Annotated in this window: 103 protein-coding genes, 1 other RNA gene and 1 pseudogene (2 of these 105 running past the window's edge); 59 read left to right on the top strand and 46 right to left on the bottom strand. The window is 63.3% G+C overall.

Going from position 1 to position 115,079, the window contains the following annotated elements; all coding sequences use genetic code 11:
- Positions 1–500, top strand: the 3' portion of a protein-coding gene (locus P3T21_RS08470) for an ureidoglycolate lyase (RefSeq protein WP_429255469.1). Its footprint begins 19 nt before the window's first position; only the last 500 of its 519 coding nucleotides appear in the window; the start codon falls outside the window, past its left edge; the stop codon is at positions 498–500.
- Positions 501–600: 100 nt separating this feature from the next.
- Here the strand turns inward: P3T21_RS08470 and fur are convergent, their stop codons facing one another.
- Positions 601–1,029: a ferric iron uptake transcriptional regulator gene (gene fur / locus P3T21_RS08465; protein WP_429255468.1), complete on the bottom strand. Its 429-nt coding sequence runs from the start codon at positions 1,027–1,029 to the stop codon at positions 601–603.
- 153 nt (positions 1,030–1,182) lie between these two features.
- On the opposite strand from fur, the gene P3T21_RS08460 reads away from it, so the two are divergent.
- The 9 genes from P3T21_RS08460 (at position 1,183) to P3T21_RS08420 (ending at position 10,635) form a co-directional block, all read left to right on the top strand.
- Complete coding sequence (locus P3T21_RS08460; protein WP_429255573.1) at positions 1,183–2,001, top strand: outer membrane protein assembly factor BamE; 819 nt, start codon at positions 1,183–1,185, stop codon at positions 1,999–2,001.
- A gap of 193 nt (positions 2,002–2,194) precedes the next feature.
- The gene (dapB, locus tag P3T21_RS08455) at positions 2,195–2,992 is read left to right on the top strand and encodes a 4-hydroxy-tetrahydrodipicolinate reductase (RefSeq protein ID WP_429255467.1); all 798 of its coding nucleotides are present in this window, start codon (positions 2,195–2,197) and stop codon (positions 2,990–2,992) included.
- Positions 2,993–3,043: 51 nt separating this feature from the next.
- Positions 3,044–3,727, top strand: a complete 684-nt coding sequence (locus P3T21_RS08450; protein WP_429255466.1) for a MotA/TolQ/ExbB proton channel family protein — start codon at positions 3,044–3,046, stop codon at positions 3,725–3,727.
- 24 nt (positions 3,728–3,751) lie between these two features.
- The gene (locus P3T21_RS08445; RefSeq protein ID WP_429255465.1) at positions 3,752–4,186 is read left to right on the top strand and encodes an ExbD/TolR family protein; all 435 of its coding nucleotides are present in this window, start codon (positions 3,752–3,754) and stop codon (positions 4,184–4,186) included.
- 165 nt (positions 4,187–4,351) lie between these two features.
- On the top strand, positions 4,352–6,946 hold the full coding sequence (gene leuS, locus P3T21_RS08440; protein WP_429255464.1) for a leucine--tRNA ligase: 2,595 nt from the start codon (positions 4,352–4,354) through the stop codon (positions 6,944–6,946).
- A gap of 81 nt (positions 6,947–7,027) precedes the next feature.
- Positions 7,028–7,579: an LPS assembly lipoprotein LptE gene (lptE, locus tag P3T21_RS08435; RefSeq protein WP_429255463.1), complete on the top strand. Its 552-nt coding sequence runs from the start codon at positions 7,028–7,030 to the stop codon at positions 7,577–7,579.
- A 52-nt stretch (positions 7,580–7,631) separates the two neighbouring features.
- Positions 7,632–8,756: a DNA polymerase III subunit delta gene (holA, locus tag P3T21_RS08430; protein ID WP_429255462.1), complete on the top strand. Its 1,125-nt coding sequence runs from the start codon at positions 7,632–7,634 to the stop codon at positions 8,754–8,756.
- Positions 8,757–8,896: 140 nt separating this feature from the next.
- Positions 8,897–10,168 (top strand): glutamate-5-semialdehyde dehydrogenase, encoded by a 1,272-nt coding sequence (locus tag P3T21_RS08425; protein ID WP_429255461.1) that lies wholly within the window; start codon positions 8,897–8,899, stop codon positions 10,166–10,168.
- 50 nt (positions 10,169–10,218) lie between these two features.
- Positions 10,219–10,635, top strand: coding sequence for a CopD family protein (locus P3T21_RS08420; protein ID WP_429255460.1), 417 nt, complete (start codon positions 10,219–10,221; stop codon positions 10,633–10,635).
- Here the strand turns inward: P3T21_RS08420 and P3T21_RS08415 are convergent, their stop codons facing one another.
- Positions 10,636–11,571, bottom strand: coding sequence for a MurR/RpiR family transcriptional regulator (locus tag P3T21_RS08415; RefSeq protein WP_429255572.1), 936 nt, complete (start codon positions 11,569–11,571; stop codon positions 10,636–10,638). It abuts the gene before it with no gap.
- Positions 11,572–11,873: 302 nt separating this feature from the next.
- On the opposite strand from P3T21_RS08415, the gene edd reads away from it, so the two are divergent.
- The 4 genes from edd to P3T21_RS08395 all read left to right on the top strand — a co-directional run bounded on the left by edd (position 11,874) and on the right by P3T21_RS08395 (position 16,597).
- Positions 11,874–13,745, top strand: coding sequence for a phosphogluconate dehydratase (edd, locus tag P3T21_RS08410; RefSeq protein ID WP_429255459.1), 1,872 nt, complete (start codon positions 11,874–11,876; stop codon positions 13,743–13,745).
- 2 nt (positions 13,746–13,747) lie between these two features.
- Positions 13,748–14,389 (top strand): bifunctional 4-hydroxy-2-oxoglutarate aldolase/2-dehydro-3-deoxy-phosphogluconate aldolase, encoded by a 642-nt coding sequence (gene eda, locus P3T21_RS08405; protein WP_429255458.1) that lies wholly within the window; start codon positions 13,748–13,750, stop codon positions 14,387–14,389.
- A gap of 337 nt (positions 14,390–14,726) precedes the next feature.
- On the top strand, positions 14,727–16,088 hold the full coding sequence (locus P3T21_RS08400) for a GntP family permease (protein ID WP_429255457.1): 1,362 nt from the start codon (positions 14,727–14,729) through the stop codon (positions 16,086–16,088).
- A 14-nt stretch (positions 16,089–16,102) separates the two neighbouring features.
- Complete coding sequence (locus P3T21_RS08395) at positions 16,103–16,597, top strand: gluconokinase (RefSeq protein WP_429255456.1); 495 nt, start codon at positions 16,103–16,105, stop codon at positions 16,595–16,597.
- Between the two features lie 78 nt (positions 16,598–16,675).
- Here P3T21_RS08395 and purB read toward each other — a convergent pair whose 3' ends face one another.
- The gene (purB, locus tag P3T21_RS08390; protein ID WP_429255455.1) at positions 16,676–18,064 is read right to left on the bottom strand and encodes an adenylosuccinate lyase; all 1,389 of its coding nucleotides are present in this window, start codon (positions 18,062–18,064) and stop codon (positions 16,676–16,678) included.
- 182 nt (positions 18,065–18,246) lie between these two features.
- Here purB and P3T21_RS08385 point away from each other — a divergent pair, with 182 nt between their 5' ends.
- The 6 genes from P3T21_RS08385 (at position 18,247) to P3T21_RS08360 (ending at position 23,969) form a co-directional block, all read left to right on the top strand.
- Entirely contained in the window at positions 18,247–19,203 is a 957-nt protein-coding gene (locus tag P3T21_RS08385; protein ID WP_429255454.1) for a LysR family transcriptional regulator, read from the top strand.
- A gap of 146 nt (positions 19,204–19,349) precedes the next feature.
- On the top strand, positions 19,350–20,654 hold the full coding sequence (locus P3T21_RS08380) for a Glu/Leu/Phe/Val family dehydrogenase (RefSeq protein ID WP_429255453.1): 1,305 nt from the start codon (positions 19,350–19,352) through the stop codon (positions 20,652–20,654).
- Between the two features lie 204 nt (positions 20,655–20,858).
- Positions 20,859–21,752, top strand: a complete 894-nt coding sequence (locus P3T21_RS08375) for a glutamate/aspartate ABC transporter substrate-binding protein (protein WP_429255452.1) — start codon at positions 20,859–20,861, stop codon at positions 21,750–21,752.
- A 77-nt stretch (positions 21,753–21,829) separates the two neighbouring features.
- Positions 21,830–22,570, top strand: a complete 741-nt coding sequence (locus P3T21_RS08370) for an amino acid ABC transporter permease (RefSeq protein ID WP_429255451.1) — start codon at positions 21,830–21,832, stop codon at positions 22,568–22,570.
- Entirely contained in the window at positions 22,570–23,247 is a 678-nt protein-coding gene (gene gltK, locus P3T21_RS08365) for a glutamate/aspartate ABC transporter permease GltK (RefSeq protein WP_429255450.1), read from the top strand. Before P3T21_RS08370 ends, gltK begins: the two co-directional genes overlap by 1 nt.
- Positions 23,244–23,969: an amino acid ABC transporter ATP-binding protein gene (locus P3T21_RS08360; RefSeq protein ID WP_429255449.1), complete on the top strand. Its 726-nt coding sequence runs from the start codon at positions 23,244–23,246 to the stop codon at positions 23,967–23,969. The genes gltK and P3T21_RS08360 overlap by 4 nt, the downstream gene beginning before the upstream one ends.
- 110 nt (positions 23,970–24,079) lie before the next feature.
- Here P3T21_RS08360 and P3T21_RS08355 read toward each other — a convergent pair whose 3' ends face one another.
- On the bottom strand, positions 24,080–24,997 hold the full coding sequence (locus P3T21_RS08355; RefSeq protein WP_429255448.1) for a class II glutamine amidotransferase: 918 nt from the start codon (positions 24,995–24,997) through the stop codon (positions 24,080–24,082).
- Between the two features lie 169 nt (positions 24,998–25,166).
- Here P3T21_RS08355 and pyrC point away from each other — a divergent pair, with 169 nt between their 5' ends.
- The 3 genes from pyrC (at position 25,167) to rnpB (ending at position 27,706) form a co-directional block, all read left to right on the top strand.
- The gene (pyrC, locus tag P3T21_RS08350) at positions 25,167–26,228 is read left to right on the top strand and encodes a dihydroorotase (protein ID WP_429255447.1); all 1,062 of its coding nucleotides are present in this window, start codon (positions 25,167–25,169) and stop codon (positions 26,226–26,228) included.
- Positions 26,229–26,354: 126 nt separating this feature from the next.
- On the top strand, positions 26,355–27,197 hold the full coding sequence (locus P3T21_RS08345; RefSeq protein ID WP_429255446.1) for a DUF3025 domain-containing protein: 843 nt from the start codon (positions 26,355–26,357) through the stop codon (positions 27,195–27,197).
- Between the two features lie 95 nt (positions 27,198–27,292).
- An RNA gene (rnpB, locus tag P3T21_RS08340) (RNase P RNA component class A) lies at positions 27,293–27,706 on the top strand.
- A 109-nt stretch (positions 27,707–27,815) separates the two neighbouring features.
- Here rnpB and P3T21_RS08335 read toward each other — a convergent pair.
- Positions 27,816–28,238, bottom strand: coding sequence for an OsmC family protein (locus P3T21_RS08335; RefSeq protein WP_429255445.1), 423 nt, complete (start codon positions 28,236–28,238; stop codon positions 27,816–27,818).
- A 605-nt stretch (positions 28,239–28,843) separates the two neighbouring features.
- On the opposite strand from P3T21_RS08335, the gene rplM reads away from it, so the two are divergent.
- The 3 genes from rplM (at position 28,844) to erpA (ending at position 30,276) form a co-directional block, all read left to right on the top strand.
- Entirely contained in the window at positions 28,844–29,272 is a 429-nt protein-coding gene (rplM, locus tag P3T21_RS08330; RefSeq protein WP_429255444.1) for a 50S ribosomal protein L13, read from the top strand.
- A gap of 11 nt (positions 29,273–29,283) precedes the next feature.
- A complete protein-coding gene (gene rpsI / locus P3T21_RS08325; RefSeq protein WP_429255443.1) occupies positions 29,284–29,676 on the top strand; it encodes a 30S ribosomal protein S9 in 393 nt (130 codons plus the stop codon).
- Between the two features lie 234 nt (positions 29,677–29,910).
- Entirely contained in the window at positions 29,911–30,276 is a 366-nt protein-coding gene (gene erpA / locus P3T21_RS08320) for an iron-sulfur cluster insertion protein ErpA (RefSeq protein WP_429255442.1), read from the top strand.
- Positions 30,277–30,394: 118 nt separating this feature from the next.
- Here erpA and P3T21_RS08315 read toward each other — a convergent pair whose 3' ends face one another.
- Positions 30,395–31,525 carry an anhydro-N-acetylmuramic acid kinase gene (locus tag P3T21_RS08315; RefSeq protein ID WP_429255441.1) on the bottom strand — a complete coding sequence of 377 codons (1,131 nt, stop codon included), beginning with the start codon at positions 31,523–31,525 and terminating at the stop codon, positions 30,395–30,397.
- A gap of 188 nt (positions 31,526–31,713) precedes the next feature.
- Here P3T21_RS08315 and tyrS point away from each other — a divergent pair, with 188 nt between their 5' ends.
- From tyrS to P3T21_RS08300, 3 genes are all read left to right on the top strand, one after another.
- Positions 31,714–32,961 (top strand): tyrosine--tRNA ligase, encoded by a 1,248-nt coding sequence (tyrS, locus tag P3T21_RS08310; protein ID WP_429255440.1) that lies wholly within the window; start codon positions 31,714–31,716, stop codon positions 32,959–32,961.
- Between the two features lie 73 nt (positions 32,962–33,034).
- Complete coding sequence (gene dtd, locus P3T21_RS08305) at positions 33,035–33,493, top strand: D-aminoacyl-tRNA deacylase (protein ID WP_429255439.1); 459 nt, start codon at positions 33,035–33,037, stop codon at positions 33,491–33,493.
- An 84-nt stretch (positions 33,494–33,577) separates the two neighbouring features.
- A complete protein-coding gene (locus P3T21_RS08300; protein WP_429255438.1) occupies positions 33,578–34,237 on the top strand; it encodes a histidine phosphatase family protein in 660 nt (219 codons plus the stop codon).
- A gap of 143 nt (positions 34,238–34,380) precedes the next feature.
- On the opposite strand, the gene P3T21_RS08295 is transcribed toward P3T21_RS08300, so the two are convergent.
- From P3T21_RS08295 to ruvC, 4 genes are all read right to left on the bottom strand, one after another.
- Complete coding sequence (locus tag P3T21_RS08295; RefSeq protein WP_429255437.1) at positions 34,381–35,313, bottom strand: oxygenase MpaB family protein; 933 nt, start codon at positions 35,311–35,313, stop codon at positions 34,381–34,383.
- Positions 35,314–35,360: 47 nt separating this feature from the next.
- On the bottom strand, positions 35,361–36,425 hold the full coding sequence (ruvB, locus tag P3T21_RS08290; protein ID WP_429255436.1) for a Holliday junction branch migration DNA helicase RuvB: 1,065 nt from the start codon (positions 36,423–36,425) through the stop codon (positions 35,361–35,363).
- A gap of 133 nt (positions 36,426–36,558) precedes the next feature.
- Positions 36,559–37,140, bottom strand: a complete 582-nt coding sequence (gene ruvA, locus P3T21_RS08285; protein ID WP_429255435.1) for a Holliday junction branch migration protein RuvA — start codon at positions 37,138–37,140, stop codon at positions 36,559–36,561.
- Positions 37,141–37,272: 132 nt separating this feature from the next.
- Positions 37,273–37,815, bottom strand: a complete 543-nt coding sequence (gene ruvC / locus P3T21_RS08280; protein ID WP_429255434.1) for a crossover junction endodeoxyribonuclease RuvC — start codon at positions 37,813–37,815, stop codon at positions 37,273–37,275.
- A 121-nt stretch (positions 37,816–37,936) separates the two neighbouring features.
- On the opposite strand from ruvC, the gene P3T21_RS08275 reads away from it, so the two are divergent.
- On the top strand, positions 37,937–38,179 hold the full coding sequence (locus tag P3T21_RS08275) for a hypothetical protein (RefSeq protein ID WP_429255433.1): 243 nt from the start codon (positions 37,937–37,939) through the stop codon (positions 38,177–38,179).
- 103 nt (positions 38,180–38,282) lie between these two features.
- Here the strand turns inward: P3T21_RS08275 and purH are convergent, their stop codons facing one another.
- The 5 genes from purH to pepP form a co-directional block, all read right to left on the bottom strand.
- Positions 38,283–39,848, bottom strand: a complete 1,566-nt coding sequence (gene purH / locus P3T21_RS08270) for a bifunctional phosphoribosylaminoimidazolecarboxamide formyltransferase/IMP cyclohydrolase (RefSeq protein ID WP_429255432.1) — start codon at positions 39,846–39,848, stop codon at positions 38,283–38,285.
- A 53-nt stretch (positions 39,849–39,901) separates the two neighbouring features.
- On the bottom strand, positions 39,902–40,135 hold the full coding sequence (locus P3T21_RS08265; protein ID WP_133660946.1) for a Fis family transcriptional regulator: 234 nt from the start codon (positions 40,133–40,135) through the stop codon (positions 39,902–39,904).
- The gene (gene dusB / locus P3T21_RS08260; RefSeq protein ID WP_429255431.1) at positions 40,132–41,187 is read right to left on the bottom strand and encodes a tRNA dihydrouridine synthase DusB; all 1,056 of its coding nucleotides are present in this window, start codon (positions 41,185–41,187) and stop codon (positions 40,132–40,134) included. The genes P3T21_RS08265 and dusB overlap by 4 nt, the downstream gene beginning before the upstream one ends.
- A gap of 197 nt (positions 41,188–41,384) precedes the next feature.
- Positions 41,385–42,578, bottom strand: a complete 1,194-nt coding sequence (locus P3T21_RS08255) for a UbiH/UbiF/VisC/COQ6 family ubiquinone biosynthesis hydroxylase (protein ID WP_429255430.1) — start codon at positions 42,576–42,578, stop codon at positions 41,385–41,387.
- Positions 42,579–42,599: 21 nt separating this feature from the next.
- Positions 42,600–44,027 carry a Xaa-Pro aminopeptidase gene (gene pepP / locus P3T21_RS08250; protein ID WP_429255429.1) on the bottom strand — a complete coding sequence of 476 codons (1,428 nt, stop codon included), beginning with the start codon at positions 44,025–44,027 and terminating at the stop codon, positions 42,600–42,602.
- Between the two features lie 207 nt (positions 44,028–44,234).
- Here pepP and P3T21_RS08245 point away from each other — a divergent pair, with 207 nt between their 5' ends.
- Positions 44,235–44,846: a glutathione S-transferase N-terminal domain-containing protein gene (locus P3T21_RS08245; RefSeq protein ID WP_429255428.1), complete on the top strand. Its 612-nt coding sequence runs from the start codon at positions 44,235–44,237 to the stop codon at positions 44,844–44,846.
- A 9-nt stretch (positions 44,847–44,855) separates the two neighbouring features.
- On the opposite strand, the gene P3T21_RS08240 is transcribed toward P3T21_RS08245, so the two are convergent.
- Positions 44,856–46,250: a sensor histidine kinase gene (locus P3T21_RS08240; RefSeq protein ID WP_429255427.1), complete on the bottom strand. Its 1,395-nt coding sequence runs from the start codon at positions 46,248–46,250 to the stop codon at positions 44,856–44,858.
- On the bottom strand, positions 46,240–46,917 hold the full coding sequence (locus tag P3T21_RS08235) for a response regulator (RefSeq protein ID WP_429255426.1): 678 nt from the start codon (positions 46,915–46,917) through the stop codon (positions 46,240–46,242). The genes P3T21_RS08240 and P3T21_RS08235 overlap by 11 nt, the downstream gene beginning before the upstream one ends.
- Positions 46,918–47,174: 257 nt before the next feature.
- On the opposite strand from P3T21_RS08235, the gene P3T21_RS08230 reads away from it, so the two are divergent.
- The 3 genes from P3T21_RS08230 (at position 47,175) to P3T21_RS08220 (ending at position 49,946) form a co-directional block, all read left to right on the top strand.
- Positions 47,175–48,197, top strand: coding sequence for an ABC transporter substrate-binding protein (locus P3T21_RS08230; RefSeq protein ID WP_429255425.1), 1,023 nt, complete (start codon positions 47,175–47,177; stop codon positions 48,195–48,197).
- Positions 48,198–48,271: 74 nt separating this feature from the next.
- Positions 48,272–49,066, top strand: a complete 795-nt coding sequence (locus tag P3T21_RS08225; protein ID WP_228874218.1) for an ABC transporter ATP-binding protein — start codon at positions 48,272–48,274, stop codon at positions 49,064–49,066.
- A gap of 16 nt (positions 49,067–49,082) precedes the next feature.
- Positions 49,083–49,946 (top strand): ABC transporter permease, encoded by an 864-nt coding sequence (locus P3T21_RS08220; protein WP_429255424.1) that lies wholly within the window; start codon positions 49,083–49,085, stop codon positions 49,944–49,946.
- 78 nt (positions 49,947–50,024) lie between these two features.
- Here the strand turns inward: P3T21_RS08220 and P3T21_RS08215 are convergent, their stop codons facing one another.
- The 3 genes from P3T21_RS08215 to P3T21_RS08205 form a co-directional block, all read right to left on the bottom strand.
- Positions 50,025–51,659 carry an FMN-binding glutamate synthase family protein gene (locus P3T21_RS08215; RefSeq protein ID WP_429255423.1) on the bottom strand — a complete coding sequence of 545 codons (1,635 nt, stop codon included), beginning with the start codon at positions 51,657–51,659 and terminating at the stop codon, positions 50,025–50,027.
- A 245-nt stretch (positions 51,660–51,904) separates the two neighbouring features.
- Entirely contained in the window at positions 51,905–53,050 is a 1,146-nt protein-coding gene (mnmA, locus tag P3T21_RS08210; protein WP_429255422.1) for a tRNA 2-thiouridine(34) synthase MnmA, read from the bottom strand.
- A 16-nt stretch (positions 53,051–53,066) separates the two neighbouring features.
- A complete protein-coding gene (locus tag P3T21_RS08205; protein WP_429255421.1) occupies positions 53,067–53,558 on the bottom strand; it encodes an NUDIX hydrolase in 492 nt (163 codons plus the stop codon).
- Positions 53,559–53,797: 239 nt separating this feature from the next.
- Here P3T21_RS08205 and P3T21_RS08200 point away from each other — a divergent pair, with 239 nt between their 5' ends.
- From P3T21_RS08200 to P3T21_RS08190, 3 genes are all read left to right on the top strand, one after another.
- Complete coding sequence (locus P3T21_RS08200; RefSeq protein ID WP_429255420.1) at positions 53,798–54,940, top strand: Re/Si-specific NAD(P)(+) transhydrogenase subunit alpha; 1,143 nt, start codon at positions 53,798–53,800, stop codon at positions 54,938–54,940.
- 171 nt (positions 54,941–55,111) lie between these two features.
- Complete coding sequence (locus tag P3T21_RS08195; RefSeq protein WP_429255419.1) at positions 55,112–55,447, top strand: NAD(P) transhydrogenase subunit alpha; 336 nt, start codon at positions 55,112–55,114, stop codon at positions 55,445–55,447.
- On the top strand, positions 55,447–56,898 hold the full coding sequence (locus tag P3T21_RS08190) for an NAD(P)(+) transhydrogenase (Re/Si-specific) subunit beta (RefSeq protein WP_429255418.1): 1,452 nt from the start codon (positions 55,447–55,449) through the stop codon (positions 56,896–56,898). Before P3T21_RS08195 ends, P3T21_RS08190 begins: the two co-directional genes overlap by 1 nt.
- 138 nt (positions 56,899–57,036) lie before the next feature.
- Here P3T21_RS08190 and P3T21_RS08185 read toward each other — a convergent pair whose 3' ends face one another.
- The 7 genes from P3T21_RS08185 to P3T21_RS08155 form a co-directional block, all read right to left on the bottom strand.
- Positions 57,037–57,783 (bottom strand): helix-turn-helix transcriptional regulator, encoded by a 747-nt coding sequence (locus P3T21_RS08185; protein ID WP_429255417.1) that lies wholly within the window; start codon positions 57,781–57,783, stop codon positions 57,037–57,039.
- A 43-nt stretch (positions 57,784–57,826) separates the two neighbouring features.
- Positions 57,827–58,210, bottom strand: a complete 384-nt coding sequence (locus P3T21_RS08180) for a VOC family protein (RefSeq protein WP_429255416.1) — start codon at positions 58,208–58,210, stop codon at positions 57,827–57,829.
- 204 nt (positions 58,211–58,414) lie between these two features.
- Complete coding sequence (locus tag P3T21_RS08175; protein ID WP_429255415.1) at positions 58,415–59,740, bottom strand: THUMP domain-containing class I SAM-dependent RNA methyltransferase; 1,326 nt, start codon at positions 59,738–59,740, stop codon at positions 58,415–58,417.
- Between the two features lie 252 nt (positions 59,741–59,992).
- Positions 59,993–60,781, bottom strand: a complete 789-nt coding sequence (locus P3T21_RS08170) for a PqiC family protein (RefSeq protein ID WP_429255571.1) — start codon at positions 60,779–60,781, stop codon at positions 59,993–59,995.
- Complete coding sequence (locus P3T21_RS08165; protein WP_429255414.1) at positions 60,781–62,400, bottom strand: intermembrane transport protein PqiB; 1,620 nt, start codon at positions 62,398–62,400, stop codon at positions 60,781–60,783. Before P3T21_RS08165 ends, P3T21_RS08170 begins: the two co-directional genes overlap by 1 nt.
- A complete protein-coding gene (locus tag P3T21_RS08160; protein ID WP_429255413.1) occupies positions 62,397–63,047 on the bottom strand; it encodes a paraquat-inducible protein A in 651 nt (216 codons plus the stop codon). The genes P3T21_RS08165 and P3T21_RS08160 overlap by 4 nt, the downstream gene beginning before the upstream one ends.
- A 7-nt stretch (positions 63,048–63,054) precedes the next feature.
- A complete protein-coding gene (locus tag P3T21_RS08155) occupies positions 63,055–63,735 on the bottom strand; it encodes a paraquat-inducible protein A (protein WP_429255412.1) in 681 nt (226 codons plus the stop codon).
- Positions 63,736–64,163: 428 nt separating this feature from the next.
- Here P3T21_RS08155 and P3T21_RS08150 point away from each other — a divergent pair, with 428 nt between their 5' ends.
- The 4 genes from P3T21_RS08150 (at position 64,164) to P3T21_RS08135 (ending at position 67,492) form a co-directional block, all read left to right on the top strand.
- Complete coding sequence (locus P3T21_RS08150; RefSeq protein WP_429255411.1) at positions 64,164–64,733, top strand: cytochrome b; 570 nt, start codon at positions 64,164–64,166, stop codon at positions 64,731–64,733.
- Between the two features lie 7 nt (positions 64,734–64,740).
- Positions 64,741–65,304, top strand: a complete 564-nt coding sequence (locus tag P3T21_RS08145) for a YceI family protein (protein WP_429255410.1) — start codon at positions 64,741–64,743, stop codon at positions 65,302–65,304.
- 94 nt (positions 65,305–65,398) lie between these two features.
- Complete coding sequence (locus P3T21_RS08140; RefSeq protein WP_429255570.1) at positions 65,399–65,959, top strand: YceI family protein; 561 nt, start codon at positions 65,399–65,401, stop codon at positions 65,957–65,959.
- Between the two features lie 255 nt (positions 65,960–66,214).
- A complete protein-coding gene (locus P3T21_RS08135; RefSeq protein WP_429255409.1) occupies positions 66,215–67,492 on the top strand; it encodes an MFS transporter in 1,278 nt (425 codons plus the stop codon).
- A gap of 105 nt (positions 67,493–67,597) precedes the next feature.
- Here the strand turns inward: P3T21_RS08135 and secF are convergent, their stop codons facing one another.
- The 5 genes from secF to queA form a co-directional block, all read right to left on the bottom strand.
- Positions 67,598–68,548, bottom strand: coding sequence for a protein translocase subunit SecF (gene secF, locus P3T21_RS08130; protein ID WP_429255408.1), 951 nt, complete (start codon positions 68,546–68,548; stop codon positions 67,598–67,600).
- Positions 68,549–68,566: 18 nt separating this feature from the next.
- Entirely contained in the window at positions 68,567–70,615 is a 2,049-nt protein-coding gene (secD, locus tag P3T21_RS08125) for a protein translocase subunit SecD (protein WP_429255407.1), read from the bottom strand.
- A gap of 145 nt (positions 70,616–70,760) precedes the next feature.
- A complete protein-coding gene (gene yajC / locus P3T21_RS08120) occupies positions 70,761–71,084 on the bottom strand; it encodes a preprotein translocase subunit YajC (RefSeq protein ID WP_228874238.1) in 324 nt (107 codons plus the stop codon).
- A gap of 256 nt (positions 71,085–71,340) precedes the next feature.
- Positions 71,341–72,528: a tRNA guanosine(34) transglycosylase Tgt gene (gene tgt, locus P3T21_RS08115; RefSeq protein ID WP_429255406.1), complete on the bottom strand. Its 1,188-nt coding sequence runs from the start codon at positions 72,526–72,528 to the stop codon at positions 71,341–71,343.
- A 102-nt stretch (positions 72,529–72,630) separates the two neighbouring features.
- A complete protein-coding gene (gene queA / locus P3T21_RS08110) occupies positions 72,631–73,680 on the bottom strand; it encodes a tRNA preQ1(34) S-adenosylmethionine ribosyltransferase-isomerase QueA (RefSeq protein ID WP_429255405.1) in 1,050 nt (349 codons plus the stop codon).
- A gap of 178 nt (positions 73,681–73,858) precedes the next feature.
- On the opposite strand from queA, the gene recG reads away from it, so the two are divergent.
- From recG to ubiA, 7 genes are all read left to right on the top strand, one after another.
- A complete protein-coding gene (gene recG / locus P3T21_RS08105) occupies positions 73,859–76,069 on the top strand; it encodes an ATP-dependent DNA helicase RecG (protein ID WP_429255404.1) in 2,211 nt (736 codons plus the stop codon).
- A gap of 162 nt (positions 76,070–76,231) precedes the next feature.
- On the top strand, positions 76,232–77,191 hold the full coding sequence (locus P3T21_RS08100) for a LysR substrate-binding domain-containing protein (RefSeq protein WP_429255403.1): 960 nt from the start codon (positions 76,232–76,234) through the stop codon (positions 77,189–77,191).
- A 170-nt stretch (positions 77,192–77,361) separates the two neighbouring features.
- A complete protein-coding gene (locus P3T21_RS08095; RefSeq protein ID WP_429255402.1) occupies positions 77,362–77,502 on the top strand; it encodes a hypothetical protein in 141 nt (46 codons plus the stop codon).
- Between the two features lie 56 nt (positions 77,503–77,558).
- Positions 77,559–79,016, top strand: a complete 1,458-nt coding sequence (locus tag P3T21_RS08090; RefSeq protein WP_429255401.1) for a catalase — start codon at positions 77,559–77,561, stop codon at positions 79,014–79,016.
- Positions 79,017–79,088: 72 nt separating this feature from the next.
- On the top strand, positions 79,089–79,280 hold the full coding sequence (locus P3T21_RS08085) for a hypothetical protein (RefSeq protein ID WP_429255400.1): 192 nt from the start codon (positions 79,089–79,091) through the stop codon (positions 79,278–79,280).
- 147 nt (positions 79,281–79,427) lie between these two features.
- Entirely contained in the window at positions 79,428–79,916 is a 489-nt protein-coding gene (locus P3T21_RS08080; protein WP_429255399.1) for a Dps family protein, read from the top strand.
- Positions 79,917–80,164: 248 nt separating this feature from the next.
- Positions 80,165–81,028 carry a 4-hydroxybenzoate octaprenyltransferase gene (gene ubiA / locus P3T21_RS08075; RefSeq protein WP_429255398.1) on the top strand — a complete coding sequence of 288 codons (864 nt, stop codon included), beginning with the start codon at positions 80,165–80,167 and terminating at the stop codon, positions 81,026–81,028.
- 14 nt (positions 81,029–81,042) lie between these two features.
- On the opposite strand, the gene proC is transcribed toward ubiA, so the two are convergent.
- From proC to P3T21_RS08045, 6 genes are all read right to left on the bottom strand, one after another.
- Positions 81,043–81,858 carry a pyrroline-5-carboxylate reductase gene (proC, locus tag P3T21_RS08070; RefSeq protein WP_429255397.1) on the bottom strand — a complete coding sequence of 272 codons (816 nt, stop codon included), beginning with the start codon at positions 81,856–81,858 and terminating at the stop codon, positions 81,043–81,045.
- A 22-nt stretch (positions 81,859–81,880) separates the two neighbouring features.
- Complete coding sequence (locus P3T21_RS08065) at positions 81,881–82,579, bottom strand: YggS family pyridoxal phosphate-dependent enzyme (RefSeq protein ID WP_429255396.1); 699 nt, start codon at positions 82,577–82,579, stop codon at positions 81,881–81,883.
- Positions 82,580–82,670: 91 nt separating this feature from the next.
- On the bottom strand, positions 82,671–83,897 hold the full coding sequence (gene glcF, locus P3T21_RS08060; RefSeq protein ID WP_429255395.1) for a glycolate oxidase subunit GlcF: 1,227 nt from the start codon (positions 83,895–83,897) through the stop codon (positions 82,671–82,673).
- A 7-nt stretch (positions 83,898–83,904) separates the two neighbouring features.
- Complete coding sequence (glcE, locus tag P3T21_RS08055; protein WP_429255394.1) at positions 83,905–84,993, bottom strand: glycolate oxidase subunit GlcE; 1,089 nt, start codon at positions 84,991–84,993, stop codon at positions 83,905–83,907.
- 306 nt (positions 84,994–85,299) lie between these two features.
- Positions 85,300–86,793 carry an FAD-linked oxidase C-terminal domain-containing protein gene (locus tag P3T21_RS08050; protein WP_429255393.1) on the bottom strand — a complete coding sequence of 498 codons (1,494 nt, stop codon included), beginning with the start codon at positions 86,791–86,793 and terminating at the stop codon, positions 85,300–85,302.
- A 52-nt stretch (positions 86,794–86,845) separates the two neighbouring features.
- The gene (locus tag P3T21_RS08045; protein ID WP_429255392.1) at positions 86,846–88,261 is read right to left on the bottom strand and encodes an FAD-binding oxidoreductase; all 1,416 of its coding nucleotides are present in this window, start codon (positions 88,259–88,261) and stop codon (positions 86,846–86,848) included.
- A gap of 184 nt (positions 88,262–88,445) precedes the next feature.
- Between P3T21_RS08045 and P3T21_RS08040 the strand changes: the two genes are divergently transcribed.
- Positions 88,446–89,000 carry a cob(I)yrinic acid a,c-diamide adenosyltransferase gene (locus P3T21_RS08040; protein ID WP_429255391.1) on the top strand — a complete coding sequence of 185 codons (555 nt, stop codon included), beginning with the start codon at positions 88,446–88,448 and terminating at the stop codon, positions 88,998–89,000.
- A 95-nt stretch (positions 89,001–89,095) separates the two neighbouring features.
- Here the strand turns inward: P3T21_RS08040 and P3T21_RS08035 are convergent, their stop codons facing one another.
- From P3T21_RS08035 to aroG, 3 genes are all read right to left on the bottom strand, one after another.
- Positions 89,096–90,331 carry a DUF3734 domain-containing protein gene (locus P3T21_RS08035; RefSeq protein ID WP_429255390.1) on the bottom strand — a complete coding sequence of 412 codons (1,236 nt, stop codon included), beginning with the start codon at positions 90,329–90,331 and terminating at the stop codon, positions 89,096–89,098.
- 61 nt (positions 90,332–90,392) lie between these two features.
- The gene (locus P3T21_RS08030) at positions 90,393–91,148 is read right to left on the bottom strand and encodes an acetoacetate decarboxylase (protein WP_429255389.1); all 756 of its coding nucleotides are present in this window, start codon (positions 91,146–91,148) and stop codon (positions 90,393–90,395) included.
- A gap of 379 nt (positions 91,149–91,527) precedes the next feature.
- Positions 91,528–92,601: a 3-deoxy-7-phosphoheptulonate synthase AroG gene (gene aroG / locus P3T21_RS08025; protein ID WP_429255388.1), complete on the bottom strand. Its 1,074-nt coding sequence runs from the start codon at positions 92,599–92,601 to the stop codon at positions 91,528–91,530.
- Positions 92,602–92,603: 2 nt separating this feature from the next.
- Between aroG and P3T21_RS08020 the strand changes: the two genes are divergently transcribed.
- Entirely contained in the window at positions 92,604–92,903 is a 300-nt protein-coding gene (locus tag P3T21_RS08020; protein WP_429255387.1) for a hypothetical protein, read from the top strand.
- A 78-nt stretch (positions 92,904–92,981) separates the two neighbouring features.
- On the opposite strand, the gene tldD is transcribed toward P3T21_RS08020, so the two are convergent.
- From tldD to P3T21_RS08005, 3 genes are all read right to left on the bottom strand, one after another.
- A complete protein-coding gene (tldD, locus tag P3T21_RS08015) occupies positions 92,982–94,448 on the bottom strand; it encodes a metalloprotease TldD (RefSeq protein WP_429255386.1) in 1,467 nt (488 codons plus the stop codon).
- A gap of 93 nt (positions 94,449–94,541) precedes the next feature.
- Positions 94,542–95,402 carry a carbon-nitrogen hydrolase family protein gene (locus P3T21_RS08010; protein WP_429255385.1) on the bottom strand — a complete coding sequence of 287 codons (861 nt, stop codon included), beginning with the start codon at positions 95,400–95,402 and terminating at the stop codon, positions 94,542–94,544.
- A 150-nt stretch (positions 95,403–95,552) separates the two neighbouring features.
- On the bottom strand, positions 95,553–99,812 hold the full coding sequence (locus tag P3T21_RS08005) for a YhdP family protein (RefSeq protein WP_429255384.1): 4,260 nt from the start codon (positions 99,810–99,812) through the stop codon (positions 95,553–95,555).
- Positions 99,813–100,059: 247 nt separating this feature from the next.
- Here P3T21_RS08005 and glnE point away from each other — a divergent pair, with 247 nt between their 5' ends.
- On the top strand, positions 100,060–102,852 hold the full coding sequence (gene glnE / locus P3T21_RS08000; RefSeq protein WP_429255383.1) for a bifunctional [glutamate--ammonia ligase]-adenylyl-L-tyrosine phosphorylase/[glutamate--ammonia-ligase] adenylyltransferase: 2,793 nt from the start codon (positions 100,060–100,062) through the stop codon (positions 102,850–102,852).
- Between the two features lie 18 nt (positions 102,853–102,870).
- Here glnE and recN read toward each other — a convergent pair whose 3' ends face one another.
- Together recN and P3T21_RS07990 are read right to left on the bottom strand one after the other, a co-directional pair.
- Entirely contained in the window at positions 102,871–104,538 is a 1,668-nt protein-coding gene (gene recN / locus P3T21_RS07995; protein WP_429255382.1) for a DNA repair protein RecN, read from the bottom strand.
- 130 nt (positions 104,539–104,668) lie between these two features.
- Complete coding sequence (locus P3T21_RS07990; RefSeq protein ID WP_429255381.1) at positions 104,669–105,616, bottom strand: NAD kinase; 948 nt, start codon at positions 105,614–105,616, stop codon at positions 104,669–104,671.
- A gap of 255 nt (positions 105,617–105,871) precedes the next feature.
- Here P3T21_RS07990 and hrcA point away from each other — a divergent pair, with 255 nt between their 5' ends.
- From hrcA to pabB, 8 genes and pseudogenes are all read left to right on the top strand, one after another.
- Positions 105,872–106,891 carry a heat-inducible transcriptional repressor HrcA gene (hrcA, locus tag P3T21_RS07985; RefSeq protein WP_429255380.1) on the top strand — a complete coding sequence of 340 codons (1,020 nt, stop codon included), beginning with the start codon at positions 105,872–105,874 and terminating at the stop codon, positions 106,889–106,891.
- 164 nt (positions 106,892–107,055) lie between these two features.
- Positions 107,056–108,135: a ferrochelatase gene (gene hemH, locus P3T21_RS07980; RefSeq protein WP_429255379.1), complete on the top strand. Its 1,080-nt coding sequence runs from the start codon at positions 107,056–107,058 to the stop codon at positions 108,133–108,135.
- A gap of 84 nt (positions 108,136–108,219) precedes the next feature.
- Positions 108,220–108,627, top strand: a complete 408-nt coding sequence (locus tag P3T21_RS07975; RefSeq protein ID WP_429255378.1) for an RNA-binding S4 domain-containing protein — start codon at positions 108,220–108,222, stop codon at positions 108,625–108,627.
- Between the two features lie 505 nt (positions 108,628–109,132).
- On the top strand, positions 109,133–109,717 hold the full coding sequence (gene grpE / locus P3T21_RS07970) for a nucleotide exchange factor GrpE (protein ID WP_429255377.1): 585 nt from the start codon (positions 109,133–109,135) through the stop codon (positions 109,715–109,717).
- A 44-nt stretch (positions 109,718–109,761) separates the two neighbouring features.
- Positions 109,762–110,195, top strand: a pseudogene (locus P3T21_RS07965) (thioredoxin family protein).
- A 153-nt stretch (positions 110,196–110,348) separates the two neighbouring features.
- Positions 110,349–112,301, top strand: a complete 1,953-nt coding sequence (gene dnaK, locus P3T21_RS07960; protein WP_429255376.1) for a molecular chaperone DnaK — start codon at positions 110,349–110,351, stop codon at positions 112,299–112,301.
- Between the two features lie 268 nt (positions 112,302–112,569).
- Entirely contained in the window at positions 112,570–113,706 is a 1,137-nt protein-coding gene (gene dnaJ / locus P3T21_RS07955; RefSeq protein ID WP_429255375.1) for a molecular chaperone DnaJ, read from the top strand.
- 25 nt (positions 113,707–113,731) lie between these two features.
- Positions 113,732–115,079 carry the 5' portion of an aminodeoxychorismate synthase component I gene (pabB, locus tag P3T21_RS07950; RefSeq protein WP_429255374.1) on the top strand. Its footprint extends 551 nt past the window's final position, so 1,348 of the gene's 1,899 nt are visible here — the first part of the coding sequence; the start codon lies at positions 113,732–113,734; the stop codon falls past the right edge of the window.

Raw genomic sequence — 115,079 nt, 5'->3', positions numbered from 1 at the left:
CGCGCCTGACGCGCGAAGCCTTCGCGCCGTTCGGCGATGTGATCGAACTGGATGGCGCCCGCCATTTCCCGATCAACGGCGGCACGACCGAACGCTTTCACGATCTGGCAACCGTCGACGTATGCAGTGACGGAGGCCGGCCGTTGATCAACGTGTTTCGCGGACAGCCACGCGCGTGGCCGCTGGAAATCTCGATGATGGAGCGGCATCCGCTCGGCAGTCAGGCATTTCTGCCGTTAAGCGACGCGCGCTACGTGATCGTCGTCGCGCCGGCGGGTGAGTTCGACGTGTCGCAGATGCGCGCGTTCTGGAACGAAGGCTGGCAGGGCGTCAATTACGCGAAAGGCGTCTGGCACCATCCGCTGCTGGCGCTCGATCGCGTGAGTGACTTTGTGGTGATCGATCGCGGCGGCGAACAGCCCAATTGCGATGAGATCGCATTGACGGAACCGTGGCGGCTGGAAGTGCCGGGCGAGCAGATTGCGGGGATCGCAACCTGAGTCATGCGCGCGGCACGGAAAAGGCCCGGTTGGCACTGCCAAACCGGGCCTTTCGTCATGGCAGGCGCTGCGGAAGCGCCGCCCCTGCTGTCAGATCAGATCAATGCTTGCGATGCGGGCAGTTTTCCTTCGTGCAGGCGCCGTACAGTGCCAGCGCGTGTTCCTGCAGCTTGAACCCACGCTCCTTCGCAATGGCTTGTTGACGGCCTTCGATTTCGGGGTCGAAAAACTCTTCGACCATCCCGCAATCGAGGCACACGAGGTGATCGTGATGCGTCCCTTCGTTCAGCTCGAAAACCGCCTTGCCGGATTCAAAATTGCTGCGCGACAGAAGACCGGCCTGCTCGAACTGCGTGAGCACCCGATACACCGTGGCGAGACCAATGTCGAGTTCCTCGTGCAGCAGGTTCCGGTAGACGTCTTCCGCCGTCAGATGGCGCACCGGGCTGTGCTGGAAGATCTCGAGAATCTTGAGGCGCGGTAGGGTCGCCTTAAGCCCGATATTCTTGAGATCGGTTGGATTGGTCATGACGGCGAGTCCCTAGAGTACAATGCAGGGTTCTAATAGTAATGTGAATTGCTGTTCAGGTCATCTTCGATAGAAACTCGCGCGGCTTGCCAGCAAGCCCGCACGGTGAGTGAAATGATTTCAAAATCTCAATTGATCTACCGGGGGAGCCGCATGCGGGGTACCTTGATCGCTGCTGCGGTTGTTGCGGTTCTTGCTGGATGTTCCACATACGACAACCTCACGCAGCGTATTGCGCAAAGCATCACGCCGTACCGGATTACTGTCGTGCAGGGCAACTTCGTCTCGAGCGAAGCCGCGGCACAAATGAAGGTCGGCATGTCGCGCGCGGAAGTGCGCCAGGTGCTGGGCACGCCGCTTCTGACTGATATGTTCCACGCGGACCGCTGGGACTACCTGTTCTATTTCAAGCGCGGGTCGACCTCCATCGTGCAGCAGCGCGACTTCGTCGTGATTTTCGCGAATGATCGTGTCGCGAGCTGGTCGGGTGGAGAAGATCTGCCGTCGAACCTCGAACTGCTCGCCGATATCGATGGCGACAGGCATGGCAGGAAGAAGACCGCCGCCGCACCGGTTGTTGCGAGCGGCGCGAGCGCGCCGGTCGAGGCTGCCGCTGCGTCGGCGCCGGCCCCGGCCCCGGCGCCGTACGATACGGCGCGTTCGCCTTCAGCCGATGCGTCCGCTGCGGCCGCGTTGCCGTCAACGGCCGCGAACGAGCAGGCCGCGCAGGCCGCAAACCGCGCGACCGACGCAGTCCAGGCGCCGGCACGTAATACGACGCCATCGGTGCGTGCGGGCACGCCGCCGTCGGCAGGTCTGCCGCCGAATTCCGGCACGCCGGTCACGCCACAGTTCCAGTTCCACCGTCCGCCGCCGCCGACCAATCCGAATGCACCGTCGGAAAACCCCGTGGGTCCGGTCGGGCCGCAAAGCAACACGCCGGCGCCTGCATCGACGGGAACGGGCGGCTAAACGCATTGTCCGTATCTTTGCGGGTTACATCCGCAAGGTGCGCACGATGGGTGAGCTTGCCCCAGGCGTAAGCCTGCCGGGCCTGCCGAACGCGCAACAGATGCGTGCGGCGGGCCCGCCTGCCTTTTCATGTTTTTCCTCGTGGTGCCCGGGTGTTGCCCGCAGTTGCCGCTGAATTGCTGACGAGTTGCCGATGAAAATTGCCATTGCAGGAGCGTCGGGCCGGATGGGCCGTATGCTCATCGAAACTGTCCTGAACGATCCCGACGCGACGCTCGCAGGCGCGCTCGTCCGCGCCGGCAACCCGCAACTGGGCCAGGACGCCGGCGCGTTTCTCGGCAAGCAGACAGGCGTCCTGCTGACCGACGACATCGACCGCGTGTTCGCCGAAGCCGACTATCTGATCGACTTCACGCGTCCTGATGGTGCGATGGTGCATCTCGAAGCCGCGCTGCGTCACAACGTGAAGCTCGTGATCGGCACGACCGGTTTTGACAATGCGCAGAAGGCGCAGCTGCGCGCGGCCGGCGAAAAGACCGGCGTCGTGTTCGCGGCGAACATGAGCGTCGGCGTTAACGTCACGCTCAAGCTGCTCGAATTCGCGGCGCGTCATTTCGCAACCGGCTACGACATCGAAATCATCGAGGCGCATCACCGTCACAAGGTCGACGCACCGTCGGGCACTGCGCTAATGATGGGCGAAGTGATCGCCGACGCGCTCGGCCGCGATCTCGACCAGTGCGCGGTGTACGGCCGCGAAGGCGTGACCGGCGAACGCGATCCGTCGACGATCGGCTTTTCCGCGATCCGTGGCGGCGATATCGTCGGTGACCATACGGTGCTGTTTGCCGGCATCGGCGAGCGCATCGAAATCACGCACAAATCGGCGAGCCGTTTGTCCTACGCACAGGGCGCGCTGCGCGCAGTGCGTTTCCTCGAAGGTCATCCGACCGGTTTCTTCGATATGCAGGACGTGCTCGGCCTGCGCTAAACACGTATCTACCGGCGGTTCAACCGTCCGACAGTCCCACAGCGAGGCTCGATGGCAACCACCGGCATCCTCCACTATCTGCAGACCAGCGACGCAATTACGCATGGCGTCGCGTGGGTGTTGCTGGCGATGTCGGTGGCGAGCTGGTGTTTCCTGATCGTGAAAAGCTGGGTGCTCGGACGGGCGAAACATCAGGGGCCGCGTGCCGTGGCGCTCTTCTGGCAGGCGCAAACCCTGTCGGATGGCGTCGTCGCGATGCGGCTCGCGGATCGCGAACGCGTGTTCGCGCCGCTCGCGGAAGCGGCACTGCATGCGGCCGAGGCGGATATGCCCGGTGCGCTGCTTGGCCGCGTCGAGCGCAGCGAGCGCGTGCTGCGCGCGCTGCGTCAGGCGCTGGCTGCGTCGCAGCGCCGGCTGGAATTCGGCCAGGTGCTGCTCGCTTCGGTTGGTAGTACGGCGCCGTTTGTCGGCCTGCTCGGCACCGTGTGGGGCATCTATCACGCACTCGGCAGCATCGCGGCAAGCGGGCAGGCGATGATCGAGAACGTCGCCGGGCCGGTCGGCGAGGCGCTGATCATGACGGCGTTCGGTCTTGTCGTCGCGATTCCGGCGGTGCTCGCCTATAACGTGCTCGGGCGCATGGTGCGCCAGTTGTCGGAAGAACTCGACGGCTTCGCGCACGACCTGCACGCCTTTGTGTGCGCGCCGGGCGTAACGAACGCAACGGGCGCCTGAACATCTTTCGCGGAGGTCATCGATATGGCATTCGGCGGGCTCGAAAAGAAGCAGACGGCCGCACCGATGGCGGAGATCAACATGACGCCGCTGATCGACGTGATGCTCGTGCTGCTCGTCATCTTCATCATCACCGCGCCGCTGTTCACGCACGCGATCAGGCTGGATCTGCCGAAGGTGGCGTCGGCGCCGTCGCGTCAGACGCCGCAAACGATTTCCCTTTCCATCGATGCCTCCGGCAGGCTCTACTGGGACAGCACGCCCATCACGCTTGACCAGTTGCGCGCACGATTCGCCGATGAAGGCAAACGTTCTGACCAGCCCGAAATCCATCTGCGCGCCGAGCGTTCGACGCGCTATGAAACGATTGCCCTGGTGATGGGTGCCGCGCAGCAGGCCGGGCTCGAGCGGATTGGCTTTGTGACCGATCCGCCGCCGGCTGCGCCGGGCAGGCCTTAAGACGCGTCGTCGCCGCAACCCGCCGCAAATCGCACCGTCGCCGCCCCGGCCAGACCGCCGCCGGACGGTATAATCAGCCCTTTCCCCCGCGAGGGGGCGACCGATTCCATCAAGCAAAGCACCCGGCCCGGTGCGGAAGCACCGAACCAGCGACTCCACCACACCATGCACGAAAAATACGTTCCCTCCGACGTCGAATCCGCCGCGCAAGGGCAATGGCGCGCCATCGACGCCTACAAGACGACGGAAGTCAGCGACAAACCCAAGTTCTACTGCGTCTCGATGCTGCCGTATCCGTCGGGCAAGCTGCACATGGGTCACGTGCGCAACTACACGATCAACGACGTGATGTACCGTTATCTGCGGATGAATGGCTACAACACGCTGATGCCGATGGGTTGGGACGCGTTCGGCATGCCCGCGGAAAACGCGGCGATCGCGAACAACGTGCCGCCGGCAAAGTGGACGTACGACAACATCGAGTACATGAAGAAGCAGATGCAGTCGATGGGTCTCGCCATCGACTGGTCGCGCGAAGTCGCAACCTGCAGCCCGGATTACTACAAGTGGAACCAGTGGCTCTTCCTGAAGATGCTCGAAAAGGGTATCGCATACAAGAAGACCGGCACGGTGAACTGGGACCCGGTCGACCAGACCGTGCTCGCGAACGAGCAGGTGATCGACGGCCGCGGCTGGCGTTCGGGCGCGCTTGTCGAAAAGCGCGAAATCCCGATGTACTACATGCGCATCACGCAGTACGCGGATGAACTGCTGAGCGACCTCGAAGGCCTCGGCTGGCCCGAGCGCGTGAAGGTGATGCAGCAGAACTGGATCGGCAAGAGCTTCGGCGTGAACTTCGGCTTCCCGTATGAGATCGACGGCGAAGCGAAGCTGCTGCGCGTCTTCACGACGCGCGCCGACACGATCATGGGCGTCACGTTCTGCGCGGTGGCCGCTGAGCACCCGCTCGCGACGCGTCTCGCGCAGGGCAAGCCGGAACTGCAGGCGTTCATCGAGGAATGCAAGCGCGGCGGCGTCGCCGAAGCCGACGTCGCGACGATGGAAAAGAAGGGCATGCCGACTGGCTTCTTCGTCACGCATCCGCTGACGCAGGAAAAGGTCGAAGTGTGGATCGGCAACTATGTGCTGATGACCTACGGCGAAGGCGCGGTGATGGGCGTGCCGGCGCACGACGAGCGCGACTTCGCGTTCGCGAAGAAATACGGTTTGCCGATCAGGCAGGTCATCGCAGCCGAAGGCAAGACGTTCTCGACCGACGCCTGGCAGGAATGGTACGGCGACAAGGAAGGCGTTGTGTGCGCGAATAGCGGCAAGTACAACGGCCTCGGCTATGCGGCAGCCGTCGATGCAATCGCCGTCGACCTGAAAGCGCTCGATCTCGGTGACAAACAGATCACGTGGCGTCTGCGCGACTGGGGCATTTCGCGTCAGCGTTACTGGGGCACGCCGATTCCGATCATCCATTGCCCGAGCTGCGGCGACGTGCCGGTGCCGGAAAAGGATCTGCCTGTTGTGCTGCCGGAAGACCTCGTGCCGGACGGCACGGGCAATCCGCTCGCGAAGTCCGAAGCGTTCGTGAACTGCACGTGTCCGACGTGCGGCGCGGCCGCGAGGCGTGAAACCGACACGATGGACACCTTCGTCGATTCGTCGTGGTACTTCTACCGCTACGCAGCGCCGGACGCGAAGACGATGGTCGACGAGCGCACCGATTACTGGATGCCGATGGACCAGTACATCGGCGGCATCGAGCACGCGATTCTTCACCTCTTGTACTCGCGTTTCTGGGCGAAGGTCATGCGCGACATGGGTCTCGTGAAGTTCGGCGAACCGGCGAAGAACCTGCTTACGCAGGGCATGGTGCTCAACGAAACCTACTATCGCGAAAGCGATGCAGGCAAGAAGACCTGGTACAACCCGGCCGACGTCACCGTCACGTATGACGACAAGGGTCGTCCGATGGGCGCAGTTCTGATCGCGGACGGTCAGCCGGTCGTGCTGGGCGGCGTGGAGAAGATGTCGAAGTCGAAGAACAACGGCGTCGATCCGCAGGTGCTGATCGACCAGTATGGCGCTGACACCGCGCGCCTCTTCGTGATGTTCGCGGCGCCGCCCGAGCAGCAGCTGGAGTGGTCGGGTTCGGGCGTCGAGGGCGCGAGCCGCTTCCTGCGCCGTCTGTGGACATTCGGTCAGGCAAACGAAACGGCGCTGGCTCAACGCGCATCGTTCGATGCCACAAAGCTTTCCGACACCGACAAGGTGCTGCGTCGCGAGATCTACAGCGTGCTGAAGCAGGCGGACTACGACTACCAGCGCCTGCAGTACAACACGGTGGTGTCGGCGGCGATGAAGATGCTGAACGCCATTGAAAGCGCCAGGGGTGCGACGCCCGCCGTGCTGCGTGAAACGTACGGCGTGCTGCTGCGCGTGCTGTATCCGGTCGTGCCGCATGCGACGTTCCAGCTGTGGCAGGAACTTGGCTACGCAGACGAAGCCGGCTCGCTGCTCGACGCGCCGTGGCCGAAGGTCGACGAACAGGCGCTGGAGCAGTCGGAGATCGAACTCGTGCTGCAGGTGAACGGCAAGGTGCGCGGCGCGCTGACGGTCGCGAAAGAGGCGACGCGCGAAGCCATCGAACAGGCGGCGCTCGCGCACGAGATGGTCGCGAAATTCGGCGAAGGCAAGCCGCCGAAGAAGATCGTCGTCGTGCCGGGTCGTCTCATCAACGTCGTCGTTTAACGGAAGCAGCAGGATGGACAGGATGCCGGCACATCGCGTGAAAGCCAGCCCTGTTCGTCGCTGGGTATTCAGGGAGCCAATGTGACTCGCAGATCGTTCTTGACGCTCGCGTGTGGTGTGATGATGTTGTCCGCATGCGGCTTCCAGCTGCGCGGCCAGCAGAACTACGCATTCAAGCGTCTCAACATTACGGGCGCGCCGGCAGCGGTCACCGCGCGGCTGACCCGGATGGTCGAAGGCGGAAGCGACACCGTGGTCGTCAATGTGCCGACCAATGCCGATGCAGTGCTGCGGATGTCCGAAGGACGCGGCGCCAGCGTGCTGACGCTGAACTCGGTGGGTGTCGTCGAAGAGTATCAACTGAATTACTCGCTGAACTACACGCTCGTCGGCGCCGACGGCACGCTGCTGATTCCGCCGAGTTCGATCGCGCTGAACCGCGCAATGACCTATAGCGACCAGTTCTCGCAGGCGAAGGGCGCGGAAGCCGACATCCTGTATTCCGACATGCAGAACGATGCGGTCGACCAGTTGACGCGTCGTCTGGCGATCGTCCGTTCGCTGCATCCGGCGCCGGGCCAGGAAGTGCCAGCGGTCGCGCCGCGCGCACCGTTGCCGCCGCCGCCGCTGTGATCCGCATTGTGATCCGCGCCGTGTTCCGTTCTCACCCTGTGTGCCGGTAGCCATGCAACTGCGACTTGACGCGCTCGAACCGCATCTCGCGAAAGGCCTCGCTAGCCTGTACGTCGTGTATGGCGACGAGCATCTGCTCGCGCAGGAAGCGTGCGACCGCATTCGCGCGACGGCGCGTGCAGCAGGATTCACCGATCGCTCGGTGTTCACCGTCGAGCGTGGTTTCGACTGGAGTTCGCTGCTGGGCGCGAGCCAGTCGATGTCGCTGTTCGGCGACCGTCAACTGGTCGAGTTGCGCATTCCGTCGGGCAAGCCGGGCAAGGAAGGCGCGGACGCGCTGAAGACGCTCGTTGCCGCGGTGAATCCCGATGTGCTCACGCTGGTGACGTTGCCGCGCCTCGATGCGGCCACGCAGAAGTCGGCATGGTTCACCGCGCTGGCCGATGCCGGCGTCGCGCTGAAGATCGATCCGGTTGAGCGTGCGCAGTTGCCCGCATGGGTTGGGCAGCGGCTTGCGCAGCAGGGTCAGCGTGTTGCGGCGGGCGAGGAAGGGCGGCGCGCGTTGCAGTTTATGGCTGAGCGTGTCGAAGGCAATCTGCTCGCGGCGCATCAGGAAATCCAGAAGCTCGGTCTGCTGTATCCGCAAGGTGTGTTGAGCTTCGAGCAGATCCACGATGCGGTTCTGAACGTCGCGCGTTATGACGTGTTCAAGCTGAACGAAGCGATGCTCGCGGGCGACGTCAGCCGGCTGTCGCGCATGCTGGACGGGCTGCGTGGCGAAGGCGAGGCAGCCGTGCTCGTGCTGTGGGCGGTCGTCGAAGAGGTGCGCACGCTCTTGCGCATCAAGCGCGGCGTGGCGGCCGGCAAGCCGCTCGCGATCCTGCTGCGTGAGAATCGCGTGTGGGGCCCACGTGAGCGGCTCGTCGGGCCGGCGCTGTCGCGTGTCAGCGAGGCGGCGCTCGAAAAGGGGCTCGCGCTGGCGGCGCGTCTCGATCGTCAGGTGAAAGGCCTGTCTGGCGGCACGCCGGGCAATCATCGCCATGATCCACCGCCCGATCCGTGGAGCGGTCTGTTCGAACTGGCGATGACGGTCGCTTCGCCAGCGAAAGCCGGGCCGGGTACTGGGGTCACGCCCGTCGCGCCACCGCCAGGCCGGCCGGCATACCGGCCACGCTGATCCCGCCCGATGTCCGGCGACGGATGGGCCGCCAGCAAACCCGCCGTCCCCGACTTACAATCGACGCATCTCTTTCGCTAATCCTGCTGTTCCTGCCTGCGCGCCGCGCGTGAATCAGGCGCGACATTACGAGAAATACGATGGACATCACCCAGTACATGACCGACCTTGGCCGCCGCGCGCGACACGCTTCGCGTGCGATGGCGCGCGCCTCGACGGCTGCGAAGAACGCCGCGCTGGAAGCCGTGGCGAATGCCATCGAGCGCGACGCAGCGACGCTGAAAGCAGCGAACGCACGCGATGTCGCGAAGGCGCGCGAGAAAGGCCACGACGCCGCGTTCATCGACCGTCTGACGCTCTCCGACAAGGCGCTGAAGACGATGGTCGAAGGCTTGCGCCAGGTCGCCGCGCTGCCGGACCCGATCGGTGAGATCAGCAATCTCAAGTATCGTCCGAGCGGCATTCAGGTCGGACAGATGCGCGTGCCGCTCGGCGTGATCGGCATCATCTATGAATCGCGTCCGAACGTGACGATCGACGCTGCCGCGCTGTGCCTGAAGTCGGGCAACGCCACGATCCTGCGCGGCGGTTCCGAAGCGCTCGAATGCAACACGGCGCTGGCGAAGCTGATCGGCGAAGGGCTCGAAGCGGCCAGTCTGCCGCAGGACGCGGTGCAGGTTGTCGGAACGTCGGATCGCGCCGCGGTCGGCGTGTTGATCACCATGACGGAATACGTCGATGTGATCGTGCCGCGCGGCGGCAAGAGCCTGATCGCGCGTCTGATGGAAGACGCGCGCGTGCCGATGATCAAGCATCTCGACGGCATCTGCCATGTGTACGTCGACGATCGTGCGGATCTCACGAAGGTGCTGACCGTCTGCGATAACGCGAAGACGCATCGCTACGGCACGTGCAACACGATGGAAACGCTGCTGGTGGCGCGGGGTATCGCGAACGAAGCGTTGCCGCCGCTGGGCAAGCTGTATCGCGGCAAGGAAGTCGAACTGCGCGTCGATCCGGCGGCGCGCGCAGTGCTCGAAGCGGCGGGCGTCGGTCCGCTCGTCGACGCGACGGAAGAAGACTGGTGCACCGAATATCTGGCGCCGGTGCTGGCGATCAAGATCGTCGACGGCATCGATGCGGGCATCGAGCACATCAATACGTACAGTTCGGCACACACGGACGCGATCGTCACCGAAGATCACGACCGCGCGATGCGTTTCCTGCGCGAAGTCGATTCGGCGAGCGTGATGGTCAACGCGTCGACGCGTTTCGCGGACGGCTTCGAATTCGGTCTCGGCGCGGAAATCGGCATCTCGAACGACAAGCTGCACGCACGCGGACCGGTTGGCCTCGAAGGGCTGACGTCGATGAAGTACATCGTGCTGGGACACGGGGAAGGGCGTCAGTAACTGCCTTCGTTTGAGCCGAACAAGATCAACAAGCCGCACGAGGACTGCCGATGCTCTGGGTGAAAACGTTTCACATCGTACTGATTGCTTCCTGGTTTGCCGGACTGTTTTATCTGCCGCGCATCTTCGTGAATCTGGCGATGGAGACGGAGCCCGCCGCGGTGAAGCGCCTCCTGATCATGGCGCGCAAGCTGTTCCGCTTCATGTCGATCATCGCGGTGCCGGCGCTGGCGTGCGGGTTGTGGCTGTGGCTCGCGGTCGGCATCGGCAGCGGACAGGGCTGGATTCACGCGAAGGTTGGCGTGGTCGTGCTGCTGATCGTGTATCACGTGTATTGCGGCGTGCTGCTGCGCACGTTCGAGCGTGGCGAGAACAAGCGGTCAGACAAGTGGTACCGGATGTTCAACGAACTCCCGGTACTCGGCATGCTCGCCGCTGTCGCGCTCGTGGTCATCAAACCGTTCTGATCAGCGCTTCGTTTCGTTCTTCGTCCCGCTTTTTGTCGCGCTTTTCGTCCCGTTTTTCGTCCCGTCAGTCGCCGGCTTTTCCGTGCCGGCGACGGCCGGTGTGTCTTCAATCCGGCGCCGCCGCAACACATCCTTCGCCTCGGCCAGCTTGCCGAGCAGTTCCGGCCCGAGCCTGAGCGCTACACCCACTGCCAGAATGTCGCCGATCGCGAGATGCGAGACGCGCGACGTCATCGGCGAAAAGATATCCGTGTCTTCATCGACGTTCGCGTAGAGCCCGACTGTGGCGAGGCGCGCGAGCGGCGAATTGCCGTGCGTGATCGCGATCACCTTCGCGCCCGCGGCAAGCGCTGACTTCGCCGCGTCGACGATATCGCGCGTGCGCCCGGTGTTCGAAATCGCGACGACTACATCGCCCTTGCCCAGCAGTGCCGCCGACATCAGAAACGTATGCGGATCCGAATACGCGACGTTCGGCATGCCGAGGCGAAAGAACTTGTGTTGCACATCGAGCGCCGCGATGCCCGAGCCACCCGCGCCGTAGAACTCGATGCGTCGCGCGTCGGCGAGCAGCGCGATCGCCGAAGCGACGCTATCCGAAGACAGGTTGTTGCGCACCTGGATCAACGCGCCAATCGTCCGGTCGAGCACCTTGGCGGCGACGCCCGGCGCGGGCTCGTCCGGGCGCACGTCGCGATAGACGGCCGGCACCTCGGCCGCGATGCCCTGCGCCAGCCGGATCTTGAACTCCCTGAAACCTGAAAAGCCGAGCGCGTGACAGAACCGCGCGATGGTCGGCTGGCTCACGCCCGCGCGCGCCGCGACTTCCGTCATCGACAGATCGAGCACCTCGCGCGGCGCCTCGATCACGTAATCGGCCAGCTTGCGCTCGGACGGACGCAGCTGGTCGCGCATCGCTTCCACCTGGGACAGCATCATCGGAAAACTCGCACTATGCTGAAGAATGCGTGGACTATAGCCGATCACGCGGATATGTACAAAAACTACATATCGCGGTGTAGGTGTAATCCCTGGGTTTGACGGGATTTTGTCTTAAGTGCCGTATGGAAAGGCTCTCGGGCCGATCTGGGTACCCTGTGATGTCAGGTGGCAGAACGTTGCGGTGATGTAGTTTTTCTACTAACATCGCATTGTCGGCTGCGAAAGCCGTCCCCCGCGTTTATCAAATCTGGCGCCGTGTGCGCGTGTCCCGCCCAGCCAGCGACGAAGGAGCTTCGATGGTTTCCCCGCATCCGCAATTGACGAAGGTCACGCAGCGCGTGATCGACCGCAGCAGGCCCAGCCGTGACGCCTATCTGGCGCGCATCGACCATGCGCAGGGCAAGTTTCCGGCGCGCGGCGCGCTGTCGTGTGCGAACCTCGCTCACGGCTTCGCTGGCCTCGAAGGTAACGAGAAGCTGGCTATCAAGACGATCCGCGAGCCGAACATCGGCATCGTGTCTTCGTACAACGAGATGCTGTCGGCGCACGCGCCGTACAGGAATTTCCCCGACATCATCAAGGCGGCCGCGCGCGAAAACGGCGGCGTCGCGCAATTCGCGGGCGGTGTGCCGGCCATGTGCGATGGCGTGACGCAAGGTAACGCGGGCATGGAGCTGTCGCTGTTTTCGCGCGAAGTGATCGCAATGAGCACGGCCGTCGCGCTCACGCACAACATGTTCGACGCGGCGCTGTGTCTTGGCGTGTGCGACAAGATCGTGCCGGGCCTGTTGATCGGTGCACTCCAGTTCGGCCATCTGCCGACGATCTTCGTGCCGGCCGGCCCGATGACAAGTGGCCTGTCGAACGACGACAAGGCGAAGATCCGCCAGCGGTTCGCGTGCGGCGAAGTGGGCCGCGACGCGCTGCTCGAAGCCGAAGCCGCTGCGTATCACGGCCACGGCACCTGCACGTTCTACGGCACAGCCAACAGCAACCAGATGCTGATGGAAGTGATGGGCCTGCATCTGCCGGGTTCGGCGTTCGTGCATCCGCACACGCCGCTGCGCGACGCGCTCACCGCGCAGGCCGCGCGCCGCGTGCTCGACCTGACGGCCGAACGCGGCAACTACACGCCGATCGGCCATGTGATCGATGAGAAGGCGATCGTCAACGGCATCGTCGGTCTGCTGGCAACGGGCGGTTCGACGAACCACACGCTGCATCTGGTCGCAATCGCGCGTGCCGCTGGCATCGTGATCGACTGGGACGACTTCGACACACTGTCGCAGGCGGTGCCGCTCCTCGCGAAGGTCTACCCGAACGGCAAGGCCGACGTGAACCACTATCACGCGGCCGGCGGTATGGCGTTCCTGATCCGCAATCTGCTCGAAGGCGGCTTGCTGCATGAAGACGTGAACACGGTGGCGGGCCGCGGCCTGTCGCGTTACACCGATGAGCCGAAGCTGATCGACGGCAAGCTGATGTGGGGGCCGGGCGCTGTGGATAGCCTCGACACAAAGGTGCTGCGTAGCATCAAGGAACCGTTCCAGCCGGACGGCGGCCTGCGTCTGATGCAAGGCAAGCTCGGTCGCGGCGTCATCAAGATTTCCGCGGTTGCAGCGCAGCATCGCAAGGTGAAGGCGCCGGCAATCGTGTTCGATTCGCAGGAAGCCGTGCAGGAAGCGTTCGACCGGGGCGAACTGAAACGCGACTTCGTTGCCGTCGTGCGCTTCCAGGGCGCGCGGGCAAACGGCATGCCCGAACTGCATCGTTTGACGCCACTGCTCGGCGTGTTGCAGGATCAGGGTTTCCACGTCGCGCTCGTCACCGATGGACGGATGTCCGGTGCGTCGGGCAAGGTGCCGGCCGTCATTCACATTTCGCCGGAAGCGCTGCTGCAAGGGCCGATCGGCAAGGTGCAGACGGGCGACACGATCGTCATCGACGCGGAAGCGGGTCTGCTCGACGTCGAGATCGACGCAGCGGAATGGGCCGCGCGCGCGGTCGCGCAGCCGGCGCATCAGGCGGAAAACGAAGTCGGCTTTGGCCGCGAACTGTTCGGCGTCTTCCGTGCTTCGGCGGCGCCGGCGGAACGCGGCGCATCGGTGTTCGGCCCGATGGTCGGCGAACTTCATATCAGTCACGAGTTGCAGAAACAGGGAGTCTGAACATGACGCAAAAGACAGTTAGCGAAATCGTCCGCCTTGGCCCGGTCATTCCGGTTCTGGCCTTCGACTCGGTCGAGCAGGGCGAGAACGTATCGCGTGCGCTGCACGCGGGCGGCGTCAAGGTGCTCGAGATCACGTTGCGTACGGATGCCGGCCTGAAGGCGATCGAGCGCGCGAGCCAGCTCGCTGAGGACATCGTCGTCGGCGTCGGCACGATTACGCGGCCGGCGCAGTGCGCGCAGGCGAAGAAAGCGGGCGCGACGTTCGGCGTGTCGCCGGGTCTGACGAAAGAGATGCACCAGGCCGCGCAGGATGCCGGTCTGCCGCTGCTGCCGGGCGTGATGACGCCAACCGACATCATCGTCGCGCTCGAACTCGGCTATGAGATCGTCAAGTTCTTCCCGGCGCAGCAGGCCGGTGGCGTGCCGATGCTGCAGGCGTTTAGCGGCCCGTTCCCGACGCTGAAGTTCTGCCCGACGGGTGGCATCACCGCGGAAACCGCGACGCATTTCCTGTCGCTGCCGAACGTGGTTTGCGTGGGCGGTTCGTGGCTTACGCCGAAGTCGGCGCTGGCTGCGCAGAACTGGGACGAAGTCACGCGCCTCGCGCGTGCAGCAAGCCAGCTGGCAGCGCCTGCGCATTGAGTTGATGGGCGGATGGCGTGCCGCGCGCGGCGCGTGCCGGTCGGATATCGCGCCGCTCTCCGCAGTGCACCATCGCGCGCCGTTACTCATACGCGAACGGGTTTACAGAAGAAAGCCTCGCTAGTCGACCTCACGGCCGCATCAGCGAGGCTTCTTTTTTGCGTCAGGAACTCCTGTCGCGCGCGTCATCTACTACAGTCCATTACACACAACCTCAACTGACAGTAGAATTCAGCGTCCGCGCGGACCGTCGGCTCGACCGGCGCCGCGTCCGGCTAACCACCCGGGTGCCAGCGGCATGATGCATCCATTCGAATAAACAACAGGGAGGAGCTTCATGGAAGCTGTCCACGGCAGCACGCTGCTGATTTACGCGCTGATCGCCATCGCGGCGCTGATCCTGATGATCACGCGCTTCAAGGTCTATCCGTTTCTCGTCCTGATCATCGTTTCGTTGCTGCTTGGCCTCGCAGTCGGCATGCCGATGAGCACGATCGTCAAGTCGTTCGAAACCGGCAACGGCAATACGCTCGGGCACATTGCGATCGTCGTTGGCCTCGGTACGATGCTCGGCAAGATGATGGCGGAGTCGGGCGGCGCCGAGCGCATCGCGACCACGTTGATCGATAAATTCGGCGAGAAGAATATTCACTGGGCGATGATGTTCGTCGCGATCATCGTCGGCTTACCGGTGTTCTTCGAAGTCGGCTTCGTGCTGCTGATTCCGATCGCGTTCAACGTCGCAAAGCGCACGGGCAAATCGCTGCTGCTGATCGGCCTGCCGATGGTCGCAGGTCTGTCGGTTGTGCACGGACTGATTCCACCGCATCCGGCTGCGCTCCTCGCCGTGCAGGCGTATCACGCCGACATCGGCAAGACGATCGCGTACGGCCTGATCGTCGGCGTGCCGACGGCGATTGTCGCGGGTCCGTTGTTCGCGCTGCTGATTCATCGCTACGTCAAGCTGCCGGAAAACAATCCGCTGGCAGCGCAGTTCATCGAGTCGCATACGGAAGGCGCGAAGCGCGAATTGCCCAGCTTCGGCACCACGCTCTTCACGATCCTGTTGCCGGTGATCCTGATGCTCGTCGGCAGTTGGGTCGATCTGGTATTTGCGCCGAAGACCGTGCCGAACGACCTTCTGAGATTCATCGGTACGTCGGATGTCGCGCTGCTGATTGCGGTGCTGGTCAGCTTCTGGACCTTCGGCGCGCAACGCGGCTTCAATCGTGAACAGATCCAGAAGTTCTGCGGCGACTGTCTGGCGCCGATCGCGGGCATCACGCTGATCGTCGGCGCGGGCGGTGGCTTCGGTCGCGTGCTGATGGACAGCGGCATCTCGAAAGAGATCGTCGCGACGGCGACTGCGGCGCATCTGTCGCCGCTGCTGTTCGGCTGGTTCGTCGCGGCGTTGATCCGTCTCGCCACGGGTTCGGCGACGGTTGCGATGACAACCGCCTGCGGCATCGTCGCGCCGATCGCGGCGGCGTCCGGCGTGCAGGTGAAGCCGGAACTGCTCGTGCTCGCGACCGGTTCGGGTTCGCTGATTTTTTCGCACGTGAACGACGGCGGTTTCTGGCTGATCAAGGAATATTTCGGCATGACGGTGGGCCAGACGTTCAAGACGTGGTCGCTGTGCGAAACCATCATCTCGGTGATGGGTCTCGGTTTGACGTTCGTGCTGGCGGCAGTACTGTAAGAAAGGAGTTTTTGATGATTCTGATCGCGATGGGTGTATCGGGCGCCGGCAAGACGCGGATCGGCGAGATGCTCGCCGAACGCCTGCACTGCGACTTCACGGACGGCGACGCGTTTCACAGCGAAGCCAACAAGGAGAAGATGCATCACGGCATCCCGTTGACCGACGAAGACCGCTGGCCGTGGCTGCGCACAATTCGCGCGGCGATCGAAAAGGAGCAGCGCGCGGGTATCGACGCGGTGTTCACGTGTTCGTCATTGAAGCGCTCGTATCGCGACATCCTGCGCGACGGTGACAAGGACGTGTGTTTCGTTTACCTGAAGGGCTCGCGGGAAGTGCTCGAGGAGCGCTTGCAGACGCGTACCGGGCACTTCTTCGATCCGTCGCTGCTGCAGAGCCAGCTTGATACGCTCGAGGAGCCGGGCGCGGAGGAGGCGATTACGGTGAGCATCGAACTGACGCCGGAACAGATCGTCGATGAGGTGTTGAAGCAGGTGAAGGCGCGTTGAGGTTTGAGGCGCGCTGGATGTGAAAAAGGCGCTCCCTGGAGCGCCTTTTTTTGTGCCGCAGTGACCTGAAAAGCGACCTTACCTGATCCGCTTCGCCAGCTCGACCGCCTTGCCGACATACGAAGCAGGCGTCATCGCCAGCAACCGTTCCTTCGCGTCGGCCGGAATCGCGAGACCACCGATAAACGTCTGCAGCCCTTCACGCGTGATGCCCTTACCACGCGTCAGTTCCTTCAACTGCTCATACGGGTTCTCGATGCCATAACGGCGCATCACGGTCTGCACCGGTTCGGCCAGCACTTCCCAGCAGTTGTCGAGGTCTTCGTTCAGACGCACCGCATTCACTTCGAGCTTGTCGAGACCGCGAATCAGCGAGTCATACGCGAGCAGCGAGTAACCGAACGCGACGCCGATATTGCGCAACACCGTCGAGTCGGTCAGGTCACGTTGCCAGCGCGAAACCGGTAGCTTGTCTGCCAGATGGCGCAGCGTGGCGTTGGCCAGACCGAGGTTGCCTTCCGAGTTTTCGAAGTCGATCGGATTGACCTTGTGCGGCATCGTCGACGAACCGATTTCGCCGGCCTTCGTGCGTTGCTTGAAGTAGCCGACCGAGATGTAACCCCACACATCGCGATCGAGGTCGAGCAGGATGATGTTCGCGCGCGACACCGCGTCGAACAGTTCAGCCATGTAGTCGTGCGGTTCGATCTGGATCGTGTACGGATTGAACGTGAGCTTCAGACGCTGCTCGACGACTTCACGCGAAAACGCTTCCCAGTCGAATTCCGGATACGCCGACAGATGCGCATTGAAGTTGCCGACCGCGCCATTCATCTTGCCGAGCAGTTCGACTTTCGCGACGCGCTCGATCGCGCGTTCCAGACGCGCGGCAACGTTGGCGATCTCCTTGCCGAGCGTCGTCGGGCTGGCGGGCTGGCCGTGCGTGCGCGACAGCATCGGCTGTTCGGCCTGCGCGTGCGCCAGCGCAACGAGGCGTTGATGCACCGAACGCAGCGCCGGCAGGATCACGTGTTCACGCGCACCGGCAAGCATCAGGCCGTGCGACGTGTTGTTGATGTCTTCCGACGTACACGCGAAGTGGATGAACTCGCTCGCGCGCTCCAGTTCCGGCTGACCCTTCACCGATTCCTTCAGCCAGTATTCGACGGCTTTCACGTCGTGATTCGTCACGCGCTCGATTTCCTTGATGCGCGCGGCGTCGTGCGCGGTGAAGTGCTCGACGAGTTGCAGCAGGAACTGCTCCGACGCGTCGGAGAAGCGCGGCACTTCAGCGAAACCGGCGCGCGAGAGCGCGATCAGCCAGTGAATTTCGACCATCACGCGATGACGCATGAACGCGGCTTCCGAAAGCCAGTCGCGCAGGGCTTCGGTTTTCGCGGCGTAGCGGCCGTCGAGCGGAGAGAGGGCGGTCAGCGCGAAGAGGGTATCGGGACGGGTATCGGACATGATGGAGGCGGGGACGGAAGGTGAGGATCAGAAACCGGAAGAACCCGGGATTTTACCACTGGCAGCCGCACCGGCCCGCAGACCCCCTGCGCACGCTGCTGCGCGCCATGGACCGGCGCATCCACGGCCCCGCGCCGCTAGAATGCTGACTTCTCCTTTTGCCGCGTAACGACAGGGTTCGCATGGAACTGAAATGGCTCGAAGACTTCGTTTCGCTCGCGGAAACCCGCAGCTTCAGCCGCTCGGCTGAACTGCGGCACGTCACGCAGCCCGCTTTCTCGCGCCGGATCCAGGCGCTTGAAGCGTGGCTCGGCACAGAACTGATCGATCGTTCGGTTTACCCTACGCGTCTCACGTCCGCGGGCCAGGTGTTTTACGAGCAGGCGCTCGCGATGCTCTCGCAGTTTCACGAAGCGCGCACGCTGCTGCGCGGCCACACGGCGACACCCGCCGCGACGATCGAATTCGCCGTACCCCACACGTTGTCGCTTACGTATTTTCCGCGCTGGCTGCAGCGCATCGAGGCGCAGCTGGGCCCAATCCACACGCGTCTGCGCGCGCTGAACGTGCATGACGCGGTGCTTTCGCTCGTCGAGGGCGGCTGCGATCTGGTGATGGGTTATCACCATCCAAGCCATCCGGTCGCGCTCGATCCCGCGCGTTACGACATGCTCACACTGGGCGTCGAGGAGATCAGCCCGTACTCCGCGCCAGGCCGCGCCGGACGGCCGCGTCACACGTTGCCGGGCACGCCCGAAGCACCCGCGCCCTATCTCTCGTACACGCCCAACGCTTACCTTGGTCGCATGACGGAAGTGATCGTCGCCAATGCGCCCGCGCGTCTGTATCTGGATCGTGTGTATGAGACGGACATGGCCGAAGGGTTGAAAGCAATGGCGCTCGCCGGGCATGGTCTGGCATTCCTGCCGCATAGCGCCGTCGAAGATGCAGTCGCAGAAGGCCATCTGATCCGCCTCGATCGCGCGTCGCGTGGCGTCGTGCAAGGACAGTTCTCGCTGACGATGGAGATCCGTCTCTATCGCGACAAGCTCGCGGCGCAAGGCGACGATCCGCGTCAGGTACTGGTGCGTCAGCTATGGGATGTGGTGACCGCCGAGCTGGCCCAGGACACGGCATGACACTGCCGATATCTACACGAAATGCGACAGTCTTTTTCAGATTTTTGACGTTATGCAAGAAAAACATAACGCAATGATCAAACGGCATTGGATTTCGCGACGCCCTTTTTCGACAATGGCGTCATTCGATCAACGCCGGAGCGTTCATGTCATCGCAAGCGCAGTCCGCATCAACCTTGCAGCATATCCCGTCCTACCTTCACAGCGACGACCTCGGCCCCTGGGGCAACTATCTTCGTCAGGTCGATCGCGTCGCGCCTTACCTCGGTTCCCTGTCACGCTGGCTCGAAACGCTGAAGCGCCCGAAGCGCATTCTGATCGTCGATGTGCCTATCGAACTCGATAACGGTACGGTCGCGCACTTCGAAGGCTATCGCGTGCAGCACAACGTGTCGCGTGGTCCGGGCAAGGGCGGCGTGCGTTATCACCAGGACGTAACGCTCTCGGAAGTGATGGCGCTGTCGGCATGGATGTCGGTCAAGAATGCGGCCGTCAACGTGCCGTACGGCGGCGCGAAAGGGGGTATCCGCGTCGATCCGCGCACGCTGTCGCGTGGTGAGCTGGAGCGCATAACGCGCCGCTACACGAGCGAAATCGGCATCATCATCGGACCGAATACCGACATCCCCGCGCCGGACGTGAACACGAACGAGCAGATCATGGCGTGGATGATGGACACGTACTCGATGAACCAGGGGCAGACAGCCACCGGCGTCGTGACCGGCAAGCCGATCACGCTCGGCGGTTCGCTCGGCCGTCGTGAAGCGACGGGGCGCGGCGTGTTCGTCGTCGGTTGCGAAGCGGCGCGTCGTATCGGCTTCGACATCGAAGGCGCGCGTATTGCAGTGCAGGGTTTCGGCAACGTCGGCGGCATTGCGGCGCGTCTCTTTCAGGAAGCCGGCGCGAAGATTGTCGCGGTGCAGGATCACACCGGCACGCTGTACAGGTCGTCAGGTATCGACGCAGGCGCGTTGCTGGAACACGTCGCGAAGACGGGCGGCGTCGGCGGTTTCCCGGAAGCCGACACCATCGCGAACGAAGACTTCTGGGGGATCGAGTCGGACATCCTCATCCCGGCCGCGCTGGAAAACCAGATCACCGAAAAGAACGCATCGAAGATTCGCACGAAGATCATCGTGGAAGGTGCGAACGGCCCGACCACCACGGCGGCCGATGACATTCTGCATGACAAGGGCATTCTCGTGATTCCCGATGTGGTGGCGAATGCGGGCGGCGTAACAGTGTCATATTTCGAATGGGTGCAGGATTTCTCGAGCTTCTTCTGGACTGAAGACGAGATCAACCAGCGTCTCGAACGTGTGATGCGTGAAGCATTTGCCGCGGTATGGCAGGTGTCGAGCGAACAGAACGTCTCGGTGCGTACGGCTGCGTTTATCGTTGCCTGTAAGCGCATCCTTCAGGCGCGTGAAATGCGCGGACTGTATCCTTGATCACTCAGGTTTAAAACGCGGATTACACTGTGTGATCAGCAATGAACGGGCGGCATCGAATCGATGCCGCCCGCTTTTGCGTCTATGCGATGCGTTTCGGTGTGGGCTTTATGCATCGGACGCAGGCAAACATGGTTAACAACCATTACTTTCAGAATAATTACTTTGCTAAACTGGCGCCGGTACTTGATAGGAGATCACAAAATGAAGGTTAAAAAGGCTGCGCTGCTTCTCGCTACTCTAGGCCTGTTCACCGTTGGCGCGCACGCGCAGGACGCTGGCACGCTGAAGAAAATCAAGGATACGGGCGTGATTTCGCTGGGGCATCGCGAATCGTCGATTCCGTTCTCTTACTATGACGACAAACAGAATGTCGTCGGCTACTCGCAGGAATTCGCGCTGAAGGTCGTGGACGCGGTCAAGCAGAAGCTGAATATGCCGGACCTGAAGGTCAAGCTGACGCCGGTGACGTCGCAAAACCGTATTCCGCTCGTGCAGAACGGCACGATCGATATGGAATGCGGTTCGACCACGAACAATGCTGAGCGCCAGCAACAGGTCGCGTTCTCGAACACGATTTTCGTGATCGGTACGCGTCTGATGACGAAGAAAGATTCGGGCATCAAGGACTGGGCTGACCTGAAGGGCAAGACGGTGGTCACGACCGCCGGTACGACGTCCGAGCGCCTGCTTCGCAAGATGAATCAGGACAAGAGCATGGGCATGAACATCATCAGCGCGAAGGATCACGGCGAGTCGTTCCTGACGCTGTCGACCGGCCGCGCTGTTGCGTTCATGATGGATGACGCGCTGCTCGCAGGCGAGCGCGCGAAGTCGAACACGCCGAACGATTTCGTAATCGTCGCTGCAGCGCAATCGCATGAAGCCTACGGCTGCATGCTGCGCAAGAATGATCCGGAGTTCAAGAAGGTCGTCGACGACGCAATCGCGAAGCTCGAAACCTCGGGCGAAGCAGACAAGATCTACAAGAAGTGGTTTGAATCGCCGATTCCGCCGAAGGGCCTGAACTTGGCCTTCCCGGAAAGCGATGAGATCAAGGCGCTCTTCAAGAGCCCGAACGACAAGGCAATCGACTAACCGTCGCAGGTCTTCGCGTCAGACGAAACGGAAGGGGCCGCGCGCTTCTTCCGTTTCTTTTTGCTGGAGTCTTCCTCATGTCTTATCACTGGAACTGGGGCATTCTGCTGAGTCCGGTATCGACGGGCGAGCCGACCACCTATTTCGGCTGGCTGCTGTCCGGCTTCTGGGTGACGATCACGGTGTCGCTGTCGGCGTGGGTTATCGCGCTGATCGTTGGTTCGTTCTTCGGCGTGCTGCGTACGGTACCGAACAGATTGCTTGCCGGTATCGGCACGGTGTATGTCGCGATCTTCCGGAATATTCCGCTGATCGTTCAGTTTTTCATCTGGTATCTCGTGATACCGGAACTGCTGCCGGTCTCGATCGGCACCTGGTACAAGCAGTTGCCACCGAGTGCGCAGTTTTTCTCATCGTCCATTGTGTGTCTCGGGTTGTTCACCGCCGCGCGCGTGTGCGAGCAGGTGCGCTCGGGTATCAACGCACTGCCGCGCGGCCAGAGGGCAGCCGGTCTCGCGATGGGCTTCACGCAATGGCAGACGTATCGCTACGTGCTGCTACCGGTTGCGTACCGGATCATCGTGCCGCCGATCACGTCGGAGTTTCTGAACATCTTCAAGAACTCGGCGGTTGCGTCGACGATCGGTCTGCTTGATCTGTCGGCTCAGGCGCGCCAGCTTGTCGATTACACGGCGCAGACGTACGAGTCGTTCATTGCGGTGACGCTCGCGTACGTGCTGATCAACCTTGTTGTCATGCAACTGATGCGCGTTATCGAGCACAGAACGCGGCTGCCCGGCTACATCGGAGGCAAGTGATGCATCATTTCGACTGGAGTGGTATTGCGGGCACACTGCCTACGTTGTGGACCGGCGCGATTATCACGTTCAAGATCACGCTGATCGCGATCGTCATCGGTATTGCGTGGGGCACCGTGCTTGCGATGATGCGGCTGTCGTCGTTCAAGCCGTTCGAGTGGTTCGCGAAAGGCTACGTCACCGTGTTCCGCTCGATCCCGCTCGTGATGGTTCTGCTGTGGTTCTTCCTGATCGTGCCGCAGGTACTGCAGAACGTGCTTGGGCTGTCGGCGGATATCGATATCCGTCTGGCGTCGGCGATGGTCGCGTTCTCGCTTTTTGAAGCGGCATACTATTCGGAGATTATCCGCGCTGGGATTCAGTCGGTGGCGCGCGGGCAGATCAATGCCGCGTTTGCACTGGGCATGACGTACGGCACGGCGATGCGGCTTATCGTGTTGCCGCAGGCGTTCCGCGCAATGGTGCCGCTGCTGCTGACGCAGGCCATCGTGCTCTTCCAGGATACGTCGCTCGTCTACGTGATCAGCCTCGCGGATTTCTTCCGTACGGCGACGAATATTGGCGATCGTGACGGCACCAACGTCGAGATGGTACTGTTCGCCGGCGCATGCTATTTCGTGATTTGCGTGCTCGCGTCGAGCCTTGTCAAAGGTCTTCAGAAAAAGGTCGCAAGATGATCTCTATCAAGAATGTTTCGAAGTGGTACGGCCAGTTTCAGGTGCTGACCGACTGCACGACGGAAGTGAAAAAAGGCGAAGTGGTCGTGGTGTGCGGCCCGTCGGGTTCGGGCAAATCGACGCTCATCAAGACGGTGAATGGCCTGGAGCCATTCCAGAAGGGTGAGATCGTCATCAACGGCCAGTCGCTCGGCGACAGGAAGACGAACCTGTCGAAGCTGCGTGCCAAGGTCGGCATGGTGTTCCAGCATTTCGAACTGTTCCCGCATCTGTCGATCACGGAAAACTTGACGCTCGCGCAGATCAAGGTGCTCGGCCGCTCGAAAGACGAAGCGAATGCGAAGGGCCTGAAGCTGCTGGATCGCGTCGGCCTGCGCGCACATGCGGACAAATATCCGGGGCAGCTTTCCGGCGGTCAGCAGCAGCGTGTGGCGATTGCGCGCGCGCTGTCGATGGATCCGATCGCGATGCTGTTCGACGAGCCCACTTCGGCGCTCGATCCGGAGATGATCAACGAAGTGCTCGACGTGATGGTCGAACTCGCGCAGGAAGGCATGACGATGATGTGCGTCACGCACGAAATGGGCTTTGCGAAAAAGGTTGCGCACCGCGTGATCTTCATGGACCGTGGCCTGATCGTCGAAGACGACCGCAAGGAAGAATTCTTCGCGAATCCGAAGTCGGACCGGGCGAAGGATTTTCTGGCGAAGATTCTTCACTGACGTTGTCGGCGCCGGGTGTTCACGGTGCAATAAAGCCGCTTCGAAAGAAGCGGCTTTTTTTATTTGGCCTGACCTGGCGCGTGATGACAGCGAATAAGCGTGGGAACGAGTCAGGATTCGAACGCGGCGGTGTCGTCGGATTCGAGATCGAGCGTGACGGGCGTCTCTTCACGGACGACCGGCGTCGGCGCGGATGCCGAACGGTCGCTCTCTGGATTGCGCAGCTTTTCGAGCACGGCCGGCGGCACCGGCACATTCGCGCGGCCGATCACGTCGCCATGCTGGAACATCAGCAGGTCGCCCGGTTCGAACGCGGTCCACACTTCGTTATCGGTGAGCGGCTGCGTGGCGATCACAGCGACGCGGTCTTCCGGCGTCGTGTACTTCGCGAAGTCGATCGACACGTCGGCGTCGACCAGATGCGCGGTCGAGAACGGCCAGCGTCGCACGAGGTAGTAGAGGCGCGTCGAGCAGTGCGCGAACAGCGCCTGTCCGTTCGACATCAGGAAATTGAACACGCCGAACTGCGTGATCTCGCGCGTCAGTTTTTCGAGCGCGGGGAGCAGTTCATCGGGCCCCGGCTGCGCACCCGGAAATTCCTTGCGCAGACCCTGCAGCAGTGCGCAGAACGCGAGTTCGCTATCGGTGGTGCCGACCGGCTGATAGACGCCCGTCAGGAACGGTTGATAGTCCTGCAGATCGCCGTTATGCGCGAAGATCCAGTGACGCCCCCACAGTTCACGCATGAACGGATGGCAGTTTTCGAGCTGGATATGACCTTGCGTCGCTTTGCGAATGTGCGCGATCGTGTTTTTCGACTTGATCGGGTAACGCTTGACCATCTCCGCGATCGGCGAGGTGGCCGATGACTGATGGTCGATGAACAGGCGGCAGGCTTTGTCTTCGAAGAAGGCGATACCCCAGCCGTCGGCGTGGTGATCCGTGACGCCGCCGCGCGCCGCAAAGCCGGTGAACGAGAACGTGACGTCCGTTGGCGCGGCGCAGTTCATTCCGAGTAATTGGCACATATTGCGGGGCCGGTGCGTGTGAACGGGGCGACCCGTTACAATGATGATTTCCAAGCATATCACCGAGCCAGAAGCGGCAAATAGTGAAATTGACGGGTGTTCAGGCCGCAATGTTGCGGTTTGCCGACGTCGATTGAACCGTTTCGCGACGCTCGTCACTTCTTTCGCCATGACTGCTTCCAACGTTTCCCACGATTCCCTGACGATCGCCCGCCCGGACGACTGGCACCTTCACGTGCGCGACGGCGCGATGCTCGCGGCCGTGCTGCCGCACACCGCGCGCCAGTTCGGCCGCGCGATCATCATGCCGAACCTGAAGCCGCCGGTTACGACGACGGAGCAGGCGCGGGCGTATCGCGAGCGGATCGTGGCCGCAATTCCGGCAGGCGTGAAGTTCGAGCCGCTGATGACGCTGTATCTCACCGACAACACGCCGCCCGACGAAATCCGCCGCGCGCGCGAAAGCGGCTTCGTGCATGGCGTGAAACTGTATCCGGCGGGTGCGACGACGAACTCGGACGCGGGCGTCACTGACATCATGAAGTGCGCGAAGACGCTGGAAGTGATGCAGGAAACGGGCGTGCCGCTGCTGGTGCACGGCGAGGTGACGGATTCGTCGATCGATCTGTTCGATCGCGAGAAGGTGTTCATCGACCGCGTGATGACGCCGCTGCGTCGCGAATTTCCGGCGCTGAAAGTGGTGTTCGAACACATCACGACGAAAGATGCCGTCGACTACATCCACGAAGCCGGCGCTGCGCCCGAACTGCTCGGCGCGACGATCACAGCGCACCATCTGCTGTACAACCGCAACGCGATTTTCCAGGGCGGTATCCGTCCGCATTACTACTGTCTGCCGGTGCTCAAGCGCGAAACGCATCGCGTCGCGCTCGTCGGGGCCGCGACGTCGGGCAATCCGCGCTTCTTCCTCGGCACGGATAGCGCGCCGCATCCGAAGGGGTTGAAGGAGCACGCGTGTGGTTGCGCAGGCTGCTACACGGCGCTGCACGCGCTGGAACTGTACGCGGAAGCGTTCGATAACGCGGGCGCGCTCGACAGGCTGGAAGGTTTTGCGAGCTTCTTCGGCGCGGACTTTTACGGTCTGCCGAGAAGTGCCGAAACGGTGACGCTGCATCGCGAGCAGTGGACGCTGCCGGCTGAAATCGCGGTTGGCGACACGCCGGTTGTGCCGCTGCGCGGTGGCGAGGCGATTGGCTGGCGCCTCGCCTGAGGTTTGGGTCTGGCGATGGCGATGGCGACGTCGGGGGAGTTGTCGGTGGGTGTGGACGAGCGCGGGTCAGACGCAACACGCGACGACGCTGTGGCGCGTTCTGCCCCAGTCGCGTCGCCCGGCGCTATGTCTGACGTCATCTCCGGTCACCCTCCAAAACCGCAGGCATCGTTCGTGCAGATTGACTGGACCGCACCCTGGTTTGCGCAATTCGCCGCCCGCGGAGCGCGCTGGCAACAGGCGGCGCTCGCGAGCGAAGCTGCATTGCTCGTCGAAATGAACGCGGACGCGCGGCGCTCAGGCCAGACGACCGGTCGCGGCCAGCCACTCGCCTTTATCGCACAGGACGACCTGCCGGCCGGCTCGGCTTACGAAGCGCATATCGCATCGACCGGCTGTGTGCCGACCCGCCACAATCTTCACGATTTTTTCAACGCACTCGTCTGGTTCCAGTTTCCGCGGATCAAGGCGGCGCTGAACGCGCGCCAGTCGGCGGCGATCGACGCGCTCGGCGTCGGCCCCACCCGCGGCGGCACGCGCGACGCGCTCACGCTCTTCGACGAGAACGCCGTGCTCTTTGCGTGTGCCGATCCATCGTTGAGCGCGGCACTGCGTGCATTCGACTGGCAGACGCTGTTCGTCGCCAGTCGCGCGGTATGGGGCTCGCAATGCGAAGTGCGATGTTTCGGTCACGCGTTGCTGGAAAAGCTGATCACGCCGTTTAAGGCATGTACGGCGCATGCGTGGATCGTCGATGTGCCGACCGGATATTGCGCGTGGGATGTGGCTGAGCGCGACGCCTGGCTCGATGAAGCGGTCAGCGGTTCGCTGTCGGCGGCCGGTGAGCTCAACGGTCGTGTGTTCGCGCCGCTTCCGGTGCTGGGCATTCCGGGCTGGTGGCCCGCGAACGAAACGTCTTCTTTTTACGACGACACAACGGTATTCCGCTCTGGCCGGCGCGTTCGCTGATTGCTCCGGCAGTCGGATGGGCTCGGGTCCTTGATCGCTCCTTTCTGCGCCTCACAAAGGCCTTCCACCGCCGCAATGTTAGAATCGGCACCAGCAAAGCAGGCCAGGCAGTCGCGGCCTCCGCGGTTTCGGCCGACGAGGGCGAGGAAAGTCCGGACTCCACAGGGCAGGGTGATGGCTAACGGCCATCCGTGGTGACACGCGGAACAGGGCAACAGAGAACAGACCGCCGATGGCCCGGCGCAAGCCGGGATCAGGTAAGGGTGAAACGGTGCGGTAAGAGCGCACCGCGGCTGTGGCGACACAGACCGGCACGGTAACCTCCACCCGGAGCAATTCCAAGTAGGCAGGCGCGCATCTTCGAGATGCAGGATGGGGCCCCCGTCTCGTCTGCGGGTAGGAAGCTTGAGCGCGTCAGCAATGGCGCGCCTAGAGGAATGGCTGCCACGCGCTTCACGTCTTCGGGCGCGGTGCGTGCACAGAATCCGGCTTATCGGCCTGCTTTGCCACCTGAACACAAAAATGCCGGCGTCGAGTGATCGACGCCGGCATTTTTCTTTTGCGACTGTTGCCGCTGACTTGCGCCGCTGACTTGCCGCTGACTTCGGCGCACCCGGATCAGCCTGCGACGATGTCGAACGAGTGCGTCAATTCGGCCGTTTTGGCGAGCATGATCGACGCCGAGCAATATTTATCGTGCGACAGGTTAATCGCGCGTTCTACCGTCGCCGGATTCAGGTTCTTCCCCGTCACGGTGAAGTGGAAGTGGATCTTCGTGAAGACCTTCGGGTCTTCGCTGGCGCGCTCGGCTTTCAGCGTGACCGAACAGCCGGCGACTTCCTGACGGCTTTTCTTCAGGATCATCACGACGTCGTATGCCGTGCAGCCGCCGGTGCCGAGCAGGACCATTTCCATCGGACGCGGTGCCAGATTGCGCCCTCCGCCTTCCGGCGCGCCGTCCATCATGACCAGATGACCGCTACCCGTTTCGGCGGCGAAAGCCATCCCGTCCTGTCCCATCCAGCTTACTTTGCATTCCATGCCTGTGCTCCAGCGTTCCGCTTGAATTCAAGATGGGCATTGTAGCCCCTTGGTTCAAGGTGCGTCCGAGGTAGCCGGGCATCCCCAACGCGGCCGTCAGCCCTTGTCTGTTGCGGCGCAACATGCTTTCCCGGCCCCGGGATTGCCCTGATGGCTTTAGGGGTTTTACTCTAGATTCTGCGAGCGCCCGACGGGTCTGTGAGCTGCTGTAGCGCTGATTCATAAGGGTTTTTGCCTATTCAAGCCGACGATGTTGTCGTTTTGCATTATGAAATGTGATTTCACCATGCAAATATTCTTGCGTCGCACAAGGTCGACTCATATAATCCGTTTCATTGGTTGTCGCAGTTCGACAATCTCCGCTGTCTCCTCCACCTCCTCCTTTGGTGGATTAAGCCCGAACCGAGCTGTTCGGGCTTTTTTTCGCCTGTCCTTCTCGCGTTTCGTCGCAATCTTTGACGTGGCGCGGCAATTTCCTTTATAATTCAGGGCTTTTCCGCATATGCCCGCGGGAGAAGAACAGGGAGAGCCTGCACAGCGCCTCGATGCGCGAACACTAAGCAGGGAAAAAACACAGGGCAAAGCATTTTTATTTTGGATCGATCATGAAGACGTTTTCCGCAAAAGCCCATGAGGTGACGCGCGAATGGTACGTGATTGACGCGACGGATAAGGTTCTCGGCCGTGTCGCCAGCGAAGTGGCACGCCGTCTTCGCGGCAAGCACAAGCCTGAGTTCACTCCCCACGTCGACACCGGTGATTTCATCATCGTTATCAACGCCGGCAAGTTGAAAGTCACGGGCAACAAGTCCACGGACAAGAAGTACTACCGCCACTCGGGTTACCCGGGCGGTATCTATGAAACGACGTTCGGCAAGATGCAGGAACGCTTCCCGGGCCGTGCGCTCGAGAAAGCGGTCAAGGGCATGCTGCCGAAGGGCCCGCTCGGCTACGCGATGATCAAGAAGCTGAAGGTCTACGCAGAAGCAACGCATCCGCATTCGGCACAACAGCCGAAAGCGCTCGAGATCTAAGGGGAGCCCACATGATCGGTAACTGGAACTACGGTACGGGCCGCCGCAAGAGCGCCGTTGCACGTGTCTTCATCAAGGCAGGCAAGGGCGACATCATTGTGAACGGCAAGCCCATCGCCGATTACTTCTCGCGCGAAACGTCGCTGATGATCGTGCGTCAGCCGCTGGAACTCACGAACCACGCTGTCACGTTCGACATCAAGGTGAACGTTTCGGGTGGCGGTGAAACGGGTCAGGCCGGTGCAGTTCGCCACGGCATTACCCGCGCGCTGATGGACTACGACGCAACGCTGAAGCCGGCTCTGTCGAGCGCAGGTTTCGTGACGCGTGATGCACGTGAAGTCGAACGTAAGAAGGTCGGCTTCCACAAGGCACGCCGCAGGAAGCAATTCTCGAAGCGTTAATCGCTTCGGGTCAGGTTCGTCTTCGGGCGGATCTGCTGCAAAAAAGCCGCTTTCGCTTATGCGTTGGCGGCTTTTTTCATTGGCTTGCGTGCGCGTGCGCATGCATCGAAGCTCGGTTATCCTGATACAAATGTGTCGAATACCCCTACAGGAAGCCCTTGATTTCACAGGGCTTCAGCACGATATTGAGATCAGCCCTACAATAGCGGCTAGAAGCTTTTTTGGAGAGTTCGAATGAACGCAGTCGCCGAGACCCCCATGACCGAGATGCCCAGCCCCTTCGTCTTTACCGACGCAGCGGCCGACAAGGTCAAGCAGCTGATTGACGAGGAAGGCAACCCGGAGCTGAAACTGCGCGTGTTCGTGCAAGGTGGCGGCTGCTCGGGCTTCCAGTACGGATTTACGTTCGACGAAGCCATCAACGAAGATGACACCGTGATGAACAAGAGCGGCGTCCAGTTGCTGATCGACTCGATGAGCTACCAGTACCTGGTGGGCGCCGAGATCGACTACAAGGACGACATCAACGGCGCGCAATTCGTGATCAAGAATCCGAACGCGTCGACGACCTGCGGTTGTGGCTCGTCGTTCTCGGTCTGATTATCGATCGATGTAACGTTTCTGCTGTACAAAAACGGGGCTGAAAAGCCCCGTTTTTTATTGCCCTCACCGTTTTCACTTCCAGCGAGTTTTCACCTCCAGCGAGAGGAGAGCGACCTCAACGCGGATAAATCGCCCCGAGCACGCGTTCGCCCGCCGCACCCGTCACGGCCGGCAGGTTGCCCGGCTCGCGCGCGACGCAGCGCATTGCGAGCCATGCGAACGCCAGCGGCTCAACCTGATTCGGCGGCACGCCGAGCGCTTCGGTGGTCATCACCGGCACGCCGCATACGCCGCTTTCTTCGAGCGCCGTCTGCAACGCCCTCAGCAGCTCAGGATTGCGCGCGCCGCCGCCGCATACGTACACCGCTTGACTATCCGACGCGTGCCGTTCGATCTCGCGTGCAATCGTGATCGCGGTAAGGGCGGTGAGCGTCGCCTGCACGTCGGCAGGGCTCACGTCCGCGAAGGGTGCGAGTCTGGCATCCATCCATTCGGCATTGAACAGGTCACGGCCGGTGCTCTTCGGCGGTTGCTGTTCGAAGAACGGCTCGTTGAGCAACGCGTTGAGCAACGGACGATGCACCTGTCCGCTGGCGCCGAACACACCGCCCTCGTCGAAAGGCTTGCCGAGATGACGATGCGCCCACTCGTCGAGCAATGCGTTGGCAGGTCCGCAATCGAAGCCGCGCACACCGCCGGCAGCGCCGAGAATCGTGATGTTGCTGATGCCGCCGAGGTTGCATACGACGCGCGTCTCGCCCTTCTTGCCGAACACCGTCGCGTGAAACGCCGGCACGAGCGGTGCACCCTGGCCGCCGGCCGCGACATCGCGCGAACGGAAATCGGCGACCACGTCGACGTGCGTCATTTCCGCGAGCAGCGACGGATTGTTGATCTGGCGTGTGTAGCCCTTTTCCGGACGATGCCGCACGGTCTGTCCGTGCACGCCGATTGCGCGGACCTGGCTCACGGAAAGGTTGCCGCATCGCATCAGCTCGTGACAGCAGACCATATAGCGCGCGGCGAGCGCATTCGCGGCCAGCGCCTCGCGCTCGATCTCGTTCTCGCCGGGCCGTTGCAGGGCGAACAGTGCATCGCGCAAGCCTTCCGAAAAGCCGACGAACGCCTCGCTCCTGACCACCGGCGGCTTGCCCCTGGTGAACTCGACCGCGACGCCGTCGACGCCGTCCATGCTCGTGCCTGACATCAATCCGATATACACGCCGTCTGCCGTGTCTCGCGCCACGTTCTGCTCCTTCATCCATTCGTTGCGAACTGTTCCAACAGATTAACAGCGCAACGGGCCGCGAGGAAAGGCGCGCCCCGGAAAGATCGGCTTCGCGGGGCGAATCACGTAAAATCCGGTGTCCGTCCCGGCGCCGGCCGCCCGCGCCAACTATGGGACAATCTCTCTTTTCGACGTCACCTTTTAGCATGAGCTCCGAGTCCACTTCCAGGCCAACCCCCGCTTTCCCGATCACCGACGAGGTCCGCCACGCGCTTGCCGTCACGAAACGCGGTGTCGACGAACTGCTGATCGAAGACGAGTTCGCGCAAAAGCTCGCGAAGAGCCAGGCCACCGGCGTGCCGCTGCGCATCAAGCTGGGCCTCGATCCGACGGCGCCTGACATCCACATCGGCCACACGGTCGTGCTGAACAAGATGCGCCAGTTGCAGGACCTCGGACACACGGTGATTTTCCTGATCGGCGATTTCACGTCGCTGATCGGCGATCCGTCGGGCCGTAACGCGACGCGTCCGCCGCTCACGCGTGAGCAGATCGAGTCGAACGCCAGGACGTATTTCGATCAGGCCGCGCTCGTGCTCGACCGCGACAAGACTGAAATCCGCTACAACAGCGAATGGTCGATGCCGCTCGGCGCCGACGGCATGATCAAGCTCGCGTCGCGCTATACGGTCGCGCGCATTCTGGAGCGCGAGGATTTCACGAAGCGCTTTCAGGGCGGCGTGCCGATTTCGATCCACGAATTCCTGTATCCGCTGATGCAGGGTTACGACTCGGTCGCGCTGAATGCCGACCTCGAACTGGGTGGTACGGACCAGAAGTTCAACCTGCTCGTGGGCCGTGAACTGCAGAAGCAGTACGGCCAGGAACAGCAGTGCATCCTGACGATGCCGCTGCTTGAAGGCCTCGACGGCGTCGAGAAGATGTCGAAGTCGAAGAACAACTATGTCGGCATCAGCGAAAAGCCAGGCGACATGTTCGGCAAGCTGATGAGCATCTCCGATGTGCTGATGTGGCGTTACTTCGAACTGCTGTCGTTCCGTCCGATGGACGAGATCGCGGGCTTCAAACGCGAGATCGAGGCGGGGCGGAACCCGCGCGATTTCAAGGTGATGCTCGCGCAGGAAATCGTGGCGCGCTTCCATTCGTCCGCTGACGCCGGGCGCGCGCTCGAAGACTTCAATCATCGTGCGAAGGGCGGCGTGCCGGACGATATTCCTGCTGTGACGCTCGCGGGCGCGCCGCTCGCAATCGGGCAACTGCTGAAGCAGGCGGGTCTCGTGCCGTCGACGAGCGAGGCGCTGCGCAACATCGAGCAGGGTGGCGTGAAGATCGATGGCACAACAGTGTCCGACAAGGGCCTGAAAATCGAAGCGGGCGAGTTCGTCGTGCAGGTCGGCAAGCGCCGCTTTGCGCGCGTGACGTTGACGGCCTGATGGGCCTCATCGACTTGATACACGTGAACGGCGTCATGAGGTCCGCGTCGATCGCTGGATCGGAGCGCTCAGCGTGATCGCGCTGATTCAACGTGTGCGGCGCGCGGACGTGCGCGTCGGCGACCGCATCACGGGCGCGATCGGGGCCGGTCTGCTCGCGCTCGTCTGCGCGGAGCGCGGCGACACCGATGCAGTCGCCGACAAACTGCTTGCGAAGCTGCTGGGCTACCGCGTCTTCAGCGATGCTGCGGGCAAGATGAACCTGTCCGTGCAGAACATCGACGGTGCAGGCGGGGCAGGCGGCCTGCTTATCGTGTCGCAGTTCACGCTCGCCGCGGACACCAACAGCGGCCTGCGCCCGAGTTTCACACCGGCCGCACCGCCCGACGAGGGTCGCCGTCTCTTCGACTATTTCGTCACCGCAGCGCGCGCGAAGCATCCTGTCGTCGAGACCGGCGAGTTCGGCGCCGACATGCAGGTGTCGCTCGTCAATGATGGCCCGGTCACCTTCTGGCTTCAGACGCGTCCCTGAAGACGAAACGCAAAATCGCGCGTCGACGCTTTTTGAGACAATGGTGCTTCTGTATCCGACCCGGCGACCCAGGCGCGCATTTCCATGACCACGCAAGTTCTCTTCATCCGGCACGGCGAGACCGACTGGAACCGCATCAAACGCATCCAGGGGCACATCGACATTCCGCTCTCGACGAGTGGCATCGAACAGGCGCACAAGCTGGCGGAGCGGCTGGCGGGTGAAGCGAAGCAGGGCGCGCGACTGGATGCGATCTATTCGAGCGATCTGACGCGTGCGCAACAAACCGCGCAGCCGATCGCCGATGTACTGGGCATGTCGCTCCAGCTACGCGAAGGGTTGCGCGAGCGCTCCTATGGGGCGTTTCAGGGCCACGACAGCGATGAAATCTCCGTGCGTTTCCCGGACGAATATGCGCATTGGCAAACCCGCGACCCGGGCTTCGCACCGCCCGATGGCGAATCGTCGCGAGCGTTTTACCATCGCGTGCTGCACACGATCGAACCGATCGTCGCAGCGCATCCGGATGGCCGGATTGCGTGCGTGGCACACGGTGGCGTGCTCGATTGCGTGTACCGGTTCGCGAACAACTTGCCACTCGATGCGCCTCGCAGCTATGCGCTGCTCAACACGAGCCTCAATCTGGTGGACTTCGATAATGGCGTGGCGACGGTTGTATCGTGGGCCGACGTCGGGCATCTCGGCGGACGCAGCGAGGACGATGGTTTCAGGAGAGTGCTTTAGTTCGGGCGTCGGACGCTTTCGTGCGCTCGCAGTAGCACGTGTCCTGCATAAGCGGGATCACGCGAGGCAATGCTCATCGGCAACCGGCATTTCAGATCTCGCAGCCGTTCCAGCCGGGTTCTGGCCGTGCAGTTTGATACTGCTCAGCCATGAGGCGTCGCCACGCGTCGACGGGCGCGTTTCGATACGCCGTTCACCAGCGCCCAACGCATGACGGGCGCGACGAGCTTCACGCCTGGCCGCACCAGCGCCCGCCGCACACCGGCAAAGGTGTCGAAGCCGAGCATCGTCTTCGCCCACGGCGGCAACAGGTCGACACCGGCATTCAGCATCAGCGCGCCCGCCGGCCGCATCATGGCGCTTGGCGGGCGCGCATTCATCAGGATCTTCACGACTTCGCGCGTGCGCGAACTGGCTTGCAGTTCTGGCTGCATGGCGATCAGATACGCGTCGATTTCAGCACGTGAGCGCGGGATGCCCGAAGCGCCGAGCATCTCGGCGATGCGCGCCGTTTCAGCAAAGTACTGGTCCTGCGCATCGCCCGGCAAAGCCGGGTTCACGTAGTGCAGATGCGCGGTGAGGAAACTCGACACCTCCGCAACATGCACCCACGTCAGCAACGCGGGATCGCTCGCGCGATAAGGCCGACCATCGGGCGCGAAGCCAGTCACGCCGAGATGGATCTGCTTCACGCGTTCGATCAGCGCCAGCGCGTCGCGTCGATTGCCGTAGGTGGTGCCCGCGACGAACGTCGCGGTGCGACGCAGGCGCCCGAGAATGTCAGTGCGAAACGACGAGTGATCCCACACGCCAGCAAGCGCGAGTGGATGAAGCGCCTGAAGGAGGAGCGCGCTGATGCCACCCGTCATCATCGAGGTGAAGTCGGCATGGATTTTCCAGCAGACTGCATTCGGGCCGAACAGGCCAGGATCTCCCGGCGGCGACGAATAATCGAGCGACGGGCCGCCGCCGCTCGTCAGGTGCGTGACGCTCGCGGCCAGCTTTGAGCGCACACGTTTCGCCACCAGCTGGGCAAAACTGGCGCGGTCGTTCGGCTGGCTGGCTTGGTCTGACATCGCCGGATTACTCCTGCTACCCACTACAACATCGCGCGCCCTGACGATCAGGACGTGCCGGAATCCCACAGATCGCGCACCGGACTCGACGAATCCGGCGCGGAAAGCCCGAAGTGCCGGTACGTCAGCAACGTTGCCACACGGCCGCGTGGCGTGCGCTGCAGGAAGCCCTGCTGGATCAGATACGGCTCGAGCACGTCTTCGATCGTATCGCGCTCTTCACCGATCGCCGCGGCCAGGTTGTCGACGCCTACCGGGCCACCGTCGAACTTGTGCAGGATCGCCTCGAGCAGTTTGCGGTCCATCAGATCGAAGCCGACCGGATCGACATCGAGCATGGCGAGTGCCGCGTCGGCGACCTTCGCGGTGATATTGCCGTCCGCTTTCACTTCAGCGAAATCGCGCACGCGGCGCAGCAGACGGTTCGCGATCCGCGGTGTGCCACGCGCACGCTTCGCGATTTCGAACGCGCCATCAGGATGGATCTGCGCGCCGAGCAGCGACGCCGAGCGGCTGACAATGCGCGCGAGTTCTTCAGCGTTATAAAACTCCAGCCGCGCGACGATACCGAAGCGGTCGCGCAGCGGATTCGTCAGCATACCGGCACGCGTTGTCGCACCGACCAGCGTGAACGGTTGAAGGTCGAGCTTCACGCTACGCGCGGCCGGACCTTCGCCGATCATGATGTCGATCTGGTAGTCCTCCAGCGCGGGATACAGGATTTCCTCGACGACCGGCGACAGCCGGTGAATTTCATCGATGAAGAGGACATCGTTCGCTTCGAGATTGGTGAGCAGCGCCGCGAGGTCGCCCGCGCGTTCAAGCACCGGCCCGGACGTTTGCCGCAGATTGACCCCCATTTCGCGCGCGATGATGTGCGCGAGCGTGGTCTTGCCGAGGCCCGGCGGCCCGAACAGGAGCACGTGGTCGAGCGATTCAGCGCGGCGCCTCGCGGCCTCGATAAAGATTTCCAGCTGGCCGCGCACCTTTTCCTGCCCGACGTACTCGTCAAGGTGGCGCGGGCGCAACGCGCGCTCGAACGCTTCTTCGTTCGGCGACGTAGGCGTGGCGGCGATGATGCGTTCGGCGGCGAGTTTGTCGGTTTCGATCATGCGGACATTGTACCGCGCGATGCCCGCGCAGAAAGCTGGCCGAACGGCCAGGGTGCGCAATGCGACGCGGCGTGCGAAGCTTTAACCGTCGTCGCGCAGGGGGCTCTGTCCGCCGGGCGCGGTCAGCCCGCCGTCAGCCTTTTGACAACGCCTTCAGTGCGAGCTTGATGCCGTCAGAAACACCGGTGCCGGCCGGCACGTTCTTGATGGCCGCCAACCCTTCCTTTTCGGAGTAGCCCAGTGCGAGCAGTGCATTCAGGATATCGCTGGCGTGACCGGACGCGGAGGCCGCGCCCGCCATCGCGCCCAGGTCGGCACCAAGCTTGCCCTTCAGTTCGAGCAGCAGGCGCTCGGCTGTTTTCTTGCCGATGCCAGGAACGCGTGTGAGGCGCGCGGCGTCCTGCAGCGTGACGGCCTGGCCGAGTTCGTGAACGCTCATGCCCGAGAGCACCGCGAGCGCCATACGCGCGCCGATGCCGCTGATCTTGAGCAGTTCGCGAAACGTCGTACGTTCCTGCGCAGAGCCGAAGCCGTATAGAAGCTGCGCGTCTTCGCGCACGATCATCTGTGTGAGAAGGACGACGCGCTCACCGGTCGCCGGCAGGTTGTAGAACGTGCTCATTGGCACGTCGACTTCGTAGCCAACGCCGTTGCAGTCGATGAGCAGATGCGGCGGATTCTTTTCCAGCAGGACGCCGGCAATGCGACCGATCATGGTGAGTTCGATGGTGAAGTAAAGCGCGAGTGTAGCGCAGCGCGTCAGGCAAAAGGGCGGCGATGGTGAGGGCTTTAACGAGGCGGTTCGATGGCAGTGCTGGCGAAAGCCGGGCCAGGCGCCGTCGTTGCTCTAGCCGACGAGTCGTCCACGCCGCACCCGCAGGCCCTTCTTCGCGAGCGAAGGTGCAATGCCGCCCAGCGTGCTCAGCGTGCCGCCGCCGTGTGCGTGGCAGATAGCCATGCCGAGGGCGTCGGCGGCATCGGTGCCCGGCACGCCGGAGAGATTCAGGAGGCGCGCGACCATCTGCTGCATCTGTTCCTTGGTGGCGCGTCCGTAGCCGACCACTGCCTGCTTCAGTTGCAGCGCGGTGTATTCAGCGACCGGCACGCCGCCTGCTACGAGTCCGCAAATAGCGGCGCCGCGTGCCTGGCCGAGCAGGAGCGTCGATTGCGGATTGACGTTGACGAACACCTTTTCGATCGCGGACTGATCGGGCGCGTGCTGGCGGATCAGCGTGGATATACCGTCGAAGATCGTGCCGAGGCGCGACGGCAGGTCGGCATCGGCGGTCTTGATGACGCCGCTCGCGACGTAGGTCAGCTGGTGGCCAGTCTGGTCGATCACGCCGAAGCCGGTAACGCGCAAACCAGGGTCGATGCCGAGAATTCTCATGAGGTGCGATGCGGAATAAGTGCCTGCGATACTACAACGAACGGGCTACACAGCGGGCGGTGGGCGACGGCGGCGCAGCAATAAATGTGGCGGAGCCTGACATCTGAAAAGGCAGGAGCAAATGGAAACGTACCGGAACCTGAACGGCGACTCTGGCGTAGTGGCGTACGAAATCGGTGATGACTTCGTCGCGGTCCGGTTCCGGTCGACGGGCGACACGTATTGGTACACGCGCGCGAGCGTCGGCGCGCGGCACGTCGCGGCGATGAAAAAGCTGGCGCTGGGCGGGCGAGGGCTCAGCACGTATATCAGTTCACATCCCGACGTGAGAGACGGCTACGAACGAAAGGACCCGGCCGGATAGCGCGGAAAACGCGCAAAAGAAAGGAAAGCGGCCCGACAGGAAGACCTGTCGGGCCGCTTCGATCAAGCCATTAACGCCGGCATAACCGGCGAAGGAGCAGGAATCAATGACGGAAGTGACGCACGCCAGTCAGCACCATCGCGATGTTGTGCTCATCGGCGGCGGCGACCACTTCGTCGTCGCGCATCGAGCCGCCCGGCTGGATCACGCATGTCGCACCAGCGGCAACGACCACGTCGAGGCCGTCGCGGAACGGGAAGAACGCATCCGAAGCCACTGCCGACCCCGCCAGCGTCAGGCCGGCGTTCTGCGCCTTGATGCTCGCGATGCGCGCCGAATCCACGCGGCTCATCTGGCCTGCGCCGACGCCAAGCGTCATGCCGTTGCCGCAGAACACGATCGCGTTCGACTTCACATACTTCGCGACGCGCCATGCGAACAGCAGGTCGTCCATTTCCTTCGGCGTCGGGTAACGCTTCGTGACCACGCGCAGTTCGTGCGGCTGCACATTGTGCGAATCGAGCGACTGCACGAGCAGACCGCCGCCCACACGCTTCAGGTCGAACGCGTTATGTCCGTCGCCGGGCGCGATCTCGAGCAGACGCACGTTCTGCTTTGCCGCGAACACCTGGCGAGCCGCCGCGCTGAAAGCGGGCGCGATCAGCACTTCGACGAACTGCTTCGCCACAGCCTGCGCCGTCGCTTCATCGACTTCGCGATTGAACGCGATGATGCCGCCGAACGCCGACGTCGGATCCGTCTGGAACGCCTTCGCGTACGCTTCGTTCGCATCTGCGCCGACCGCGACGCCGCACGGATTCGCGTGCTTGATGATCACGCACGCCGGCACGTCGAACGTCTTCACGCATTCCCACGCGGCATCGCTGTCAGCAATGTTGTTGTACGACAGTTCCTTGCCCTGCAACTGGTTGTAATTCGCCAGCGCGCCAGCCGGCACCGTGAGGTCCCGGTAGAACGCGGCGCTCTGGTGCGGGTTTTCGCCGTAGCGCAGGTCCTGCACCTTTTCGATCGCCAGGTTGAACGTGGCCGGATAAGTGTTGCGCGACGAATGTTGAAGCTCGTCGGTCAGGCTCGTCAGGTAGTTCGTGATCGCGCCGTCGTACTGCGCGGTATGCGCGAACACCTTGGTGGCCAGACGGAAGTTGGTCCTGTAGCCAACCGAGTTGCTGTTTGCACGCATCTCGTCGAGCACAACCGCGTAATCGGCCGGGTCGACCACGACCGTCACGTCGCGATGGTTCTTCGCGGCGGAGCGCAGCATCGTCGGGCCGCCGATATCGATGTTCTCGATCGCGTCTTCCAGCGAGCACGCTTCCTTCGACACCGTCTGCACGAACGGGTACAGGTTCACGACGAGCAGGTCGATCGTCGGGATGTCGTGCTTCTCAAGCGCGGCCATGTGTTCCGGCAGGTCGCGGCGCGCGAGAATGCCGCCGTGCACCTTCGGGTGCAGCGTCTTCACGCGCCCGTCGAGCATTTCCGGGAAGCCGGTGTAATCGGCGACTTCAGTGACGGACAGGCCTGCGTCCGCGAGCAGTTTCGCGGTGCCGCCGGTCGACAGGATCTTGACGCCGAGGTCCGACAGCGATTTGGCGAAATCGACGATGCCGGACTTGTCGGAAACGGAGATGAGCGCTTGCTTGATCATGATGAGAAAGCCGGGGAGGAACGTGACGGGGCGCGTGAAGTTACAACAAACCGCTACAGCAAACCGTGCTGTTGCAGCTTCTTGCGCAGCGTATTGCGGTTGATGCCGAGATACTCGGCGGCCAGCGACTGGTTGCCGCCGGCCTGCTCGAGCACCACCTCGAGCATCGGTTTTTCAACGCACGAAACGACCATGTCGTAGATGTCGTGCGGGTTTGAGCCGTCGAGATCCTGGAAGTACATGTCCAGGCTGTCGCGGACGCATTGTTCGATATTGTGCTTGCTCATGCTGCCAGTCGGTCGTTATTGTCCGGCTCGCCGACAGTGTCTTCGACGTAGATCAGGCGGTCGGAAACCGCCTTTTGCGCGTCGAAAAATTCGTTGACGGCGAGCAGTTGTTCGCGCGTGGTGTCCAGCGTATTCATGCGATGCCGGAACACGTTGGCGCCAGAAAGGCCGCGAGTGTACCAGCCGATATGCTTGCGTGCAGTACGGACCCCGGTGAATTCGCCGTAGAACGCGTAGTGATCTTCGAGATGTTCATTCATCACCTGCTGGATCTCGTCGATACGCGGCGGCGGCAGCAATTCGCCCGTCTGCAGGAAATGCTCGATCTCACGGAAGAGCCACGGGCGCCCCTGCGCCGCACGGCCGATCATGATGGCATCTGCGCCGGTCGCGGCGAGCACGTCGCGCGCCTTTTGCGGCGTGGTGATGTCGCCGTTCGCGACGACCGGGATACGCACGGCGCCCTTCACGGCGGCGATGGTCTCGTATTCGGCGTCGCCGTGATAGAGATCCGCGCGGGTGCGGCCGTGTACGGTCAGCATCGAGATGCCGGCGTTTTCGGCGAGACGCGCGATGACCAGTGCGTTCCTGTTGTCGCGATCCCAGCCCGTGCGGATTTTCAGCGTGACCGGCACCGCATCGGGACCGGTGCCCACCGCACCCACGACCGCCTCGACGATCTGCTGAACCAGCGGTTCGTTCTGCAGCAGCGCGGAGCCGGCGGCCACGTTGCACACCTTCTTGGCCGGACAGCCCATGTTGATGTCGATGATCTGCGCGCCGTTCGCCACGTTGTAGCGCGCGGCTTCGGCCATCATCGCCGGATCGGCGCCGGCGATCTGGACCGCGATGGGTTCGACTTCGCCCGCGTGGTTGGCGCGGCGCATGGTTTTCTCGCTTTTCCACAGCTGCGCATTCGACGCGACCATCTCCGAGACGGCATAGCCCGCGCCCAGCCGCTTGCACAGCTGGCGGAACGGCCGGTCCGTCACGCCGGCCATCGGGGCGACGAACAGGTTATTGCGCAGATTGTGCGAGCCGAGAATGGGCATGACGGGAACAGTGCCCGCGTGATCGGGAGCGATCGTCGCGGTGGCGAAATGCGTAGGAAAACCGCCATTTTACCGTTAACGCGTTCCTGACAGACGACTTGCCTCAGACGTAACCCATTAAATCTTCTATGAAAGCGCCGCCGCCATAGACCGGCGACCGCCCGCGGGTGCAACGAACAGGCGGGCGGTGCGGACGATCAGCGACGCTGTCCGAACATCATTTGCCGCGCGAGGGCGGTCTTGACCGGCGGCAGGAATTCGAGCGCCGTCAGCGCGAGCCCGCGCAGCGTGGCGAGCGGCGGGAAATCGACGGTGAAGAGGCGCGCGAGGGTGTCGGTGGCGCCGATTGTCAGGCGCCGGTCTAGCGCACGACGTGCGGCGAAGGCGGCCAGCGCGACTGGCGTAGCGCCATGCTGCGCCAGTGCGTCGACGAGGGCGTGCGCGTCGCGCAGACCGAGGTTCAGCCCTTGTCCCGCGACCGGATGCAGCGTCTGCGCTGCGTTGCCGATCGCGACGACGCGACCCTTGACCAGCGTATCCACGGCATTCAGGCCGAGCGGGAACGACGCGCGTCCCTTGATATGCGTGAACGCGCCCATGCGGTCACCAAACGCGGCACCGAGCTCGTGCAGGAATGCCGCGTCATCGAGTTGCGTCCGGCGCGCGGCTTGTTCCGGTGAGCAGCACCAGACCAACGCGTAGTCCGCGCCGCGCACGCCGCCCATCGGCAGCAGCGCGATCGGGCCTTCGGACGTGAAGCGCTCCCACGCCACATGCGGCTGCGGCGCCGATACCGTGATCGTGCCGACCAGCGCTGTCTGCCCGTAGTCACGCGTCGCGCCATCACCGGTGCGTTGTTCGTGGTAAACACCGCCTTCCGCGTTGACGAGAATCCGCGTGCGCAGATTACGCGTCACATGTGTGCTTTCGACCGGCAACGTAACGCCGTCGTGCTCCTGCGTAAACGGGAGCGCCGACGTGGAGCGCAGCCAGTGCGTGGGCGTTTCGCGGACGGCTTCGGCGAGCGCGTGCACGATCGAGCCGTAGCGCAGCACATAGCCGAGCGCCGGCAGGTCGTGCTCGGTGTGATCGATCACCGTGCGGCCGAAGTGACCGCGCTGCGATACGTGGATCCGCTGGATCGTCGTGGCGTCGCCGGGCCAGCGCAGCGGTTCGAGGATCATCCGGCTGCCTTGCGACACCGCGATTGAGCGTGGATCGGACACGGCGTCGTCGGGGTCGCGCGCGTCGATCAGCGCCACGGAAAGTGCGCGCGTCGCGCTGCGCCGCGAGAGCCAGCCGGCCAGCGCGAGGCCGACCGGGCCGGCGCCCACGATAGTGACGTCGAAGTCGAACGGTGCGGCCGCCGACGGTTGCGCTGCTTCATTCATCTCGTGCAGATTCCTTCTTCTTTACGGTGCACCCGCGCCAGCGCGCGCGGCCTGCATCAATGCTTCGATTTCATCTGCCTTGACCGGCACATCGCGCGTCATCAGTTCGCAGCCCGTTTCGGTGACGACTGCGTCGTCCTCAATGCGAATGCCGATGTTCCAGTAGCGCTCGGGCACGTCGTCCGATGCGCGGATGTAGAGGCCGGGTTCGATCGTCAGCGTCATCGACGGCTTCAGGATGCGCCACGGCAGCGCGCCGTGTTCGTCCAGCGGTGCGCCACGTTCGCCGCCTCGTTCGCCGCTTCGTTCACGATAGTCGCCGCAATCGTGCACGTCCATGCCGAGCCAGTGACCCGTGCGATGCATATAGAAGCGCGCATAGGCGCGCTCAGCGATCACTTCGTCGACAGACGCATGGCGTTGCCGGTCGAGGATGCCCGTATCGAGCAGACCCTGCGAAAGCACGCGCACGGCGGCCTGATGCGGCGCGTCGAAACTCGCCCCGGGGCGCGTCGCGTCGATCGCCGCCTGCTGCGCGGCGAGTACGATGTCGTACAGTTCGCGCTGTGCCGGCGTGAATTTTCCGCTGGCCGGAAAGGTGCGCGTGATGTCGGACGCGTAGCCATCGAGTTCGCACGCGGCGTCGATCAGGATCAGGTCGTTTTCCTGCGCAATCGTGCTGCCGGCGGCGTAGTGCAGCACGCACGCATTGGCGCCCGCCGCGACGATCGAGCCATACGCAGGCGCCTGCGCGCCGTGCTTGCGGAACGTGTAGAGCAGTTCCGCTTCGAGTTCGTATTCGCGCACGCCGGGCCGGCAGGCCGCCATCGCCCGACGATGTGCTTCAGCCGAAATCTGCCCCGCGCGACGCATGATCCCGAGCTCATGCGCGTCCTTGAAGAGACGCATTTCGTCGAGCACGGGCAGCAGGTCGTGGATCGCCGCCGGTGCGCTCACGCCGCTGCGGCTCTGCGCGCGTACGGCCTCGAGCCAGCCGCGCACCTGACCATCCAGCTCCGCCGACGCACCCAGCGCGTAATGCAGCGCCGGCTTGTCCGCGATCACGCGTGGCAGTTGGGCGTCGACTTCATCGAAGGCGAATGCGGCGTCAAGGCCGAACGCCTCGCGCGCGCCATCGGGGCCGAAGCGGAAGCCTTCCCATATCTCACGCTCGACATTCTTCGCCCGGCAGAACAGGATCGACGCAGGCTCGTCCGTCCCGGCGCTCGCGTCCAGCACGAGCAGGGCCTCGGGCTCCATGAAGCCTGTCAGGTAATAGAAATAGCTGTCGTGCCGGTACGGATAGTCGGCGTCGCGGTTGCGCAGCACCTCCGGTGCAGTCGGGACAATGGCGACGCCGCCGCCCTTCGCACGCAGCGTGGCGAGCACGCGCTCACGGCGCTTGCGGTAGACGTCGATGGCGATCTGAGGTTCGGTCAGCTGGTTCATCGTGCGATTGTAGCGCTCAATGCGCACTGAAGCCGGCGGGCGGCCGGCGCGTTAGCCATCCGGCCAGCTGGGCGTCGGTGCACAATTGCCGCAATGTTGCAATCCGTCCACAGCACCGTGCGGCGCGCATCACAAGACGCGGCGGCGGCGTCTGGATCGATGCAAACCAACGTTATACTTCCGCCGGATTCCAAACAGGGCAGTGTCATGAAACTCATTGGTTCGTTCGCCAGTCCGTTCGTCCGCAAGGCGCGGATCGTGCTCGCCGAAAAGAAGATCGACTACCAGCTGGTGCTCGAGAATGTCTGGGTGCCGGAAACGACGATCCACACGTTCAACCCGCTCGGCAAGGTGCCGTGTCTCGTGATGGACGACGGCGAGGCTGTTTTCGACTCGCGCGTGATCTGCGAGTACGTCGATACGCTGTCGCCGGTCGGCAAGCTGATTCCGCAGCCGGGCCGCGAGCGCATCGAGGTGCGCTGCTGGGAAGCGCTGGCTGACGGCATGCTCGACGCAGCCGTTCTCATTCGCCTCGAAGGCACGCAGCGTACGGAAGCGCATCGTAACGAAGCGTGGGTTGCACGACAACAGCACAAGATCGACGACGGTCTCGCCGCGACGTCGCGCGGTCTTGGCAGCAAGAACTGGTGCACGGGCAATCACTACACGCTCGCGGACATCGCAGTGGGCTGTGCGCTCGGCTATCTGGATTTCCGCATGCCCGAGCTGAACTGGCGCGAACTGTATCCGAATCTGGACAAGCACTTCCAGAAGCTGTCGCTGCGCCAGTCGTTCATCGATACAGTGCCGTCAAACTGAGCCTGCGGTTCAGGCTGCGGCTGGCTTTTCGGTTCGCGCCGCGGCCAGCGTCGTGGTCACGATGACGCCGCGGCCGCCTGCGCCCGGTTCGAGCGTGATCTCGCCGCGGTGCGCCTGCACGATCTCGCGGACGATCGCAAGACCGAGCCCCGTACCTTCCGTATCGGCCGACGCGCGATAGAACGGCTCGAATACCCGGCTACGCGCTTCGGGCGCGATGCCGGGGCCATCGTCTGACACGATCAGTGTGACCGTCGAGCCGTCACTGCGCACGGCAACGGTGACGTGACCGCCCGCCTGCGTATAGCGGATCGCGTTTTCCACGAGATTCGCGACGAGCGCCGACAGCAGCCCTGGATGGCCGGTCACGGGTGCCGGTCCGTCGAGTTCAGCACCCAGGTCGATCTCGCGCGTCTGTGCGAGCAAGGCCAGATCTTCCGCAACATCCTTCGCCAGGGTGGACAGGTCCACGGGTTCGCTCGCGAGTTGCGTGTAATCGGCGGCCTCGGCCTGCGCGAGCAGCAGCAGCTTGTTGGTGAGGCCGACCATCGAGCGGTTGCTCCGGTGCATGGCCGCGAGCGCTTCGGCGAGCGCGGGCTCGATGCCGCCGTGCTGCCGCGCGAACTGCAACTGCGTACCGAGCAGGGTGAGCGGTGTACGCAACTGATGCGCGGCATCCGCGATGAAGCGCCGCTGCGCAGCAACCTGCACGCCGAGTTGCGCGATGCACTGATTGATCGCCTCGACGATCGGCCGCAATTCCGTGTGCAGCCGCTCGACGCGGATCGGCGCCAGTTGCATCGGATCGCGGTCGGCGACGTCTTCTTTCACCTTCATCAGCGGCCGCAATTCGAACGTCAGGCCGATACAAACCAGCGCCACCGCCAGCACGATCATCTCGATCTGCCGTACGAGCTGCGGTTGCCAGAGTTGTTGCGCCATCGCGTCGCGCGAACGTACTGTTTTGCCGACCGACACGCGCACGCGCCGCGTCGCGCCGTTGTCGTACATCTGTCGCACGAAAGCGACGGCGCGAACGGCGCTGCCTTCACGATCGGCGTCGTAGAACGTGGGTGTTTCTGTGGCAGCCGAGGCGCTACCTGGAAAGTCCGGCGTGCCGGCGAGCAGCTGGCCATCATCGACGGTCACGCTATAGAACGCCTGATCGCGATACGGCGACACGAATACTTCGAGCGCGGCGGGCGGCACATCGACGCGCAGAAAGCCGTCGACCCATTCCACTTCGCCCGCAATCATCCGCGCCGACGAAACCAGCTGGTTGTCCTGCACGAGATCGGCGGTGTGCCGCGCGTTGTCGAACTCGGCCTTGCCGGTGACGAATACATACAGCGCGAGCGGCACGAGCAGCCACCACAACAGGCGCATGCGCAGGCTATTGGTCATCTTCTTTCTTGCGCAGCAGATAGCCGAGCCCGCGCAGCGTGACGATCGCGGCCGAACTGCCGTCGAGCTTCTTGCGCAGCCGCGAAATATAGATTTCGACGGCATCTTCGCTGGGTTCGTCGGACAGCGTGAAGATTGCGTCGACCAGCGCCGGTTTCGACACGGTCTTGCCGAGCCGCAGGATCAGCGTTTCGAGCACCGTGCGTTCGCGTGGCGTCACGTTCAGTGGCGCGCCTTTCAGCGTGAACTGGCGCGTGTCGATATCGAAGGCGAGATCGCCGCACACGACATCGCCGGCCTTCGACGGCGTCTGCCGCCGGATCAGCACCTTGATACGCGCGACGACTTCGCGCACCTCGAACGGCTTCACCAGATAGTCGTCCGCGCCCGCGCCGAGCAGCTCGACCTTTTCATCGATCGAGCCGCTGGCCGTCAGGATCATCACGGGCGTGGTGTCGCCGCGCTGGCGCAGACGGCGCAGCACGTTCTTGCCCGACAGCTTCGGCAGGTTCAGGTCGAGCAGCACGACGTCGTAGTGATTCGTGCGCAGGAGCTGGTCGGCGGCGTCGCCATCCTGGACGGCGTCGAGCGTGAACGACTCCTGTTCGAGCATCTTCGCGAGCCAGTGCGCGAGCGTCGGATTGTCTTCAATGAGCAGCAGCTTCATGGTGGGCACGGCGGAAATCAGGCCGTCGATTGTGCCGTAAAACAGGCGCCTTGCGCGCTCCCAGCCGTATTTCCGCGTCCTTCGAGGCGTTTTCGGCGGGTTGGGGGCGGGGTGTGGGCGGGTTGTGGGGTTAACACCCATGAATTGCCGACGAGCCCGAAAGCTCTCAGAAGGCTTCCGCTTTCTATAATCCGCCACATTCATCCAGAAAGCGCCGCACATACGAAAACGGCGCACCGATCTCAGGAGACTGCTTCATGCGTACTTTGCGCCAGATTGCCACTGTGTCAGGTGTTGCGTTTGCCCTCGCTGCCGCTTCGTCGGCGGCCCAGGCCGAAAAACTGACCATCATGGTCGGCGGCGCCACCAAGATCATCTACCTGCCGGCCAAACTGACCGAACAGCTCGGCTACTTCAAGGACGAAGGCCTCGACGTCGAAGTCCTGTCGCAACCGGCTGGCGTCGACGCGGAAAACGAACTGCTCGCGGGCGCGGTGCAGGGCGTGGTCGGCTTCTACGATCATACGATCGATCTTCAGAGCAAGGGCAAGGAAGTCGAGGCGCTGGTGATCTTCGGCCAGGTGCCGGGCGAAGTCGAAATGGTGTCGACGAAAGCCTCCGAAACGCTCAAGAGCATGGCTGACGTGAAGGGCAAGACGCTCGGCGTGACGGGCCTTGGTTCGTCGACGAGCTTCCTCACGCAATACCTCGCACAGCGCGCGGGCGTGCCGTCGACGCAATACACGCTGCTGCCGGTTGGCGCTGACAACAGCTTTATCGCCGCGATCAAGCAGAGCCGCATCGATGCCGGCATGACGACCGAGCCGACCGTTTCGCAACTGCTGAAAACCGGCGACGCGAAGGTGCTGGTCGACATGCGCACGCTGGAAGGCACGAAGGCGGCGCTCGGCGGCACGTATCCGGCCTCGAGCTTCTACGTGCAGCGCGCGTGGGCCGAGTCGCACAAGGATGACGCGACGAAGCTGTCGCACGCGTTCGCGAAGACGCTGAACTTCATCGCGACGCACAGCGCCGAGGAAATCGCCGAGAAGATGCCGAAGGACTACTACGGCAACAACAAGGACATGTACGTGGGCGCGCTGAAGGCGTCGCTGCCGATGTTCACGAAGGACGGCAAGATGCCGGCCGACGGTCCGGATACGGTGCTGAAGGTGCTGTCGGCGTTCAACCCTTCGGTGAAGGGCAAGCATATCGACCTCGCGAAAACGTATTCGAACGAATTCGTTTCGTCGGCACAGGTCAAGACGGCAGCGAAGTAATACACGCGATGGAGCGCGCTAGCACAGGCGCTCATCCATCAGGCAACAATGACGCAACAACGAGGCATCAGCTGATGAATCAACCTTTGTCACGCGGCACGCCGGCCATCGAGCTGCGCAACGTATCGTGCCGTTTCATTTCTCCGGACGGCAAGGCGACGGTCGCATTGCGCGATTTCAGCATGTCGGTGGCGCGTGGCGAATTCGTCGCCATCGTCGGCCCGACGGGCTGCGGCAAGTCGACCACGCTCAGCATGATCACCGGCCTTCTGAAGCCGACGACCGGCGAAGTCCGCGTGATGGGCGCACCGGTCGACGGCATCGATCCGCGCATCGGCTTCGTCTTTCAGGCCGACGCCGTGTTCCCGTGGCGCTCGGTGCTCGACAACGTCGCGGCGGGGCCGCTCTATCGCGGTCGTTCGAAATCGGCTGCGCACGACGAAGCCAATGAATGGCTGCGTCGCGTGGGCCTCGAGAAGTTCGGCAAGCACTATCCGCATCAACTGTCGGGCGGCATGCGAAAGCGCGTCGCGCTGGCACAGACCTTCATCAACAAGCCGGAAATCCTGCTGATGGACGAGCCGTTCTCCGCGCTCGACATGCAGACCCGCACGCTGATGCAGGATGAACTGCTGCAGCTGTGGTCGGGCACGGGCTCGGTCGTGTTCGTCACGCACGATCTCGAGGAAGCGATTGCGCTGGCGGACCGTGTGTTCGTGCTGACCGCGCGCCCGGCAACGCTGAAGAAAGTATATGAGATCGACCTGCCGCGTCCGCGCGTCACGTCGGAGATTCGCTACGACCCGCGCTTCATTGAGATCTCGCGCGATATCTGGCATGACCTGCGCGAAGAAGTGCAGATCGGTTAATCAAGGAACGAGAGACATGTCTACTACCCCTCAACAGACGATGCCCTCGGGCCTCGACGCGGCTTCGCTCGCGCAGGTCGAGCGCGTCGCACAGAAGCACATCCGTCAACGTCGTGCGCTGGTGATTTCGCTGCGCGTGCTGGTACTCGTCGTCGTGCTCGGCGGCTGGGAACTCTCCGCGCGCCTGAAGTGGATCGATCCGTTCTTCTTCTCGATGCCGACGTCCATCTACGATCAGATCGTCGACTGGTTCGTGAACGGCACGTCGCAAGGTCCGCTGCTCACCCAGGTCTGGGTCACGCTTGAAGAGACCGGGCTTGGCTTCATTATCGGCTCGGTGGCGGGTGTGTTCTGCGGCATCGTGCTCGGCCGCAACAAGCTGCTGTCCGACGTGTTCAGCCTCTACATCAAGATCGCCAACTCGATTCCGCGTGTGGTGCTGGGCTCGATTTTCGTGATTGCGCTTGGTCTCGGGATGGGATCGAAGGTGGCGCTCGCGGTGGTGATGGTGTTCTTCGTCGTGTTCGCCAACGCATTCCAGGGCGTGCGCGAAGCCGACCGCTACATGATCGCGAATGCGCAGATTCTTGGCGCGTCGCGCCGCCAGGTGACGACGTCGGTGGTGATTCCGTCGGCGCTCAGCTGGATTCTGGCCAGCCTGCACGTGAGCTTCGGCTTCGCGCTGGTCGGCGCGGTGGTCGGCGAGTTCCTCGGCTCGAAGCAGGGTATCGGTCTCCTGATCTCGACCGCGCAGGGCGCGTTCAACGCGAGCGGCGTGTTCGCGGCGATGATCGTGCTGGCGGTGGTGGCGCTCGCGGCAGATTATCTGCTGACGGCAGTCGAGGAACGTCTGCTGAAGTGGCGGCCCGCGGTGGTGTGAGGTTTTTGCGTAGCCACTCTGGCGGTGCGATAGAAACAGAAAGCGCGCGTCCCGGTTTCGGGCGCGCGCTTTTTTGCTTTACGCGGTCTGTGGCTGCGCCGTCTTCTTCACCGGTGGCACCCGCTTCGGCGCAAACGAATCGCTGCGTGCGATCGGCCACCACCGTTCATATAACGAATAGCGGTAGTTGCCGTTGATCAGGTCGTTCGGCTCCAGATACTTGAGCAGTTCCGACATCAACCGCACTTCATGTGACGACACGCGCCGCACGATGTGATGCGCACACAGATCGGCCGGATGTTCGAGCCCGGCGGCTTGAATGATTTCCTGCAACGCGTGCAACGTGTTGTGATGGAAGTTGAACACGCGGTCTGATTTATCCGGCACGACGAGTGCGCGCTGGCGAATCGGGTCCTGCGTCGCGACGCCGGTCGGGCAGCGGCCCGTATGACACGTCTGCGCCTGGATGCAGCCCACCGCGAACATGAAGCCGCGCGCGGCGTTGACCCAGTCGGCGCCGATCGCGAGCGTTCGCGCGATATCGAACGCCGTGATCATCTTGCCGCTCGCGCCGACGCGGATCCTGTCACGCAGACCGATGCCGACGAGCGTGTTGTGCACGAGCAGCAGCCCTTCCTGCAGCGGCACACCGACGTGATCGGTGAACTCCAGCGGCGCCGCGCCGGTACCGCCTTCCGCACCGTCAACGACGATAAAGTCCGGCACGATGCCCGTCTCCAGCATCGCCTTCGCGATGCCGAAAAATTCCCACGGATGCCCGATGCACAGCTTGAACCCGGTCGGCTTGCCGCCCGACAGCGTGCGCAACCGCTCGACGAATTCGAGCAGGCCGCGCGGCGTCGAGAATTCCGAATGCGTGGCGGGCGAGATGCAGTCGCGGCCCATCGGCACGCCGCGTGTTTCGGCGATTTCCGGCGTGATCTTCGCTGCGGGCAGCACGCCGCCGTGTCCTGGTTTCGCGCCTTGCGAGAGCTTGATCTCGATCATCTTCACCTGCGGCTCGTTCGCCTGCTTCGCGAATTTGTCGGCGCTGAACGTGCCGTCGTCATTGCGGCAACCGAAGTAGCCCGACGCGATTTCCCAGATGATGTCGCCGCCATGTTCGCGGTGATATTTCGACATCGAGCCTTCGCCGGTGTCGTGCGCGAAGTTGCCTTTCTTTGCGCCCAGATTCAGCGCCATGATCGCGTTCGCCGACAGCGAGCCGAAGCTCATCGCCGATACGTTGAAGATCGACATCGAGTAAGGCTGCGCGCGCTCCGGTCCGACGACGATGCGAAAGTCGTGGCCGTCGAGTTTCGTCGGTGCGAGCGAGTGGCTGATCCATTCGTGCGCGACTGCTTTCACGTCAAGTTCAGTGCCGTACGGCCGGCTGTCGACATCGTTCTTCGCGCGCTGATAGACGATGCTGCGCTGCACGCGCGAGAACGGGCGCTCGTCGGTATCGCCCTCGACGAAATACTGACGGATCTCCGGGCGGATGAATTCGAACAGGAAACGGAAGTGGCCCCAGAGCGGGTAATTGCGCAGGATCGCGTGACGTTCCTGCGTCAGATCGAAGAGGCCGAGCGCGACCAGCGCAAGCGGCACGATGAGCCAGAACCACGAGATGTGATGCAGCGCGGCGAGCGTTGCGCAGGCGGCCAGCAGCAGGACCGCGCACCACATCGCCACATAACGTCGAGAGAACATGAAGGCTCCATTGCAGTGAATATCACCGCAGCGGGACGCCCAGCGCCGGGGTCGCGAGGCGTCGGCACGGACGGAGTCCGCTGCGGGTTAAACGAACGACTGCTTTCTTTCTGATACTTTTGTTAAAGCAAACGGCCGGCGGCGCAGATCACGTGTTGAACATCGTGCGGCGGCGCGAACGGGCGCGCCACGTCCCGTTGCGCGAGAACGGACGCGAAGACGCAGGCTCGCTTGCAGACCGAAGCCTAACGCGCCGTCAGTAATGCTGCAGTCTGCGGTGCACGCGCGACCGGCTGTGCGGTCGCCGCGTGTTCGATGATGCCGCCGCCGAGACACACTTCGCCATCGTAGAGCACCGCCGATTGCCCCGGTGTGACAGCCCATTGGGCGTCGTCGAAGTGCAGGCCGAAATGGCCGTCAGCGAGATCCGCGGTGCTGAATGTACAGGCCGCGTCGGCCTGGCGATAGCGCGTCTTGGCTCCGCACGCGAAATCTTCCGACGGCGGCTCGCCCGCAACCCAGCTGGTGTTCCCCGCGCTCAGCGAATGGCTCAGCAGCCACGGATGATCGTGTCCCTGCGCAACATACAGCGTGTTCGACGCGATGTCCTTACCCGCGGCGAACCACGGCTCGCCGCTGCCTGACCGGCTGCCGCCGAGGCCGATGCCCTTGCGCTGGCCGTAGGTGTAAAACGCGAGGCCAATGTGCTCGCCGACGACCTTGCCCTCCGGCGTCTTCATTGGACCCGGTCTGGTCGGCAGATAGCGGTTGAGGAATTCGCGGAACGGCCGTTCGCCGATAAAGCAGATGCCGGTCGAGTCTTTCTTTTTCGCGTTCGGCAGACCGATCTGTTCGGCAATCTCGCGCACCTTCGTCTTCGGAATTTCGCCGAGCGGGAAGAGCGTTTTCGAAAGCTGCGCCTGATTCAGACGATGCAGGAAGTACGACTGATCCTTCGTGTGATCGAACGCCTTCAGCAGTTCGAAGCGGCCTGCATTTTCGCGCACGCGCGCATAGTGGCCCGTCGCGATGGTTTCCGCGCCAAGCGACATTGCGTGATCGAGGAACGCCTTGAACTTGATTTCCGCGTTGCACAGCACGTCCGGATTCGGCGTGCGGCCCGCCGAGTATTCGCGCAGGAATTCGGCAAACACGCGGTCTTTGTATTCAGCGGCGAAGTTGACCGCCTCGACGTCGATGCCGATCAGGTCGGCCACCGAGACGACGTCGATCCAGTCCTGCCGCGTCGAGCAGTACTCGCCGTCGTCGTCGTCTTCCCAGTTCTTCATGAAAAGACCGACGACGTCGTATCCCTGTTCCTTCAAGAGCCATGCCGTCACCGACGAATCGACGCCGCCCGACATGCCTACGACTACTTTCTGCTTGCTCATTTTCTGTCTGCTACTTCTACGTGCTAACTGATCGGGGTGGCCCGACCGAGTGCGTGTGCACGAAGTCGAGCGGAATGCGCCGGCCTGCGAGGTAATCGTCGATACATTGCATCACGAGCGGCGTGCGATGCCGCTCGGGGCACGCGCGCAACTCTTCGGCGCTCATCCACACCGTGCGGACGATATCGGAATCGAGCGCGCGATCCGCCGCGGGTTCGCCGCTGCTGCCGCAATAGGTGAAGCGCAGATACGTCATGCCTTCGCTTTGCGGCCGCGCGAAATGCGTCATGTAGACGCCGACGAGCGCCTCGGGCGTGAACGGATACGCGGTTTCTTCGAGCGTTTCGCGGATCACGGCCCCGGCGAGGGTTTCGCCCGCTTCCAGATGGCCGGCCGGCTGGTTCAGCCGGAGTCCGCCGTCCGTATGTTCCTCGACGATAAGAAAGCGCCCGTCGCGCTCGACGATTGCCGCTACCGTGACGTGTGGAGCCCAGGATTCCGGTTTCATGGGACCGCATTTTACCGTCTATGGCGAAGGGCTGCCCGAAGGGAGTCCGCGGGTGCTCCGCGGACGGCCGGCGCGCCCGACAGGCCGGAGATTGACGATTCGGATACCCGGATCGTCCCTAATTTCGGCGCGGCCCCAGGTTTCGGTTAAAGTGAGGCGTTTAGCCGATGCAATTGCAAGCCGGCGTGCCTCGTCGGCAGAACTGTACGAAATAACAGGAAGTCGAGGAGGATTCAACGATGCACATCGGAGTGCCAGCCGAGACGCGAGCGTACGAAACCCGCGTTGCCGCCACGCCCGAGACGGTTAAAAAGTACGTTTCCCAAGGCCACAGAGTCACGGTTCAAAGCGGCGCCGGCAACGGCGCGAGCTTTCCCGACGACGCCTTTGCGGCCGCCGGGGCCGAACTTGTCGACGCGCAGACCGCGTTCGGCGCCGATCTCGTTCTCAAGGTCCAGTCGCCGACCGACGCCGAACTGCCGCTGCTGAAACGCGGCGCGACGCTCGTCGGCATGCTCGATCCCTTTAATTCAGAAAACTCATCAAAGCTCGCCGCTGCTGGCGTGAGCGCATTTGCGCTCGAAGCCGCGCCGCGTACGACGCGCGCGCAGAGCCTCGACGTACTGTCGTCTCAAGCCAACATTGCGGGCTACAAGGCGGTGCTGCTGGCGTCGACGTTGTATCCGCGCTTCATGCCGATGCTGATGACCGCTGCCGGTACCGTGAAAGCGGCGCGCGTGCTGGTTCTCGGCGCGGGTGTCGCGGGGTTGCAGGCGATTGCGACGGCGAGGCGTCTGGGCGCGGTGATCGAAGCGTCCGACGTGCGGCCGGCGGTGAAGGAGCAGATCGAATCGCTCGGCGGGAAGTTTCTCGACGTGCCCTACGAAACCGACGAAGAGCGCGATGCCGCGCAGGGCGTCGGCGGCTATGCGCGGCCGATGCCTGCGAGCTGGCTTCAACGCCAGGGCGCGCTGGTCCACGAACGCGCGAAGCAGGCGGACATCGTGATCTCGACCGCGCTGATTCCGGGCCGTCCCGCACCGACGCTGATTTCCGTCGAAACCGTGCAGGCGATGAAACCCGGCTCGGTGCTGATCGATCTGGCCGCCGGCCGTGGCCCCGAGTACGAAGGCCAGCGCGGCGGCAACTGTCCGCTGACGGAGGCCGACAAGGTCGTCACGAAATTTGGCGTACAGATCGTCGGCTATACGAATCTGGCATCGATGGTGCCGGCCGACGCGTCCTCGCTCTACGCGCGCAACCTGCTCGACTTCCTGAAGTTGATCATCACGAAGGAAGGCGCACTGAACATCGATCTTGCGGACGATATCGTCGCGGCCACGCTTCTCGCCCGCGACGGCGCCGTGACACGCCAGGCATAGCAACGATGTTGCATGGGACCGGAGTAAGTGCTTTGCATGAGACCAGAGTAGCGCGCTGAAGCGCGAACTCTGGTCGACAGCTAAAGCGCCAACTCTGGTCGACCGCGATAAGACTGCATGGGACCAGAGTAGGCGCTAAAGCGCCAACTCTGGTCGACAAAGGAGAAGGGAATGGAAGTCATCAACCATACGGTGATCAACCTGATCACCTTCGTGCTGGCGATCTACGTCGGCTACCACGTCGTCTGGAATGTGACGCCCGCACTGCACACGCCGCTGATGGCGGTGACGAACGCGATTTCCGCGATCGTGATCGTCGGCGCAATGCTGGCCGCGGGGCTCACGCTTGGCGACACCGGCAAGTTCTTCGGCACGCTGGCCGTGGGGCTCGCGGCGGTGAACGTGTTCGGCGGGTTCCTTGTCACGAGGCGAATGCTCGAGATGTTCAGGAAGAAAGAGCCGAAGAAGCTGACGGCACCTGGCAACACCGCGAAGGAGAACGCGTAATGAGCCTGAACGTCGTCACGTTGTTGTACCTCGTTGCGTCGGTGTGCTTTATCCAGGCGCTCAAAGGGCTGTCGAATCCGAAAAGTGCGCGTGCCGGGAATGTGTTCGGCATGGTCGGGATGGCGATCGCGATCCTCACGACCATCGCGCTGATCACAAAGCAGGCTGCCGGACTCGGCTCGAATCTCGCGCTGGGTCTCGGGCTGCTGTTTGCCGCGCTGATCGTCGGCGGTGCGATCGGGGCATTCGTGGCCGCGCGCGTCGAGATGACGAAGATGCCAGAACTGGTGGCCGCGATGCACTCGCTGATCGGTCTCGCGGCGGTGTGTATCGCGTATGCGGTGGTGTCGGAGCCGGCCGCGTTCGGACTCGGTATCGAGGATGCGCCGTACGAAGGCTTCCTGCCGTACGGCAACCGTGTTGAGCTCTTTATCGGCACGTTCGTCGGTGCGATCACGTTCTCCGGGTCGGTGATCGCATTCGGCAAGCTGTCGGGCAAGTACAAGTTCCGGCTCTTTCAGGGCGCGCCGGTTGTCTATGCGGGACAGCATCTGATCAACCTGATGCTCGCCATCGCGATGCTCGGCTTCGGCGTGATCTTCTTTCTCACGCAGGCGTGGCTGCCGTTCATCATCATGACGCTGATCGCGTTCGCGCTCGGTGTGCTGATCATCATCCCGATCGGCGGCGCGGACATGCCGGTGGTTGTCTCGATGCTCAATTCGTACTCGGGCTGGGCGGCGGCGGGCATCGGCTTCTCGCTGAACAATCCGATGCTGATTATCGCGGGTTCGCTCGTGGGTTCATCGGGTGCGATCCTGTCGTACATCATGTGCCGCGCGATGAACCGGTCGTTCTTCAACGTGCTGCTGGGCGGCTTCGGCAATGCGCCGGGCGCGGCGGCGGCCGGTTCGGCGGAACAGCGGCCGGTGAAATCCGGCTCTGCGGAAGATGCGTCGTTCATGATGGGCAACGCGGAAACGATCGTGATCGTGCCGGGCTATGGTCTGGCGGTGGCGCGTGCGCAGCATGCGTTAAAGGAGCTGACCGACAAGCTGGTCGAGAAGGGCATCGAGGTGAAGTACGCGATTCACCCGGTGGCCGGACGGATGCCGGGGCACATGAACGTGCTGCTCGCGGAAGCCGAAGTGCCGTACGACATGGTCTATGAAATGGACGACATCAACGGCGAGTTCGGTCAGGTCGACGTGGTGCTGGTGCTTGGCGCGAACGACGTGGTGAATCCGGCGGCGAAGAACGATCCGGCGTCGCCGATCGCGGGCATGCCGATCATCGAGGCGTACAAGGCGCGCACGGTGATCGTGAACAAACGCTCGATGGCGGCAGGCTACGCCGGGCTCGACAACGACCTCTTCTACATGGACAAGACGATGATGGTCTTCGGCGATGCGAAGAAGGTGATCGAGGATATGGTGAAGTCGGTGGAGTGAGGGTTGATGCGCCGGTTCTCTCGCGGCGGCTTGATTGACCGCGGGGCCGGCGTTCCCGGTTGCCTGTTGCGGGCGCCGGTTCCAGACGGTCGTCAGGACATGCGCCTGACAAACGTGCCTGGACATGCACGGGCCCGCTCACCGTGGCTTCGCGCCCACGTGCCGCATGAAATCCGCCAGCCGGCGGCCTTCCATATCGGGAAACGCTTCATGCAATTCGACGTCCTGCATGCGCTCGACGTCGAAGTTGCGAAACCCTTCGCGCAGTTCGCACCACGCTCCGATCGTCCAGCGCGCGCCCCAGTAGACAAGCCCGAGCGGCCACACGCGCCGCTCCGTCGCGGCTTCGTTCCGGTCGAGATAGGCGAAGCTCACCACGCGGTGATCGTCGATGGCGCGATGCAGCGTGTCGACTTTCTTCGAAAACTCTCCCTTGACGTGAAACGATGGCGCAAAGAAAGGCGCGCGTTCGAGCGTCGCGCGCTTGTCCGCGGGCATCGCGGAGGCGATCTTTGCGAGCGCGCCGCGCGCGCCCGACGCGAAACTCGCGCCGCCCCACGTTTCGAGCATCCGCGCGCCGGCGGCGAGCGCGGCGAGTTCTTCAGTGGTGAAGGTAAGCGGCGGCAGACTGGCCGTGCGGCTCAGCCGGTAGCCGATGCCCGCTTCGCCCTCGATAGGCACGCCGGAGAGTTGCAGGTCGCGCACGTCGCGGTACACCGTGCGCGGTGAGATATTCAGCCATTCGGCCAGTTGCTGCGCGGTGGTGAGTCGCCGGCCGCGCAGCAGTTCGGCAATCTGGAAGAGGCGGTCAGCGCGACGCGTCATCGGGGATGTCTTGCGTAGAGGCAACATGGCAGGAAGGACTCCGCGATGATAGCGCCGCATGACACGCTCCGGTCGACTGCAAGCGGCCTGGCCGCCTGGCCACTCAGCCGTTGTGCTGCGAATGCAGGCCGATGCGGTTGCCTTCGGTATCGGTAATAAACGCGATGTAGCCGATATCGTGCGGCAACTGGATGGCCGGTCCTTCGACCTTGCCGCCCGCTTTCTCTACGCGTGCGAGCACGGTGTTCACGTCAGGCGTGGCGTTGAGGTAGACCATCGTGCCCGCCGCCGACGGCTTCAACGACGTGCCGCCGAGGACGCAACCGCCCGTCGCTTCCTCGCCGTAGGTGAACACGGCAATCGGTTGACCGAAGTCTTCGCGGCGCATCGGGCTGCCGAGCACGGTTTCGTAGAAACGGACGGCGCGATCGAAATCGGTCGACGGAATTTCAAACCAGGCGATAACGCGGGAATTAGCTGCTGACATGACACGCTCCTTGGTGGATCGCCCGTCCGTGCGAGATGCCGGATGGCGTGACTGGAGTGTGCTGCCGGGCTACTGACAGCGTTCTGTCAGTAGCCCGAGGCGGTCATCAAACGCGGGAGAAATAAAAAACGCGGCGGACGGGGCACATGCCCGCCGCCGCGCTTTTTCGAAGCCGCTTTTTCGAAGTGAGAGTGGCCGGCGGCGTCAGCCTTGCCCTTCAGCTTTCCCGGCTGCATCGGCCGCGTGAGCAGCAGGCCGCTGACGCACGCTGCCCGCAATCAGGTCGAAGCGGAACAGGCGGCATTCGAGCGCGCCGTTGAAGAGCGGCGTCTTGGTCGATTCGCGCAGGCGCATTTGCCCTGGCAACTTGCGATCCGATGTCAGGACGAACGCGTGCCAGCCGGTGAAGCGCTGCTTGAGCGCGTCGCCAAACGCCTGGAAGAACTCGCTGTCGGGCGCATCGGTATGGACGCGTTTAAAGCCTTCGTCGTCGCGGCCTTCACGACCCTGGCGGCTCTCGCGGCCGGTCTCGCGCACTTCGCCGCGCGGACCCCGCCCACGCACCTCGATCCGCTCGCCATACGGCGGATTTGCGACGAGGATGCCCGCCGCGCTCACGGGCGGCGTCATGCCGCGCGCGTCGACCTGCTTGAGCGGTACGTTGAGGCCCGCGCGCTCGAAGTTCGCGCGTGCCTTGTCGAGCATATCGCCGGAAATGTCGCTGCCGAAGATCTGCAGATCGGCGCGCGAGTCACGGGCAGCGCGTTTTGCATCGACGGCGGCGACCTTCAGCGCCTGCCATGCATTGACGTCGTACTGCCTCAGGCGCTCGAAGCCGAACCGGCGTTCGACGCCTGGTGCGATATTGAGCGCGACCTGCGCCGCTTCGGCGAGGAACGTGCCGCTGCCACACATTGGATCATAGAGCGGCGTGCCAGCGGTCCAGCCTGTCAGACGCAGGATGCCCGCGGCGAGGTTCTCGCGCAGCGGCGCCGCACCCTTGTCGAGCCGCCAGCCGCGCTTGAAGAGCGGATCGCCGGACGTGTCGAGATACAGCGTGCATTCGGTCGCGGTGAGGAACGCGAACACACGCACGTCGGGCTCAGCTGTATCGATGCTCGGACGCGCGCCGCTCTTTTCGCGCAGACGGTCGCAGATCGCGTCCTTGACGCGTAGCGTCGCGAATTCGAGGCTCCGCAACGGCGACTTGATCGCCGTTACGTCGACGCGCAGCGTTTCGTTAGCCGAGAACCACTTTTCCCAGTGCTGTTCGAGCGCGAGCGCGTAAATGTCCTGTTCGCTGCGATACGGGCGATGGGCGATCTTCAGCAGCACGCGGCTTGCGATCCGCGAATGCAGGTTGGCGGCCATGCCGGCGGCCCATCCTCCGCGGAAATGCACGCCGCCTGGGACCTGCGCACCGGGCTCGAAGGGGGCGCCGCCCAGATGGCGCGCGCCGATCTCGGCGAGTTCGGACGCCAGGGCGGCTTCAAGGCCGCGTGGGCAGGGGACGAAAAAATCGAAGGACATTGAGGTTGCCGGAAGGCCTGGAGGGAAGCCCGTATTGTACGCGGTCGGCGGGAGCGCTTAAGGCCGTCGTGCCGGGCAGGCGGACAAGGCGCGCCGCGCGGCTGGCGGGAATCCAGCGCGGTTCGTTGCTTTATACCGTTGGCGGCAGGGCGCGCGGCGGTCGCGCGTGATGGCTGAAGGACGCCACCGGAGGCTTCCTTCAGGCGGAAGCTTCCGGCAACTGTCTTGTCCAGATGGCCGTGACCACCCGCGTCAGGCCGCCGGCGCTGCCGGCGACATCGCCGCGGGACACGGCACCTTGATCGCACCGGCACCCGCACTCGTCGCCATGCCTGACGACGCGCCCTTTGCGGGCGTGGCCGCCCGCGTCGGCGGCAGGGCGGCGAGCGCCTGCACGCCCGCGGCGATCTCCGTCGAGATCTGCTGCACCGCGCGACGGTGACCGTCCGTCAGTGCGTCGTAACCGCCCGCGACCGGCTCGCTCACGACGCTGCGGCACGCTAGCACCGCCTGCGTGCGCACGGCGCGCACGCTCCAGACGGCGTCGATCAGCGCATGCGAGCCCGGCCACGACTCGAAGCGCTGCACGTTGACGCTCACGCGATACACCGGCACGCCTTCCGGATAAGGCGTGCCGTAGACGTCGATTGCGCCCAGCTGGCTGGTGAGATTCGACGACAGCGCGCGGCGGATCTCGTCGCCCGGCAGCGATGCCCAGCGTTCCTGTTCGAGCACCTGAACCTGGGTCGGACCCGTCTGCACGACGAACTGGTATTTCGCGACCTGCGGCGGCACGTCGACCGGTGGCACTTCGATCAGCAGCGCCGGGCTCCCGGCGCTGCGCGCGGTAGCCGGCGCGTCGGTGGCATTGAGCGTGTAGAAGTGGCTCGTCGGCGACGCGCAGCCCGCGAGCGCGAGCACGCCAGCGGCAACAACGGAAGGAACGCCGACACGGACAGCGGGACGTGCAGACGCGCGGGAAACAGCGCGGCCAACAACGCGGCTAACGGCGCGCGCCGGATGAAAGAGCCGGGCGAACATCATGGTTTATCTCCTGTTTTGCCGCGCAGCAGCGATTCCGGGTGACGCTCGAGGTAGTCCGACAGCGCGTTCAGCGACTGCAGCGTGCGGGTCAGTTCCTGCAGCGCCTGATGCACATCAGATTGCAGCGGCGAGTCCTGCTGCAACGTCGCCTCGGCCGAGCCAAACGTCTGCTTCGCCGCGGCCAGGGTGTCGCGCGCCGCCGGTACGACTTCGGAATCGAGCCGCTTGAACAGCTGGTCGGCGTTCTTGAGTGCGGTGTTCAGGTTGCTGCCGATCTGGTCGAACGGCACGGCGTCCAGCTTCTTCGCGATATCGGCGACCTGCACCTGCAGTTCGTCGAGCGAGTTCGGGATCGTCGGCAACTCGATCGGATCGCGGTTGACATTGATCGTGGCCGCCGGCGCCTTCGGGAAGATATCGAGCGCGATGTACAGCTGGCTCGTGATCAGGTTGCCCGTGCGCAACTGGCCGCGCAGACCGTCCTTGACGAGACGTTCCAGCAGTTCGTGACTGGCGACGCTGCCTGGTTCGGGAACCGGCCCACTGGCACGTCGCGAGAGGCGTCCCGGGTAGATGTTAACCATCACCGGCATCTTGAAGTTACGCGCCTTCGGATCGTAGTCGATGCCGATGGCCGTCACCTCGCCGAGCACGATGCCGCGGAAGTCGATCGGCGCACCCACCGACAGCCCGCGCAGCGACTGGTTGAAGTTCATCACCACGCGCAGCGGCTCGCCGTCCGGATCGCGCATGGCGTCGGCCTGATCGGAGCCGAGACGGAAGGTCATGTTGTTCGGCGCCTGCGGGCCCGGCGGCTGCCCCTGCGGCGACTGGAACGCGAGGCCGCCGACGATCAGCGTCGCGAGCGACTGCGTGTTCAGCTTGAAGCCGCTCGAATCGAGCCGCACGTCGACGCCGCTTGCATGCCACCAGCGCGAGTTCGTGCCGACGTACTGGTCGAACGGCGCGCTGACGAACACCTGCATCGTCACGCCGGTGCCGTCCTTGTCGAGCGAAAAGCCCACGACCTGGCCAACCTGCATACGCCGGTAGAAGATCGGTGAGCCGATGTCGATCGAGCCGAGTGAGTCGCCGCGTAGCGTGAACTGGTGACCTTTCTGGTCGCCGGTAACGGGTGGTGGCGTCTCCAGCCCGACAAAGTCTTTCTGCGTGTCGTCGGTGCGGCCGGGGTCAACGCCGATATACGCGCCCGACAGCAACGTGCTGAGGCCCGACACGCCGCTCGCGCCGACGCGCGGCTTCACAACCCAGAAGCGCGTACCTTTTACCGCGAAGTCTTCGGCTTCTTTCGTCAGTTGCACTTCGACGCTCACGTGCGAGAGGTTCTTCGCGAGCGTGATCGTCTTCACGGAGCCGACGTCGACGTCCTTGTACTTGACCTTGGTCTTGCCAGGCTCGAGCCCTTCGGCAGTCGTGAAGCTGATCGTGATGGTCGGCCCCTTGCCGGACACCGACTTGATGACGAGCGCGACGCCGATCAGCGCTGCGATCAGCGGGATCACCCAGACGAGCGACGGCAACCAGCTGCGGCGCGGTGGCTCGATATCGGGTTCCGGCAGGTCGGGTGGCGGATTCGGTCCTTGCGGGCTATTCATGGTTTGATCCCTGAAGTTTTTTTATCTTTGCGTTCATCGACGTAATCCCAGATGAGACGCGGATCGAACTGCATCGAGGCCAGCATCGTGAGAACCACCACCGAGCCGAACGCGAGCGCGCCCGGACCGGCGGTGATCACGGCGAGCGAGTTGAAACGGACCAGCGCGACAGTCAGCGTCACGACGAATACGTCAAGCATCGACCAGCGGCCAACGCGCTCGACGATCCGGTACAGCTTCGTGCGCTGGTCGGGCCGCCATTTCGAGCGGCGCTGCGCGGTGACGGTCAGCAGCACCAGCACGCTCAGCTTGAGCATCGGCACCAGGATGCTGGCGATGAACACGATGACGGAAAGCGGCCAGTCGCCCGAGGTCCAGAAGTAGACCACGCCGCTCATGATCGTGTCGTCCTCGGCGCCGACGAGCGATGCCGTATGCATCACGGGCAGCAGGTTCGCCGGAATATAAAGCAGCGCCGCGGAGAGCAGAAGCGCCCATGTGCGTATCAGGCTGTCGGGGCTGCGCCGATGCAGCGTCGCGCCGCAGCGCGAGCACTGTTGCGGCGCAGCCGATGGCCGCCAGGGTTCGACCCGCGCGCATGCATGGCAACTCACGAAACCGGCGCGTTTTGCTGTGATGTATTTCATCCGGATTTCATCCCTGATGCGGTGCGGGCGGCTGGCCGGCGGCTCGCGCGGCTCTCAGGCGCCGGATCCGCCGCAGGCGTTCTCTTGGCAGCGTATCGGCGATATCCCACAGCGTGCGCGGATCGAACGTGACGACCACCGCGAACATCAGCGTCAGCACGCCGAAGGCGAAGAGGGCGGCTTCGGGAGTCACGCGCGCGAGGCTGATCATCTTGACGATGGTAATCAGCACGCCAAGCATGAACACTTCGATCATGCCCCACGGCCGCACGAACTGGATCGCGCGCAGCACGAGGTTGAAGAGCGGCGGCACGTAACCCGCGCGAACGGGCACCAGCACGTACAGGAGGGCGAGGAGTTCGGTGAGCGGAAACAGCGTGGTCGAACAGAAGACCATCACCGCGACGATCTGCATGTTCTCGTTCCACAACGCGACGATCGCGCCGAACAGCGTGGTTTGCGAGGTGATACCGCTGGTTTCGAGTTCGACGATCGGGAACGCCTGCGCGACGAGGAATGTGATGAGCGCGGCCAGCGTCATCGCGACGATACTGTCGATGCGCGTCGACGCGCTCCGGTAGAGCGTCGCCTTGCAGCGTGGACAACGGGCCATCGCGCGACGGTCGAGCCGCGGTTTGCGGAACAGCGCGTCACACTCGTGGCACGCGATCAGGTGGTCATGTTCCATGTATGAGTGAAGACGGACGACGTGGACAGGAACCCGTAGAAAAAACCAGCACAACCTTTCGCTGATGTTCACGAAGACAGCGGCACAGGCGCGAAACCACTGAACACTTTGCCTGAAGCCCGCGCCATGTTACCAAACCGCCCGCTCGATGCATTTCAAAATTGCGCCGCCGGACCGTGGAAGGCCTTGGCCGGCGGCTCGCACACGCGTCGGACCCTTTCCGGCCCCAAATCGTTCCATTGATGCGACGGACTGTTGCACGGGCGTTCCAGCCAGCTTTAACGGCTTGCGGTAGCATGGCGGCCTTGGCGTTGTCATTCGCCAGGCGGCTGCGACGTCGCCGGTCCGACTGCGTCGGGCTGCATCGCCGGGGCCGCTGGAATAAGCGCTCCAGCCGCTCCGTTAACCTTGTTTGCGTCCGCTCCGTCATGGCACCTCGCTCTTCCCTTGCGGCGCCCAGCGCCCCCGACAGTTACACGCGGACCGCGATCGCGTTTCACTGGCTGATCGCGTTGCTGATCGTTTGCGGGTTCGCGCTCGGCTGGGTGATGACCGACATCCCAGGTTTCACGCCCACCAAGCTGCGCTATTTTTCGTGGCACAAATGGATCGGCGTGACCGTGTTCGCCCTCGCCGTGGTGCGCATCCTGTGGCGCGCGACGCATGTCGCGCCGGCGCTGCCGGCCGGCATGGTCGCGTGGCAGCGGATCGCCGCGGAGGTCGTTCACGTGCTGTTGTATGTGCTGATGATCGCGATTCCGGTTTCGGGCTATCTGTACAGCTCGGCATCGAATATCCCGGTTGTATATCTTGGCCTCGTGCGTCTGCCGCTGCTGATTTCGCCGGACCCGCACCTGAAGGCCATCCTCAAGGTCGTTCACGTGACGCTCAATTACGGCCTGCTCGCACTCGTCGTGCTGCACGTCGCAGGCGCGCTCAAGCATCAGTTGCTGGATCGCGACGGCCTGCTGTCGCGCATGATTCCTTTCCTCAAATAGGACACTTATGAAGGTTTCATTTCATCGCACCCTGCTGACGGCTTTCACGGCCGTTACGTTGACCGCCGCGGGCAGCGCGCTCGCCCAGGTCGACGTGGCGAAAAGCACCGTCACGGCGACGTCGAAACAGATGAACGTGCCCGTCGAAGGCAAGTTCGGCAAGTTCACCGCGCAGATCACGTTCGATCCGGCCAAACCGACCGCGGGCAGCGCGCAGCTTTCGATCGACACCGGCAGCTACGACCTCGGCGACGAGAGCTATAACGACCAGGTGCGTGGCAAGGAATGGTTCGATTCGAAGGCGTACCCGACCGCGACTTTCGCCTCGAATGGGATCGCGCCGGCGGGCGGCAACCAGTTCAAGGTGACCGGCAAGATCACGATCAAGGGCAAGTCGCAGACGGTCACCGTGCCCGTGACGGTCACGCAGCAGGGCTCGACGCAGACGTTCGACGGCTCGCTGCCGGTCAAACGCTCGCAGTTCGATGTCGGCACGGGCGAATGGAAAGATACGTCGGTCGTGGCCGATGACGTGGTCATCAAGTTTCATATCGTTGCAGCACACAAGTAATCGTTATCTGTCATAACCCGTGATTCGTTGTTATTGCGCCGACGTCCCGCGCGGCGCACCTGGATACCTGAAGGAGCATGAATTGAAGAAACATCTGCTGATCGCCGCACTGGCGTCGACCCTCTCGATCGGCGCATTCGCCGCCGATACCTATCAACTCGACCCGGCGCACACGTTCCCGAGCTTCGCGGCTGACCACTTCGGCGGCCTGTCGGTATGGCGCGGCAAGTTCACGAAGAGTTCGGGCACGGTCACGCTCGATCGCGCCGCGAAGACCGGCACGGTTGAGGTCACGGTCGATCCGACATCGGTGAGCACGGGCAACACGAAGCTCGACGATCACCTGAGGACGGACGCCTTCTTCGACGTGGCGAAATTCCCGGCTGCGACCTACAAGGGCACCGAGATCAAATTCGACGGCGACAAGCCTGCTGAAGTGATCGGCACGCTGACGATGCATGGCGTGACGAAGCCGGTGAACCTGAAGGTCGAATCGTTCAAGTGCATGCAGCATCCGGTGCTCAAGCGCGAAGTGTGCGGCGTGGAAGCCAGCACGACGTTCGATCGCGCGGACTTCGGCATGGACTTTGGCAAGACGTACGGCTTCAGCATGCAGACCAAACTGCAGATCCAGGCTGAAGGCATCAAGCAGTAAGCCTGTTTGACGATGTCTCGCAGGCGTGCTCGCCTCGCGTAGTGCGGGCAGCGCGTCTGGCGCAAAAACCGCTTCGTTCGCCTTGCGACGAAGCGGTTTTTTTATTGTGCTTTCAGCGTTGCCGCGGCGGGTTGGGACTCCGCCGCCTGCTCGCGTAAAGTTTATTTTTCAGGTACATAGTGGCGCTACCGCCTGACTGGTTGTGCGCGCATCCAGTCCGGCGATGAAACGACTCGCGCGCACAGGGAGACCTGAATGAATGCAACGACGGCCGCAAGCGCCGCGGCGGCACGCCACAGTTCATGGCGCATCGTAGTCGCCGCGTCGATCGGCAATGCGCTGGAATGGTTTGACCTGGTCGTCTACGGGTTTTTCGCGGTCGTCATCTCGAAGCTGTTTTTTCCCGCCGGTAACGACACCGTTTCGCTGCTGTTGACGCTCGGCACGTTCGGCGTGTCGTTCTTCATGCGGCCGCTCGGCGCTTTCGTGCTCGGCGCGTACGCCGACCGGGCAGGGCGCAAGGCCGCGCTGACGCTCTCGATCCTGCTGATGATGGTCGGCACGTTGATCATCGCGATCCTGCCCACATACGAAACGATCGGCATTGCAGCACCGCTGATCCTCGTGCTTGCGCGGCTGATGCAGGGCTTTTCCGCCGGCGGCGAGTTCGGCAGCGCGACGGCGTTTCTCGCCGAGCATGTGCCCGGGCGGCGCGGCTTCTTTGCCAGCTGGCAGATCGCGAGCCAGGGGTTGACCACGCTGCTCGCCGCGCTGTTCGGATTCGTGCTGACAGGCAAACTCTCGCCTGAGCAGATGATGTCGTGGGGCTGGCGCGTGCCATTCGCCTTCGGGCTCCTGATCGGACCGGTTGCCTGGTACATCCGCACCCGTCTCGACGAGACGCCCGAATTCCTCGACGCCGAAACCACCACGACGCCGTTGCGCGACACCTTCGCCAGCCAGAAGCTGCGGCTCTTGATCGCGATGGGTCTGGTCGTGCTTGGCACGGTATCGACCTACCTTGTGCTCTTCATGCCGACGTACGGTGTGAAGCAACTGGGGCTGTCGCCTTCGGTATCGTTCGCGGCGATTTTGCTGGTCGGTGTCATTCAACTGGCGTTCGCGCCGGTGGTCGGGCACGTGTCCGACCGTCATGGGCGCACGGGAATCATGCTGGCGTCGGCGGTGCTGCTGCTGGTGCTGATCTATCCGGCGTTCGCGTATCTCGTCGCGCATCCGACGTTTGAAACGCTGATCGCGATACAGATCGTGTTCGCCTTTCTGATGACGGGCTACTTCGGCGCGCTGCCGGGATTGCTGTCCGAGATGTTCCCGGTGCAGACGCGTACGACGGGCATGTCGCTCGCGTACAACGTCGCGGTGACGATTTTCGGCGGGTTCGGCCCGTTGATCATCGCGTGGCTGATCAGCGCGACCGGGACCAAAACCGCGCCGGCCTTTTACATGATGTTTGCGGCGGTGATCAGTTTGATCGCGCTGATTGCTGCCCGTCGCAATCCTGGTTTCAGGTGATTCGATTGCGTGATACGCCGTAAAAGGCAAGCGGTAAACGACAAAGGCCGGTTCTTTCGAACCGGCCTTCTTTATGCGCCTTACATTGCAGCAGGGGGCGGGTGTTTAAACCTCTGCGCCTGCGTTTGGATCGCTCGGATCGTGACGTTCCTTCTTGTCCTTGATCAGGTCTTCACGCTTCACACCCAGCCACATCGCGAGCGCCGCGGCGACGAACACCGACGAGTAGATACCGAACAGAATACCGACCGTCAGCGCCAGTGCGAAGTAGTGCAGCGTCGGGCCGCCGAACAGGAACATCGACAGCACCATCATCTGCGTACAGCCGTGCGTGATGATCGTGCGCGACATCGTGCTGGTGATCGCGTGGTTGATGACTTCGATGACCGTCATCTTGCGTTCGCGGCGGAAGGTCTCGCGAATCCGGTCGAAGATAACGACGGATTCGTTCACCGAGTAACCGAGCACCGCGAGCACGGCCGCCAGCACCGACAGCGAGAACTCCCACTGGAAGAACGCGAAGAAGCCGAGAATGATCACCACGTCATGAAGGTTGGCGATCACGCCAGCGACGGCGTACTTCCATTCGAAGCGGAACGACAGATAGATCACGATGCCGATGACCACGCACGCAAGCGCGAGGAGGCCGTCGGTAGCGAGTTCCTTGCCGACCTGCGGGCCGACGAACTCGACGCGCTGCAACTGCGCCTGTGAGTTATCGGCCTTCAGCGCGCCCATCACCTGATCGCTTTGCTGCGCGGACGTGAAACCCTGCTTCAGCGGCAAACGGATCAGCACGTCGCGTGAGGTGCCGAAGTTCTGCACCTGCGCGTCAGCGTAACCGAGCTTGCTGAGCGTGTTGCGCAGTGGCTCGAGCGGCACGGCCTGCGGATACTGCACTTCGACGACCGTGCCGCCGGTGAATTCCACCGAAAGATGCAGTCCGCGATGCACGAGGAAAAACACAGCGGCAATGAACGTCAGCAGCGAGATCGCGTTGAAGATCAACGCGCGCTGCATGAGCGGAAGGTCTTTGCGGATGCGGAAAAATTCCATGGTCTCTTTCTCCGGGACTCAGCGGGATGAACCCGGTTTCCGGGGCGCAGTGCCCGGATCGTTACGACGGCGGACGACCGGTTTGCCGGTGCGCGCCGCTGCCTTCGCCGCATTCGCTTTGGCAGCCGAGCTTGTGCTGGCGGCAGCGATGGCTTTAGCCGTGTCGGTCGCGGCGTCGCCGTTGCCGAGGTACGCAGCGTCGCCTTCGAGGGGCGTCGGACGCCACACCTGACCGATCGCCAGCGACTTCAGCTTCTTCTTGCCGCCGTACCAGACGTTCACGAGACCGCGCGAGAAGAACACCGCCGAGAACATCGACGTCATGATGCCGATACAGTGCACGACCGCGAAGCCGCGCACCGGACCGGAACCAAACGCGAGCAGCGCAAGGCCAGCGATCAAGGTGGTCACGTTCGAGTCGAGAATCGTCGCCCATGCGTGCGAGTAGCCGTTCTGGATGGCCAGTTGCGGCGGCGCGCCGTTGCGCAGCTCTTCACGCACGCGCTCGTTGATCAGCACGTTCGCGTCGATCGCCATACCGAGCGCGAGCGCGATAGCGGCGATACCCGGCAACGTCAACGTGGCCTGCAGCATCGAGAGAATCGCGATCAGCAGCAGCAGGTTCACCGACAGCCCGATCATCGAGATCAGACCGAACAGCATGTAGTACGCGATCATGAAGACGGCAATCGCCGCGAAGCCCCACACGACCGAGTGGAAGCCCTTCTTGATGTTGTCGGCGCCGAGGCTCGGGCCGATCGTACGTTCTTCGATGATGTCCATCGGCGCGGCCAGCGAACCGGCGCGCAGCAGCAGCGCGAGATCGGTGGCGGCTTGCGGCGTCGGCTGGCCGGTGATCTGGAAGCGGTCGCCGAGTTCGGACTGGATCGTCGCGACCGTCAGCACTTCGCCCTTGCCCTTTTCGAACAGCACCATCGCCATCGGCTTGCCGATGTTGTCGCGCGACACGCTGCGCACTGCGCGGCCGCCGGCCGAATCAAGGCGGATGTTCACAGACGGACGCTGATGCTCGTCAAAGCCCGACGACGCGTCGATAATCCGGTCGCCCGTGAAGATGATCTGCTTGCGCAACAGCACCGGCGTTTGCGCGCCCTGCGTGAAGAGTTCATCGCCCGGCGGGACCGGCTCGTTCGGGTTCGGATGCGTGTTCACCGGGTCGGCCAGACGCGCTTCGAGCGTCGCCGTACGGCCGATGATGTCCTTCGCCTTCGCCGTGTCCTGCACGCCCGGCAGTTCGACCACGATGCGGTCGGAGCCTTGCTGCTGGATCACCGGTTCGGCAACGCCGAGTTCGTTCACGCGGTTGTGCAGCGTGGTGATGTTCTGCTTGAGCGCCGCGTCTTCGACGGTTTTCTGCACCGCCGGCGTGAACGTGCCGACGAGTTGCACACCGCCCGCCGGATTCGGCTGCGAGGCCCACTGGAGTTCGTTGATGCTCGATGCGAGCTGCTTGCGCGCGGCTTCGGCGACATCTGCGTCGGCGAAATTCACGACCACCGTCTGGTTGACGCGGTTCACGCCGCCATCGCGGATGTTCTTGTCGCGCAGCAGCGTGCGGGCGTCGGACGCGTCGGAGTCGAGCTTCTTGTTCAGCGCGCCGGCCATGTCGACTTGCAGCAGGAAGTGGACACCGCCGCGCAGGTCGAGGCCGAGATACATCGGCAGCGCGTGCAGCGCGGTCAGCCAGGCCGGCGACGCGCTTTGCAGGTTCAGCGCGACGATGAACTGCGGATCCGTCGGATCGGCGTTCAGCGACTTCTGCAGCAGGTCTTTCACGCGCAGTTGCGTGTCGGTATCCGTCAGACGCACGCGGATGTTCGCGTTGGTCGACGTGTTGTCGAACGTGACGGCGTCAGGCTTGATCTGGCTTGAAGCGAGTGCCGATTCGACCAGCGCGAGCGTGGACGAGTCGAGCTTGACCGTGACTTTGCCGCTCGACACCTGGACCGCCGGCGCTTCACCGAAGAAGTTGGGCAACGTGTACACGAGGCCGATGGCGAGTGCCACCAGCATCACGACATATTTCCAGAGGGGGTAACGATTCATGGGGATGGCCCAACGGGAAGGTTGGCCTGGAAGCCTGGTCTAAACGCCGGGCTTCCAGGCAATGCGTCCGGCGATGAGCGCGGGAACCGTGGCGTGAGCCATGTGCGGTTCCGGCGAGGCCGCGCCGGACGCGACAGAGCAGGCCTTACAGCGACTTGATCGTGCCTTTCGGGAGAATCTGGGTCACCGATGCTTTCTGCACGGTGATTTCAGTGCCTTCGGAAATTTCGACGCCAACGTAAGCATCGCTCACCTTGGTGACCTTGCCGACGATGCCGCCGTTCGTGACGACTTCGTCGCCCTTCGCCATGGCGGAGAGCATGTTGCGGTGTTCCTTCTGGCGCTTCATTTGCGGACGGATCATGATGAAGTACAGCACAGCGAACATCAGGATCAGGGGCAGGAAGCTCATCAGGCTCGATTCTGCGCCACCGGTGCCTTGCGCGAAGGCATTGGAAATGAACGACACGTTGGTCTCTCCGTTATAACGATCAAAAAAAGCAGCCGGTTATTCTACCACCGGCCATAGGTCGCGACTGCACATGAAATGCGCTTTCCGATCAAGCTGTTATTTGCGATAAGCGCAGTTCAATCGCATATCGCGAAAGATAATTGTAAGGTTTGTGCCAGCGCACCGACGGATTCTTCTGTTGATATCGCCGGCAGCGTTGGTGGGCGGGCTTTTGCGCGTTCTGCCCTGTGTTCGTGCGGGGCCCGCCGTGTCGTCAGGCTGGCCCGTCGACGCCTCGCGCCCGGTTTTCGTGGAACAGCTTCCTGAACGCGTCGAACATATGCGCTTCGATTGCGTCGCGCATTTCCTGCATCAGTTCGAGGTAGTAGTGCAGGTTGTGGATCGTGTTCAGCTGCGCGCCGAGGATTTCGCCGACGCGATGCAGATGATGCAGATAGCCGCGCGTAAAGTTGCGGCAGGTGTAGCAGCCGCACTGCTCGTCGAGCGGACGCAGCGAGTTCTTGTGCGTCGCGTTGCGGATCTTCACGTCGCCGAAACGGGTGAACAGCCAGCCGTTGCGCGCGTTGCGGGTCGGCATCACGCAGTCGAACATGTCGATGCCTGCCGCGACGCCCGCGACCAGATCCTCCGGCGTGCCGACGCCCATCAGGTAGTGGGGCTTGTTTGCCGGCAGCTTCGGGCCGATGTGGTTCAGCACGCGCATCATGTCTTCCTTCGGTTCGCCAACCGACAGGCCGCCAATCGCAAAACCGTGGAAGTCGATCTCCGACAGACCCGCCAGCGATTCGTCGCGAAGATCCTCGAACATGCCACCCTGAACGATGCCGAAGAGCGCATTGGGATTGCCGAGCCTGTTGAATTCGTCGATCGAGCGCTTTGCCCAGCGCATCGACATGCGCATCGAATCGGCGGCTTCCTGCTGCGAGGTCGGCACGTTGTCGGTGGCGTACGGCGTGCATTCGTCGAACTGCATGACGATGTCCGAATTCAGCACCTTCTGGATCTGCATCGACACTTCGGGCGACAGGAACAGCTTGTCGCCATTGATCGGCGACGCGAACGTGACGCCATCTTCGGTGATCTTGCGCAGATCGCCGAGCGAAAACACCTGAAAACCGCCCGAATCGGTCAGGATCGGTTTTTTCCATCCCATGAAGGCGTGCAGGCCACCGTGCGCGGCAATCGTCTCAAGACCCGGACGCAGCCACAGGTGAAACGTGTTGCCGAGGATGATCTGCGCGTGCATCTCTTCGAGTTCGCGCGGCTGGACCGCCTTCACGGTGCCGTAGGTGCCGACCGGCATGAAGATCGGCGTTTCGACGACGCCGTGATTCAGCGTCACACGCCCGCGGCGCGCCTCGCCGTCGGTGGTGAGCAGTTCGAACTTGAGGCCGTTTTCCGGGCGTCCGGTTTGCGTCGCGTGTTGATGACCGTCGGTCATGAAAAACTCCTGTGCCACCGGAAAACAGTCCGGCGCAAATGATGAATGCCGTCGCGCGAAGGGCGCGGTGGCGGATTGAGATTGCCTGTTACCTGATGTGAATCACGAATCGCGTCGCGTCAGCAGCATCGCGTCGCCGTAGCTGAAAAAGCGGTAACGCGCTTCGATTGCGTGGGCGTAGGCGGCGCGAACCGTGTCGATACCGGCAAAAGCCGACACGAGCATCAAAAGCGTCGACTTTGGCAGATGGAAGTTCGTCACGAGCCGGTCCACGATGCGGAAGCGGTAGCCCGGCGTGATGAAGATGTCTGTCTCGGCGCTCGTTGCGGCGAGCGCATGGCCGGCTTCGTCGGCGGCGCGCGCGGCGGCTTCGAGTGCGCGCATCGAGGTGGTGCCGACCGCGATGACGCGATTGCCGCGCGCTCTGGTCGCCGCGATGCGGTCAACCAGCGTCTGCGGCAACTGATACCACTCACTGTGCATCTTGTGCTCGGCGAGGTTCTCGACCCGCACCGGCTGGAATGTGCCAGCGCCGACATGCAGCGTCAGCGTCGCGCGTTCGATACCTTTGTCATCAAGTCGCGCCAGCAGCGACGCGTCGAAGTGCAGCCCGGCGGTCGGTGCGGCCACCGCGCCCGGGTTTTGCGCGAACACGGTCTGATAGCGCGTTTCGTCGGTCGCGTCGGGGTCGTGCTCGATGTACGGCGGCAACGGCAGACGGCCGTACTGCTCGATCAGCGTCAGACAGTCGGCGGGGAAGTGCAGCGTGTAGAACGGCTCGACGCGCTCACCGACTGTTACGTCGAACGCATCGGCAAGGCGCAGCGTCGTGCCGGGCGCCGGGCTTTTGCTGGCGCGGATCTGCGCCAGTGCGGTCGTTTCGCCAGTCAGCCGTTCGACCAGCACCTCGATCTTGCCGCCACTGGCTTTCTGGCCGAGGAAGCGGGCCTTCAGGACTTTGGTATCGTTGAAGACCAGCAGATCGCCAGGCGCAATGCAGTCGGGCAGTTCGGCGAAGCGTCGGTCGTTAAGGCGCGCGGGTTCAACCGTGCCGTCCACTTCGAGCAGACGGCTGGCACTGCGTTCGGGCAACGCGGTCTGCGCGATCAGCTCGGGCGGCAGGGTGAAATCGAAATCGGAAAGCGTGAACATGCGGACGGGCTGATGTGAATCGATACTGAATTGAACCGGTGCCGGGCGGCGAGCGGCTATGATTGCGAAACATTGCTGCGGCAGGCTGTGCGTTGACCCGTCGGGTCCACCAGCACGGCGGGCGCGCGGCATCGCTGCGACACCTTTGAAAGCCGATATTGTACTTGCGAAGCGACTCATGCCCTTGTCCGAACGCCGCCTGCCTGCCGACACCGAAGAAGTGAGCGCCGCGCCGAAGCGCCGCGCCGCGCGCGGCAAGGCGGCTGTGGCGACATCACTGGCGGAAGCGGACAGCACAGTCAGCGCGAAAAAGCCTGCGCCCGCGCTGACAAAAACCGCCGACAAGCTCGCCAAACTCGGCCTCACGCGCGACATCGATCTCGTGCTGCATCTGCCGATGCGCTACGAAGACGAAACCTCGCTCACGCCCGTCGGAGAGCTGCTGCCGGGCGGCATGGCGCAGACCGAAGGCGTCGTGTTCGACAACGAGATCGCTTATCGCCCGCGTCGCCAGTTGCTGGTCAAGCTGCGCGACGATGCCGGCGACGAACTCGTGCTGCGCTTTCTCAACTTCTACGGCTCGCAGGTCAAGCAGATGGCCGTCGGCCAGCGGCTGCGTGTGCGCGGTGACGTGCGCGGCGGCTTCTTCGGGATGGAGATGGTGCATCCGGCGGTGAAAGTCGTCGAAGAAGAAACGCCGCTGCCGCAGGCGCTCACGCCGGTGTATCCGAGCACGGCAGGCGTCACGCAGGCGTATTTGCGCAAGTCGATTGATAACGCGTTGTCGCGCACGTCGCTGCCTGAACTGCTGCCCGTTCCGATCGCGCAGGCGTATCTCCAGCCGCTGGGTGTGCCGCCATTGATCGACGCGGTGCGCACGCTGCATCACCCGAACGCGGATTCCGACGAGTACGCGCTGATCGACGGCACGCATCCCGCGTGGACACGCATCAAGTTCGAGGAGCTGCTCGCGCAGCAGATGTCGCTCAAGCGCGCGCACGAGGAGCGTCGCACGCGCGCGGCGCCTGCAATGCCGCGTCGCGGGCCGACGGATTCCGCTGCGCTCGTCACGCGTCTGCTCGAAGCGTTGCCGTTCTCGCTGACGGGCGCGCAGCAGCGCGTCGGCGCCGAGATCGCGCAGGATCTGACGCAGCCGCACCCCATGCAGCGTCTGCTGCAGGGCGATGTCGGCAGTGGCAAGACGATCGTCGCCGCGCTCGCGGCCGCGCAGGCCATCGACGCCGGCTACCAGGCCGCGCTGATGGCGCCCACCGAAATCCTGGCCGAACAGCACGCACGCAAGCTGCGCGGCTGGCTCGAGCCGCTCGGCGTGAGCGTCGCGTGGCTTGCCGGCAGTCTGAAAGCGAAGGACAAGCGCGCCGCGCTCGAAGCGGCGGCGTTGGGCACCGCGCATCTTGTGATCGGCACGCACGCGATCATCCAGGACGCAGTCGAGTTCGCGCGGCTTGGCCTCGTGATCGTCGACGAACAGCATCGCTTCGGCGTCGAACAGCGGCTCGCGCTGCGCGCCAAGGCGCGGAACGCCGCCGACGGCGCACGCGATTTCCAGCCGCATCAACTGATGATGTCGGCAACGCCGATTCCGCGCACGCTGGCGATGACCTATTACGCGGACCTCGACGTTTCCACGATCGACGAACTGCCGCCCGGCCGCACGCCGATCCTGACGAAGCTCGTTTCCGACGCGCGCCGCGAAGAAGTGATCGGGCGTGTGCGCGAGGCGGCGCTCACCGGGCGTCAGGTGTACTGGGTGTGTCCGCTGATCGAGGAAAGCGAGACGCTGCAGCTGCAAACCGCCGTCGAAACGTACGAAACGCTGGTCGCGGCCTTACCGGAGCTGAACGTCGGCCTTGTTCACGGACGCCTGGCGCCGGCTGAAAAGGCCGCCGTCATGGACGCCTTCACGCGCAACGAAGTGCAGTTGCTGGTCGCGACGACGGTGATCGAAGTGGGCGTCGACGTGCCGAATGCGTCGCTGATGGTGATCGAGCACGCCGAGCGCTTCGGTCTTGCGCAGCTTCACCAGTTGCGCGGGCGCGTTGGGCGCGGCAGCGCGGCTTCGGTGTGCGTGCTGCTCTACACCGGGCCGCTGTCGCAAACCGCCCGCGCACGGCTTCAGACGATGCGCGAAACGACCGACGGCTTTGAAATCGCGCGGCGCGACCTCGAAATCCGCGGTCCAGGTGAGTTTTTGGGCGCACGGCAGTCGGGCGCGGCGATGTTGCGATTTGCCGATCTCCAGCAGGACGGCTGGCTGATCGAACCGGCGCGCGAAGCGGCCGCGCGTCTGCTCGACGAATACCCGGATGTCGTCACGCAGCACCTCGCGCGGTGGCTCGGTGCGCGGGAACATTATCTGAAGGCTTAGCGCGCGCTGGCGGGCCGCAACGCGGTCCGTAGCGGCCTGCAAGCCCAGCCGGAAAGCGGCGCAAACCGCTCCGCCCCCAATCAAAATCAATCCGGGTTGGCGAATTGGCCCCATAGGTGTATAACAGAAACCTATCGAATCCATCGCGCTGATTGGTCCCCAATGACGCTCACTGAATTGAAATACATCGTCGCGGTTGCCCGCGAACGGCACTTCGGCCGCGCGGCGGAAGCGTGTTTCGTCAGCCAGCCGACGCTGTCGGTGGCGATCAAGAAGCTCGAAGACGAACTGAACGTGCAGATTTTCGAGCGCGGGACGAGCGAAGTCAGTGTCACGCCCGTCGGTGAGCAGATCGTCTCGCAGGCGCAGCGTGTGCTGGAGCAGACGCTCGCCATCAAGGAAATCGCCAAGCAGGGCAAGGATCCGCTCGTGGGACCGCTGCGCCTCGGTGTGATCTATACGATCGGACCGTATCTGCTGCCAACGCTCGTCAAGCAGATGATCCGGCGCGTTCCGCAGATGCCGCTGATGCTGCAGGAAAACTACACGCTCAAGCTGATCGAACTGCTGAAGCAGGGCGAAATCGACGTCGCGATCATGGCGCTGCCGTTCCCGGAAACCGGCCTGATGCTGCGTCCGCTGTATGACGAGCCGTTTGTCGTCGCGCTGCCGTCCGGTCACGCATGGGAAACGCGCGCGAAAATCGATCCGGGCGACCTGAAGCAGGAAACAATGCTGCTGCTCGGCAGCGGCCATTGCTTTCGCGATCACGTCCTCGGCGTGTGTCCGGAGCTGATGCGTTTCTCGCAGAACGCCGATGGAATCCAGAAGACGTTCGAAGGTTCCTCGCTGGAGACGATCCGTCATATGGTCGCGAGCGGCGTCGGTATCACGGTGCTGCCGCGCATGTCGGTGACGGAAGTGAAGCCGCACGCCGGTGGCGTCGACTCGGGGCTCCTCAGCTACGTGCATTTCGACGAGCCGGTGCCCGACCGTCGCGTCGTGCTGGCGTGGCGCAAGAGCTTCACGCGAATGCCGGCCATTGACGCCATCTGCGATGCGATCAACGCCTGCGATCTGGCGGGCGTGAGCAAGCTCGACCTGCCCGCCGCTGTCAGTTAAAGCGCCCTTTCAGGCTGGCCGCTGGCGTTGCCCAGGACGGCCAGCCGAAGCCCGTCTCCGCTGAGGGCTTCAGCTATCGAATAGATTTATTTAATTAAATTCAGTAATTCGATAGTCATCGATATAGTTTCCTCCATGGATCGCCCGATCCGACACCTCCGGAGGAACCGATGAATCAAGCCCATTCCACGCTTGCCCAGCCCACCGCCCAACCTGCGCGGCAAGCTACGACGCTCCCGGTAGAAAACTTTGCCTCATCGCTGCGCACTGTCGCGATGGCGCTGCTCGTCGATCGCGCGATTTCAGCCTGACGCCCGCCGTCACACCGCAGCACGCCCAATTTCCAATAAAAGCCAGGAGTAGAAGGATGTCTGAACGCAAACTCACCACTGCCGCCGGCGCGCCCGTCGCCGACAACCAGAATTCGATGACCGCCGGCACGCGCGGCCCGGTCGCGCTGCAGGACGTGTGGCTGATCGAGAAGCTTGCGCATTTCGACCGCGAGGTCATTCCTGAGCGACGCGTCCACGCAAAAGGTTCGGGTGCGTTCGGCACACTGAAGGTCACGCACGACATCTCGCGTTTCACGAAAGCAAAAGTGTTCGCGGAAGTCGGCAAGGAAACGCCGCTCTTTCTGCGTTTTTCGACCGTGGCCGGTGAGCGCGGCGCCGCCGACGCCGAGCGCGATGTGCGTGGCTTCGCGATCAAGTTCTACACGGAAGAGGGCAACTGGGACGTGGTCGGCAACAACACGCCGGTGTTCTTTATCCGCGATCCGCTGAAGTTTCCGGATTTCATCCACACGCAGAAGCGCGATCCGTACACGAACACGCGGAGCAACATCGCGGCGTGGGACTTCTGGTCGCGCCATCCGGAGTCGCTCCATCAGGTGACGATCCTGATGAGCGATCGCGGCATTCCGCAGAACTACCGGCAGATGCACGGCTTCGGCTCGCACACGTACTCGTTTATCAACGCGAACAACGAGCGCTTCTGGGTGAAATTTCACTTCAAGTCGATGCAGGGCATCGAAAACTTCACCGATGCCGAGGCCGCACAGGTGATCGCCGGCGATCGCGAAAGCGCGCAGCGCGATCTCGTCGCGAACATCGACAGCGGGAATTTCCCGAAGTGGCGCTTCTGCATTCAGGTGATGCCGGAAGCGGATGCCGCGACGTATCGCTACAACCCGTTCGACATCACGAAAGTGTGGTCGCAGAAGGATTACCCGCTGATCGACGTCGGCACACTTGAATTGAATCGTAATGCCGGCAACTACTTCGTGGATGTCGAGCAGGCGGCGTTTTCGCCGGCGAACGTGGTGCCGGGCATTGGTTTCTCGCCGGACCGTCTGCTGCAGGGACGTCTCTTCTCGTACGGCGATACGCAGCGCTACCGGCTTGGCGTGAATCATCACCAGATTCCGGTGAATGCTTCGCGGGTCGCGTCGCCGCATTCGTTCCATCGCGACGGCGGGATGCGCACCGATAGCAACCTGGGTGGCACGGTGAACTACGAGCCGAACCGTTTCGGTGACTTCGCGCAGGACCGCAATGCGGCGGAGCCGCCGCTCGCGGCGGGCGCCGTCGACCGCTACGACCATCGCGACGATGACGACTACTACAGCCAGCCGGCCGCGCTGTTCCAGATCTTCGACGCGGCGCAACGCGAGCGGTTGTTCGGCAACATCGCACGGCACATCAAGGGCGTGCCGGACGACATCATCGCGCGGCAGATCGAGCACTTCCGGCGCATCGATCCAGCGTATGCGGAGGGCGTTGTCGCCGCGCTCGTGAAACTTGAAGAACGCGAAGTGACGAAGTAGCGGCAGTCACGCAGGAAGGCGGTGCGCATCGGCGCGCCGCCCGGATGTGAGGGTGAATTGAGGGAAACGATCATGAACCAGATGATGCAGGCGATTAACCGCACAAACGTCAGGCGTGGTACGAATGCAGCGCGGTATGCCGTGCAGGTTCAGGCGCAGGTTCAGGGCGCGACTGTTGCCAGAAAAATGATGGGATTTGCGATTGTCACCAGCGGTTTTGCGGTGATCGCTGCGCAGGCATTGCAGCACGTTTTCGGCGGCTGACGTCGGGGGCGTGACATCTGGTCAATGCGCGTGTACAGGCTTGTCCGAGCTTGTCCAGGCTACACTGTCGGGCGATCCAGCGTTCGGGACGGCATAGGCGATCCAGAACCTGCCGAGCGGTTTGTATCACTCTTTAAAGGAGTCTTCATGGCCAGGAAAGAAGCTATTCAGCACGTCAATATCGGTATCAGCGACAAGGATCGCAAGAAGATCGCGGAAGGGCTGTCGCGTCTGCTCGCGGACACGTACACGCTTTACCTGAAGACCCACAACTTCCACTGGAACGTGACGGGCCCGATGTTCAACACGCTGCATCTGATGTTTGAGACGCAGTACACCGAACTCGCCATGGCCGTCGACCTGATCGCCGAACGCATCCGCGCGCTGGGCGTGCATGCGCCGGGCAGCTACAAGGAATTTGCGAAGCTGTCGTCGATTCCTGAAGCAGACGGCGTTCCGGCGGCCGAAGACATGATCCGTCAACTCGTGGAAGGCCAGGAAGCCGTCGTGCGCACCGCGCGCGAAATCTTCCCGTCGACGGAAGCGGCCAACGATGAACCGACCGCCGATCTCTTGACCCAACGCATGCAGACGCACGAAAAGACCGCGTGGATGCTGCGTTCGATGCTGGCTTGAGGTTGAAGCGTTAGTTCGGCGCCTGTGGTGCATCCGCGCTGAAACGGTAGAAGAGCGGCCCGACAGTTGATGCCTGTCGGGCCGTTTTCGTTTTGCGAGCGTGTGCTTGTGCTTGTGCTTGTGCCTGTGCATGCAGCGTGTGCGGGGCACGGGCGGGCGGCTGCGCTCGTATCGCGCGATTGCGGTGCTGCGAGCCGCCGTCTTCGCCACTGCTCTAGAATGTCAGGATTGCTCTTCCCTGCCTCCCCATGTTCGCACGACTTCCGCTCTATCTCCGCCTTGTCCGCATGGACAAACCGATCGGCAGCCTGCTGCTGCTGTGGCCGACGCTCAATGCCCTGTGGATTGCGTCGGAGGGTCATCCATCGTATTCGCTGCTCGTGATCTTTGTGGTCGGCACGATCCTGATGCGCTCGGCGGGCTGCGCGATCAACGATTACGCCGACCGCGATTTCGACCGCTACGTGAAGCGCACGGAGAACCGCCCGATCACGTCCGGCAAGATCAAGGCGTGGGAAGCCGTGGCGCTTGCCGCGGGGCTATCCCTGATCGCATTTTTGCTGATCCTGCCGCTGAATACACTGACGAAGGAACTGTCAGTCGCCGCGCTCTTCGTTGCCGGCTCGTATCCGTTCACGAAGCGGTTCTTCGCGATTCCGCAGGCCTATCTCGGCATCGCGTTTGGCTTCGGTATTCCGATGGCGTTCGCGGCGATCCAGAATCAGGTGCCGACGATCGCGTGGGTGATGCTGCTGGCCAACGTGTTCTGGTCGGTCGCGTACGACACCGAATACGCGATGGTCGATCGCGACGACGACATCAAGATCGGCATTCGCACGTCCGCACTGACCTTCGGCCGCTTCGATGTGCTCGCGATCATGCTCTGCTACGCGGCGACGCTCGGTATCTACGTTGGGATCGGCATCGTGCTGGGCTTCGGCGTGCTGTACTGGCTTGGCTGGGCGGCAGCGGCAGGCTGCGCGATCTATCACTACACGCTGATCCGCAATCGCGAGCGCATGCCGTGCTTCGCAGCCTTTCGCCATAACAACTGGCTGGGCGGCGCATTGTTCGCCGGTATTGCCGCGCATTACGCAGCGGGTGCGTTCTAAGCCGCGTCAGCCGGTTACTGCTTCCCAAACTCGTCGCCCATCGCTTTCGCACGCGCGTTGGCAGCCAGCGCGCCGCGCACGATGGCGTCCTTCACGCCCGATGCCTCGAACGACGCGAGCGCCGCCGCTGTCGTGCCGCCCTTCGACGTCACGCGTTCGCGCAGAACAGCCGGCGGCTCATCGGACTGCGCCGCAAGTTGCGCCGCGCCCGTGAAGGTGGCGACCGCGAGCGCGCGGCCTTGCGCCGCATCCATACCGAGCTGGCGTGCGGCTTCTTCCAGCGCCTCGATGAAATAGAACACGTACGCCGGGCCGCTGCCGGAAATGGCGGTGACGGCGTCGATCTTTGCTTCTTCGTCGAACCATACTGTGTTGCTCACTGCGCCGAGGACGTCAGTTGCGAGTGTGCGGCCCGCTTCATCGACTCCGGCCGTTGCGAACAGACCCGTCGCGCCCATGCCGATCAGCGCGGGCGTATTCGGCATCGTGCGCACGACGCGCGCATGGCCGTTCAGCCAGCGCGACAGGTCGTCGGCGCGAATGCCCGCGGCAATGCTGATGACGAGCTGCGACGAACGAAGATGCGGCGCGAGACCTTCCGCCACACTCTTCAGGATCTGTGGCTTGACCGCGAGCAGAATGGCGTCGAACGAAGCGAGCGCTGCGTCAGCAGCGGCGCCGGTGCGCACGCCGAACTGCTGCTCGTTGCGGGCTCGCGCTTCTTCGTTGGGGTCGATCGCATACAGATCGGCGGGCGCGACGCCGCGCTTGATGAGACCGCCGATGAGCGCCGCAGCCATATTGCCGCCGCCGATGAAAGCAATTTTCATGATGTTCCGTGAAGTGTTCTGTTCAGTTTGAGTAGTCACGCGCGCCGAAAATTGCCGTGCCGACACGCACGATCGTCGCGCCTTCGATTACGGCCGCTGCGAGATCGCCTGACATGCCCATCGACAACGTGTCGAGTTCGAGCCCATCTGCACGAAGCTGTTCGAAGAGCTCGCGCAGCAGACGGTGCGGCGCACGTTGCTCTTCGACGCTGCCAGCCGGTTCGGGGATCGACATCAGACCACGCAGACGCAGCCTGGGTAGCGCTGCGATCGCGCGGGCAAGCTCCAGTGCTTCGGCGGGCGCAACACCGCTTTTCGACGCTTCGCCGCTGGCGTTCACCTGCAGGCACACGTTGAGCGGTGCCAGACCATCCGGCCGCTGCTCGGAAAGCCGCTCGGCAATCTTCAGGCGATCGATCGAGTGAACCCAGTCGAAATGTTGCGCGACTGGCTTCGTCTTGTTCGATTGCAGCGGACCAATGAAATGCCATTCAAGATCCGCGCGCAGATCGGCCAGCGATTCAATCTTGGTGATCGCTTCCTGCACGTAGTTTTCGCCGAATGCACGCTGACCTGCGGCATGCGCCGCGCGCACGTCTTCGGCTGGGAACGTTTTCGAAACGGCTAGCAGCGTAACAGAGCGCGGGTCGCGACCCGCCACTTGAGCGGCAAGAGCGATGCGCTGATGCACGGCGTCGAGGTTATGGATGAGATCGGGCATGAGGCGGTTGAACACATAGCAGGGCGATGTACGGAATTATACGGACGCCGCCCTGCGGCGCCGACTCAGCCGAACGGCCAGGTAGAAAACATCAGGCCGACAGCATATGCTCAACCAACTCGATCCAGTGCGTGACCGGAATCGATGTGCCGCTTTGCAGATGCGCGATGCAACCCACGTTGGCCGAAACAATCAGTTGCGGTTCCAGCGCGCGCAACCGTTCGAGCTTCTGGTTACGCAACGTGTAGGAAAGCGTCGGCTGCGTGAGTGAATAGGTGCCGGCCGAACCGCAGCACAGGTGGCTGTCGGCGGGCAGGCGCACTTCGATGCCGAGCGCGGTGAGCAGGTGCTCGACGTGCCCGCGGACCTGCTGTCCATGCTGCAGCGTGCACGGCGGGTGGAAGGCGACTGTATGCACGGAACGGCGGCGCGCGAGGGCCACGAGCGATTCTTCGAAGTCGGGCAGGATTTCGCAGATGTCGCGCGTCAGTGCCACGATGCGCTGCGCCTTGCCGGCATACGCCGGGTCGTTGCGCAGCAGGTACGCATATTCGCGCACCGTCGCGCCGCAGCCTGACGCGTTCATCACGATCGCTTCCGCGCCCGCTTCGACGTGCGGCCACCACGCGTCGATGTTGGCGCGGATGTCGTCGAGGGCTTCGTCGTTGTAGCCGAGGTGCAGGCGGATCGCGCCGCAGCAGCCGGCCTCCGGCGCGACGATGGTCTCGATGCCGAGGGCGTCAAGCACACGCGCGGTCGCGGTGTTGACGTTCGGCATCATCGAAGGCTGCACGCAGCCGGCCAGCATCAGCATCTTGCGCGGGTGCTGCGCTGTGGGCCATTCGAGCAGCGGCTGACGCGCGGGCACCTTGTCGCGCAGCTTCCTCGGCAGGAGCGGGCGGACGTGCTGGCCGAGCCGCATCGCGGGCGTGAAAAGCGCGCTGTTCGGCAGGAAGCTCGCGAGCACGCGGCGCAGCAGGCGCTGGCCGGGCGGCCGTTTTACATGCTCCTCGACGACCTTGCGGCCGATTTCGACGAGGCGCCCGTATTGCACGCCGGACGGGCACGTCGTCTCGCAGTTGCGGCACGTCAGGCAACGGTCGAGGTGCATCTGCGTGCTGCGCGTCACAGGCGCCCCTTCCACCATCTGCTTGATCAGGTAGATGCGGCCGCGTGGGCCGTCGAGTTCGTCGCCGAGTAGCTGGTAGGTGGGACAGGTTGCCGTGCAGAAGCCGCAATGCACGCATTTGCGCAGGATGGAGTCGGCTTCGTCGCCATCGGGGGTGTTGCGAATGAAGTCCGCGAGGTTGGTTTGCATCGCGCGCTCAGAAGTCGGGGTAGAGCCGGCCGCGATTGAAGATGCGGGCCGGGTCGAACGCGGTTTTGAGGCCGCGGTGGATTTTCATCAACGGAGCGGGCAGCGGCGTGAACACGCCTGCGCTGCGGTCGTAGCCGTGTCCGGTGCGGAAGATCGTCGCGTGGCCGCCAGCCTGCTTCGCGCTGATGCGGACGGTCTGCGCGTCGGTGTCGGTGATCCACCAGCGTTGCGCGCCGCCCCATTCCATCAGCTGCGCGCCCGGAAGCTGTAAAGGCTCGGTGATCGACGGCAACGCGAGACGCCACAACGCGGCGCCGGGTGCGATCGCGGAGAAGAACGGGTCGGTCTGTTCACGCAGCCCGGCCCAGAAACGCTCGGCTTCGACCGCATCGACCACTTCGCCGCCGAGCGATGTACGCGCCGACTTGACCGCGGCTTCCGCGCCGGCAAGGCGCATGGCGAGCGTGCCGTTGCGCCAGGCGCTCGCGGTGATGGGCAGCGGACGGCCGCCCCATTCGTTGAGCTTGCGCACGGCGTCGGTGCCGTTCATGTCGAACTTGAGCGTCGCTTCGGCGACGGGGCGCGGCATCACCTTCACGGACAATTCGAGGATCAGGCCGAGCGTGCCGAGCGAGCCGGCCATCAGGCGCGACACGTCGTAACCGGCGACGTTCTTCACGACCTGCCCGCCGAAGTGCAGCTTCTGCCCCTGGCCGTTCATCACGACCGTGCCGAGCACGAAGTCACGCACGGCGCCCGCGGACGGCCGGCGCGGCCCGGCGATGCCGGCCGCGATGCAACCGCCGAACGTCGCCTGCGGGCCGAAGTGTGGCGGTTCGAACGCGAGCATCTGCCGGTGTTCGGCGAGGGCCGCTTCGATTTCGAGGAGCGGCGTGCCGGCGCGTGCGGTGATCACGAGTTCGGCCGGGTCGTAAGCGATGATGCCGCGATGCGCACGCGTGTCGAGGATTTCGCCTTCCAGGCTCTGGCCGTACCAGTCTTTCGTACCGCCGCCGCGAATGCGCACCGCGCGTCCTTCAGCGCTGGCCGAACGGATACGTTCAGACCAAACGGCGACGATGTCGTCCTCTTCCATGGCGTCCTGCTTCGTTGTGTTTCGTCCGATTGTACCGGGCGGGGCGGCTCTGGCAACCCGGAGCCGACCCGTACGGGTAATGCGGCCGGAGCTTTGATGGACGGAAGGCGTGGGTCAGGGCCCGCTTGCCGCGCATGTCCATGTCGAACGGACGAAAGCGCCAAAACCGGCGCCGCCGGGATCCGGTTGCACCGTCGAAGAACGGCCGCCGCCTCAGGCGACGGACCGCAGCGACTCCGGCTTCAGTAGCATTGCGCCGCGAGCCGGAACCGCAGCAACGCACGGATTCAGCGCCGTCCGTCGTACCTAAAACCGCGGCAGCTCCGGATGCGGCAACAATCCCCCGCGCACATGCATCCGGCCATATTCCGCGCAACGGGCGCGCGTCGGAATTCCCTTATCCGGATTCAGCAGACCGGGCGGATCGAACGCACGCTTCACTGCGTGAAAGGCGTCGCGCTCTTCCGGCGAGAACTGCACGCACATCGAATTGATCTTCTCGATGCCGACACCGTGTTCGCCCGTTATCGTCCCGCCCAGTTCGACGCAGCATTCCAGAATGTCCGAGCCGAACGCCTCGGCGCGATGCCATTCGTCGAGATCGTTGCCATTGAAGAGAATCAGCGGATGCATGTTGCCGTCGCCCGCGTGGAACACGTTGATACAGCGCAGCGAATATTTCTTCTCCATCTCCTCGATGCGCGACAGCAGCGGGCCGATGCTGCGGCGCGGCACGGTGCCGTCCATGCAGTAGTAGTCGGGCGAGATGCGGCCCGCCGCCGGAAACGCGTTCTTGCGTCCTGACCAGAACTTGAGCCGCTCGCTTTCCGTGCGCGAAATCTGGATGCGCGTCGCGCCGCACTCGCGCAACACCGCGGTCATGCGGACAATCTCCTCGGAGACTTCTTCCGGCGTGCCGTCCGATTCGCATAGCAGGATGGCTGCAGCGTCGAGGTCGTAGCCGGCGTTGACGAATTCCTCGACGGCGCGCGTCGCGGGCTTGTCCATCATTTCGAGGCCGGCCGGGATGATGCCCGCCGCGATGATGCCGGCGACCGCATCGCCACCTTTCACGACGTCGTCGAAGCTGGCCATGATGACCTGCGCGGTCTGCGGCTTCGGGATCAGCTTGACGGTGACTTCAGTGACGATCGCGAACATGCCTTCACTGCCGATCAGCACCGCGAGCAGGTCGAGCCCGGGCGCGTCGGGTCCGAGCGAGCCGAACTCGACGATGTCCCCTTCCATCGTCACGGCCCGCACGCGCAGCACGTTGTGCACGGTGAGCCCGTACTTGAGGCAATGCACGCCGCCGGAATTCTCGGAGACGTTGCCGCCGATCGTGCAGGCGATCTGCGAAGAGGGATCAGGCGCGTAGTAAAGGCCGTAGGGTGCAGCGGCTTCCGAAATGGCGAGGTTGCGCACGCCCGGTTGAACGGTCGCGGTGCGCGCGTATGAATCGACCTCGACGATCTTGCGAAAGCGCGCAAGCGACACGACGACCCCGTGGCGGATCGGCAGCGCGCCGCCCGACAGACCGGTGCCCGCGCCACGTGGCACGATCGGCACATCGAGCCGGTGACAGATCTGGACGATGCGCTGCACCTGCGACTCGGTTTCCGGCAGCGCGACCGCAAGCGGCAGCCGCCGGTATGCGGCCAGACCGTCGCAATCGTAGGCGACCGTATCTTCTTCGCGATACAGCAGACAATGCGTCGGCAGCACGGCCATCAGGGCCTGCACGACTTCGCGCTGGCGCTGGGCGAGAACTTCAGGCGAAAGTTCGCCAGGTGCGTTCATGTCTCCTCCTTGTGCGGGCGCGCGGTCGGGGTATGCCGGTTCGCCCGTCGGGTCATGCTGCCCAGGAAAAAATCTTGCCCGGGTTCATCAGATTGCGCGGGTCGAGCGCGTGCTTGATTGCGCGCATCGTGTCGACCGTATCTTCGCCGTGTTCCTCAAGAAGAAAACCCATCTTGTGCAGACCGACGCCATGTTCGCCGGTACAGGTGCCGTCCATGCGCAGCGCGCGCTCGACGATGCGATGGTTCAGCCGCTCGGCTTCGACGAGTTCTTCCGGCCTGTTCGGATCGATCAGGATCGCGACGTGAAAATTGCCGTCGCCAACGTGGCCGACGATCGGGCAGGGCAGCGGCGATTCCTTCAGGTCCTGCTCGGTTTCGACGACACATTCCGCGAGACGCGAGATCGGCACGCAGACATCGGTCGTGACCGCGCGGCAGCCGGGCTTCAGTTGCAGCATGGCGAAGTAGGCGTTGTGTCGCGCGTTCCACAGACGGTTGCGCTCTTCCGGACGCGTCGCCCATTCGAAGCCTTCACCGTGGTTCTGCGCGGCGATTTCCTGAACGAGTTCGGCCTGTTCCTTGACGCCAGCTTCAGTGCCGTGGAACTCGAAGAAGAGTGTGGGCGCTTCGCGCAGCGTCAGGTTCGAATGACGGTTGATCGAGCGGATCGCGAGCGAATCGACGAACTCGACGCGTGCGATCGGCACGCCGATCTGGATCGTCTCGATGACGGCACGCACCGCATCACCCATCGATGGAAACGTGCACACCGCAGCCGACACCGCGTCTGGCTGCGGATAGAGCCGCACGGTGATTTCGGTGATGACGCCGAGCGTGCCTTCCGAGCCTACAAAGAGGCGCGTCAGGTCGTAACCCGCCGACGATTTGCGTGCCCGCGTACCGGTCTTGATGATGCGGCCGTCGGCGAGCACGACGGTCAGGCCGAGCACGTTCTCGCGCATCGTGCCGTAGCGCACGGCGTTGGTGCCCGAAGCACGCGTCGCCGACATGCCGCCGATGCTCGCGTCCGCGCCCGGATCAATCGGGAAGAAAAGGCCGGTATCGCGCAACGCTTCGTTCAACTGCTTGCGCGAAATGCCTGGCTCGACGGTGACGGTGAGGTCTTCTGCGTTGATCGACAACACATGATTCATCTCCGACAGGTCGATCGACACGCCGCCCTGGACGGCAAGCAGATGTCCTTCGAGCGATGAGCCGTTGCCATACGGAATCACCGGCGCGTCGTGCTGTGCACAGAGCTTGACGATGGTCTGTACTTCTTCGGTCGTGCGCGCGTAGACGACGGCGTCGGGCAGTTGCGGATCGAAGGGGGATTCGTCGCGGCCGTGATGGGCGCGCACGGCGTCGGATGTCGAAGCGCGCTCGGAGAACGCGGACTTGAGCGCAACCAGCAGGTCCGCGGGGAACGGGCGGCGCAACGGTGCCGGGGGCACAGGATGATTCACGCGAGTCTCCTGAAAGCGGACGGGTTGTTCTATTGATGCAGCCCATTTTACGCCGATCACCCGCCTGGCGCGGGTCGCGGCTGACAAACCTATAATGGCGCGATGGCCGCACGTGCCCGCTGGCGTGAGGTAGCGCATTATCAGTGGATTGTCACCGCATCGTCACCACATCAAGGAAGACATCATGGGCTACCGCCTGAGTAAAATCGCCACCCGGACAGGCGACGACGGCACCACCGGTCTCGGCGACGGCCGGCGCGTGCGCAAGGACGACGCGCGGATTGCCGCCATTGGCGACGTCGATGAGCTGAATTCGAACCTTGGTGTGCTGCTGTGCGAAGCGTTGCCCGACGACGTGCGGAAGGCGCTGTTCGCGATCCAGCACGATCTGTTCGATCTCGGTGGCGAGCTCTGTGTTCCTGGCCACACGATGATTGTCGACGCGCAGCTTGCGCAACTCGACGCGTGGCTCGCCCATTACAACGCAACCTTGCCGCCGCTGAAGGAGTTCATCCTGCCAGGCGGTTCGCGCGCCGCGGCCGTGGCGCATGTCTGCCGGACAGTATGTCGCCGGGCCGAGCGGTCGATCGTGGCGCTCGGCCAGACTGAGACGATCAACGCGGCGCCACGTCAGTACGTGAACCGGCTTTCCGATCTGCTGTTCGTGCTCGCGCGCGTGATGAACCGCGCCGATGGTGGCACGGACGTGCTGTGGGAGCACGATCGCAAATCGACGTGAGCAGCATGAGGGATAAGCGCTGAAATGGCACCCGGCCGGCTTGCCGATCGGTTCGCTTGCGACTTCGATCGACGCGCAGACCGGAACGCCGCCCTTCAGATTCCCGCTTCGCGCTCCACCTTCGACTTCGGCCCGAGCCGGTCGCTGCTCGTCGGCGCGTGCACATCCCGTGACGCGAATCCCGCTTCGTTCTCCGGCAGATCGAGCCACTCCGGGTGAGCGAGCGTTTCGCGAATATCGGCAAGACCCGTCGACCAGTGGTCCAGCATCGTATTGAAGCCGAACTGGAAGTCCTTGAACTGGTTTTCGAACGGCTTGTCCTTGTAGATCAGTTGCACGACGTTGTAGCGCTTGTCTGTCGACATCTGCGCGGCGATCTTGCACCACGGGTCGTTTTCGAGTGCTTCCGGGCTCACGTGACGCAACACCTCGCGAAGCGTCCGACGCAGCAACTGCGTGCGACGCACGTCATGGGTAACGGCTCGCGTCCGGCTGGAATACTGGATGTCTTTCGTCCGGTCGTCGACCTGTCCCATGTTCGACGGCAGGACGCCCTGTGCGCTCCACAGATCGACCTGGAAGGCGAGCGTGTCGCGCCGCGGCGTTTGCCCCAGTACCTCCGACAGCGGCGTGTTGGAAATGAGGCCGCCGTCCCAGTAGAACTGTCCGTCCACTTCGACGGCCGGAAAGCCCGGTGGCAGCGAGCCGGACGCCATGAAGTGTTCCGGCCGCAACGTGAGGTGCGCATTGTCGAAGAACGTCAGGTTGCCCGTTGCCACATTCGCGGCGCCCACGCACACGCGCGTGCCGCCGTGATTGATCCGGTCGAAATCGGCAAACCGCTCGAGCGTGCCCTTCAGCGCACGTGTGTCGTAATAGCTGGCTTCGGTCACCTTGAGCGATTGCGGCCCGACCGGTGGCGGAAAGCGTGGCGTGAAAAAGCCCTTCTGCCCATCCAGCAGCGCCCGGGCCGCATAAAACGAGGAAAACGCCTGTCGATAGGAGTCGGATATGCCGTACAGGCGGGTTTCGAGCTCGGCCGGCCAGAAATGCAGCGGGAACGCCGGCTGGCAGATCGTGGTCCAGAACTGCTTCAACGCGTCGACGCGTTTCTCGGGTGCATTGCCCGCGATGATTGCCGTATTCAATGCGCCGATCGAGATGCCCGCGACCCAGTTGGGATGAATGCCAACCTCGGCGAGCCCTTCATAGACGCCGGCCTGATAGGAGCCGAGCGCGCCGCCGCCCTGCAGGACGAGCGCCACGGTTTCGTAGTGCTGCGAGACCGTCTCGTTGAGCGGAGCCGGAGTGTGGTTTGTCTGGGTCGCCATTTTTTGCCTCGTTGTTAAGCGAGCCGGTCTGCCCGGCGTACCGTCTTCTGGAACGTGTGACTCAGCGGCTCTCCTGATCGGCCGACAGGTAATCGAATGCCACTTCGCCCAGCGCCAGCGTGAGGTCGGCGATGATGTGCCGCGCCTCGACGATCTCCAGCACCGGCAGGTCGCCCACCGGGGCAAGCGCGTGCGACGAGAGCGTCAGCGAAGCCGGGCCGCTCCACGCGCCTTTGACGTGAATGTCCTTCAGGTGGTAGCGGACGATCTCGCAGATGCGCGGCGTGCCATCCACATGCGGAATGATCTTCAGCAGATAGTTGTCGCCGCTCATCTTGACGCGTTCGGCTTCGGCATCGAGCGCGGTGTGCTTGTAGCCCATCGTGCCCGTCGCGACGCGCACCGGGCCGAAATCGAGCGTGCCGACCAGCACGTCGATATGGGTCTCCAGTTTCGGTGACGCGAGCTTCTTCGGAAAGCCCCACAACTCGCGACCGCCGGCGATCGGCGGGTGATCGTCCAGATACATCGCGTGCGTGTACGCGCCGGCCTTGCCGTTGAATTTGACCGGGATGACCTGGCCGCTTTCCGTGTAATCGCCGAAGCCTGTGGAATCCGGCATCCGGATGAACTCGTAATGCACGAGATCCGTGTAGACCTCGAGCGGCTCCGGCACGAGCGCGCGCAGCTTCTCGATATCGGTGCGGTACGTGATGATCATGAATTCACGATTGACGAACCGGTACGGCCCGATCGGGTAGGCCGGGCTCGTCAGCGGCATCGAGAATGCGGTTTCGCGTACTTGTTCGATTTTCATGAGATCTCCGAAAACAATGTTCGGGAGAGCGTCGGAAGCGGCCTGCGGGACGCTCTGGGCGGGAAATAAAACGGCGGATCAGCAGGATAGCGGAACCGCGACCGGGCGAACCGGTACGTGCGACAACACTCCAGATACTCGATCAAATCCTTTTGCGTCGCAACAGGCTTTTCGGCATAAGACGAATCCTGGGCGACATGGCGCGCGAAGCAGCCGACATGAAAGGACGAACGATTCGAACCGTCACAAATCTGGTGTAGCGCGCACGCGATCAGCGCCCGAAAAAAATGCCGCCGGGTTTGAGCAACCGGGCGGCATGGATAGCCAGAAGCAGGTTCAAGCGAGCCCCTTCAGCGAAGATAAAACATACAGCCAGCGCTTAATTCCCGCTCCCGCGCGCGACGCGTCGCTGCTTGACCGATTCGGCGAGGCCCTCGAGCACGCCGGTGCTTTCGTCCCAGCCGATACATGCATCGGTGACGCTCTGACCGTACGTCAGCTCGCAGCCTTCCTGCAGGTCCTGGCGGCCCGCCACCAGATGCGATTCGACCATCACGCCGACGATCCGCTCGTCGCCGGCAGCGATCTGGCTGCCGATGTCCGCGCACACCGGAATCTGGTTCTCGTGCTTCTTCGAGCTGTTCGCGTGGCTCGCGTCGATCATCAGGCGCGCAGCAAGACCGGCCTTGCCGATGTCGGCGCACGCGGCGTTTACGCTTTCCGCGTCGTAGTTCGGCGCCTTGCCGCCGCGCAGGATGATGTGGCAATCCTCATTGCCGGCCGTCGACACGATTGCCGAATGGCCGCCCTTCGTCACCGACAGGAAATGGTGCGGCTGCGACGCGGCCTTGATCGCATCGACGGCGATCTTCACGTTGCCGTCCGTGCCGTTCTTGAAGCCGACCGGGCACGACAGGCCCGAAGCCAGTTCGCGGTGCACCTGCGATTCGGTCGTACGCGCGCCGATCGCGCCCCACGAGATCAGATCGGCGATGTACTGCGGGCTGATCATGTCGAGGTATTCGGTGCCCGCCGGCAGGCCGAGTTCGTTGATTTTCAGCAGCAGTTCGCGCGCGGTACGCAGGCCGTCGTTGATCTTGAAGCTGTTGTCCATGTACGGGTCGTTGATGAGACCCTTCCAGCCCACCGTCGTGCGCGGCTTTTCGAAGTACACGCGCATCACGATCTCGAGTTCGCCCGCGAAGCGCTTGCGCTGCTCGATCAGACGACCGGCGTATTCGAGCGCGGCCTTCGTGTCGTGAATCGAGCAGGGTCCGATGACGACGATCAGGCGGTCTTCCATGCCGTGCAGGATGCGATGCATCGACTGACGCGCGTTGTAGATCGTGTTCGACACGTTTTCGTCGAGTGAGAATTCGCGGATCAGGTGCGCCGGCGGCGTCAGTTCTTTCAATTCTCGAATGCGGACATCGTCGGTATTGTGCGGGGGCATGCTTGTTCTCCAGGATTCAGTTCGTAGCGTGTTCGCGCGGGAAAGATCTCAAGACCGCGGCAAACGAACTCAAAGGCGTTCAACGTCAAATCAGTAAAAAGCGGACGGGCGAAAAAAAACCGCCAGACTCGCTGGCGGTTTTTCGGGAATTCCAGGTGTTTCGTGCACTAACACCCCTCTCGATCCGCCAGCGGTCTGAGATGCCAGAAAAAATAAAAGTAAAACTTGGCGGAAGACATGGCGAAAAAGTGTCGCTCGTCGAAAAGGTTGAATGGCTTTATAACCCGCTCAGGCGCGCGTGACAAGCATCGACCTGCAAAAATGCGGATATTCCGCACGTTCCATGTAAAAAATGCACGAAACGTGCGCCGAGGCGACAATCAGACTGTACCGCCGACCGTCATGCGATCGATGCGCAGCGTCGGCTGGCCGACGCCCACCGGCACGCTCTGGCCTTCCTTGCCGCAGACGCCGACGCCCGTATCCAGCGACATGTCGTTGCCAATCATGCTGACGAACTTGAGCGATTCCGGGCCGCTGCCGATCAGCGTCGCGCCCTTGACCGGGTAGCTGATCTTGCCGTTCTCGATCATGTACGCCTCGGACGCCGAGAACACGAACTTGCCGTTCGTGATGTCGACCTGGCCGCCGCCGAAGTTCACCGCATACAGGCCGTTCTTCACCGATGCGATGATTTCCTGCGGATCCTTGTCGCCGTTCAGCATGTACGTGTTGGTCATGCGCGGCATCGGCAGCGCGGCGTACGACTCGCGGCGCGCGTTGCCCGTCACCGGCATCTTCATCAGGCGCGCATTCAGCGTGTCCTGGATGTAGCCCTTCAGGATGCCGTCCTCGATCAGGGTCGTGCACTGCGTCGGGTTGCCTTCGTCGTCGATGTTCAGCGAGCCGCGACGGTTCGGCAGCGTGCCGTCGTCGACCACCGTGACACCCTTTGCCGCCACCTGTTCGCCGATGCGTCCAGCGAACGCCGACGAACCCTTGCGGTTGAAGTCGCCCTCAAGACCGTGGCCGATCGCTTCGTGCAGCAGCACGCCAGGCCAGCCCGGTCCGAGCACGACGGTCATCGCGCCGGCAGGCGCCGGGCGTGCGTCGAGGTTCACGAGCGCTGCATGGACGGCGTCGTCGACGTACTTCGACAGGATTTGGTCGGTGAAATAGCCGTAGTCGAAGCGTCCGCCGCCGCCACCGCTGCCGATTTCGCGGCGGCCGTTCTGTTCGGCGATCACCGTGACCGACACGCGCACCAGCGGACGGATGTCCGCGGCCAGCGCGCCGTCGCTGCGCGCGACGAGCACGACGTCGTATTCGCCGGCGAGGCCCGCCATCACCTGCTTGATGCGCGGATCGCGGCCGCGCGCCATCTGCTCGATGCGTTCGAGCAGCTTGACCTTGGCGGTCGCGTCGAGCGAATGCAGCGGATCGGACGGCAGATACAGGTCGCGGCCCGCGATGCCGGTCAGCGACGAGGCCACCTTGATCTTCTGCTTGCCGCCGCCCGCCTTCGCAATCGACCGGGTGGCAAGCGCCGCCTGGCGGATCGCTTCGGGCGACAGGTCGTCCGAATATGCGAACGCCGTGCGGTCACCCGACACGGCGCGCACGCCGACGCCCTGATCGATGCTGAAGCTGCCCGATTTGACGATGCCTTCTTCCAGACTCCACGCTTCGCTGCGCGTCGCCTGGAAATACAGGTCGGCGTAGTCGATGCGATGCGTGAAAATTTCCGCGAGCGTGCGGGTGAGAACGCCTTCGTCGAGGCCATAGGGCGTGAGGAGCACGTCCTTGGCGGTCGCGAGGTTACGGATGCCGGGTTCGATGATATTCATGCGAGGTCTGGTCTTTTCAATGCAAAGGATTCGGTCGGAACGGGCGTCGATGTCAGGTTCATTAGATGGATCGTCGGCGCGGCGCTTTCAAGGTCAGTCTGGATCAGGTGATGTGAACGTCAGGACGCGATGTCGCCATGCAGGCAGGCTCTGGCGGACTTCATCGATGCGTGCGCGCTCGATATTACCGGCTACGACGCCCGCGCCTTCGTCACGCACTGCAACAATCTCGCCCCACGGGTCGATCAGCATGCTGTGGCCCCAGGTCCGGCGGCCGTTTTCGTGTTTGCCACCCTGCGCGGCGGCCAGCACGTAACACTGGTTCTCGACGGCGCGGGCGCGCAGCAGCGTTTCCCAATGCGCGCGGCCCGTCGTGTAAGTGAACGCGGACGGTACGACGATCATCGCGCAATCGCCCATCCGGCGATACAGCTCCGGAAAGCGAAGATCGTAGCAGACGGACAGACCGACCCGTCCGAACGGCGCGTCGAACGTGCGGACTTCGTCGCCGGGGCGGATCGTGCGCGCTTCGTCGAACGATTCCTCGCCTTTTTCGAAGCTGAAGAGGTGGATCTTGTCGTAGCGGGCGGCTTCACGGCCCTGCGGGTCGAAGACGAGCGTCGTATTCAGCACGCGGGTCACTTCGGGCGCGGTCAGCGGCAGCGTACCGCCGATGATCCAGACCTTGTGGCGGCGCGCCGCGTCGGCGAGAAAACGCTGGATCGGCCCGTCGCCATATGCTTCGCGGACGGTGAGCTTGTCGGTGTCCTTGAAGCCCATGAAGCAGAAGTATTCCGGCAGCAGCACGAGCTGTGCGCCATCGGCGGCCGCTTCGGCGATGAGACGGTCGGCTTCGGCGAGATTGCGGTCGCGCTCGGGCGTGCTCACCATCTGCAGCGCGGCAACCCGGAACGACGCGAGGGAGGACGGAGAATCGGCGTGTTGATCGCTCATGAGCGTTTCGAAAGACTCCCGGCTGGGCGGCGCGCATTCCGCAGGCTTCGCGAACCCCGCGTACCTGACAACGCGCCGGGGACAAATCATGGCAATACCGTCGCAAACTGCCTGCCACGGCAACTGCCCGCGACAGGGTCCGATCAGCACTTACTCAACGGCAGCCGGAACCGGCGTGTTCATCTTACCGCGATCGACACGGACCCGCTCGATGTGCGGTTTCGCCCACGGGCCGGTGATCGCGTAGTCCATCGCGAAGGCGTGTTCGATCGACTGCGACAGCGCGAAGTCCGCGAGCAGCGCACCGAGACCGAACAGCGGGTTAATGACCGCGGCGACCACGACGCCCGCGCCCGCGCTGACCGTCGGCGTGACGTGCACGCGCAGGTCCTCGGTTTCATGGGCGAGATCGACGGTGCCCTTCATGTTGGCGCGCGCGGGCGCCAGGACCATCTCGAAGTTATCCGTACGGCCGACGCCATTGTCGATCTTCGCCGTGCCCGTCACGCTTTCGAACGGCAGGCCTTCGCCGATCACGTCGCGGAAGTTGAGTGTCGCGTAGTGCGCAAGGCTTTGCAGGCTGATCACGCCGAGCAGTTTCGCCACGCCCGGATCCACCTTCAGGATCTGCCCATGACGCAGATCGACGGCGAGCGTGCCATCGAGCGTCGGGTAATCGATCACCGTCGGGCCGCCGAGCCAGACGAGCTTGCCCGACAGCGTGCCGGAGCCTGCCTTGATCGTATGCGCGAGGCCGGCGCGTTCGAGCAGCGCGCCGGCATCCTTGATGTCGAGCTTGAAGTCGAGCGCCGTGCGACGCGGCGCTTCTTGTTCGGAATTGCTGGTCAGTGTCTGATCGGTGCGCCAGTTCGCCGTCGCGGTCAGCGTCGCGGCGGGATTGCTGATGTCGAGTTTGTCCAGTTGCCAGACGGGCACACCGTCTTCGTCGAAATTGTGCGCATCGACTTCCAGCCGGCCGAGGTTGCGCTCGCGCACGATCAGCTCGTTCACGATCAGATCGATCGACGGCATGTTCTGCGCGGGCACCGACATCGCGCGGCCGAGCAGATCTTTTTCAGTCGCCGACGGAATCACGAGTTTCGCAAAGCGCGCCTGCAAGGTACCCGGCGAATCTTTCGTCGCGCCCGGCAGCCACGAGACGTGACCGGACACCTGGTTCGAGCCGATGTTCGCCTGCCACCGGCCGGCGTCGCGCGACGCGCCGACGACGAGGTCGTCCCAGTGGCGCTTCAGGAGCGTGAGTGTGCCGATATGGATCGCGAAGCGCGTCGGCAGGAACTGCTGTGCCGTCGTGTTCGGCACGCCGGGCTGGATGGCGTCCTTGCTGCCGCTGCGCATCTGCGAGATGAGCGCGCGCCACGCGTCGGCGTCCAGCTGCTCGACGTCGGCCGTGGCAGTGACGCCCTCCAGCGGCAGATCAGCCGGTTTGTTGACGCCGATCGCGCCGCGAACGACCGTCAGCGGCTGCTTCGGGTCGTGGCGTAGCAGGTAAGTGGCGGCGACGGGGCCGAAGGTGAGGTCGGCGCGTTGCAGGCCGGCGTCGGCGGGGCCGGCGGAAGAGGCGGACGCAGCCGGCGAGATGGAGGAACCGGAAGACCGCGGCGACCGGGATGCGCCACCCGCCGCACCCGTCAAAGGCGGCCGGAACGTGAAGCGCAGCGGCATCGGTTCGCCCATCGGCTTGTTGAACGGCGCGGGGAAGTTGAGCGCGAGGCCGGTCAGATCGGAGCTTGCCGTGACGTCGGGCGAGCGTCCCCTGGCGCCTTGAATGCTCATCTGATAGGGCGCGCTGCCGCTCATGTGCGCGAGCACCTGCGTGGCCGGCCCGCGCAGGTTCAGCCCCTGCGCGGCGTCGACGCCGATCCGGCCGGCGATATCGAATGCATACGTGCCGTCCTGCCGGTAGCCGCCACTCGCATGCACGTCGCCGCCAAGGAAGTGCGCGGACAGGCGATCGGTCTGCGCCGTGTGCTCCGTGAACCGCAGTTTGCCGTTGAGCCGCGAGAGCGGCGGCGCTTTCTCCATGACCAGCGTGTTGTTCTGGAAGCCGATCGTGCCGTCGACCGCGATGTGCGGCTTCGGCGTGCGCGGCACCGTGAGCTTGAGTGCGAGCGTGGCCGGTCCTTCGGCGCGGACCTTCCCGCCGGCGTGCTTCGAGATGCCGCCGAGCGCGCTGTTATTCACGTAGTCGAGCAGGTCGGCGAGCGGACCGCGTCCGTCGCCGGTGATGACGAGGTTCGACGCCCTCGTGCCGAGATCGTCGATCTTTCCGGTGACCTTGCCGAGCGCCACGCGCTTGTAGTGCGCGCGATCGACGTCGAAACGCAGCACGTTTTCCTTCAGCTCGAACTTGCCGTCGATGCCATCGAACGCGGGCCAGACACTCGGCGTGCCGTCCTTCAACGTTCGCGGCGGCCAGGGCGACGGCTCGAAGCGTCCGCCACGAAACGGTGCGACGATGTGAAACACGCCCGCGGTCGGATCGCGCGAGTAGGGGAATTTATCGAGGTTGCCGTGCACCTCGATCGTCGCGCCTTGCGAGGTGCCGCCCTGCAGACCGTGCCCGAGATAGAGACGCAGCTTTTCGCTGATGCTCGTCGGCAGATAGCGCGGAATCTGCGGCACCTTCGCGCGATCGAACACGGCCTTCAGATCGAGTGCGCCGCGTCCGTGGCCAGGGTTCGTGTAATTCGCGGTGACCGTGGCGGCGGTATCGGCATTCGCAACCGCGAGATCGGAGAGCACCACCGAGAACGCCTTGTGCTGCTCGCCTCGAGCGGCCGGCCTGATTTCCCAGTGACCGTGGCCGGTCATCCGGTCGAACAGCAGGCGCGGATCGTCGAACACGCCGGGCAGCGTGACGGCGACTTTGGCGGTGTCGATCGTGACGGCGCCGTGGTTTTCGTCCGCGTCGACGCTGCCCCACAGATTTTCGACCCCGGGAATGCCCGCGCGCGGGTGGTTCCGCAGGGTGAGACCCGGCGGCGGTTCCTGTGCGGCGACGCTGATGCCCTGCAGGTCGCCCTTGAAGCGGTAACGGACGATCGGTTCAGCGCCGGGCGGACGATGTTCGGCGGCGGCTTCGCCGGAATCGGGCTTGTCACGCTCGACTTCGATCACGTAGTTCGCGACCATTCCGCGCGGGTTGAAGCGCACGAGTTCGTTCAACAGTTTGCGTGGGAGTGGCAGCGCACGGCTGAATTCCGCGAGGATGCCGAGGTCGACGCGATCGCCATTGATGCTGATCAGCTGGCCGTGCTGGACGCTCGGCATCCGGAAACGGCCGTTCAGCGTCGAGAGCGTGAGCGAGCGCGTGACCGGCGTGCCGTCATCGAGCGGCGGCTGGCCGAGTTCGGCATGCAGGTCGCTCAACTGCAACTTGAAGTCGCGGCTGGCCAGGTCCACGTTCCAGATGAAATCCGCGACTGGCAGGTCGAGCTTCGGCTGCGTCGGACGCACGCGCATCGATACATTGGCGCCGGCCAGATGGCCGCCGGCGGAGGTCATGCGGCCCTCAGCGAAGTCGATCCAGATCGAGTTATCGATGCGGCCCGCGAAAGTTTCGACCGGGAAATCGATATAGCGCGCGAGCGTCGGCAGGTCGACCGGACCGGTAGACAGATACGCGTGACCTTTCCAGTTGATCGGCTTGCCGGCCGCCGAAAGCGGCGCGTGACGGAAGTTCGCGCGAAAGTCGAGCGGGCCGTGCAACACGTTGCCCTCGGCCGGCGCCTGTAACGCGAGCCGGTGATCGGACCCGTCGGTGAGAATCGCGAGACGGATGTCGTGCAGCTTGATTTCGGGCGCGTCGTGCCGTGCATCCCGCCAGCGCAGCGTGCCGCCGCGCAGCACGATGGCCTGCTGACGCAGCAGCCAGGTGGTGAACGTGTCGCTACCGGTGTGGCGGGTGGGAAGCGGCACGCCGGCGACGGACAGCACGCCGTCCGTGCCGCGCGCGATCAGCACGTCCGGTTTGTCGACGATCAGGGTCGAGAGCACCGGCGCGAATTGCAGGAACGACCTCCACGACAGGGTCGCGGTGGCGTGCGGAATGGTCAGCGCAGTGTTGCCGTCGCTATCGCGGATCGTGACGTTGGTGATGTCGAGGCCGGGCTGGAAGCCTGTCCAGTGCGGCGCAAGCTGGCCGATGTTCAGTTGCGCGTGCAACTTCGAGGACACGACCGCTTCGATGCGCGGACGAAACGAATCGATGTTCGGCAGGACCGCGTAACGCAAACCGAGGACGAGGGTCGCCACGATGAAGTACAGCACCAGCGCGAGTGCAAGGACGACTCGCAGCGTATGGCGCAGCACAGCATGGTCGCTCCCGCTGTTGGGCCTGGCGCGTCCGGCTTCGTGCGGCTCGGCGGATTCGTTTGGCTCGGACATGCTGCGACGGGTGGGCGTATGGTAGTTTTGCGGTCTGACGACGAAATGTAACACACGGGCCAGCGGCCACGGGCGTTGGGTGAAACGTCCGGCCAGCAAGCCTTGCGACGGGGTATGACATGGCGCGAAGCTCACCTTTGAAGCCGTGCTGATGGCTGCGCCGGACTCAACCTGTCCGCGCGATGTGCATGGTGTGCGTGTTGTGCGATGTCGCGATTGATGTAGCAACGAGCGAGCCAGACCTTAGATGACTGAATCCACCTTGATGAGTTCCGCCTGGTCGCACTACGCGGCACGCGCCGTGGCGGCCCGACCCGGACTCGCGGCACGCGTGGCGGCACTGGCTGCCGCGCCGGTCACCCGCGCACAGATCGACGCGCGGCTCGATGCGTTGACCGGCCAGCTTCGTGCCTCGTCCGATGTGCCGCTCACCGAAGATGCCCTGAAAAAGGCGCTTCGCCAGTTACGCACCGAGGTCTTCTGCGCCGTGATGGAGCGCGATCTGTCGGGCCGCGCGGATGTCGCCGAAGTCACCGGCACGATGACCGATCTCGCCGAAGCGACGATCCAGCGCGCGCTGGCCGTCCTGTCCGCCGACCTCGAAACGCTCTATGGCGAGCCGCACGGCCCGGATGGCGAGCGCCTCACGCTGGGCGTGGTCGGCATGGGCAAGCTGGGTGGCCGCGAGCTGAATGTGTCGTCGGATATTGATCTGATCTTTCTCTACGAAGAGGACGGCGAGACGGCCGGCGGCCAGCGCTCGCCGATTGCGACGCAGGACTTCTTCACGCGCCTCGGCAAACGGCTGATCGCCGCGCTCGCCGAAGTGACCGCCGATGGCTACGTGTTTCGTGTCGATATGCGGCTGCGTCCGAATGGCGATTCGGGGCCACTTGTGTGCAGCCTCGGCATGCTCGAAGAGTATTTCTATGTACAGGGCCGCGAGTGGGAGCGTTACGCGTGGATCAAGGGCCGGCTCGTGTCGGAAAGCGAGAGCGAGGCGGCGCGACGTCTGTCAAAGCAGCTCGACGCGATCGTCACGCCGTTCGTGTATCGCCGCTATCTGGATTTTGGCGTGATCGCGGCGATTCGCTCGCTGCATCTGCAGATCCGCCAGGAAGCGCAGCGCCGCGCGTCGATGCGTCCCGACAAGGCCGACGACATCAAGCTTGGACGCGGCGGCATCCGCGAGATCGAGTTCAGCGCGCAGGTGTTCCAGCTGATTCGCGGTGGTCAGGACGCGGGTTTCCGCGTGCGGCCGACGTTGAGCGTGCTGCGGCACGCCGCGGCGCACGGGCTGATCGCGCCTTCGGTGTGCGTCGAGCTTTCGCAGGCGTATCGCTTCCTGCGCGACCTGGAACACCGGCTGCAATACCGTAGCGACGCGCAAACGCACGCGATGCCGGTCGAGCCCGAAGAACGCGCGCAGCTCGCGAAGACAATGGGCTTCGACGATTACGCCTCGCTGATGACGACGCTCGACGGACATCGCGAACGCGTCGAACTGCAGTTCGATCAGATTTTCGCCGACAAGGTGAACGGTCAGCACGGCTGCGGCGCGCCGGAAGACGGCGCGGCGGTGTGGGTCTGGAGCAGCGCGCTCGATGACGAAAGCGCCGACGAAGCGCTGCGCGCGCGCATCGTCGAACTGGGCGTCGCGGAACCGGCGGAGCTGCTCGACCGGCTGCGTGCCGTCTGGCGTTCGTCGCGCTATACGGGGCTCGCCGAGCGTAGCCGACAGCGCTTCGACATCGTCGCGCAGCGCGCGCTCGAAGCCGCACGCACGCTGGAGCCGGCCGAGCGGCGCGGCGATACGATCGCGCGCTTCTTCGATCTGCTCGAAACGGTGAGCCGGCGCGGCGTGTATCTCGCGCTGCTGACGGAATATCCGGTGGCGCTGCATCGTGTGCTGTCGGTGCTGGGCGGCTCGCGCTGGGCGGCGGGTTACCTGATCCGGCATCCGCAACTGCTCGACGAACTGCTCGATGACGAGGCCATCGCAAGCCCGTTCGACTGGCCCGAGTTCAAGCGCACGTTGCGTGCGCGGATCGCCGCGGCGGACGGCGTGGAGCAGCAGATGGACCTGCTGCGCCACGCGCACCAGGCGGAAGTATTCCGGATCCTGCTCATCGATCTGGCTGGGCATCTTACCGTCGAGCATGTGAGCGACAGGCTCTCCGAACTCGCCGACGCCGTGCTCGACGTGACGCTCGAAGCCGTCTGGAAGACGGTCGCCAAACGGCATCGCGAGGTGCCGCGCTTCGCGGTGATCGCGTACGGCAAGCTGGGCGGCAAGGAACTGGGTTACGCGTCGGACCTCGACGTGATCTTCCTCTACGACGACCCCGACGATGCAGCCGCCGACGTCTACGCCACCTTCACGCGACGCCTCATCACATGGCTCACGATGGCAACGGGCGCGGGCACGCTCTTCGATGTCGATCTGCGCTTGCGGCCGAATGGCGAATCGGGGCTGCTCGTCACCGATCTGGACGCGTTCCGTCGTTATCAGCTGCGCGAAGGCGACGCGGCCAACACCGCGTGGGTGTGGGAACACCAGGCGCTGTCGCGCGCGCGTTACTGTGCGGGCGACGCGGAGATCGGCGCGCGGTTCGAGGCGATCCGCACCCAGGTGCTGACGACGCCGCGCGATGCCGCTTTGCTCGCGAAGGAAATTGTCGAGATGCGTGAGCGCGTCGCGGCGGGGCATCCGAACCGGACCGAACTGTTCGATCTGAAACACGACCGAGGTGGAATGGTCGATATCGAGTTCACCGTGCAGTACTGGGTGCTGCTGCACGCCGCGCGTGATCCGGAGCTGATCCGCAACACAGGGAATATTGCGCTGCTACGCGAGGTGTCGCGCTTCGGTCTGATGAGCGAGGAAGAAGCGGAGACAGTGGGGGCGGCTTACCGGACGTATCGCAAGCTGCAGCACAGGCTGCGTCTGGACGGGATGGAAAAGGCGCGGGTCGATCCGGAGCAGGTGAAGGCGGAGCGGGAAGCGGTGCTCGGGTTGTGGCGGCGGGTGTTTGGGTGAGGGCGGCGGGGCGGGCCCTCAGGCCGTCAGCATTTCCTTCGCATGCTTGCGCGTGGTCGCGGTGATCTCGATGCCGCCCAGCATCCGCGCGACTTCTTCGATGCGGCTCGACTTGTCGAGCGGCGTGACGCTGCTGGTCGTGCCGCCCTCGCCGTTCCCGCCCTTCGCCACCTGAAAGTGATGATCGCCGCGCGCCGCGACCTGCGGCAAATGCGTGACGCACAGCACCTGGCGGTCGCGTCCGAGTTGATGCAGCAATCGTCCGACCACTTCCGCGACGCCACCGCCAATGCCCGTATCCACTTCGTCGAAGATCAGTGTCGGGGTGGGACTGGCCGTGCTGGCGATCACGGCGAGCGCGAGGCTGATCCGGGCCAGTTCGCCGCCCGACGCGACTTTCGCGAGCGGCCGCAACGGTACGCCTGCGTGGCCCGCGACGCGAAACTCGATCTGTTCCATGCCATGCGCGCCACCTTCCGGTAGCGTCACAAGCGCCGCTTCGAAGCTGCCGCCGGCCATCGACAGTTCCTGCATGCCGGTCGTGACTGCCGAGCCGAGCGCTTTGGCTGCCTTCGTGCGCGACTTCGACAGTACCTTTGCTTCGGCGAGATACGCTTCTTTTGCTTTGGCTTCGGCGGCGCGGAGGCTGTCGAGATCCGCAGCGGCATCGAGTGCGGCGAGTTGCGCCCGACGGGTTTCGTGTTCTTCGGGCAGGGTTTCCGGCTGAAGACGGAACTTGCGCGCCATCGAATGCAATGCTTCGAGGCGCTTTTCGACCTGGGCGAGCCGGTCGGGATCGAGCTCGAGCCGCTGCGCGTAATGCGAGAGCGAGTACGACGCTTCCTGCAACTGGATTTCGGCGGGCTCGAGCGCGGCGAGCGCATCGTTCAACGCAGGATCGATTTCGGCAAGATCGCGCACCTTCGAGATGATCGAGCCGAGATGCGTGATCATCGCCTCGTCGGATTCGGACAATGCGCCGAGCGCGGCCTCTACGCCCTCGATCAGGTTCGCCGAGTGCGAGAGCCGGCGATGCTCGGTGTTGACCTCTTCCCATTCGCCGGATTGCGGCGCGAGCTTGTCAAGTTCGGCGAGCTGCCAGGCAAGACGCTCGCGTTCGAGTTGCAGTTCGCGATCGCGTGTCTGGGCTGTTTCCACCGCTTGCGCTGCTTCGCGCCAGCTGCGCCAGGCGCGCGTGACTTTGGCCGCCGTGTCGAGTAGCCCGGCATGCGTGTCGAACAGTTCGCGCTGCGCGTCCGGTCGCATCAGTAACTGGTGCGCGTGCTGCCCGTGAATATCGACGAGCATTTCGCCGACTTCGCGCAGTTGCGCGAGCGTGGCCGCCGTGCCGTTGATGAACGCACGCGAGCGGCCGTTCGCATCGACCACCCGGCGCAGCATGACCGTACTGCCGTGCGCGTCTTCGGCATCGGCGCCGAGCGCCTGCTCGTCGAGCCAGCGTTCGACCTGCGCGTGGGTCGCGAACTCGGCGGTGATGTCGGCGCGTGACTCGCCCGTGCGCACGACGCTCGCATCCGCTCGCGCGCCGAGCGCCAGCGCGAGCGCATCGATCAGGATCGACTTGCCTGCACCTGTTTCACCGGAGAAAACCGTAAAGCCGCTGTCGAATTCAAGATCGAGCGCGGCGACGATCACGAAGTCGCGTATCGAGAGATGGCAAAGCATGGAGTATGGTCTGGTTAGCTGTTTTAGCGGCGAATTCGAAGCGGGCGGCGCGGTTGGGTTGTTGCGCTATTGCGTTCCTGCGCGGTCGCGCATGTCGGTCATCTGGTCATTCGATCGTTCGGTGGCCGGTTCAGGTCTGCGGATCGTCCGCGAGCGACGGGTGTTCGTTCCAGTGGAGCTTTTTGCGCAGCGTCGCGTAATAGCTGTAGCCGACCGGATGCAGGAACGGCACGGTATGGCGCGAACGACGCACATCGATGGTGTCGTTCAGTTCCAGCGCCGTGAACGACTGCATGTCGAAGTTCACGTTCACGTCACGCCCCGAAATGATCTGAATGCTGACCGCTGAATCGTCCGGAATCACGATCGGGCGGTTCGACAGTGCGTGCGGCGCAATCGGCACGAGTACGAGCCCTTGCAGTTCCGGATGCAGGATCGGCCCAGACGACGACAGCGCGTACGCCGTCGAGCCAGTCGGGGTGGCGACGATCAGCCCGTCCGAGCGCTGGTTGTACATGAAGCGCCCGTCGACATAGACGCGCAGTTCCACCATGCCCGAGAAACCGCTCCGGTTGACCACCACGTCGTTGAATGCCAGCGCGTGATAGATCGCCTCGCCGTCACGCATAATGCGGGCCTCGAGCAGCGTTCGTTCTTCGCGCTCGAAAGTGCCCGCGAGCATCTGCGGGACGATTTCCTGCATGTCCGAAATCGGGATGTCCGTGATGAAGCCCAGCCGGCCATGATTGATACCGATCAGCGGCGTGCGATAGGGCGCCAGCTGACGTCCCATGCCGAGCATCGTGCCGTCGCCGCCCAACACCACCGCGACGTCGGCGCGGGCGCCAATCTCGGCGGGACGCAACGCCGGATAGTCGGTCACGCCGATTTCGTGGGCCGTCTCCGCTTCGAACACGACATCGAAGCCGCGCTTTGCAATGCACGAGGCGAGCGCCGTCAGCGGCTCACCGATGCCTGGCGTGTTGCTGCGCCCGACTAGCGCGACGGTCTTGAACTGGCTGGTTACTTGCATGCCGGCATTACACCATAGCTGTGCGTCGAAAAGAACCTTTCCCATTGTGGCCGAAGCGGAGCGGCACGAGGTGCCGCTCCAGGCGCCACCTGCCGGGGCGTCGCGCGGTGAAGGGACCCGCCGCGCGGTATGCGCGGGTTTGTCGTTAGAATGGTGAACCAGTGTTGACAAGCCGACCGGCGGAGTGTCGCTGCGACATCGTACTTCGCGAGGCACAGGTTGCCGCGCGAACCTGTAAATGTCGCGAAACGTTCCGTAATCGCTCCCTGTAGTGCCGCCGTTGAGCTAAAATTTTCCGTCATGCTAGATCCTCGCGCACAAACCCTCCTTAAAACGCTGATCGAGCGCTATATCGCCGAAGGTCAGCCGGTCGGCTCGCGCACGCTTTCCCGCTACTCGGGCCTCGAACTGAGTCCTGCGACCATCCGCAACGTGATGTCGGACCTCGAGGATCTCGGCCTCGTGATCAGCCCGCATACCTCTGCGGGACGCATTCCGACGCCGCGCGGCTACCGCCTTTTCGTCGACACGATGCTCACCGTCGAGTCCGCCGCCGACGAGGAAGCCGTCATGCGCACGGTCAAAACCACGCTTCAGGGCGGCGAGCCGCAAAAGATCGTCGCGGCAGCGGCGAGCGTACTGTCCAGCCTGTCGCAATTCGCGGGTGTCGTGCTTACGCCGCGGCGCAGCCACGTGTTCAAGCAGATCGAATTCATGCGCCTGTCCGACAAGCGCATCCTGCTTATCATCGTAACGCCCGAAGGCGACGTGCAAAACCGCATGATGGCGACGCAGCGCGACTTCTCGCCGTCGCAACTGGTGGAAGCCTCCAATTACATCAACGCGCATTTCGCGGGCCTTTCGTTTGACGAAGTGCGTCGCCGCCTGCGCGACGAAATCGACGAACTGCGCGGCGACATGACAACGTTGATGCACGCAGCCGTCACCGCCAGCACCGACGACACCGACCCCGGCGAGACGGTGCTGATTTCGGGTGAGCGCAATCTGCTCGAGGTCGCCGACCTTTCGTCGGACATGGCGCGGCTGCGCAAGCTTTTCGATGTGTTTGACCAGAAGACCAGCCTCCTTCAGTTGCTCGACGTGTCGAGTCACGCACAAGGCGTGCAGATTTTCATCGGCGGTGAATCGAATCTCGTGCCGATCGAAGAAATGAGCGTCGTGACAGCGCCGTACGAAGTGAACGGCAAGATCGTCGGCACGCTCGGCGTGATCGGGCCGACGCGCATGGCCTACAACCGTGTGATTCCGATCGTCGACATCACCGCACGGCTGCTTTCGATGAGCCTCAGCCAGCAATAGCACAGGGCTCACACCGCTCGTCGCGCATCTCTTGAGACAGATGATGCGCGATGGCGCGCGCTGCGCCAATAGGCCGAATGGCCAGCTATCGGCGGAAAACCGCGCCGCTATAATGGGCTTCACCTGAACCGTTTCCCTGCAGCACGCCACCAGGCCAACTGACTATGCGTTTCGATCTCGAGCGGCCTTCGCAGTCCGCTACGTCACATCGTGTCGCGGTGTTGCTGATCAATCTCGGCACACCGGATGCACCGACGCCTCGCGCCGTGCGCCGCTATCTCGCGCAGTTTCTGTCCGATCCCCGCGTGGTCGAGATTCCGGCTGTGGTCTGGCAGGTGGTTCTGCGTCTGCTGATCCTGCCGTTTCGCGGGCGCGCGTCGGCCAGGAAATACGCGGCCGTGTGGATGCCGGAAGGCTCGCCACTGCGTGTGCATACGGAAAAGCAGGTGGAAGCGCTGCGGCATCTGCTGCATCTGAACGACTATCAGGTGATCGTCGATTATGCGATGCGTTATGGCACGCCGGGCATTCCCGCGATGCTGAACCAGCTGAAACTGTCGGGCGCGGAGCGCGTGCTGCTGGTGCCGATGTATCCGCAGTATTCGTCGTCCACGACAGCCACCGCATTCGACGAGGCCTTCGTCGCCCTTCGGCGCATGCGCAACCAGCCGGAAATCCGCACGGTGCGTCACTATTGCGATCATCCTGCGTACATCGTTGCGCTGGCCGCGCAGGTGCGCCATTACTGGCAGACGCACGGCCATCCGGACTTTGCGAACGGCGACAAGCTCGTACTCAGTTTTCACGGCGTGCCGAAACGCACGCTCGATCTGGGTGATCCGTATCACGAGCAATGCCAGCAGACGGGCGCGCTGCTGATGAACGCGTTGCATCTGTCGCCGGTGGAATGCCGGATTACGTTCCAGTCGCGTTTCGGGCGTGCTGAATGGCTGCAGCCCTACACGGCACCGACATTGAAAGAGCTCGGTCTCGCGGGCGTGCGCCGCGCGGACGTGTTCTGTCCAGGTTTCACCGCCGATTGTCTGGAGACGATCGAGGAAATTGGCCTTGAGGTGCGTGACGAGTTTCTGCACGCGGGCGGCAAGGAATTTCACCGCATCCCTTGCGTCAACGCGTCTTCAGCATGGATCGCGGCGCTGGGCGAGATCGTCGCGCAGCATCTGCAGGGCTGGCCGGTGATCCAGCCGGCGCCTGTGCAGGGAACGGCGGTTGCGCAGGCGTAAAGGGTTGAGAAGGGTTGAGAAGGGTTGAGAAGGGCTGAGAAGGGTTGACACAGGGCGGGGCGTCCCGTCAGGACGGAAGCTTCAATGAACTACAGGATTGACACTGAACCGGGCGCGCGTCTGCGCATCGACAAATGGCTCTGGGCCGCGCGCTTCTTCAAGACGCGCTCGCTGGCGGCGGACGCTGTCGAGAAAGGGCGCGTGCGGATCGGCGGCGCGACGGTGAAACCGTCGAAGGATGTGCGCGTGGGCGACCCGGTCGAAATCCAGATCGAACAGGTTTTATGGCAGGTGGAGGTGCTGGGAATCTGCGACGTGCGGGGTCCGGCAACCATTGCGCAGACGCTCTACGCAGAAACATCCGAAGGCAGGGAAAAGCGATTGCTGGAACAGGAGCGACGCAAGACGTATCGCGAGCCGGCCGCGGCCATGCAAGGACGGCCGACCAAGCGTGACCGGCGCGTTATCGACAAACTTTCAGGTGGGAATTGAACAGGTTTTCCATCGTCTGATGCACACCACCGTATTCGGTCGTGCTTTCGTTGACGGCCCCGGACATACAGATGGTCGTGGTACCCGCGATAAGTACCAGAGCGACCACCGAGATTGCGAAGGTCAGTTTCACGGTACTCCCCTCATAGATGCGGGATTGAAACGGCGATCTGGCTGGGTGGTAAAGCAGTTAAGGCAATGGGTTGCAGCGAAGCTTACACCTGTTAGGGTAAACGTGTCTTTTCGAACGTCTAAGTGGAGTTTAGGACAGTCGCGCATCGGGCTCAATCTCAATCTGATGACGGCCGCGTGATTGTTGTAACGGCCAGTTTCACCGCACGATCCCGGTGCGAATTCGGGCCCTCGCGGCCTTGAAAACGCCAACTCGGGCCCCATCTGCACCGTCGATAAGCGGCGGCTTGTCGTGTTTATGCAACGCCTGTTTGGGCGAGCATGAAATGTAGACGCCGCGATGCCATTTATTTTTTAACCGACTTTCAGCGACATGGAAAACACGCAAGAGAATCCGATCAGCCAGAATCCCACGCCTGCTGACGAAACGGGTCGCACGGCTGCTGATGCTGCTGCTTCGACCCTGCAGCAGGAAAGCCCGGCGCAAGCTGCGCCCGCGGATGCCGCACTGGCCGAAGCGCAGGCAAAGATCGTCGAACTGCAGGAAAGCTTCCTGCGCGCGAAGGCCGAGACGGAAAACGTGCGTCGCCGCGGGCAGGACGATGTCGCCAAGGCGCACAAGTTCGCGATCGAAAGCTTCGCTGAACATCTGCTGCCGGTGCTCGATAGCCTCGAAGCAGCGCTCGCCGACAACTCAGCCGATCTCACGAAGGTGCGCGAAGGTGTCGAGCTCACGCTGCGTCAGTTGACCGGCGCACTGGAAAAGGGTCGCGTCGTCGCTCTGAATCCGGTCGGCGAGAAGTTTGATCCGCATCGTCACCAGGCCATTTCGGTGGTGCCGGCCGATCAGGAAGCGAACACCGTCGTCGCCGTGCTGCAAAAGGGTTATGTGATCGCCGACCGCGTGCTGCGTCCGGCGCTCGTGACCGTCGCGGCGCCGGACGCGGCGTCGAAGTAAGCGGCCGCGATCCGTTGTCAGGCCGCGCGCGAAGCGTAACTGTCATGGCCGGTATCCCCCTCGAAGCCACCGCGTTCGCTGTCTTCGACATACAGGAACTGGGCGCCGATACGCGTTCGACGCCGGCCTTGCATCAGCTGACGACGAACTGGCGGTCGTCTTCTTCCGGGGTTTCGGGTGCTTTTAACTGCGAAATCGCGAAGAAGGCGATGCTGGCGCTACCGGACGCCATCCGTGCGCTCGGGCTCAAGTGGTTTCACAGCAGCGTCTACGCGCACCGCGAACCGGGCCGCCGCTGCATGACGTGCCGACGTGGTTTTTCTTCCATCGTGGCAAGCGTCCGGCCGGGCGACCGGCTGGCATGGCCCTTGGGCAGTTCGAGGCGGCCGTCGCGGCGGCGCGTGAGAAAATCCGGGCCGCCGGAAAGGAAAGCGATGCAGGCGTGTCGGAAATTCGCACCGCGGGCGCAGGCGATTGAGAAAAATTAATGACCGCATTGCATTCAGGGTCTTGAAAACGATGCGGATGCACTCATTTTGAGTGCAGGTATGAATTGAAGGCGAAATGCGCCGCCAGCCTTGAGGGCACAGCGCGTTTTTCGCAGCGATCAAAGTTCAGGAGATCAGGAAAAATGGGCAAAATCATCGGTATTGACCTCGGCACCACGAACTCGTGCGTGGCGATCATGGAAGGCAATTCGGTCAAAGTGATCGAAAACTCGGAAGGCGCGCGCACCACGCCGTCGATCATCGCTTACATGGAAGACGGCGAAATTCTCGTCGGCGCGCCGGCCAAGCGTCAGTCGGTCACGAACCCGAAGAACACGCTGTACGCGGTCAAGCGCCTGATCGGCCGCCGCTTCGAAGAAAAGGAAGTGCAGAAAGACATCGGCCTGATGCCGTACAAGATCATGAAGGCCGATAACGGCGACGCATGGGTCGAAGTGCGCGATCAGAAGCTGGCTCCGCCGCAAATCTCGGCGGAAGTGCTGCGCAAGATGAAGAAGACCGCTGAAGACTACCTCGGCGAGCCGGTCACCGAAGCTGTGATTACGGTTCCCGCGTACTTCAACGACAGCCAGCGCCAGGCTACCAAAGATGCGGGCCGCATCGCCGGTCTGGAAGTGAAGCGGATCATCAACGAACCGACCGCGGCCGCGCTCGCGTTTGGCCTCGACAAGAACGAAAAGGGCGACCGCAAGATCGCCGTGTATGACCTCGGCGGCGGTACGTTCGACGTGTCGATCATCGAAATCGCGGATGTGGACGGCGAAAAGCAGTTCGAAGTGCTGTCGACGAACGGCGATACGTTCCTCGGCGGGGAAGACTTCGACCAGCGCATCATCGATTACATCATCGGCGAGTTCAAGAAGGAGCAGGGCGTCGACCTGTCGAAAGACGTGCTCGCGCTGCAACGCCTGAAGGAATCGGCTGAAAAGGCGAAGATCGAACTGTCGTCGAGCGCTCAGACTGAAATCAACCTGCCGTACATCACGGCCGACGCGTCGGGTCCGAAGCACTTGAACCTGAAAATTACGCGTGCGAAGCTCGAAGCGCTGGTTGAAGAACTGATCGAACGCACGATCGAACCGTGCCGCACGGCCATCAAGGATGCGGGCGTGAAGGTCGGCGAAATCGACGACGTGATTCTCGTCGGCGGTATGACGCGTATGCCGAAGGTGCAGGAAAAGGTGAAGGAGTTCTTCGGCAAGGATCCGCGCCGTGACGTGAACCCGGACGAAGCCGTCGCCGTGGGCGCCGCGATTCAGGGCCAGGTGCTGTCGGGCGACCGTACGGACGTGCTGCTGCTCGACGTGACGCCGCTTTCGCTCGGCATCGAAACGCTCGGCGGCGTGATGACGAAGATGATCAACAAGAACACGACGATCCCGACCAAGCACGCACAGGTCTACTCGACGGCTGACGACAATCAGGGCGCCGTGACGATCAAGGTGTTCCAGGGCGAACGCGAAATGGCAGTGGGCAACAAGCTGCTGGGCGAGTTCAACCTCGAAGGCATTCCGCCGGCACCGCGCGGCGTGCCGCAGATCGAAGTGAGCTTCGACATCGACGCGAACGGCATTTTGCACGTCGGCGCGAAAGACAAGGCGACCGGCAAGGAAAACCGCATCACGATCAAGGCGAACTCCGGTCTGTCCGAAGCCGAAATCGAAAAGATGGTGAAGGATGCGGAAGCGAACGCCGAAGAAGATCACAAGCTGCGTGAACTGGCCGATGCCCGCAATCAGGGCGACGCACTGGTCCACAGCACGAAGAAGGCGCTGACCGAATACGGCGACAAGATCGAAGCCGCCGAGAAGGAAAAGATCGAAACCGCGTTGAAGGAACTCGAAGAGGCGCTGAAGAGCGGTTCGAGCGACAAGGCAGCGATCGAAGCGAAGATCGAAGCGGTGGCAACGTCGTCGCAGAAACTGGGCGAAAAGATGTACGCCGACATGCAGGCCGCCCAGCAAGGTGCGGCAGGCGCCTCCGGTGCAGCAGGCGCGGGTCAGTCGCAAGGCGGCGCGAGCCAGCCGGAAGACGACGTCGTCGACGCCGAGTTCAAGGAAGTGAAGAAAAACTAAGCCGGGTTGAACTTCGACCGCAAGGCTGCGCATCGGGAACGGCGCGCAGCCCGGCTGCAGAACGGTCTGTGCCTGGTTGGGCGCACGACCGCGAGTGAACGATGAGCGCGCCTGGCGAGCCCTTTTGGGCTCGCCGGGCACATTTGTTTTATGGAGGGCGCGGTGTTTGTTCGTTGCAACGGGCAAAAATCGCGGCCGGACGAGTCGCAAGACTCCAGCATTCATAAGGAGCCGCCGCGCCGGATTGCGCGGCTGGCGTTGAACCGAAATGGCGAAACGGGATTACTACGAGGTTCTGGGCGTCGCAAAGAACGCGAGCGACGACGAAATCAAGAAGGCTTATCGCAAGCTCGCGATGAAGCACCACCCCGACCGCAATCCGGGCAACAAGGATGCGGAAGAGCATTTCAAGGAGGTGAAAGAAGCCTATGAAATGCTCTCGGACTCGCAAAAGCGTGCGGCGTATGACCAGTACGGTCACGCAGGCGTCGATCCGAACATGGGCGGAGGTCAGCAGGGTTTTGGCGGTTTTGCCGATGCCTTTGGCGATATCTTCGGCGACATCTTCGGTCAGGCGGCCGGCGGTGCGGCACGTGGCGGTGGCCGTGCCGGCCCGCAGGTGTATCGTGGCGCCGATCTGCGCTACAGCATGGAAATCACGCTCGAGCAGGCCGCGCATGGCTACGACACGCAGATTCGTGTGCCGAGCTGGGTCTCGTGCGAGATCTGTCATGGTTCCGGCGCAAAGCCTGGCACCAAGCCGGAAACGTGCCCGACCTGTAACGGTTCGGGCGCAGTGCGCATGTCGCAGGGTTTCTTTAGCATCCAGCAGACCTGCCCGAAGTGTCATGGCATCGGGACCTACATTCCTGAGCCTTGCACGCACTGCCACGGCGCAGGCAAGACCAAGGAAACCAAGACGCTGGAAGTGAAGATTCCGGCCGGTATCGACGACGGCATGCGTATCCGTTCGGCTGGCAACGGCGAGCCGGGCATCAACGGCGGTCCCTCGGGCGATCTGTACGTCGAGATCCACATCAAGCAGCACACGGTGTTCGAGCGCGACGGCGACGACCTCCATTGCCAGATGCCGATCCCGTTCACGACGGCGGCGCTCGGCGGCGAGATCGAAGTGCCGACGCTAGCGGGCCGCGCGAGCTTCACGGTGCCGGAAGGCACGCAGTCGGGCAAGACATTCCGTCTGCGTAGCAAGGGTATCAAGGGGCTGCGCTCGAGCATTGCGGGTGATCTTTACGTGCACGTGCAGGTGGAGACGCCGGTCAAGCTCACCGAAGGGCAGCGCGAGATTCTGCAACAGTTCGAGAAGTCGCTTGTCGAAGGCGGCGCGCGGCATAGTCCGCAAAGCAAGAGCTGGTTCGATCGGGTGAAGAGCTTCTTCGATTAATGGCAGGCTGAAGTTGGTGGTACCCATGGTGACTGACGAACGCGGCACCGTGTTCGCGTTACTCGACGACTGCGATTCGATTGCAGGACATCGGACGAGCCGTCTGTACACGGGTTTTATGCACGAGCGGGTGTGCGTCGATGCCGCCACGCTCGACACAGTGTGCGATGCTGTCACGGCTGATATGCGCGATGGTTTGCATGCCGTTGTACTCGGCAACTATGAATTCGGCCGGAATCTTGTTCTTGCGGATTGGCTCCGGTCGGAACGGACGCAGCGTGGCGATGCCACGCTGCGTTTTTTATTGTTCGAACGATGCGAAAAGCTGTCGCGCGATGAGGTCGATGCATGGCTCGCCGCGCGGGATGGCGGAGCGGGGCAGCCGTCGATCGCAGGCACAGGCGGCGTGCACGAAAGCGTCGACTATGCGGAATTCGAACAGGCCATCGCCGGCGTTCATGAAGCGCTTCGTGCCGGGGATTCGTATCAGGTCAACTACACTTACCGGCTCGGTTTCGACGTGTTCGGCGCGCCGCTCGCGCTGTATCGGCGGCTACGGGCGCGTCAGCGGGTGCGCTACGGTGCGCTGATCGCATTGTCCGACGATCGGTGGGTGCTGTCGTGTTCACCGGAGCTCTTTGTCGAGAAAGAAGGCCGGACGCTGCATGCGCGGCCGATGAAAGGCACGGCGCCGCGTTCCGCCGACGCCGAAGCCGATCGCCGTCTCGCCGAATTCCTCGCGAACGACCCGAAGAATCGTGCCGAAAACGTGATGATCGTCGATCTGCTGCGCAACGACCTGTCGCGGGTCGCGGAAACGGGGTCGGTGAAGGTGCCGGCACTCTTCTCCGTCGAGCCGTATGCGTCGGTGTGGCAGATGACATCGACGGTCGAAGCGCAACTGCGGGCGCACACGTCCTTCGCTGACATCATCCGCGCGCTGTTTCCGTGCGGCTCGATTACCGGTGCGCCGAAGCATCGCACGATGCAGCTGATCGACGCGCTCGAAAGCACGCCGCGCGGTCTTTATACCGGCGCGATCGGCTGGCTCGATGCGCCGCCCGCCATGGATGGAACGCGCGAGAAAGATGACGCGTGCGGCGACTTCTGTCTCTCGGTCGCGATTCGCACGTTGACGCTCGATGCGCCGGCGCCGGTTGCTACCGGTCTGCGGCGTGGCACGCTCGGCATCGGCGCGGGGATCGTCCTCGATAGCGTCGCTGCCGACGAATACGCGGAGTGTCGATTGAAAGCACGCTTTCTGACGGAAGCCGACCCCGGCTTCCAGCTGTTCGAGACCATGTACGCGACCCGCGAAAATGGCGTGCGTCATGTGGGTCGGCATATCGCGCGCATCAGTGCGAGTGCGACGT

The sequence above is a fragment of the Paraburkholderia sp. GAS334 genome (genome assembly GCF_050436625.1).
Lineage (GTDB): Bacteria > Pseudomonadota > Gammaproteobacteria > Burkholderiales > Burkholderiaceae > Paraburkholderia.
Note: the sequence above shows the minus strand (reverse complement) of the source record. Positions and strands in the feature narration are given on the sequence as shown.

Bases quoted from the DNA above. Each gene is read 5' to 3' on its own strand.
- grpE (WP_429255377.1), top strand. From the start codon at position 109,133: ATGGAAAACACGCAAGAGAATCCGATCAGCCAGAATCCCACGCCTGCT.
- rpsI (WP_429255443.1), top strand. From the start codon at position 29,284: ATGATCGGTAACTGGAACTACGGTACGGGCCGCCGCAAGAGCGCCGTT.
- eda (WP_429255458.1), top strand. From the start codon at position 13,748: ATGACGCAAAAGACAGTTAGCGAAATCGTCCGCCTTGGCCCGGTCATT.
- tyrS (WP_429255440.1), top strand. From the start codon at position 31,714: ATGAGCTCCGAGTCCACTTCCAGGCCAACCCCCGCTTTCCCGATCACC.
- P3T21_RS08080 (WP_429255399.1), top strand. From the start codon at position 79,428: ATGGCCAGGAAAGAAGCTATTCAGCACGTCAATATCGGTATCAGCGAC.
- P3T21_RS08010 (WP_429255385.1), bottom strand. From the start codon at position 95,402: ATGAGCGATCAACACGCCGATTCTCCGTCCTCCCTCGCGTCGTTCCGG.
- P3T21_RS08150 (WP_429255411.1), top strand. From the start codon at position 64,164: ATGGCACCTCGCTCTTCCCTTGCGGCGCCCAGCGCCCCCGACAGTTAC.
- P3T21_RS08400 (WP_429255457.1), top strand. From the start codon at position 14,727: ATGGAAGCTGTCCACGGCAGCACGCTGCTGATTTACGCGCTGATCGCC.
- P3T21_RS08155 (WP_429255412.1), bottom strand. From the start codon at position 63,735: ATGGAACATGACCACCTGATCGCGTGCCACGAGTGTGACGCGCTGTTC.
- rplM (WP_429255444.1), top strand. From the start codon at position 28,844: ATGAAGACGTTTTCCGCAAAAGCCCATGAGGTGACGCGCGAATGGTAC.
- aroG (WP_429255388.1), bottom strand. From the start codon at position 92,601: ATGCCCCCGCACAATACCGACGATGTCCGCATTCGAGAATTGAAAGAA.
- gltK (WP_429255450.1), top strand. From the start codon at position 22,570: ATGCATCATTTCGACTGGAGTGGTATTGCGGGCACACTGCCTACGTTG.
- recG (WP_429255404.1), top strand. From the start codon at position 73,859: ATGCCCTTGTCCGAACGCCGCCTGCCTGCCGACACCGAAGAAGTGAGC.
- P3T21_RS08255 (WP_429255430.1), bottom strand. From the start codon at position 42,578: ATGAATGAAGCAGCGCAACCGTCGGCGGCCGCACCGTTCGACTTCGAC.
- dnaJ (WP_429255375.1), top strand. From the start codon at position 112,570: ATGGCGAAACGGGATTACTACGAGGTTCTGGGCGTCGCAAAGAACGCG.
- P3T21_RS08240 (WP_429255427.1), bottom strand. From the start codon at position 46,250: ATGACCAATAGCCTGCGCATGCGCCTGTTGTGGTGGCTGCTCGTGCCG.
- P3T21_RS08355 (WP_429255448.1), bottom strand. From the start codon at position 24,997: ATGTGCCAATTACTCGGAATGAACTGCGCCGCGCCAACGGACGTCACG.
- P3T21_RS08415 (WP_429255572.1), bottom strand. From the start codon at position 11,571: ATGCTGTCCCAGGTGGAAGCGATGCGCGACCAGCTGCGTCCGTCCGAG.
- ruvC (WP_429255434.1), bottom strand. From the start codon at position 37,815: ATGAGAATTCTCGGCATCGACCCTGGTTTGCGCGTTACCGGCTTCGGC.
- P3T21_RS08180 (WP_429255416.1), bottom strand. From the start codon at position 58,210: ATGTCAGCAGCTAATTCCCGCGTTATCGCCTGGTTTGAAATTCCGTCG.
- P3T21_RS08460 (WP_429255573.1), top strand. From the start codon at position 1,183: ATGCGGGGTACCTTGATCGCTGCTGCGGTTGTTGCGGTTCTTGCTGGA.
- dusB (WP_429255431.1), bottom strand. From the start codon at position 41,187: ATGCCCATTCTCGGCTCGCACAATCTGCGCAATAACCTGTTCGTCGCC.
- P3T21_RS08160 (WP_429255413.1), bottom strand. From the start codon at position 63,047: ATGAAATACATCACAGCAAAACGCGCCGGTTTCGTGAGTTGCCATGCA.
- P3T21_RS08200 (WP_429255420.1), top strand. From the start codon at position 53,798: ATGCACATCGGAGTGCCAGCCGAGACGCGAGCGTACGAAACCCGCGTT.
- P3T21_RS08425 (WP_429255461.1), top strand. From the start codon at position 8,897: ATGGACATCACCCAGTACATGACCGACCTTGGCCGCCGCGCGCGACAC.
- P3T21_RS08050 (WP_429255393.1), bottom strand. From the start codon at position 86,793: ATGAACGCACCTGGCGAACTTTCGCCTGAAGTTCTCGCCCAGCGCCAG.
- ubiA (WP_429255398.1), top strand. From the start codon at position 80,165: ATGTTCGCACGACTTCCGCTCTATCTCCGCCTTGTCCGCATGGACAAA.
- P3T21_RS08225 (WP_228874218.1), top strand. From the start codon at position 48,272: ATGAATCAACCTTTGTCACGCGGCACGCCGGCCATCGAGCTGCGCAAC.
- P3T21_RS08445 (WP_429255465.1), top strand. From the start codon at position 3,752: ATGGCATTCGGCGGGCTCGAAAAGAAGCAGACGGCCGCACCGATGGCG.
- P3T21_RS08385 (WP_429255454.1), top strand. From the start codon at position 18,247: ATGGAACTGAAATGGCTCGAAGACTTCGTTTCGCTCGCGGAAACCCGC.
- P3T21_RS08100 (WP_429255403.1), top strand. From the start codon at position 76,232: ATGACGCTCACTGAATTGAAATACATCGTCGCGGTTGCCCGCGAACGG.
- P3T21_RS08420 (WP_429255460.1), top strand. From the start codon at position 10,219: ATGCTCTGGGTGAAAACGTTTCACATCGTACTGATTGCTTCCTGGTTT.
- edd (WP_429255459.1), top strand. From the start codon at position 11,874: ATGGTTTCCCCGCATCCGCAATTGACGAAGGTCACGCAGCGCGTGATC.
- P3T21_RS08190 (WP_429255418.1), top strand. From the start codon at position 55,447: ATGAGCCTGAACGTCGTCACGTTGTTGTACCTCGTTGCGTCGGTGTGC.
- P3T21_RS08035 (WP_429255390.1), bottom strand. From the start codon at position 90,331: ATGGCGACCCAGACAAACCACACTCCGGCTCCGCTCAACGAGACGGTC.
- queA (WP_429255405.1), bottom strand. From the start codon at position 73,680: ATGTTCACGCTTTCCGATTTCGATTTCACCCTGCCGCCCGAGCTGATC.
- hemH (WP_429255379.1), top strand. From the start codon at position 107,056: ATGCGTTTCGATCTCGAGCGGCCTTCGCAGTCCGCTACGTCACATCGT.
- P3T21_RS08065 (WP_429255396.1), bottom strand. From the start codon at position 82,579: ATGCCCGATCTCATCCATAACCTCGACGCCGTGCATCAGCGCATCGCT.
- glcE (WP_429255394.1), bottom strand. From the start codon at position 84,993: ATGGAAGAGGACGACATCGTCGCCGTTTGGTCTGAACGTATCCGTTCG.
- pyrC (WP_429255447.1), top strand. From the start codon at position 25,167: ATGACTGCTTCCAACGTTTCCCACGATTCCCTGACGATCGCCCGCCCG.
- P3T21_RS08230 (WP_429255425.1), top strand. From the start codon at position 47,175: ATGCGTACTTTGCGCCAGATTGCCACTGTGTCAGGTGTTGCGTTTGCC.
- P3T21_RS08195 (WP_429255419.1), top strand. From the start codon at position 55,112: ATGGAAGTCATCAACCATACGGTGATCAACCTGATCACCTTCGTGCTG.
- P3T21_RS08375 (WP_429255452.1), top strand. From the start codon at position 20,859: ATGAAGGTTAAAAAGGCTGCGCTGCTTCTCGCTACTCTAGGCCTGTTC.
- P3T21_RS08085 (WP_429255400.1), top strand. From the start codon at position 79,089: ATGAACCAGATGATGCAGGCGATTAACCGCACAAACGTCAGGCGTGGT.
- glcF (WP_429255395.1), bottom strand. From the start codon at position 83,897: ATGCAAACCAACCTCGCGGACTTCATTCGCAACACCCCCGATGGCGAC.
- hrcA (WP_429255380.1), top strand. From the start codon at position 105,872: ATGCTAGATCCTCGCGCACAAACCCTCCTTAAAACGCTGATCGAGCGC.
- P3T21_RS08030 (WP_429255389.1), bottom strand. From the start codon at position 91,148: ATGAAAATCGAACAAGTACGCGAAACCGCATTCTCGATGCCGCTGACG.
- pepP (WP_429255429.1), bottom strand. From the start codon at position 44,027: ATGAACCAGCTGACCGAACCTCAGATCGCCATCGACGTCTACCGCAAG.
- recN (WP_429255382.1), bottom strand. From the start codon at position 104,538: ATGCTTTGCCATCTCTCGATACGCGACTTCGTGATCGTCGCCGCGCTC.
- P3T21_RS08265 (WP_133660946.1), bottom strand. From the start codon at position 40,135: ATGAGCAAGCACAATATCGAACAATGCGTCCGCGACAGCCTGGACATG.
- P3T21_RS08380 (WP_429255453.1), top strand. From the start codon at position 19,350: ATGTCATCGCAAGCGCAGTCCGCATCAACCTTGCAGCATATCCCGTCC.
- P3T21_RS08345 (WP_429255446.1), top strand. From the start codon at position 26,355: ATGTCTGACGTCATCTCCGGTCACCCTCCAAAACCGCAGGCATCGTTC.
- P3T21_RS08090 (WP_429255401.1), top strand. From the start codon at position 77,559: ATGTCTGAACGCAAACTCACCACTGCCGCCGGCGCGCCCGTCGCCGAC.
- P3T21_RS08040 (WP_429255391.1), top strand. From the start codon at position 88,446: ATGGGCTACCGCCTGAGTAAAATCGCCACCCGGACAGGCGACGACGGC.
- P3T21_RS07975 (WP_429255378.1), top strand. From the start codon at position 108,220: ATGAACTACAGGATTGACACTGAACCGGGCGCGCGTCTGCGCATCGAC.
- purB (WP_429255455.1), bottom strand. From the start codon at position 18,064: ATGTCCGATACCCGTCCCGATACCCTCTTCGCGCTGACCGCCCTCTCT.
- P3T21_RS08165 (WP_429255414.1), bottom strand. From the start codon at position 62,400: ATGAATAGCCCGCAAGGACCGAATCCGCCACCCGACCTGCCGGAACCC.
- P3T21_RS08185 (WP_429255417.1), bottom strand. From the start codon at position 57,783: ATGCGGCGCTATCATCGCGGAGTCCTTCCTGCCATGTTGCCTCTACGC.
- P3T21_RS08295 (WP_429255437.1), bottom strand. From the start codon at position 35,313: ATGTCAGACCAAGCCAGCCAGCCGAACGACCGCGCCAGTTTTGCCCAG.
- tldD (WP_429255386.1), bottom strand. From the start codon at position 94,448: ATGAATATCATCGAACCCGGCATCCGTAACCTCGCGACCGCCAAGGAC.
- ruvA (WP_429255435.1), bottom strand. From the start codon at position 37,140: ATGATCGGTCGCATTGCCGGCGTCCTGCTGGAAAAGAATCCGCCGCAT.
- leuS (WP_429255464.1), top strand. From the start codon at position 4,352: ATGCACGAAAAATACGTTCCCTCCGACGTCGAATCCGCCGCGCAAGGG.
- ruvB (WP_429255436.1), bottom strand. From the start codon at position 36,425: ATGATCGAAACCGACAAACTCGCCGCCGAACGCATCATCGCCGCCACG.
- P3T21_RS08395 (WP_429255456.1), top strand. From the start codon at position 16,103: ATGATTCTGATCGCGATGGGTGTATCGGGCGCCGGCAAGACGCGGATC.
- holA (WP_429255462.1), top strand. From the start codon at position 7,632: ATGCAACTGCGACTTGACGCGCTCGAACCGCATCTCGCGAAAGGCCTC.
- glnE (WP_429255383.1), top strand. From the start codon at position 100,060: ATGACTGAATCCACCTTGATGAGTTCCGCCTGGTCGCACTACGCGGCA.
- dapB (WP_429255467.1), top strand. From the start codon at position 2,195: ATGAAAATTGCCATTGCAGGAGCGTCGGGCCGGATGGGCCGTATGCTC.
- P3T21_RS08335 (WP_429255445.1), bottom strand. From the start codon at position 28,238: ATGGAATGCAAAGTAAGCTGGATGGGACAGGACGGGATGGCTTTCGCC.
- P3T21_RS08095 (WP_429255402.1), top strand. From the start codon at position 77,362: ATGAATCAAGCCCATTCCACGCTTGCCCAGCCCACCGCCCAACCTGCG.
- P3T21_RS08245 (WP_429255428.1), top strand. From the start codon at position 44,235: ATGAAACTCATTGGTTCGTTCGCCAGTCCGTTCGTCCGCAAGGCGCGG.
- secD (WP_429255407.1), bottom strand. From the start codon at position 70,615: ATGAATCGTTACCCCCTCTGGAAATATGTCGTGATGCTGGTGGCACTC.
- P3T21_RS08205 (WP_429255421.1), bottom strand. From the start codon at position 53,558: ATGAAACCGGAATCCTGGGCTCCACACGTCACGGTAGCGGCAATCGTC.
- tgt (WP_429255406.1), bottom strand. From the start codon at position 72,528: ATGACCGACGGTCATCAACACGCGACGCAAACCGGACGCCCGGAAAAC.
- P3T21_RS07990 (WP_429255381.1), bottom strand. From the start codon at position 105,616: ATGGGAAAGGTTCTTTTCGACGCACAGCTATGGTGTAATGCCGGCATG.
- P3T21_RS08235 (WP_429255426.1), bottom strand. From the start codon at position 46,917: ATGAAGCTGCTGCTCATTGAAGACAATCCGACGCTCGCGCACTGGCTC.
- secF (WP_429255408.1), bottom strand. From the start codon at position 68,548: ATGGAATTTTTCCGCATCCGCAAAGACCTTCCGCTCATGCAGCGCGCG.
- P3T21_RS08005 (WP_429255384.1), bottom strand. From the start codon at position 99,812: ATGTCCGAGCCAAACGAATCCGCCGAGCCGCACGAAGCCGGACGCGCC.
- proC (WP_429255397.1), bottom strand. From the start codon at position 81,858: ATGAAAATTGCTTTCATCGGCGGCGGCAATATGGCTGCGGCGCTCATC.
- erpA (WP_429255442.1), top strand. From the start codon at position 29,911: ATGAACGCAGTCGCCGAGACCCCCATGACCGAGATGCCCAGCCCCTTC.
- P3T21_RS08175 (WP_429255415.1), bottom strand. From the start codon at position 59,740: ATGTCCTTCGATTTTTTCGTCCCCTGCCCACGCGGCCTTGAAGCCGCC.
- P3T21_RS08135 (WP_429255409.1), top strand. From the start codon at position 66,215: ATGAATGCAACGACGGCCGCAAGCGCCGCGGCGGCACGCCACAGTTCA.
- P3T21_RS08215 (WP_429255423.1), bottom strand. From the start codon at position 51,659: ATGTTCTCTCGACGTTATGTGGCGATGTGGTGCGCGGTCCTGCTGCTG.
- dnaK (WP_429255376.1), top strand. From the start codon at position 110,349: ATGGGCAAAATCATCGGTATTGACCTCGGCACCACGAACTCGTGCGTG.
- P3T21_RS08275 (WP_429255433.1), top strand. From the start codon at position 37,937: ATGGAAACGTACCGGAACCTGAACGGCGACTCTGGCGTAGTGGCGTAC.
- P3T21_RS08300 (WP_429255438.1), top strand. From the start codon at position 33,578: ATGACCACGCAAGTTCTCTTCATCCGGCACGGCGAGACCGACTGGAAC.
- P3T21_RS08370 (WP_429255451.1), top strand. From the start codon at position 21,830: ATGTCTTATCACTGGAACTGGGGCATTCTGCTGAGTCCGGTATCGACG.
- P3T21_RS08170 (WP_429255571.1), bottom strand. From the start codon at position 60,781: ATGTTCGCCCGGCTCTTTCATCCGGCGCGCGCCGTTAGCCGCGTTGTT.
- P3T21_RS08360 (WP_429255449.1), top strand. From the start codon at position 23,244: ATGATCTCTATCAAGAATGTTTCGAAGTGGTACGGCCAGTTTCAGGTG.
- fur (WP_429255468.1), bottom strand. From the start codon at position 1,029: ATGACCAATCCAACCGATCTCAAGAATATCGGGCTTAAGGCGACCCTA.
- P3T21_RS08220 (WP_429255424.1), top strand. From the start codon at position 49,083: ATGTCTACTACCCCTCAACAGACGATGCCCTCGGGCCTCGACGCGGCT.
- mnmA (WP_429255422.1), bottom strand. From the start codon at position 53,050: ATGAGCAAGCAGAAAGTAGTCGTAGGCATGTCGGGCGGCGTCGATTCG.
- P3T21_RS08450 (WP_429255466.1), top strand. From the start codon at position 3,044: ATGGCAACCACCGGCATCCTCCACTATCTGCAGACCAGCGACGCAATT.
- purH (WP_429255432.1), bottom strand. From the start codon at position 39,848: ATGATCAAGCAAGCGCTCATCTCCGTTTCCGACAAGTCCGGCATCGTC.
- P3T21_RS08145 (WP_429255410.1), top strand. From the start codon at position 64,741: ATGAAGGTTTCATTTCATCGCACCCTGCTGACGGCTTTCACGGCCGTT.